Below are 115,343 nucleotides of genomic sequence, written 5' to 3' on the forward strand. Positions count from 1 at the left end.
GGCAGATCCGCATAGCTTTACCGTGGAGGATCACCACACCTGCATCGGCATCTTTACGGATATCGGGAAAGTCTGCGAAAACATCAGTACGCATTTCAAAAAATGCCATGCGGCTTTCCTGGAAGCCAATTACGATGAAGTGTTGCTGGAGAGTGGCCGGTATCCTTATCACCTTAAAAAACGGATCCGCGGCGGCCGTGGACATTTATCCAATAAAGAAGCGCTGGATCTTTTTCTTTCCTGCAGATCAGCGCATATGAGCCACCTGTTTCTTTCTCATCTTTCAGCCGACAACAACCACCCGGACCTGGTTCGCGATCTGTTTCATGCACAGGCTACCACCACTAATATTGTAATTGCCTCCCGATACCAGGAAACACCGGTTTATACCGTTTCCGGCAATAAGTCACCCTGCCCAGGTATTCCGCTCATGCTGCAACAGTTGACTTTGTTTTAACAACGCCCTGGCTCTGTTTAAAGCTATTTACACCTTCGTAGCAAGCATATAACCGAAACTTTTTAAGCCTGGTTTATTTTTCCGGCGTTGTTTTCTGATCGTTGTTAAATCCACACGGGTTTATCTTTGCGAACTCCTTCCGGGGTAAGCGGGCTTACCCCGTTTATAAGAGCTGTAAAAGCTGTGTAATTAATTACGCAGCTTTTTGCCTGATTGTATATTTTTGAAAAAAAACCATTGCCCATCCAGGAGATATCCGACCAGTTCATAACGGGGCTTAAAGCCACTTCCATTCCCGAATACATAGCGGTATTTGCCGGTATTGCCAGTGTTTGGTACAGCAAAAAAGAAAATATACTGGTTTATCCTACCGGCCTGCTCAATACAATCATTTATATCTGGCTTAGTTTCAAATATCACTTATTGGGTGAAGCCTCTGTAAACTTCTATTACACGGTTATGAATATTTATGGATGGTTCCTGTGGACCCGCAGAGATGAAAAACAACAGCATATTGTTACCATCAGGTTTTCTTCTTCCAAAGAATGGTCTGTACATGTTTTGTTTTTCGCATTTTTTTATACGGGCATATTTTTCGCCCTAAGCTACCTGAAAAAAGATTTTGCACCCGGGGCTATTCCATGGGTCGATGCGCTGGCCTCTGCAAGTGCTTTTACGGGTATGTGGCTGATGGCCAAAAAGAAAGTGGAAAGCTGGTACTGGTGGATCATTACCAATATTTGCGGTATGCCCCTTTACTTTGTAAAGGGACTGGTATTTACCAGCGTTTATTATTTTGTATTATTGCTGCTGGCCATTGGCGGACTGATGGAATGGAGCAAAAAGGCGGCAAAATAATTTTGTATCAACCGGGCTTCAGTGCTGCTATGATGCTAAATTGCGTCGCACTCTTCATCGTCCCGGTTATTTATTCAGCAATCAGGCAAACCCATTTCAATGATCAGAAAAATCGTCATAATAGGCCCCGAAAGTACCGGCAAAAGCACTCTTTGCGCACAGCTGGCCAGCCATTACCATACGCTGTGGTGCCCCGAATATGCCAGGGAATACTTGCTGGAACACGGCACTGATTACAGCTTTGACGACCTGGCCGTAATAGCCAGGGGACAGTTGAGGCTGGAAGATGAATTTATTGAAAGTGTCAGAAAGTCGGAGGGCCGGAAGGCCGGAAGGCCGCTATCGGAGGCACGGGATCAGAAGTCAGCGGTTGAATATTTCGGATCCTCGGGTTTAGGTCTTCAGTCTTTGGGCTGCCGGACTTCCAGACTTCTCTTCTTAGACACCGATATGTACGTTATGAAAGTGTGGTGCGAGTTTGTATTTGGAAAATGCCACCGCTTTATTTTAGATGAGATCGTTACAAGGAAATATGATCTGTATCTGCTTTGCAATACCGACCTGCCCTGGGTAAAAGACGAGCTGCGCGAATATCCCGATTGGGAGGTGCGGGAAACCCTCTTTCATATTTATAAGGATATTCTCATCAACCAAAATACTCCCTGGGCCGAGATAAAGGGTAATAATGAAACGCGCTTTCAGATAGCAATTGAGGCAGTTGAGCGGCTGCTATCAACCGAACGTTAAACGTTTTGCTTGATCACATTTTCCAGCTCACTCAACGGCCTCACCCCCGATTGTCTCCAAACGGGCTGCCCGTTTTTGAAGAGAATCAAAGTGGGTACGCCCTGTATCTGGTATTGGGCGGCAGCCTGCGGACTTTTGTCTACATCAATTTTTATAATAGCAGCAGTATCACCTACCCGTTCTTTTAATTCTTTAAGGGTTGGGGCCATCATTTTACAAGGGCCGCACCATTCAGCAAAAAAATCTACCAAAACCGGTTTCTCCTGGTTAATAATTTCATGAAATGTCATTTTCTTTCTTTCTTTTTTTCTTTTGTAAACATCGAAAAAAGCAACCCGCCCATTACTGCACCATAAACAGCACTGTTCAATGGCTTTGAAGTGATAGCGCAGGTTCCTGAATTACATCCTATATACTTCCAGTACAAAAAACCAGCCAAAGCGCCCGTTAGCACCCCAACAAAGGGTAGTATATTTTTCTTCAAAAAAGACATCTGATCTATTTTATTTCTTCATAAATAATATCGCTGCTTTTCGTACGCTGTACTTTCCGCGTATGGGTAATACAATTACCGCCGGCACAACAACCTATATTAAATACAGGCATTAATGAGAACAAAATACCAGCTATCAGCAGCCCCCAATGTCCCGACCTTACACTTTGCGCAATAATGGCTATACCCAGTAACAGCCTTATTATACGAATAACATCCCATCTTCTTAAAAAGTTGCTCATATTATTTCTTTTTGCAGGTGGTAATACCAAAAGGCAGGTACAGCGGACAAAGACTTAGAAAAGAAGTAAGCAGAAACAGAACAGCAAGTATCAGCAATATTGCAGCGACAGCTCCTGTTATCATATTTGTAAAATACAAAACAGCTATAACAATGGCTATTATTACCCTGATTACTTTGTCTGTGAGGCCCATATTCTTTTTCATCAGAACATTATTTTGTTTTTTATAATCAGATCGCTTGTTTTCCCAAATTGGAAGTATGCCCAAATAAGCCTGCCGTTCGATGCTGACACCATCATGCTGTTGCAGGTACAATCTCTTAATTAACCGAAGGGTACATAAATACTTCTGTTTTCATAGAATTGGTTACCAGGCATCCATTCTTTGCTTTTTCAAGAACCCTGAGTGCCTTTTCCCTATCACCCCCGGGATCTGTTAGTGTTACACAAGGGTACATCTCCGCCTGTGTAACCAGGTAGCGCCCGTCCACCATTTGCAGCTTTGCCGTGGTTTTACAATCGAAAGAAGCCACATCCATTTTAAAATTATGGCTGATAGCTAAAAAGGTAGCCATAAAGCAGCTGTTAATTGCGGCTACAAATAAATGCTCCGGCGACCATATACCCGGCACCCCGTCAGGAAACTCCGGTGGCGTGGCACACTCAATAGTTTCGTTCAGTACAGGCGATGAAAGTTCGCCAACACGTCCTTCTTTCCATTGGATATTAACTTCATAAAAATGTTCCTGTGACATATATTTCTTTTTATAAAGCAAAGAAACGACTACTGCTAACAGCAGATTGTTACTTTTGTCACACAAAAAGAAGTTTTTTATTTATCGCCGATAATAGCCTGTATATCCCTGTCGGGCCTTATAAAATTCATTTGCTGCATTATTTTTTTACTGCGTGCAGAAACATAGGAGCTCACAGGTTTTACCGTATATTTTTTAGGATTGGGAAGCGCGGCAGCAATGGCGGCTGCTTCATATTGAGACAGGTTGAGGGCTGGTTTACCAAAATAGGTTTGAGCAGCCTGCTCTATACCAAAAATACCTTTTCCGGTTTCTGCCACATTCAGGTACACTTCCAGTATCCTTTTCTTACCCCATATTTTTTCGATCATAAAGGTGAAATAGGTTTCAAGGCCTTTCCTGATCCAGCTCCGGTCCTGCCATAAAAAAACATTCTTGGCTGTTTGCTGGCTAATAGTGCTTCCTCCACGGATACGGCCCGGTTTTTTCTGGTTATACTCCACTGCCTTGGCAATGCCTTTCCAGTCAAAACCGCTATGATCGGGAAACAGCTGGTCTTCTGAAGCAATTACAGCAAGCTTTGCATTGAACGACATCTGGGAAAGCTTCACATTGGTTTTGCTCATACCATACCCTTCAATAAAACTGATCAGCTGTGTTAAAGTTACAGGAGGATTTATCCATTTCAGTACAACGATATAAACCAGCTGGCTAATAAAAAGCACTATAAAAGTTCGCTTTAAAAATCTCCATATTCTTTTGAACAGCCTCATTGCATTGCAAGATATAGAAAAGTTAATGGTTAAACTGTTGAAAATCCTGAATTATTGCGGTGTTTTATAAAGCAGCAACCCCATAATAAGGGCTATTGAAAAGCCAATAAGTATAATGCCGTTGATGCGGTTAATAAGCTGGATATTGTGCGGGGTTAGGCGGTTACGTATTTTACCCGCAAGCATTACTTTGGCAATATCAGCACCAAGCACCATTAAAAGGCAGGTAGTAAAAATGATGATCCGCTCTTCTATGGTATGGTTGATAAACGAGGTGGAAGCCGTTAACCAAAAAAGAAAAACCGAAGGATTAAGGGTATTCATCAGGTAGCCCGACAGGAACATGGTGGCATAGTCGCGTTTTCGGAAAGTGATCTGGATGGCTTTTCCCTGTTCGTTTATTTTTACTTTTTTAAAAAGCAGGAAATACACGCCGATCACCATTAAAAACAAGCTGCCGATGATACCAATCACTTGCTTGTACTCGCTGATAATTTCGAACATTGCAGAAAAAGCATTACTCACAAAAGCAAGTGTGATATCGCTTGCAGAAACACCTGCTACAAAAGCCAGCCCACCCTTATGGCCCACATTTATACTATGCTTTATAATGGAAAAAAGTACCGGCCCGACTGCGATGCTTAATAACAGCCCTAAGGTTAATCCTTTAATTAAGCCTTCAATCATAGTGCGGGCAAGATTAGTAAAGTTTTTTTAAGCATGGAAGTTAAATTTTTCCCGTTGCCAGAAATTTATCCCAGCTTTCTAGCATATTGCCTTTCATAACCCTGGGAAACTTATGCTGGCTGCCCAGCTTGCCCCGAAGCTCCATAAATTTTAAAAATTTCTCTTCGGGCAGTATCTCGATAAATACATCAGATAAAGCACTGGTTCTTTCCGTAGCGTAATCATCATTGATCCTTTTGAGCGTATCGTCAATAAACTTCAGCAATTCGCAGGCGTTCACCTTATCATCGGTAGCAATGTACCATTTGTGTGCAAAATAGTTTTTATAAGGAAACCCCGTTACAGTATACTCCGGAATGCTGATATTAAAATGATTATTGGCCTCTTCAATAGCCCGGTTCATATTTTCCACGCTCAGGTGTTCGCCTACCAGGCTGAGAAAATGCTTGGTGCGCCCGGTAATCATTACTTCACATTTTTCTACATTTAAAAAACGGATGGTATCTCCTATCAAATAGCGCCAGGTACCGGCATTGGTACTTAATAAGATGGCATAATCTTTCCCATATGTAACTTCATCAATCAGTAACGCCCGGGCTTCGGGCAAAACATTACCGTCCGCATCAAAGTTTTTATTATCAAAGGGAACAAATTCAAAGAAGATATTATTGTCGGTTATAAGCTGCATTCCCAGGGCATGCTCCTTCATTTTATAGCCAATAAAGCCTTCGCTGGAAAGATAGTTTTCAATATATACGATAGGCTTGCCTAATAGTTTCTCGAAAGATTTTTTATAGGGCTGAAAAGAAACGCCACCATGTACAAAAACCCCAAAGTTGGGCCAGATCTCATGTATATTATTGAGCTTATACTTTTCTATCACCATTTCCATACACATCTGGCACCATGCTGGAACGCCCACAATATAGCCTATGTCCCAATCCCCGGCATGCTCCACAATTTCCTTAAGCTTTTCATTCCAGTCTTTCATAGCGGCAATTCTTACACCGGGTTTATAAAAAGTCTGAAACCAGAAAGGGCGCTTTTTCGCCAGGATACCGCTTAAATCACCGGCATACCATCCCATCTCACTTTTTTGCAGATCGGTAGTACCGCCTATCATCAGGAAACTTTTGCGCAATGCTTTTTTATTAGCTTCCTGGTAAGAGAAAACGCTTATTAGCTGTTTAATATAATTAATGGTATTGCTGCGCAACAAATCACTGGTAATGGGTATATATTTACTTGCCGCCTCAGATGTTCCCGAGCTAAGGGCAAAATATTCAATTTTTCCCGGCCAGGTTACATCCGGTACACCATCCAGCGTTTTCTTCCACCACTCGGAGTATATCCTGTTATAGTCAAAAACCGGCACCGACTGCTGAAAATCATGCTCTGTATTTTTGCCTAATAAAATTTTGTCAAAGTGATATTTTTGGCCGAATTCTGTAAATCTTGCCTTTTTTAGCAATTTTTTAAGCACCCTTTTTTGTTGTGTACGGGCATCCGATTTAGGAAGACCCAGGGCCTTCGCAATCGCTTTTGGTATTTTAATATCAATAATTGATGCCATAAACAACTGTACTTGCACTATCCCGAAAGACGCAAGATACGATTTTGTGAAAAATGGACTTTTATTGATCTTTTTATTCTGTAAACCTTACAATTTTTTTACATGCCCGTATATGTAAAGCAATCAGCCGGTCCATCAGCAAAAACTTTTTCCCAATTACATAAATATCAGGCAGTATCACTGTTTTCCTTGCCTGTTCTGTGTACTTTTCTTAATACGCCTCACATCAAATGAACCGCGAAAACCTTGCATTCCTTATAAACGCCTTTCTTCAAATTACCAGTATACCAATGTCTTTATTCATAAAATTTTACAAGGAAGGCTCCTCTGCCGGGAAAAGGTGGTTGAAGCCTGAAATACAGCCAGGTACCCCGGTTTCAAAACCGGATCAAAGCAAGATTTAAAAGGGAATAATACCTGTTGTAATTACTGTAAAATTACGCCCTGTTTAAAATAAGACGATGAGACTATAAACAAGGAGGGCAATCAGGCACAGAAAAACGCACAGAAAAAAAGTCCCCAGTATAAAAAGATGCCGGTCTTTTTTAAATAAACGCTCGCCGCTTTGCTTTTGTTTCAGCTCTTCAATAGCTGTTTGCAGTTGTTTTGGTATTGGCTCATTTGTAAAAAAACGAATCAAAGAGTGGGTCATACTGTATATTTAAGAGGGCTTAAAGTGTTGCATCACAAAGAAAGTACAAATAAGCGTTTAAAAAAACGGGAAAATACCCGTTTTTTACAGGGGAAAATCCACCTCCTGCGATATGCAGAATCTTTGAATGAGAGATAATTATTATACTACCAAATTCTTCGATCAGGTCAGAGTTTTGACTCCACAAATGCACGAATAGGTGCCGCGCACGACACCGGAATTCGTGGTGTACCATACTTCGGCTGGTAAAGATCTGAATCTGCCAGATTAAATTTGTGCGTCCGTGCCCTTGACTTCCCGATGCCAAAACCACAGGCTTCATTATCTTTGCGCCATGTTAAAAAGCGTATTACACGAAGCCGTTATGGCCGGGGGAGAGCAGGTATCTAAATACTTCAATCAAACCTTCGAAATAAAATATAAAGAAGGCCGCAACAACCTGGTTACCGCCGCAGACCATGCATCAGAAAAAGCTATACTGGAAGTGATCCGGAGCCACTACCCCGATCATTATATTCTTACCGAAGAAACCGGTGAGCTACCACAGGATTCGGACTATAAATGGATCATTGACCCCATTGACGGAACCATCAACTTCGCACACGGCATCCCGATCAATTGTGTTTCGATCGGAATAGAATTTAAGGGATCAATGATACTGGGCATGGTGTACAACCCTCACATGAACGAGCTGTTTTTTGCTGAAAAAGGGCAGGGCGCCACCTTTAACGGTCAGCCTGTAAAAGTAAGCGCAGAAACCGATGTAATGAAAAGCTGTTTGGTAACCGGGTTCCCTTATACCTATATCCAGCAAAATAACGGGCCTCTTGAGGTGTTTGAACGGTTTATACGCGAAGGGGTTCCGGTACGCAGGCTGGGAGCCGCTGCTATTGACTTGTGCTGGGTAGCCGCCGGCCGGCTGGATGGGTTTTACGAGCATAAGCTGCAGCCCTGGGATAGCGCGGCGGGGTTTCTGATTGCAGAAGAGGCCGGTGGAAAAGTAACTGATTTTGAGGGCAACCGCTACAGCCCTTACGAACAAAAAATTGTAGCGACCAATGGACTCATACATGAGCAGCTGCTGGGAGTGATTAACGATAAGTAAGCAGGCAGCGTAAAGCGCAAGGCTTGATGCCTCATGCTTTACACATTAAGCTTTTAGCATACAAAACAAATGAACAAAGAGAGAACAGAAATATCGGACCTGGGAGAATTTGGTTTAATCGACCATCTTACCCAAAATATAGAATTGCAAAATGCTTCATCCTTATTAGGCGTGGGCGATGATGCGGCAGTAATAGACCATTTTGGCAAGCAAACCGTAGTTACCACCGACCTTCTCTTAGAAGGGGTGCATTTTGACCTGATGTATACGCCGCTCAAGCACCTGGGTTATAAAAGCATTGTAGTAAACCTTAGCGATGTATATGCCATGAATGCCATGCCAACACAGGTTACCCTGAGCCTGGGCATCAGCAACCGCATAAGCCTGGAGGCGCTGAATGAATTTTACGATGGCGTGTATATGGCATGTAATCATTATGGTGTAGATCTTGTTGGTGGAGATACGACTACCTCACAAAAGGGATTTGTAATTTCTGTAACGGCCCTTGGGGAAGTAACACCAGATAAATTTGTTAAACGCAGTACCGCTCAAAAAGGAGATCTGCTCTGCGTTTCCGGAGACCTGGGCGCCGCCTATATAGGCCTTCTGTTCCTCGAAAGGGAAAAGAAAATTTTTCTCGAAAGCCCGGGCGTACAGCCCGACCTGGAACAGGAAACCTATGTGATCGGTCGCCTGTTGAAACCCGAAGCCAGGAAAGATATCATTGATTTCTTTGCCGCACAGGAAATTATTCCTACTGCTATGATGGATATAAGCGACGGGCTAAGCTCCGAAATATTACACATCTGTAAGCAAAGCAACATGGGTTGTGTATTGTACGAAGAGAAAATACCCATAGCCGAAGAAACCCGTTTAGCAGCCTTTAAATTTGAGATAGACCCCACGGCGTGCGCGCTGAGTGGCGGCGAAGACTATGAATTACTTTTTACAGTAACGCAAAACGATTACGATAAAATCAAAGACAACCCGCAGATAAGCGTTATAGGCTATATGGCAGAGCCGGAGGAAGGCAGTACCATTATTACCAAAGGAGGAGGGCGGCATAAAATAACAGCACAGGGCTGGAACCCGCTGAAATAGATTTGTTCTGAACTGAATGTGTTTAAAGAATATTTTTTATAGAAATAGCAGCACCCACAATTATGTGCAGCGCCCGTTATTACTGTTCGTTTTTTTGCTTTTTTTAATATGCTCCTGTTCCACTTCAAAACAGGCCTTCAATCCCCATAAAAAATACAGTGCTGCACAATTGCAACGAGACTACAGCCTGTTTCAAAGCATTTTGGAAGCGCGGCACCCAGGCCTGTACTGGTACACTCCTAAACCAGCTATGGACAGTACTTTCAATGCAGGCAGGCAAATGTTGAAAGACAGCTTAACTGAATATGAGTTTAGAAAAATATTAGCGCTGGCAGTAGCCAGGATTGAATGCGGGCATACTTCTGTAATGGTGTCAAAATATTATGAAAAATACAGTGATACTGTAAAAGGTAAAACTACATTTCCCATTAGCGTAAAAGTGTGGAACGATTCTGCGGCTTTTATTTCGGGCATCTATAAAAACGCTTCCATTCGTCGTGGTGATAGAATTGATTCCATCAACGGGCGTTCTGTAAAATATCTTTTAGACACCATGTACCGCTTTATGCCTGCTGACGGAGGGAACCTTGTTGCAAAGAACCAGCTACTCAGCAGCGGTACTTATTTCGGTTCCCTGTACACTGCTTTATATGGCTGGCAAAAAAACAGTTTGACATCCGCTATACCGATTCCGCCGGTTATAAAAAGCAGGTAGTGTTAAAGCCTTTACCGGTTAAAACAGACAGCCTTTCTGCAAAGCAGCAAAAAGCCATCGCAAAAAAGAAAAAAATATCCAAAGCCGAACGCCTGAAAAACGCCAGGCAATTGAAAATAAATATAGATAGTGGCTATGCAATAATGCAACTGAACAGTTTTTCTGGGCAATTACAGCTCAAAAGATTTTTCCGCAGATCTTTCAGTACGCTGAAAAAGGAGCAGATCAAAAATCTTATTATTGACCTGCGTTTAAATGGTGGGGGAAGGGTAGATAATGCCAATTACCTCCTCAGGAGGCTTACGGACAAAAATTATAAAGCAGGAGATTCTCTATATGCTACCGCAGCAAAGCTGAAATACAACCCATACATCCATAATAGTTTTTGGGTCAACCTCTTTATTCGGGCCAATACCAACAACAAAAACGGCAGACGGCATTTCCGGTATTTCGAGCGGCATCTCTTCAAACCTAAAAAGCACAACCATTTTAACGGGCAGGTGTACCTGCTGAGCGGTGGGCGCAGTTATTCGGCAAGCACTATGGTATTGGGTATTTTAAAAGGTCAGCCTCATGTAACTATTGTTGGAGAGCCTTCAGGTGGAGCGGCTTATGGCAACAGCGCCTGGCAAATACCTATGGCTACGCTGCCCGAAACTGCAGTGCGCCTAAGATTTCCTTTATTCCGGTATGTAATGAATAAAAGCCTTCCCCATGACGGGCGGGGTGTACAGCCCGACATTTATGCAGGAACGAACCTAGAAGCGATACGAATGGGTAGGGACTATAAAATGGATAAAGTAAAGAAGCTGATAAAAAGCAAACCCTAACTACCTGTAAACGCCTGCGGATATCGTTTTTTTACCTCCCGGTACGCGTTTGCATAAGCATAGTATTCGGCAAGGCTCACTAATATCAATAATACGGCAAAACAAGATACAGCAATATGCACCTTTAGATTGTTTATATTGATATCCCAGCCTCTTAAAACCAAATAATACAAATTAGGAACCTGAAGCATAGCGCCGAATATGCCAAAACCCGCTCCATAGCGTTTCAAAACCATTAGCTTTCTTGCAGGTTTTTTAAATGCTCTTAATGTAGATGCCCAAAGCAACAAACCGAAAAGAACTGCAATAAGCACTATCCCCAGGTGATATGATTTAAGGCTGGAAATTTTAAAAATAAAAACAGGCGCGTTTAAAAGAAAGAACAGCAGCAGCGAAACAGCTATTTTCGGATAAGTAAAAAAATCTTTAAAATACCGCCACCGTGCCCTGTTGTAGCTTTTTGTCAATGCAGTTTCTCTTTCAGCTATTACACGCGAAAAACCGGTTATGCCAAAACCTTTATATACGCTCATCAGCGCCTCGTCAAAACTTAATGCAGCATTGGCTGCTATCTTCGCTTCAATAGCTTCGCTAAGGTGGTCTACTAATTCTGTTTGAAGGTCATAATAGCGAACGCCTTTTTTCTCACAGAATTTGTACAGGTATTGTATTTGTTCTTCCGTAAGCATAAGCGTTTTATTTTTCAAAAGCTAAGGGATAATTTTTACGGGCCTCTTTATATGCCTTATTATAAGTACTCATCCAGGCCAGGGCAAATAGTATTGATATAGTCATCATAAACGAGAAAACCATCACAAACCAGGTCGAATTAAACCAACCTTCATTTTTATGGTCTCTCAGGAGATTTGTACCATTAATGAGCGAAACCCATAGTATTAACCAATTAAAGCGGGACAGAGGCGGAAGTGAGATCAGTTGCTGCCCCGGCCTGATAAATGTAAAAAGAGTATATAGCCCGGCTGAAGTTATAAAAGCAGCAGACCCGATCATATTTATTTTTATATTTAAATCAACAGATGTTTTAAACAATAAATACGGGGAGGCAAGGGTTAAAAACAAAAGACAGGACCCGAGGAGCTTAGGCAGGGTAAAATATTCCCAAAATAATATACGCTGCCTTTTTCTTAATGCCTTTGCTATCAGGGCCTCTTTTTCACCAGCAATTTTATGAAACCCGTACACTCCTAATGACTGTGCTGCTTCTCTCATCGCTTCGTCAAAAGTTAAACCCGGCCGTTCTGCTATTTTCTGCTCAATACCCTGCGCCAGGTGATCCGTCATCTCCATGCGCACATCATAGAAATAGATCCCTTCTGCATAACAAAGGTCTTCTAATTCCTGTATTTGCCCGATGGTCAGCATCTTAAGCAAGCTTGGGGTTTAACAATAACTGCAGTGTATTTTTAAAGCTTTCTAATTCTGCTAAAGCCCTTGATTTTTCTTTTTTACCCGCTTTGGTAAGACTGTAATATTTCCTTATACGGTTGCCTATGTTTTCCATTTCCACTTCCAGCACACCCTCTGCCTCCAGCCGGTGCAGCAACGGGTACAACGCCCCTTCGGTAATGGTCAGTTCACCCGCGGTTAGTTCTTTTACCTTTTGGGTAATTTCATAGCCATACATGCGGCCCTGCTCATCTAATAACTTTAAAAGAATCGGCTCCAGGCAGCCTTTATATAATCCGGACTTATTCATGTATCGTAAAGATACATAATTTACCAATACATAAGAAAATTAGGTATCAAAATATTTTGAAATCATCTGCATCTTTCAAAAAAGGAAACTGTTCGCGAACTGTATTCAAATGGCGTTTGTCTAAGGTAATGGTGTAAATATCTTCCTCATCCTTTTTATGATATAGCACTTCTCCCAGCGGATCTATCACCATACTGTCGCCACTATGATAAATAGTATTGCCATCATTGCCCACCCGGTTAACGCCAATTACATAACACTGGTTCTCAATAGCCCGTGCCTGCAATAAGGTTTTCCAGGCATGGCTGCGGCGTTCCGGCCAGTTAGCCACATACATCAGTACATCGTATCCAATCTCACTCCCTGTCCCCCTCTCCAAATGGTGGGGGGGTGTTTGTCTTGCCCACACAGGGAAACGCAGGTCATAACATACCTGAAGGTTTATTTTCCAGTCGTTGACTGAGGCGATCAACCTTTTTTCTCCCGCGGTGTAATGATCGCCCTCGCACGCATAGTCAAATAAATGCCGCTTATCATATATGCCATACCGGCCGTTTGGCAACATCCAGATCAACCTGTTAAAGTAAGCATCAACCCCCTCTTCGTCCTGTTCTTTAATGATGAGGCTGCCAGTTAAAACCACTTTTTTTTGTGCGGCAATCTTTTTCATCCATTCAACCGAAGGCCCATCCATGGTTTCGGCCATTCCTTTTGCATTCATCGTGAACCCGGTTGAAAACATCTCGGGCAACACTATAACTTCGGTTCTTTGGGAAATGCTGCTGATCTTGTCTTCGAGCATTTGCAGGTTGGCCGGTTTGTCTTCCCAAAATAGCTGGGTTTGAATAAGTGTTATTGTAAGCTGGTCCTTCATTATATTATCAAACTATTGATATGTCAGTAAATATTGTCTGTTGCCCGATGCAAAAAGTGCTGTCGAAGGCCGGTTCGACAAGCCGTTAATGACAAGCGGTTTAAGTATAAAATAGTCAAATTTCTATAATTCATGTTTTTCCACTTTTGTTTCAAGGCCGTCCCCAACGCGGAAAATAAAACCAGGCGTAAGCAAACCTGCCTGTCTGGTCAGACGGGTATTCATTGACGATTTGCCAGGCACACCGCAGATAGTAATTCCCACCGGAAATAGCTTGCGACAATTCCCGGTTGCCCTTCATCTTTTTGGCCCCGAAAGCGTTCGGGGAAAAAAGTGGAAAAAGAAAACTTGTCATTTCAAAGAACATAATTTGAGATTATTAATGCCTCACCCCTACAAAACATACTCGACTTAACACTATACTTTATTGAACAACGGGTTTATTAAATGAGCTTCATATCCTTTTTGCAATAAAAAATCGGATGTTTTTTTCATCCTGGCAAAACGGTTTTGTGTGCCTTTGAGGCTTTGCCATTTATCATGGAACAGCTTTTCCAAAGCGGCGTTATAATCAGCTTCATCTATTTCCTGCATTCCTTTTTTAATACAATAAGCGCTTATTGCTTTCTGTTTTAATGCTGCTATTATTTTGTTGCGTCCCCAATGTTTTGTTCTGAAGTGCCCGCCTGTAAAAGCTTTGGCAAACCGTTCTTCGTTCAAATAATTTTCTTCAATTAAAGTGGCTATTATTTCATCATGATCTTTTTTCCAAACGCCAAGATTATAGAGTTTGCTTACTACATCGTTATGGCACCTTTCACTATAAGCGCAGTACTGCCGCATCTTTTGTAAAGCCTGCTCTTTTGTTAACTGCTGATCGGAATGGTTCATTTATCAAAAGTTATCCTTCACGTTATTGCACAATGCGATAACACAATAGTGATAAGCAAAGGCGCGTCATAAAGCAATCACATCTCTTCCAGCCTTGCCAGGCATCCGAATTTTTCTTTCAGGTAATCATCGTAATGATCTGCTTTTTCAAACAGGTTCTTAAATTCTTCCACACCGCTTTCGCGCGTCATATCTAAATCGTAAATAAGACGGCTGAGCACAATATTGTTTTTAACGCAGCTCAGCACCAGGCCGCTGGGCTTATTATTTTCCTGCAACAAAAACTCGTACAAAGGTTTGATTTTTTGCGCATCGGCAGGCATCTGGCACAAATACGCATCGCCCGCCACAAAATAGTTATCGGGATTATAGCTGATCTTCACTTTGGCTGAGCCTGCTTTTACGCTCCACATATTAGCCCCGTCGCGCGCCAGTCGCACATCTTTACCCAGCTCGCGCAAAATATCTTCTATCAGCTTTGCCACGCCCATCAGCTCTACTTCTTTTTCGGGAACCTGGGGCAGCTTTACTTCGGAACCGCAGCTGGGGCAGTATTTATCATTATCAATGGTTTGAGCCGTTACCAGGTAATCGCAGTTGGAGCAGCGCGTAGCAGCATGGCCTTTATGAGGAGCATACAGGTCCAGCGCCTCCTGTAAGGTACTTACCGGCAACGCAAAACCCAGGTTATCGCCCCCTTTTATGATAAAAGAATTAACTCCTATCACATCGCCGTTATAATCCACCAAAGGCCCGCCACTGTTGCCAGGGTTAATAGCCGCATCTATTTGTATATATTTTTCGCCGTCGCGTATCCTGTCTACCTTAGAAATAACCCCCTGTGTGGCGCTGTAATTAAGGCCATAGGGATGGCCGATAGCAATAACATTATCGCCATCTTTCATAGCTTCATAGTTACCCAGCTTCACTTCGGGCAGATCAGCTTCGGCCGGCGGTTCCAGGAAGGCCAGGTCGTGCTGCGCATCGGTGTACCATACGCGGGACAACGTCTTTTCGAAGCTCTTACCGGCAATAGTTACTTCAGGGTTACCAGCCACAACATGATCATTGGTAACTATAAGGTTATACCCTTTCAGGTAAAAGCCGGTACCGGTGCCTGTTTGCGTAGCGATTTGTATGACAGCGTTCTGATAAAGATTGATGATATCTTTTGAGTTCATTTCTGCTAATTCCTGGTTTACATTTAATTTTTCTCATTCAATACTATTCCATGTTCATATTCAGCAGCTCTATTTGGCTGGTAAAGCTATAGTTGAATTTTGACAGGGAGGTAAAAGAAAGCTGGGTCACATTAAAGTTCATTAACGGATATTTTTGCCTCCATTGGTTCTGGATCTGACGGATACGTGCTGCAATCAACTCCTGGTCAAATTTATTAGCTACCGGCATATACAAAGCCTTCGTATAACCCAGGGTTTTAAAATATTCGGGATAATTCACCTGCATAAAAATCTCAATCAGCTGCGTCACCGGCCTGGGCAGGCTGTAAGAATACTGGCAATAGGTAAGCCCGTACTCCATTATTTTATTAGCAAAGTACTCATGGTTATTATCCCGGTACCAAAGCATATTGTTGTTGGCCTCGTTTATGGCTTCTGCCATCGTTTTATGAGGTTGGGGGGTTACAATAGAGAACGTATATTTAGAGCGGAACAGGTTTTGAAACACCTCTTCTCTGGGTTTGTCGCGCAGCTTTTTAAACTCCTCGATCATATCCCGGTTTTTTTCCACCATCTGGCGCTCGTCCTTTTTAAAATAGATCCCCGATATTTTTTCCAGGTCATTCAGCAGCTGTCCTTCGGGAGCAATTAAAAAATCAATGCGATATACCAGGGCCAGCAGCAAATAACAGATGCCTCCTGAAAACTTATCAGCATCTACCGAAGCAATTTTATCAAGTGTTTCGGAGATCCAGCTTTGTATGGCCTCATATTTCACCTGTCTTTCTGCTTCGGGGATTTCGGATACATGATCTTTATCAACCGGCTGCAGGAAAGAAAAGTCCTGCACCAGCAAATCATCCTGCTTATCGCTTTTTATGGCCAGCTCTTTCAACCCGTAATAGAGCTTACTCGGATTAGCTGTTTCGATATTTGTATCAAACCGCATACAAAGATCTTCCTTATCAAGGGCATACCGGCTATAGTACAACCCGAAATTCATTTCCAGCAGGCGGCGCATAACCGGTACAGAAGGTTGCCTCATTTTTGCCAGTTTCACTTCAGCGGTAAGCGTACCGCCCTCTATTTTCCCCCTTACCACTTTCGACCCCTGGAAAAGCTCAAAATCAAACCGCTCCTGGCTGCCTGAAAAGATTACATTATGGGTTTCTTCATCTTTCAGATAATCGAAAAAAGCATTAATAGAGTCTATATATTTGCGCTCCTTAAACAGGTTGTCTGCCTCTGTCCAGCGATTTCCTTTAGCGACAGATTTATTATTATCAGAATACCGGCCAAAAGGAATGCGCACTGCTTCGGCAGCCGGATCCCTTTTCCCTTTTATAAGATGGATAATCTTGTTAAACATTCCTGCTTTGTTTTTTATAGAGCTGGGAAAGATACAAAAGTTGGTAAAACTTACCATATTTCCCTTTCCTCTGAAAAAGAAATCCAACCTGATAAATAAGCGTCCTTAAAACGGGCCGGATGTTTCTTACGGCTGCCATAGGCAGGACGATAGTATCGTGCGTTTAATTATAAATAATTTATATTGCGCTCATTCTTTTTTATAGTAGTTTCGCTGCACCTCCGGCACGGGGGCCAGGAAAATAAAATTTTTACTTAGATGAAATTTATAGCATCATCAAACGCTTTGCTTAAACAACTGCAAAACCTGTCGGGCGTTATTAACGCGAATACTGTATTGCCCATATTAGAAGATTTTCTTTTTGAAATTGAAGCCAACAGGCTTACCATTGTTGCTACAGATCTCGAAACGGTAATGAGAACCGAAATGGATATTGAAGCAAAAGACAGCGGCCGCGTCTGCATTCCCGGAAAAATATTGATCGATTCTTTAAAAAACATTCCCGATCAGCCACTTACGTTTAATATAGATAAAAATTTCGGCGTAGAAATTACCAGCGATAGCGGTAAGTATAAAGTAATGGGCGAAAACCCCGACAACTTTCCCAAAGAGCCCGCAGCAGACGATACCACTTCATTTATAATGACTTCTTCTGCATTGGTAACCGCTATCAATAAAACATTGTTTGCCACCAGCACCGATGACCTGCGGCCGGCGATGACAGGAGTTTTCTTTGAGCTCAGCAAAGATGGTATTCAGTTTGTAGCAACGGATGCACACAGGCTGGTACGCTACAAACGTAATGACGCACAGGCAGGTGGTACCGATAATTTTATTGTTCCGCGCAAACCTTTAAACCTGTTAAAATCAGCATTGCCCGACAATGACGATGCAATAACTTTAAATTACAACAGTAATCATTTCTTCGTAACACATGGTACTACCCGTTTAAGTTGTCGCTTAATTGATGCGCGTTTTCCTGATTACAGGGTAGTGATTCCAACAGAAAATCCTTACCGCCTTACGGTTAACAGGCTGGAATTTTTAGGCGCCTTACGGCGGGTAAGTGTGTTCAGCAATAAAAGTACCTACCAGGTGGCTTTAACGATCAGCGGCAGTGAATTGCAACTGGCAGCACAGGACGTTGATTTTAGCTTTGAAGGTAACGAACGCATGAAATGCCAGTATAATGGAGAAGATCTGCAAATAGCTTTTAATGCCAAATTTTTAATAGAAATGCTCAACAGCACCCAAAGCGAAGAAGTGTACCTGGAACTGAGCACGCCAACAAAAGCGGGCCTTATAAAGCCGGTAGAACAGGATGAAAGCGAAGAATTGCTGATGCTGGTAATGCCGCTGATGCTGAATCAGTAACATATTTTAATATATTGTTTAAAAAGCTCCGGAAACCGGAGCTTTTTATATAATAACAGCCCCCATAACGAAGTATTAACTGCAAACTTTGTAAAAGCTTTAGCTTTTTTTGTCACATCTTTGCGGCTGACAAAATTGGAATTATATCATGAATAAACTGGTATCCTTTTCCCCTGTTCTTTTATTGAGCTTCGTTATTGCTTTAACCTCCTGCAGTTCGACCAAACAAACCACCGGTACAGCAAAACAGCACACCGCAATAGTGTTCCCGGCACAGCATAAATCAACACCGGCAGGAGTTAGTTTTGTTGCAGATGATGAACATATATTTTCAGATAAGGAAGCAAAAACCCTCGACTCCCTATTGCAGGTTTTTGAAAAAAGTAATCTTATTGCTATTAAAATAACTACTGTCAATAATCCCTCTATGGATGCTGCCAATGTTGCCGATAACAACAAAGAACTGTTAAAGAGCTGGGCTGCAATACACAATAACAGCAATAACTGTATGGTTATCAGTATCAGCAAACAACTAAAGCTGGTGCAAATTGATTACGGAACTTTTGTAAGCAAACTGCTGAGCCCTGCAGAAACAGCAGGTATTATAGAGCAGCAGTTCCAGCCTTCATTTGCAACCAATCAAATGTATTTTGCTACCTGGAATGGAGTGAATGCCATTATGAATACGATCAGGGGTAATATCAAATTTTAGCAGTTTTAGCTCCCTTGATCTCTGCTTTCATCCCCTAATGATTGTATTTGTTTGCTTTGCCATTTGCACCTCTTTAAGGTTTCAAAAATTAGCCCTACTTTTGCGCCGCATTGGTTCAATAGGCTTATCCTAAGCGCTATTGATTAAAAGGGAATCAGGTGCGAATCCTGAACAGACCCGCTACTGTAAGTTCTAACCAGCATTTTGACATTTCTTAGCCACTATTTCGCCGGGCGAAACGGGAAGGCTGCTCAAAATGGGAACAAGTCAGGAGACCTGCCAAAGCAGATATATTTTAAGCTTTCGTGGACCAAAGCTTGAATGCAAATGCTTTATTAGCAACATATTTGTCTTCAATCGTTCGCAAAGCTGTTTGATTCATTTAATCAAATAGTTAATGCCTGTTCCTGGTATAAAAAAAGCGTTAACAGCGACGCTTTTAATATTCATTGCATTTCACCTGCGCGCACAGCAAAATGAGCGCGACAGCTTAGTTGTGCGTGATGGCAGCGCGAAAGTGCTGCCCGGCGTCACCGTTTCGCAAAGCAGCTATAAAGAGGTAATCCCTTCTCAAAGACTGACCGGCGAAGACCTTAAGAGACTCAACAGCTTTTCAGTAGCAGATGCCATACGCTATTTTGCCGGAGTACAGGTAAAAGATTACGGAGGCATAGGAGGTTTGAAAACGGTGAATATCCGCAGCATGGGCACCAACCACATGGGCGTTTTTTACGATGGCATACAGCTGGGCAATGCACAGAACGGACAAATAGACCTCGGCAAATTTTCGATGGATAATATTGAATCCATTTCGTTGTACAACGGACAGAAAAGCGAGATTTTTCAGCCCGCCCGGGACTTCGGCTCTTCCGGCAGCATTTATATCAAAAGCAGGAAACCGGTCTTTGATTCCAGCAAAAAAGCCCATTTCAAAGGGGTTTTTAAAACAGGTTCTTTCGGGCTGGTCAATCCCTCCCTGTTGTACGAGCATAAAATTAACGATAAGCTGAGCGCCTCAGCGAACGGGGAGCTGATCAGTTCATCTGGTAAATACAGGTTCCGTTACAGGCGTGTTTTTCCCGGCACACATGATGTTATGTATGATACATCTGCTACCAGGCAAAACGGAGATATCCGCGCAACGCGCTTCGAGGGAGGGCTATACGGCCTGGTACCACAGGGAAACTGGAAACTGAAAACCTATTTTTACGATTCTGAACGTGGCATCCCAGGAGCCATCATCAGCAATAAATTCCAAAATGCACAACGGCAATGGGACAGGAACTTTTTCCTGCAAGGTTCCTGGCAAAAAGCGGTAACAACGGGATACGAGCTGCTGGTAAGCGGGAAATATGCCAACGATTACATGCGCTACCTCAATCCCGATACCACGCTCAAACTTATTGACAACACCTTCCGTCAGCAGGAATGGTATATTTCAGTAGCTAACAAATACAGCATTACCCGGCAATGGGATGCTTCGCTTTCCGCCGATGTACAATACAATACGCTCACTTCAAATATGGATGGCTTTGTCTTTCCCCGGCGGCTGACTTCTTTAATCGCCCTCGCTACCGCGGCCGAATTGGGAAAAGTAAAAATACAGGGAAGCCTGCTGGCCACCCTTGTGCATGAAAGGATATACTCCGGCAATACCGCTGCCGATGATTCTGTAAGAGTGGCTCCCGATAAAAAAGAGCTTACTCCTGCTTTGTTCGTATCGTACAAGCCGTTTACAAACAGGGATTTCAACATCCGGGCTTTTTATAAATACATTTTCAGGATGCCCACATTCAACGACCTGTATTATACCGATATCGGCAATAGCAACCTGAAACCCGAATTTACCCATCAATATGACCTGGGCTTTCAATACAGCAAAAGCTGTGAAAAAGCGGTCCTCAAACAATGGAGCCTTCAGGCAGATGCCTATTACAACGAGGTAACGAATAAGATCATAGCCGTGCCTAAAGGTAGCGGGCAATACCGGTGGATGATGATGAACCTCGGCTATGTGGAAATAAGAGGTATGGACGTGGCGGCATCAGCGCTTTCGGAAATCGTTAAAAATGTGTTGCTCAATATAAAACTCACCTACACCTATCAGAAGGCGCAGGACTTTACGCCACGGGCAAGTGAAATATTGCAAAAAACCACCTGGGGAGGACAAATAGCCTATATCCCCTGGCACAGCGGCTCGCTCATAACCGGGCTGTCGTACAAAAGCTGGATGCTCAATTACAGCTTTATTTATGTGGGTGAGCGCTATCATTCTTCCGCAAATATACCTATGGAGTATGAGCAACCCTGGTACACCCATGATATGACGGTTATAAAAACCCTGAAATACAGAAAAACAGGTATACGCATAGGTGCCGAAGTGAACAACCTGCTTGGCCAGGACTATGAAGTGGTGCTGAACTATCCCATGCCGAAACGCAATTATAAACTTTCATTAACCGTAGAATTATGAGGATAATGAAACAAAATACGTTCTTCGTTTATTACATCATCGCTTTAATAACGGTGATGAGCGCCTGCCGCAGGGATGTGGAAATGGTGCTTTCGGAAGATATTGTCGTTGGCAATCCTGGTATTATCAAAGGCTACAAAGGATTTTACCTGCTTAACGAGGGCAATATGGGCAGCAATAAAGCCACCCTCGATTTCTACGATTTCCGTACGGCCATCTATAAAAAAAACATCTATGCCGAAGTAAACCCGCACGTGCCCAAGGAACTGGGCGATGTGGGCAACGACATAGGGATATACGGCGGAAAGCTGTATGCCGTCATCAATACCTCAAACAAAATAGAGGTAATGGATGCAGAAACGGCCAAACGCATCGGTCAAATCAATATTCCCAACTGCCGCTTCATTAAGTTTCACCAGGGCTATGCCTATGTTACTTCGTATGCGGGGCCGGTAATTATTGACCCCGATTACAAACAGCTTGGGTATGTGCTCAAAATCAACACCTTTACCCTGCAAGTGGCAGACACCTGCCTGGTAGGCTTTCAGCCTGATGAACTGGAAATAATAGATGGAAAAATTTATGTGGCCAATTCGGGTGGTTATATGGGTGCAAGCGATACAAAAGGATATGAACGCACCGTTTCCGTAATTGATATAGCAACGTTCAAAGAAGAAAAGCGTATTGATGTGGCGTACAACCTGGAGCGTATAAAAGCTGATAAACGCGGTAACCTGTGGGTAAGCTCACGCGGCGATTATAAAGGACTGCCATCGCGCCTGTACTTTATCGACCGGGAGAAAGAAACAGTAACGGATAGTATTCCTATTGCCGCATCCAATTACTGGATAGACGACGACCTGTTGTTTGTGTACGGTACGGAATGGAGCTACATTACCAACAACTGGACCATTTCTTACAGCATGGTGGACACCCGAACGCATGAAATAATGAGCAGGAACATTATTACCGACGGTACCGATAAAGAAATAGAAAAGCCTTACGGCATTATGGTACATCCCGAAACAAAGGATATCTACATTACCGATGCGGGGAACTATGTAACGCCCGGTGTGGTGTATTGCTTCGACAAAAACGGTAAAAAGAAATGGAGCGTGGTGGCGGGAAATATCCCCGGACATTTTGCATTGGTTCCCGTGTATTAATGGGATAATAATCACAATAGTGAGTAGTGAATAATGATTTCGCTAATGGCGGACTGAATAAGAAACCAACAGTGAAATGAACATACTTAAAGAGATAATTATAACATACTAAAATAAAGAGATGAAAAATATAAACAGGATTTTACTATACACTATAAGTCTGGCACTTTTGGCCGCAAACTGTGGCAAAAAAGATGCAGAACTCCCTGAAACAGCTCCAGTTATTTCGGGATTAGATCAGCAATATTACCTGATAGTAAGGGATGAACTGGTATTGTCGCCACAGGTAGAAAACCGGGTGGATTCCGTGGTATGGCTGCTGGATGGACAACGGGTAGCCAATACGGCACAATATACTTTCAGGGCGCCTGCTGAACTAGGAACGTTCAATATTATTGTAAGGGCTTACAATAGGAGTAATTTTGTTCAGCAAATCATTACAATAACAACAGGAAGGTTCATTAATGTATCCACCACACCTTATGCGGTGTTGCCATTGAAACCTTCGCTGAAATTTGCCGGTAGGAGCGATATAAAATGGGAGGTATTGTCCGCTCCGTCCGAATTATACCGTTTGACGGATACCGATACACAAACTCCCCTGTTTATTTCGGCAGACAAAGGAGCCTACCAGGTAAAGATATCTTCAGGCAATATAGCCGATACGATGATCATTTCCGTGCAACAGGATATGACAACCCGGACACCGTATATCACCCAGGTGCTTGATTTTCTGCCTGCACCCGGGCAGTTTGTGAATGAGTTGCCCCGTTATGCTGAAGGTGATACGCATGAGGATATGGTCAAGAAAGCTGGCCAATCCCTGAAAGGTGAAAACGCATCTATGGTTTCTCTCGGTGGCTGGGGAGGCTATGTGGTTTTCGGCTTTGACCATACCATTGTAAACGTAGCGGGCAGGCGTGATTTCCGTATTTTGGGAAATGCTTTCGCAGCTGCCAGCAACCCCAACCCGGATGCGCCCTTTGGTGGCAGCTGCGAGCCGGGCATCATTATGGTAGCTTATGATAAAAACAAAAACGGCAAGCCTGATGATGATGAATGGTACGAAATAAAAGGCAGCGGTAATTTTACGGCAGAAAATGAACCATGGTATAGTATGGCCGTCAGTAATGGCAAGGATGTACGTACGTTCCGCAATTATGAAATGACTTATTATAAACCCGCACACGAAACCCCCGAACAGGCCGGGGAGCCGGATAACCCGGGCAGTTTTGCAACCATCACCAATTACATCCGGTGGACAGATAACCAAGGGCAGAATGGTTACAAAATAAAAAACGTATATCATCGCCAATCGTATTACCCCGCGTGGATAAAAGATGATAAGATTGTTTACAAAGGAATCCGCCTCGCCAGAAACGGTATTGATGAAAGCGGGCAGGGCCGCTATTATGTGCTGTATGCGTTCAGCTACGGATATGTAGATAATTATGCCAATACGCATGATAATACAGGCATTGATATTGACTGGGCTATTGACAAAGACGGCAACAAAGTAACCCTGCCAGGTATCGACTTCGTAAAAGTATATAATGGCGTAGACCAGGAGAACGGCTGGTTAGGAGAAGCTTCTACCGAAGTAGGCCGCGGCGAAGACCTGCATTTACTGGGCGTAAAAATAGCAACAAATAAATAATCAGATCATGGTTCATAGTGCGTGATTCCATGAGCTATTAACCATTATCAAACAAAGAATCAAAATTTATGAAGAGAAAAATTGTAGCGCTCAGCGCATTGTTAGCAGTGATCATCATATCCTGTTCAAAAGAAGATACTATTGTGCAGCCCCCTGCGGAATCGCCGCGCGTGGCAATAGAAAACCTGTTGGCCGAAACAGCGGTAGCACAGGAAGATACCTTGTACTTTAAAGCGAAAGTAAGCGAAGGTGCTGCTTACACCTGGTCGGTGGACGGTAAGGCCTTGGGCGTTACAGATTCTGTATTCAAATTTGTGTCTTCCGATATGGGCACACATAATATTTCGCTTACAGCAACCCATCAGGATAAACAATCTGCTGCACAGGTAACTATTACTGTTTACGGCAAATACAAATACGGCACATTTGTTTTGAATGAGGGCAATATGACCACCGAAAACGGATCGCTGATTTTTATCAGCCCGAAAGGTAAAGTTACAGACAGCGCTTATTTCAGGATCAACGGCTCATCTCTTGGCAATGTAACACAGGATCTGTTTATCTATAACGGGAAGATATACATCCTCTCCCAGAATGGTAAAACAAATGCGGTAGGTACCGGTTTTGAAAATGACGGGATGCTGGTAGTGGCCAACGCCGAAACGTTAAAAAAAGAAGCGGGTTACAATAACGAGCTAAGTGCCCTTAGCTGGCCTACGCATGTAGCTGTTTTAAACGAGCAAAATGTAATACTGCGCGATAATGCAGGGTTGTATCGCTTCAATACCACTACTAAAGCATTAACCTTTATAAAGGGCTCGAGGTCTGCTGCTAAAAGCACTATGGCCGTATCTAACAATAAAGTGTTTGCTCCTGCGGGAAGCAAAATTTATGTGGTGGAGGCAGATAAGGACACCATTTCTTATGCAATAGACATGAAGGCATCGGTAACCGGCGTTGTAAAAGCCGATGACGGGAACATCTGGGTGTCCACGACCGGCTCGCCTAATAAAATATCAAAAATCAATTATCGCGATTACTCTTTGATCAAAGCTAATGATATTACTACCGGAAACGTGGGCAATGGTGGTTTTGCAGCTACCCCAGGTATTACCGCCAAAAGTGATACGCTTTATTTCAGCAATTTAGGCACCAAAATTTACCGCCACGTGTTTAGCACAGGCACTACCGAGTTCCTAGTTGATGCAAAAACAATGGTAACCGATGCCAACATTGTTTATAATACCATAGCTGTACACCCGGTTACCGGTGAAGTATATCTGAATACCATAAAGGGTTACGGTGATTATTTAATCAACAAAATCAGTGTTTTCAATTTTACCAACGGAACTAAGTTAAGCGCCGATTACCGGAACTATACCCACTTTCCTGCAGGAATATTCTTTACAGATAATTTCGAATAACGATATTCCAACAGGAATTATTTACAATACAGCCGGTTTCTGTTGATTGCAGAAACCGGTTTTTATTTTAAACCCCGAAAGATTTCTGCCTCCTTATATAGCCTCCACTTTTCGTCGTTAAAGAAAATGATATAACTTTAAAAAATGAACTTTGTGATTGCCGCGGTATTCGATAACTATATTAATGCACACCTCACCTTAGGGCGCCTGCAGGAGGAAAATATCAACTGCTGGCTGAAGGATGAACATACCATAAGCATTTATCCCGGTTCTACTTTCGCGGCAGGTGGCATTAAGCTTATGGTGGCCGAACCCCAATTAGAAAGGGCTCTGACTTTAATAAATGAAGATAAGCCGGTAACCAATGATGAACATCTCTGTCCCTATTGTGGTTCCGGAAATATTGAAAAGGTCAGCACTCCGCGCAGGGACGGCAGCATATTGGGCGCTATAGCCAGTATTGTTTTAAACGCAGCAACTGCTTTGCCTGCAGACAAAATGTACCGTTGCGCCGATTGTGCTCGCGAATATGAAACAGGGTAAAATTCTTGCCAAATGACAAGCTATCCTCACCGGCAACTTTACTACTTTTAATGGCCGGAATTTTTTATCACCTAAATTTTGTTTGTCATGAGAATCTTAAAAAAAATATTATTAGCCATAGTGGCGGTTATCGTGTTATTGCTAATCGTGGCACTATTTGTAAAAAAAGATTTTTCCATTACCAGGGAAGTCGTAATTAATAAACCCATTGCTGAGGTCTTTAATTATGTAAAATATATTAAAAATCAGGACAATTTCAGCGTGTGGAACCAGTTAGATCCTAATATGAAAAAAAGCTATTCGGGTACCGATGGCACTCCGGGTTTTGTTTACGCATGGGAAGGCAATAAAGATGTGGGTAAAGGCGAACAGGAAATAAAAGCTATTGAAGAGAACAAAAGGGTAGACATTGAACTACGATTTAAAGAACCCATGGAAGGCACTAACCAGTCGGCAATCATCACCACTCCGGTTGACGCAGGTAAAACGAAAGTGCAGTGGGGCTTTTACGGCTCCAGCCCATACCCGTTCAACCTGATGAACCTTTGCATGGGTTCAATGGTAGGCGGCGATCTGCAAAAGAACCTGGACAACCTCAAAAATGTATTAGAGCAATAAATTTAGCCGAACGATCTGATATTAAACACCGCCGCTGTTCGAAGCGAGATATTCCTCTGTCGCTTTCGGCGACTTTTTATGCAGAAAGGTTTATACACCCCTGCCCGCTTGTCAAGCCTAAATAAAGGAAACCATATTCCAAAATTTTATAAAGGAAGAAAGAAATTTTACAACTCCTTAGGATAACTTTCTGCTACCTTTGCAGGGTGAAAAAGGTGCTCATACTTGCAATATTAATGGTATATGGCCTCGCCAGTTTTGGGGTAAGCCTGAACTATTTTTATTGCTGTGGTAACCTGGAAACGGTATCGCTTTCAATAACCGATGTACAGGAAGCCGCCGATCATTGCCCCATGGGCGATAAAAATGGCTGCTGCGAAAACAAGACCGTCAATCACAAAATATCCCTTGATCAAAATACACAGTCAACACTATTTTACAGTGCCCTGCAACTGATGCCGGCTGTATTACCGGTACCTTCTTTCCTTGCCAGGGAGAACATTTTTTATGCTAACCTTCCGGCTCCTGCTTACAAAAAGCCTCCGCCCATTTTACCCAACACCAATATTGTGTTTTTAAGCGTTTTTCGTATTTGATACCCGCGTTGTTTTACAAGGTAAATTGGCTAAGCGGCCATATTGCCATTGCAATCTGTAATGCCTCAGGCATATCGTATCAAACACAAAAACAGTTATATGTACAAGTATATAGGGGTATTGGCGCTGATGATATTTAGCTTAAACGTTCAGGCCCAAAAGAAAAATCAAACAACAGAAACCTTTAAAGTATTGGGCGCATGCGAAATGTGCAAGCATCGTATAGAGACCACTTTAACAGATAATAAAGTCGTTTCGGCCAACTGGGATACTAAAACCCATATCGTTACCGTAACATACGACAGCACCAAAACATCGAAAGATAAATTACAAAAAAAGCTGGCCGACGCCGGTCATGATAACGAAGCATATAAAGCAGATGAGGCCACTTACGCAAAGCTGCCGGCCTGCTGTCACTACAACAGGAGCGAAGATTTTTCGGCGGCCCCAAAAGAAAAACTCACTCAAACCGTTTCCGGCGTAGTGCTGGAAGAAACGATCAAAGGCAAGCTCAACCCCATTTCCAATGCTACTATTAAAAGCCTGCACAGCAACGAGCATTTTGTTACAGACAGCACAGGCGTTTTCCATATACAAAGTGAGTTGCCTACGCACCTGGTGATCAGCTATGTAGGCTTTAAGCCTGATACCATCAGCGTTACCAGCCCCGATCTGCTGACCATTATTTTAAAAAACGGCCAGTCGGGGGAATTGAAAGAGGTCGTAGTAACGGCCAATAACCGTTCCACCCGCGTATCTACCCGCAGCGTTACCAATACGCTGCTGCTGGGAGCAGAGGAGCTCACCAAAGCCGCCTGTTGCAATCTGTCTGAAAGCTTTGAAACCAGCCCCTCTGTGGATGTAAGCTACAGCGATGCCGTTACCGGTATGAAACAAATACAAATGCTGGGTTTATCAGGCAATTATACACAGCTTATCACTGAAAATATTCCCGAAATAAAAGGGCTGGCAGGCAGTTACGGTCTTACGTTTATTCCCGGCCCGTGGATAGAAGGCATACAGCTTACCAAAGGAACCGGCTCGGTAGCCAATGGTTATGAAAGTATCGCCGGGCAGATAAATATAGAAGAAAAAAAGCCCGATAATTCGGAAAGGCTTTTACTGAACACTTATGTAAACAGCATGGGAAGGATGGAAACCAACCTGAACCTGGCACAGCGGCTTAACAGCAAATGGAGTGTGGGCCTGCTGAGCCATGCCAATGGGGTGGTGATGAAGAACGATGTGCAGAAGGACGGGTTTTTAGATATCCCGCTGGGCAGGCAGATCAACCTGATCAATCGCTGGAAATATATGGATAATAACGGCTGGATAGGCCAGCTGGCCATCAAAGTGCTGAATGATAAGCGTACTGCCGGACAGGTGGATTATGATAAGGATACTGACCGCGGCACTACCCGTCATTACGGCGTTGGTATCAACAATGAACAGTATACCTTAACAGGAAAGCTTGGCTATGTATTTCCGCAGCATAAATACAAAAGTATCGGCGTTATGTTTTCGGCTGGCAGCTATACCAACGATTCCTATTACGGGCTGACGAATTACCTGGGCAAGCAAAAATCGGTTTATGCCAACCTGATATACCAGTCTATTATCAGCAATACGGCGCATAAGTTCAGGACAGGACTTAGTTTTTCTAACGAGCAATATGATGAAACATTCAACACAGCTCTGTACAAGCGCACAGAAACCGTTCCGGGAGCATTTTTTGAATACACTTATACCGCCCCCGAAAAGTTCTCAGCCATTGTAGGCATCCGCGAAGATTATCATAATGAGTTCGGGTGGATCACCACGCCAAGGGTCAATTTAAAATATGATTTTACGCCTAAAACAAATCTTCGTCTTTCAGCAGGCTCGGGATTCAGGATGGCCAATATTTTTGCCGAAAATGCAGGCGTATTTGTAAGTTCGCGTCAATACGAGATACTCAATCCTTCCAACAGCTATGGTTATGGGTTAGAGCCGGAAAAAGCATGGAATTTTGGCGCTAATTTTATTCATAACTTCCTGTTAAACGACCGTAAAGGTTCCATCGCCTTAGACGCGTATCATACTAAATTTAAAAATCAAACTATCGCAGACCTGGATGCCAGTCCGCAAAAAATAGCTTTCTACAACCTCGATGGCAAATCGTACAGCAACAGCCTGCAGGCCGAGATGAACTACGAGCTGTTTAGCAAATTCGATGTACGCATGGCATACCGCTGGCTTGATGTACAAACCACTTATCATGGCACGCTGATGGAAAAGCCTTTTGTGGCGCCGCATCGGGCTTTTGCGAACCTTGCTTACGAAACCAGCAACAAGTGGAAGTTCGATTATACTGCCCAGTGGTTAAGCAGCAAGCGCATTCCTTCTACAGCCGGTAACCCTCCTGCATTACAGCTGGATGACTATTCGCCTTCGTTCATACAGATGGCAGCGCAGGTTACCAAGATCTTTAATAATAAATGGGAAGTATATATAGGCAGCGAAAATCTTACCAATTATATACAGCCCAACCTGATACTGGATGCACAAAATCCCTTTGGGCCGCACTTTGACGGCTCGATGATATGGGGCCCGGTAGTAGGCCGGATGGTTTATGCAGGTATGAGGTTTACGCTGAAATAGGGCTCGCTGAATAGCTGCCACGAATGCACGAATATTTGTGTATTCGTGGCAATATTTTCTGCTTTGATAATCCATTCAAAATGCTTTCGAGTTAATCAGCAGGTCCGAAACAGGTGTTACTTCCCGCATATATATTAAATGAGATGCTTCTAACAGCTTTATCATTAGCGTATAAAAATGCAAAGTATCCAGTTCTGTGCCACTGCCGTGCATACTTAATGCATATTCAGGAAAAAGTTGGAAAGGCAAAAGCGAAAAAGTTTAAAATAGCCGTTCGGTATTTCTGGTTGTCTTTTATGTAAATGCGGTTGACTTTTATTAAATTTGATAAAGTAGTTGAATTGTATGAATGTTTATTAAAAAGTGAAAAGCTGGAGCTTTTTTATTAAAAAATAACATAGCAAAAAGATATGATACGCACAATAGTAAGACCAAAGTCGAATGAAATTACGCTGGATATTCCGGAAGAATATATAGGCAAAGAAATTGAGATTACCTATCTCACCCTTGATGAGTTATACGGAGAGAAACAAAAACCTGAAAAGTCAATGAAAGATTTTTGGGGTACAATTTCTGATGAGGCAGCATCAAAATTTCATAATTATATAAAACAATCAAGGGACGAATGGGAAAGGCGTATTTGATAGACTCTAATGTTGTGATAGACTTTTGTAATGGCAAGCTACCTGCAGGCGGACGGGACTTATTATTTACTATTGAACAACCTATTATTTCAGTAATAACGCATATTGAAGCATTAGGGTTTGTAGCAATAGAAAAAGAAGAAGAACAGAAGTTAAAGAGTTTTTTGGCATTTGCGCGTATTATACCGCTTGATTTGCATGTATCAACGAAAACTATTGAGTTGAAGCAGCGGCATCGCATAAAGTTACCCGATGCAGTAATAGCTGCAACAACATTGTTGCATGATTATGTTTTATTAACACGCAATACGGATGATTTTGCAAATATTAATGGATTGGAAATAATTAATCCCTGGAAAATTTGAAAAGACGGCCATCAAAAAAAGCGGCGGACAGTAAAAAATAAATGCATTAATTGAACAAATGATCTCTCAAATGAGTTGAGTTTTTGCCCCTTTGCTATCTTTGAAAAAATAAAGTGCCGGAATGTCCGCAGCAAAGGCGGGAAAGTATACATTGGACTTGATGATGCCGGCAAGCCGGTAAAAGGCTTTACAACCGGGGCAGAAACCCTGCAAAAATGGATCAACGAAGTAAAACAGAAAACACAGCCCGGTATTATACCGGATGCCGAAATAGTTTCCATTGGTGGTGTAAAGATTGGGGTTTTATCTATTAAAGAATTCCCGGTAAAGCCAGTTGGCTTTAAAGGCCGCTTTTATCGCAGGGTGGGCAATGCCAATCACCAGTTATCTACATCAGAAATCAGCAACCTGTACTTTGAATCGCTTCAGCTTTCATGGGACTCTTATCCCTGGCCGGAAGCAACAGGTAAGGATATTAATGAAAAGAAAGTGCTGGAGTTTATTAAAAAGGTAAATGCCAGCGGACGTTTTACTTTACCGGCGAACCCGCAAAAGGCATTGGCAATGCTGAAACTAATGCGTGGCGGAAAACCTACCAATGCCGTAATGATACTGTTTTCTAAAGAGAATTTATTTTTCAATGTGCATGTAGGCAGGTTCAAAACAGATTCGCTCATCATAGATGAGAAGATGATCAACGGTAACCTTTTTGACGTGCTTAGAGAAACAATACAGTTCATTACTTCTCACCTGAAAGTAGCATTTGAAATCACGGGCGCTACTACCCAACGTACCGAAATTTTTGAATACCCGCTGGAAGCTATACGGGAACTGGTATTGAATGCATTGATACACTGGGATTATACTTCATCCTCTGATGTACAAATAAAAATCTTTGACCAGTCTGTATTTTTTTATAACCCGGGCAAACTGTATGGCAATATTTCTATTAAGGATTTAAAGAAAAATAACTACACCTCCCAGCTAAGGAACAAGCTGATAGCAGAAGCATTTTACCTTACCAGGGAAATTGAAAAATATGGTACGGGGTTTTCCCGTATAAACGAGGCTATAAAAGAATACCCTACCATGCGCTTTTCGTATAAAGAGCAGGGTGATGGCTTTGTAGCCGAACTGCGATATTCAAAACAGAAAATCAGCGAAACTGTGGAGAAAACTGTGGAGAAAACTGTGGAGAAAACGGAAGACACCATAATTGCCTTGATGCAGTCAAACCCCAAAATAAGTGTGTCTGCTATACAAAAATCTACTGGCTTAAGCAGGCGCGGCGTGGAATGGAACATTAATAAACTGAAAAATGAGGGACGATTAAAACGCATTGGTCCCGATAGAGGGGGGCATTGGGAAGTCCTGTAAAGAAGCAACAGCTATCTTTGTGCCGTAATGCCCGCAGCGCTAAAAGAAAACGAACATACCGAATTTAAAAGCAGCTTTTGTTTTTTGAAATCCTTTTTATTTCGGGTGATTATAATATATGTATTATGTTCGGTTGCTGTATAAAACTGAATGGCGTCTTCAAAATTTTTTAAGTCAGAAGTCAGTGCTAATTCAATTACTTTATCATCCAAAGGCAAAACCTCGACTAAAACTTCAAATTGAGATAGTATTTTTCTTGCATCATTAGAGTTGTAGTGTTTAGGAAGTAGAAAATGAGTATTTGCTACTGTCAGCGATGAAACAAATAGCTTCACTTTCTTCTTGTCAGCCAGTGTAAATAACTCCTGAGCCTCTTCAAAAAGTTTCTCTTTTTTGTAAAAGGTCAATTACGATGTTTGTATCAACAAAAAGCTTGCCCATAATTACGAATATTTTTGATCTAAATATTCATAGTAATCATTTTTATAATCGTTGCCTTCTTTTGGAATTACACGCGTCAAACGCTCAATAAAAGGGCTTACTTTAATATCTTTTTCTTCTTTTTTTGTCAAGGAATTTAAGTAGTTTTCCCAAATTAGTCTCTTACTATTAAGAATTGTTTGCATCTCCAATCATGCCAGGCGATTCCTAAATATACATAATAACCTCTAACTTCACAAAATCTCCAACACCGAATTTTTCATTTACCCCAAAACAGCATCAATCTGTTTTCCGCCTATCTTCGTTTTTATAAAACCACATAATTAATGAACGTATTTGAAGTATACGGAGGAAAGAAATTACAGGGAGAAATTATACCGCAGGGAGCCAAGAACGAAGCCCTGCAAATCATCAGCGCCGTGTTGCTGACGCCGGAAGAAGTGACTATTGGCAATATACCCGATATACTGGATGTGAACCTGCTGATAGAGTTATTATCAGAAATGAATGTGAAAGTGAACCGGGTAAGCAGGAGCGCCTGTACTTTTAAAGCCGATGATGTAAATATAGATTACCTGCATAGCGCTGAGTTTAAAAAGAAAAGCGGCAGGCTGCGCGGAAGTGTAATGCTGGCGGGAGCCATGCTGGCAAGGTACAAAAAAGCGTTCATCGCCAGGCCGGGAGGCGATAAAATCGGCCGCAGAAGATTAGATACACACATAATAGGGTTTCAAAAATTAGGGACCAGCTTAGATTACAACCAGGAAGACGGCTTTTTTCATCTGACCACCCAGGAGCTGAAAGGAACGTACATGCTGCTGGATGAGCCATCTGTTACCGGTACTGCCAACATTGTAATGGCAGCCACCATGGCTACCGGAACTACCACCATCTATAATGCCGCTTGCGAACCCTACCTGCAGCAATTATGCAAAATGCTGAACCGTATGGGAGCTAAAATAAGCGGTATCGGCAGCAATTTGCTCACTATAGAAGGAGTAGATTACCTGGGCGGGACGATGCATACCATGCTGCCCGATATGATAGAAGTAGGCTCTTTTATCGGCCTGGCAGCAATGACCCAAAGCGATATAACCATAAAGAATGCGGGTATCAATGACCTGGGTATTATTCCTGATAAATTTAAGCAATTGGGTATTGCTATGGATTTCCGGGGAGATGATATTTATATCCCATCGCAGGAAAGCTATACCATACAAAAGTATTTTGATGGAGGAGTGCTTACCATTTACGATCACCCCTGGCCGGGTTTTACACCAGACCTGCTAAGCATTGTGCTGGTAACCGCTATACAGGCTAATGGCAGTGTGCTGATCCATCAAAAAATGTTTGAAAGCCGCTTGTTTTTTGTAGATAAGCTGATAGAAATGGGTGCACAGATTATTTTGTGCGACCCTCACCGGGCTGTAGTGATCGGGCTGGAGCGAGAGACCAAACTGCGTGGAATAACCATGAGCAGTCCTGATATTCGTGCCGGCGTGGCTTTGCTGATTGCAGCACTGAGCGCAGAAGGGAAAAGCGTTATTCAGAATATTGAGCAGATAGACAGGGGTTATCAGCATATTGATACAAGGTTACAGGCATTGGGGGCAGATATACGAAGAGTTTAAGTTAAAACATTTACAGGCTTACTAGTTGAAAAGTTGCTGGCCCTGTTAACTTATAAACTTTTCCGCCTGTACTTTTTTCCACCTCAACCGATCAACAAAAACCATGCGCTACTACAATACAAAAGACTGGACCAATGTACTTTTTAAAGTAACCAAAGCCGATGTGCTGAATAAGCTTTGGTGGATTTTAATAGTAATTGCCGCTTATGCTGCCGGCATTGCTTACCTGGAGCTGGAATACTGGAATCTTTCAAATAAAAGCATTATTAAAAACCTGCCCATTATGCATTCATTGCTGGGGTTTGCCATTTCTTTAGTATTGGTGTTTAGAACCAATACGGCATATGACCGCTGGTGGGAGGGCCGTAAACTTTGGGGAGCACTGGTAAACAATTCCCGCAACCTGGCGCTGAAATTGTCCGTGGTTTTGCGCGAAGACCAGCAGGAAGAAAGGGCTTTTTTCAGGGGGATAATTCCGGGTTATGCGCAGGCTTTGCATCAGCATCTATTAAAAGAAAGAACGCGCATTATGCTCTTTGACGAAAGTGAGCAAACCCAAAAGATCCTTTCAGCCATAGATAAAGAAAAGCATGTGCCCAACCAGGTAGCCGGCTTAATATATGAACACGTAAAAAAACTTTATCGGGAAGGCTCGATAAGTGGGGAAGTGCTCTTGTTTTTAAATAGCGAGCTGCAGTCATTTACCGATATTTGCGGGGCTTGTGAGCGCATTAAAAACACGCCGATCCCTTCTTCCTACGGGATTTTCATTAAACGGTTTGTGCTCATTTATCTGCTAACGCTGCCTTGGGGTTATGTTTTCCAGTTAGGGTATTGGGTGGTTCCCGTGGTTGTTTTCATTACTTATGTCTTAGCCAGTCTTGAACTGATTGCTGAAGAAATTGAAGATCCCTTCGGCGGCGATGAGAACGATCTGCCCACATACAAGATGGCAGATAACATAAGAAAAAGTGTTGAAGAGATTTTATAAATCAATTGCCGGATTGATGGTTTTCTGCATATTAACCGGTAGCTGCGAAAGATTTTTATTCTTGACATTCGTGTCGTACTTTGTTAGTATAACAAAGGGGGCTAATCCCCAAAATCAGCCTGACGCACAGGCGCCGGAATTCTTGGTATCATCCTTTCAAATTTTTTACTCCCATCACAATTGCCGTAATTTGCGTATATGGCTTCTTTTAATAAAAAAATAATCATTATTACAGCACCATCCGGTGCCGGCAAAACATCCATAACCCGTTATTTGCTTGAAAAATTCCCGCAGCTGTCATTCTCTGTTTCCGCTGCTACGCGGGAACCCCGCGACTATGAAGTAGACGGAAAAGATTATTATTTTATGACCGTGGAAGCGTTTCAGCAAAAAATACAGAAAAGCGATTTTGTGGAGTGGGAAATGGTGTATGAAGGGAAATATTATGGCACTTTAAAAACAGAGCTGGACCGGCTGTGGAAAGAAAAAAAATACCCGTTGCTGGATATTGATGTAAAGGGAGCCATCCATGTACAGCAGCAATATCCCCAAACCTCTTTATCTGTATTTATAGAGCCGCCTTCGGTAAGAGAGCTGGCCCGCAGGCTGGCCAGCCGTGGTACAGAAACAGAAGAGTCTTTACAAACCCGTGTTAATAAGGCCGAATATGAGATGTCATTCAGCGATCATTTCGATCATTTAATCGTTAACGATGATTTGCAGGAAGCCTGCGAAGAGGCCGAAAAGCTGATTGCAGCATTCCTGGCAAAATAGCTGCATTTTCTGTATCACATCAGGTATGACCGAGCCTCGGATCATCATACAGGTCATTTACCTGTTTGGGATTGCTCCGCTTCAGCGTACCCAGATCTACTCTTTTTTCTTCCCGTGTGCCGTTTTCATGTTCCGTGTAGCTGTTAAAAAAAATCAGTCCGTCTGATATAAGCTCGAAACCTCCGGTTTCACCATCGGGTTCTCGGCTGTCTAATGAGCGAATAAAAGATTCGTTACCTGCAGCTGCATATTCAACAACATTACATCTAAGGTTAATATGATGAAAGGTGTTGCCCTCATAAATGCTGACACTTATAAGCGGATCATAAACGCCGGAGCTGTTCATAGTGATCTTGGTGCCGTCGGGAAAAATAAGGGAGCGAACATTGCCAAGTCTGTCCTTGATATGCTTCCCGTTCAGGTTTTCATGCGTGCCTGCATTTTTCCCGTCTTTTTCACCCCAAAGTTCAATCATGAATCCTGAATAGTCCTTGTGCGTGATCTGGATAGAAAGCGGATGAATGAAAATTTTGCCGCCACCGGCTGTAACATAGGTATAGGATTGGTCAGATACCGAATAAGTTAGTTTCCCCTGGGTTGCTGCAGCTTTGCAGGTGCCTAATACAGGTAGCTGCCCTGCTATCGCTTCTTTATTTTTTTTACAGGAGGCAGCTGATAGCAAAAAAGCACCCGCAAATAAGGCCAGGACCTTTATTGTTTGAGTGATCTTTGTATAATACATAGTAATTGATTTTAATTTATTGTAAGATTAAAAATATTACATCATCGCCGTTAAAGTTCCCGCTCAGAACAGTAAGATTGCTTGGGGGATCGCGCCGAGGCTATCCCAATCTGATCGTCAGGCGCTGACTGGTTAATCATTAACAGGATATCACCGCTGGCGGTAGGCCGGCTAAGCCCATCCTTGATGCCGGCGCCGCCCATCGATACATAACGTATGGTTTGCGCTGTTGCCTCCGTCACAGATAGCAAGAGCGGTATTGTTAGAAATAAGATGTTCCTGATCATTACAAAACTTAATCGCGAGAACAGTACAGAGGTCATCAACAGGCTGGTTTTTTTGTAAAAAATTTTCAGCAGGAACGCTACCATTTAAGATTACACCCCTAAACGTTCAAAATTTAAAAAGCCCTTTGTATCTTTAGAATATGGACATAACACTTATTGCCTGGTCTGCCTCGCTGCTATTTATGATGTTTTTTGCAGGAATAGAGATGGCTTTTTACAGCGCCAGCCGGCTGAATATAGAGCTAAAAAGAAAGCAGGACACGATACGGGGAAACCGGCTGGGACGATTTATAGATTCGCCGGCTGTTTTTTTGGGAGTTGCCATTACTGGCTATATTATTGCGCTGACCATTTTTGTATTGCTTACTGCAGAAGTGGCGGCCCCGGTATGGAAACGGTTTAATATCAGCTCGCGCGGAATGCAGATTTTCCTGGAAATACTCTTTAATGTGCTGGTGGCGCTGATTTTTGCAGAGTTCCTGCCCAGGGCTGTTTTCAGGGCCAAAAGTAACTCTTTATTAAGCCGGCTTTCTTTTATTGCCGATATTTTTTACCAGCTTTTTTCACCGCTGGTAAAAGGCATGTTTAAGCTTACCAACTGGATCTTAAAATATGTTTTCAATGTAAGGCTAGATAAAAACAAGTCCCCTCTTAGCAAAAACGAGCTCCGTTTTGCGTTTTCCGACGGGGAAAAAGACCATCTTAAACAGGAAACCAGCACGCAGCTCCTTGAAAATGCGCAGGAGCTTCCTTATATCAGGATCAAACAATGTATGGTTCCCCGTAAAGAGGTTATTGGGGTAGACGTTAAAACCCCCGTTAATGAGCTTTTACAAAAGTTTATTGAAAGCAAGCGTACGCGTATTATTATTTATGAAGATTCGATCGATAATATTTTAGGGTATGTGCATCAGCTCGATCTGTTTAAAAAGCCGGCAGATATAAGAAGCATACTCATCAGCATTCTGGCCGTACCGCAAAGTATGAATGCCGTAGACCTTATTTATAAATTCAGTAGCGAAGCTAAAAGCATCGCGTGGGTAGTAGATGAATTTGGTGGAACTGCCGGTATCATCACTATGGAAGATGTGCTGGAAGAACTGTTTGGAGAGATATGGGACGAGTACGATACCGAACAGTTTGTGGAAAAGCAGATCGCAGAAGGAGAGTATATTTTTTCGGGAAGGCTGGAACTGGACTATATTGAAAAAAAATATGATTTAAGATTTGAAGGCCATGACACCGAAACGCTTTCGGGATATATTATCAATCATCACGAAACCATACCCACACAAAAAGAGCGCATTATTATAGATGATTATGAGTTTGATATACTGGGCGTAACTCATACCCGTATTGAGATGGTAAAGCTGAGGAAACTGAAATAGAAAAGGAATGGCAGGCTACCGGTTCCAGATTTCAGGGGCTTGGGTTTACGCTTTGTTCTAAATACCTGACAGATATTTCTGCTCGCCACTCACTACTCACCATTGTCTATTGACCATAAAGCTGCATCTTTGCGTACTTATTTTTACACACATGGCTTTAATGGATTTTTTGAATAAACGAAACGGCTCCGAGGATGAAATGTCATTTATTGATCACCTGGAGGTATTGCGATGGCATCTTATACGCTCGGTAATAGCCGTTGCGGTATGTGCTATCACGGTTTTTATTTTTACCGATTTTTTTGTGAATGACATTATTTTCGGCCCTACCAGGCAAAGCTTTATTTCTGTAAAATGGATGTGCGAAATGGGGCAAAAAGTGGGAGTGGGCGATGCACTTTGCTTTAAACCAACAAAAGTAGAGTTTCAGGAAAACACCCTCACCGGTCAGTTCATTGCCAACTTTACGGTAGCCTTTGTGGGTGGATTTGTATTGGCTTTTCCTTACATATTTTGGGAAATCTGGCGTTTTGTAAAACCCGCTTTATCAAATAAAGAGAGAGGGCAAACAAGCGGTATTATATTTTGGGTGTCTGTGTTGTTTTTTATAGGTGTGGCATTTGGTTATTTTATTCTTACACCATTAATGGTAAACTTCTATTTTAATTATAAGCTGAGCGACATGATTGAAATACGGCCACTGTTTACCGATTATTTAGAGAATCTTATATATACAACAGTAGGCATCGGCTTGTTATTTCAGTTGCCTTTATTGATTCTTTTACTGGCAAAGGCTGGTATTGTAACGGCGGCCACGCTGCGCAAATTCAGGCGTCATGCTTTTGTTGTAATTTTGATAGCTGCGGCTATAATAACACCCACAACAGACCCGTTCAGCCTCGCTGTTGTGGCTGCGCCGCTGTACCTGCTTTTTGAAATAAGCATATACCTTGCTGCCAGGGGTGAAAAAAAGAATGCAGACCAATCGATCCAGGAGTGGAGTTAAATGTAATTGTTATGGAAACCATATTTGATCTTAAAAAGCCAATAGCTATAGGCTCAGACCATGCGGGGTTTGAAATGAAAGAATTTGTTATTTCATTTATAGAAGGCCGGGAGCTCAATTTTAAGGATTTTGGAACATCTTCTTCAGACAGGGCCGATTATACCGATTTCGCCCATCCGGTGGCCAGCGCTGTTGAAAGCGGCGAATACGCATTGGGCATTTTACTATGCGGAAGCGGTAATGGTGTGGCTATTGCAGCCAATAAACACCAGGGTATCCGCGCTGCGCTTTGCTGGGATGATGAAATAGCGGCTCTTGCCCGGAAGCATAACAATGCCAATATTCTTTGCATTCCGGCCCGTTTTATTTCGGAAGATGTAGCAGGAGAAATGATAGAAGTGTTTATAAATACCGCATTTGAAGGCGGACGGCATGAAGACCGGGTTAAAAAAATAGCGCTTTGATGGCCTGTTCATAGTGAATAAAGACGGGTCAAGCCATTCTTTAATATCTCACCTATAATTATACTATCATATGATAAAAGGCATATTTCTATTGGCTGGCGTATTTTCATGTGCCGGCATTCAGGCCCAAAAAATAGCAGATCCCGTACCCTATGCAGCAACAATAACTGCTGCCGATCTTAAAAAGCACTTGAGCATTATTGCCAGCGCCGAAATGGAGGGCCGGGATACACCATCTCCGGGGCTTGAAAAAGCGGCTGCATATATCGAATCCCAATTTCGGGGCTTTGGTGTACAGCCTGGTAATAAAGGGAGCTACCGGCAGTATTACAATCTGGAAAAGGACAGTGCCTCAACAATTTCGCTTCATATTGGCGGTATAAGCTTTACTCCGGGGCAGGACTTTGCCCCCTGGCTGCAAATGCCGCAGCAAGCTGATCTTGATTTTTCTGAATATATCTTTGTTGGTTATGGAATTGTTGATGAGAACAGGGACGATTATAAAAATATTGATGTAAAAGGAAAGCTGGTTGTTTTGCTCAATGGCCAGCCGGATAACTTTACCACCAGTAAACCCCGCCGGCAATCGCCGGCATTTACTGCCAACAAAATCGCCAATGCTGAAAAGAAAGGCGCTGCTGCTGTTTTAATTATGTCAGAAGTACTTCCCTCCATGCAAATGCTGAATAATGCCTACAGGCCCATGCCGCATTCGGCGGCACAGCAGGAAAGCAGTGCCATCCCTGTATTTTATATCAATGATAATGTTGTTTCTAAAACGGGCCGTAATATTAAAGAAATTAAAACGTTAGTTGGTTCTCTAATAATTGACCCGGTTGTAAGACCTGTAAAAACTGCGATAAGATATACTTCGGGCCGGAAGGTAGCCACGGTAAGCAATGTGATCGGTGTTGTAGAGGGATCGGATAAAAAAGAGGAATACCTTTTTATTACGGCTCACTACGATCATGTAGGCATGGATGAAAAAGGGAATATTTATTACGGCGCTGATGATGACGGGTCGGGAACTGTTGCTGTAATGGAAATGGCTGAAGCCTTTGCCAAAGCAAAAAAAGAAGGAAAGGGGCCGCGCAGAACCGTGGTGTTTATGCTGGTAAGCGGCGAGGAAAAAGGCTTGTGGGGTTCGGAGTATTATTCTGAGCACCCTGTATATCCCCTGGAAAAAACCACCGCCGACTTGAATATAGATATGATTGGCCGGATAGATACTGAAAGGATGCTGGCAGATACCCTGAACTATGTATATGTGGTCGGCCATAATAAGCTGAGCACCGATCTGCCCCTTATAAACGAAGGCATGAACAATAAGTATACGAAGCTGGTGCTTGATTATAAATTTGATGATCCCAAAGATCCTAACAGGATCTATTACCGGAGCGACCATTATAATTTTGCCAGGAAAGGGGTACCGGTTCTTTTCTTTTATGATGGGATGCTGCAAGCCGACTATCATCAACCAACAGATACTATCGATAAGATCAATTTCCCATTATTGACCAAAAGAGCGCAAATGATCTTCTATACGGCATGGGAAATGGCTAACAGGAACGAGTTACTAAAAAGAAATTTAAAATTGGCCCAGGAATAATGTAACTTCCGGCTACGCATGATATATGGAAAAACCGAAACCCATCATAAAAAAGGGACGCATGTTGCGCCCCTTTTTGTTTATAAAGAATATTCTATAATCATCTTTCTTTAATCTTTTTTATTCATCTCCTAAAATGATCGTAAACTGAATGCCGGGCAGAACAATCATAAAGGTGTTGTTTTTTAAATTCATTGAAATGACAAATAAATAAAGCGGCCGCCATTCCGGTCGGATCCCGTCCAGGCTGAATGCTTTCGGGTATCGAAATGAAGAAGTTTAATACATAATAATGGGTCGTTTAAACAAGATCATATATAAAAAGCTGTGCTATACAATTAACACAGCTTTTCTGATAATATGATTGAAAACGATAAACTAGGCCAGGTTAGGGTTTCTCCCGATAGTACCCGATAAAGGTTCTTCACTTTTAAGCTGGCTGATTTGTTCAGAAAGCTCCTGCAGCTGAGCTGCTTTATCTGTTTCGCCGATTAACTGCGAAGCGGCAATTTGCTTTTGCTGCATTTCCAGCACCAGTAATGCAAAATCTTTTGATGCCTTTATCCGCTCTTTGTACCAGTCCGATTGCAATACATATTCAGGAGTGAACATATTCCGGATTTCGGGATCCGCCAGTGTTTTACCTTCATAATGGCCATGCACCATAATGTGAATGATGGCTTTTAACGGGGGACATGCCTCATCTATACTTCCATCAGTGAACCATTCTTTGGCAACGGCTGCCTGCGACTCTGCGATATATAGTACCCCTTCTGCAAAATCTTTTGCATTTTGCAGTTCAGGACGAAGCATATCCAGCGGGAAAATGCCATCAGGACTGGTGAACAGGCGGCCTCCAAAACGCTTTAAGAAGGCGGGGCTGATGCGGTAACCCAGGCGTGATGCCGGTATACGTACACCGCCATGGTCAAAGTCTTCTACTTTTTCAAGATAGCCACGGTCGATCAGGTATTTAGGGTCTCTTTCATGAGCGCTCATACGCGACCAGAGCTCAGGAACCCAATAACTGATATCATGATCTACCTGGTATTTATGGCCAATGAATCCGCATGCAGTAGAGAATCCCGGTAAACCTGTAAGCACGGCGCTTACTAATGCAGCATTAATGTCTGCCACAGGGCGCAACATGTTAAATGGCCCTTTTGTAAGCGCACCCTCTGAGCCAAAACCGGTAGTAGAAGGTGATTTACCAGAAAGCGTAGCGATACAATCCATCATTAGCTCAGGAATTTCCTGGTAATGAATAGGCCCGTATACCGCCAGCATTTTAATGCCTTCCGAAGGCGGGTTGTTACGGCGGCCGATCAATAAGCTGTCTACCGGGTTAATGAGGGGCTGATTCGGCTGCATTTTACGGAACAGCTTGGTACCCAGCTCGCATACAAAACGGGGTTGCGGATTGGCAAGGTCTGGCCGATCCTGCAGATAACGTACGTTTTTGGTAATGCTTGTGCCCACCACTCTCGGGTGAGAGGTAGAGACAAAATATTCTCCGTCCTTCAGCTTTGCTGCTTTTTCGATGGTTTCCTGCATGGCAGGAGTGAATTTTTCAAACTCAATAATATTGGCCATCAGCTCCTGCGCATCTTTTGCTACCAGCGGCTCATAGTTGGAAAAGAAAACACCGGTTTTGCTAAAGTCAGATTCGGCCTGGCGGTCCTGCCCTTTATGAATGGCATCATCCGGACGCTGGAACAGCTTGTTCTCGCAGTTCACCACTACTTTTACTGATGCAGCCTGTTGTTCGGGAAGCAGGGTTGATATGGCGCTGCCGGGATAAACGGAGGATACCGAAATATCGTCTTCTGTCTGGATTTTGGTGGCCGGCATAAAATCCTGGCGAAGGCGGAAAGTACGCCACGTACCATCCTTATTCAAACCTATCCTTAAATAACGTGAGGTTACTTTTAATCCTCTATACTTTAGCTGATGCCCCGGTTCATTATCCAGCACATCCACGCTAAAATAAGAGCGCCAGTTATCACTCCAGTCGGCCTGGTACAAACGCTTGATACAAAGCACCAGGCTTTTTATCTGGGAGGGAATACGGCGAACCCAGTTATTATACTCATCGGTATAAGTGGGATGCTCGTTCAGCATACGGATGACGGAGCCCATGCTGCGCTTAGGGCTCATTAAAGGGCGGCTGGCTGCTTCGGTATGGTTCCTGACTATGTCTTTATAACGGTCGCCATAATAACGGTTAATGATCACTTCTGCGGCATCCAGCTCTTCTTCCAGATTATTTACATAGAAATTTTCAGCCAGTATCAGGTCCTGTATGGACTTTGAAATTTCAGATTTACCTCCGCCGGATACTGTAGAAGGCTTATGCAGGAAAACACCTTCTGCCACCGTGCCTTTCAGATACCAGGATTTGGTAATGTTATGTTTATGCAGCTCTACCTTATAGCCTGAGGGATGTAAATAAGTGATATTCTTTTCAAGGGGAATGCTTTGCTTTTGCCCGTTCAGCGTCCATGATACAGAAAGCGACAGCACATCAATAAAAGTATCTTCACGGATGAGGTAGATATTACGGAATTTTTTATGAACGGCATATCCTTTAGGCTGCTCTTCAAACTGATCAGCATAATTTTCCATTATCCAGTTGTAAGAAAAGCTGATACCTTTATGGATACGGCTATCCTGCGCAAAAAAGGCCCCGAGATTATAAGAAGGATATACAAGGGCGCCACCGGCATGTTCTTCTTCGGCGTTACCTAAAAGATTGGTAGCAAAACTGATCTGGGTTTTTACTTCCTTCTTACAGTAACCATAGTAGTTATCAGCAATCAGGGTGATCACCCATCCTTCTTTGGTACGGTGTGTACATTTAAAGGCGTTGCCATTATTGTAAAGCTCTTCCTCGCTGCTCCAGCACATACCCTGTGCCTTTTGCTGTTCGGTAGCTTCCGAAATATGAGGAAGGCCCAGTTCTTTTTTAGTTTTCAGCAACAGTTGAGGGGCTAATACCACCATGCCGGTCACACCGGTAAATGAGCCTACCTTATACAGGATATCGTTTTCGGGTAAGCGGGTATCCCCCGGGTTGCCAAAAATATTTTCCACAAAGTCGAGATTGGACACCATACCACCGGGAACTACAAAACGTACTTCTGAGCGCATCTCTTTTTGCAGACCGGGAATTTCAGGTTTTACCAGGGGGTGAAGTACCAGTCCCACAAAAGACTGCTCACCGTTGTATGGGAGCTCGCCTGAGTCGGGGTCCAGCCGGAAAGCAGCTTCCAGCATTTTGGCATAAACGTGCTTGGGTACACGCAGCTTGTCGTCAGCAATAGCCATACCCCCTTCAGAAACGTGAAAGCTGCCGGCAGTAGTACGACGGTCAGAGGCCGGGTTGTGCAGCACGCCCTGCATAACACGGTAAGATTTTACGTGTTTTCCTATGTACACGTTTTTATCTACGGGAAGCGAGAGCAGCCGGGCCTGTCCGGGTGCTACCAGGTCAATGTGCGCAGGCACAACAAATCCTTCCCCAAATTCGGACTTTAAAAAACTGTTTAAACGTAAATCAATAGGGGCTGGAGATTGAGGCTTTAAATTGAGTGGCAATACTGCTTCAGTGTCCTTAAAATTCGTTGTCATGTTTAACCTGTTATTTGGACTATTTACCTGGGGAATTTTAACTGTAGTAGATTCCACAAAGTCAATAGCTGCGGTAAATGAAAGAACCTGTTCAGGATGAAATATTCCGGTTGCTTAAAAAAAACCGGTGCCCATTCTTTCATTTATACCCATTGTTATTTTTTTATTGCGATTGTTCTTATCCCGACAGAAAGGGCTAAGTCCAAAGGTAATGAAGTGTAAAATACGGGACAAATATGTATGTTATGGATTTATATGATTGTCGTCATATAAATTTGAAATCACGAAGCCTTCCGGAGAAGGAAGCGCTTCGCAAAGAGACGAGAAAAAATTAATGATTACCAGCCTAATATCCAGGCAAACATCAGCGGCGCCACAATAGTAGCATCGCTTTCAACGATGAATTTAGGCGTGTGTATATCCAGCTTGCCCCAGGTTATCTTTTCGTTAGGAACAGCGCCGCTGTAAGAACCATAAGAAGTAGTGCTGTCGCTTATCTGGCAGAAATAGCTCCAGAAGGGTACATCATGCCATTCCAGGTCCTGGTACATCATAGGCACTACGCATATAGGAAAGTCTCCGGCAATACCGCCACCTATCTGGAAAAAGCCAACACCTTTTCCTGTCGAATTATTACGGTACCATTCTGTAAGCCAAACCATATATTCAATGCCGCTCTTTACAGTATTCGCCTTCAATTCACCCTTAATAACATAGCTGGCGAAAATGTTACCGGTGGTGCTGTCTTCCCAGCCCGGGCAAATAATTGGGAGGTTTTTCTCCGCAGCAGCTATGATCCAGCTGTCTTTAGGATCAATTTCATAATATTGCTCCAGCTCACCGCTTAAAACCGTTTTGTACAGGAACTCGTGTGGAAAGTAACGTTCTCCCCCTGCTTCTGCTTCTTTCCATTGCTTTACCAGGTGTTTTTGCAAACGGCGGAAGGCTTCTTCTTCAGGAATGCAGGTATCGGTAACACGGTTATAGTGATTCTCTAACAGGTCCCACTCTTCCTGTGGTGTAAGATCGCGGTAATGCGGTACACGTTTATAATGGCTATGCGCTACCAGGTTCATTACATCTTCCTCTAAATTAGCACCGGTACAGCTGATGATATGTATTTTATCCTGGCGTATCATCTCTGCCAGAGAAATGCCCAGCTCTGCAGTGCTCATAGCTCCGGCAAGGGTAACCATCATTTTGCCGCCTTCCAGCAAATGGGTTTCATAGCCTTTGGCAGCATCCATTAATGCAGCCGCATTAAAATGGCGGTAATGATGCTGTATGAATTGCGATACAGGTCCTTTGTTCATGATTCAAAAACTTTTTTTTTGCGCCTTCAGATCACAAAAGCGTGAGACATTGCGGAAGGCAAAAATATTTATTTTTGATATTGAAGTACAGTTAAGATTTTTTTATCTTTTTTTAAAAAACAGAATGGCAAAAATCAATAAAAAGCAATTAACGGAAGCGGCATCAGCAGCACTCCTGAAGCTGTTAAAAGCAAGATTTGAAAAAAACAGTAATCGCCATAAGGGAATAGAATGGGCAGCCGTGCAGGCTAAATTAGAAGAAACTGCTGAGAAATTATGGGTGCTTAATGAAATGGAAAGGACCGGTGGCGAACCCGATGTGGTTGCTTTCGATAAAAAGACCGGGGTATATATTTTTTATGATTGTGCAGCTGAAAGCCCTGCCGGCCGGAGAAATGTTTGTTACGACAGGGAGGGGTGGGCATCAAGAAAAGAGCACCGGCCAGAAAATAATGCCATTGATTTGGCCGTCGATATGGGTATTGAAATGTTAACGGAAGAGGAATACCGGTATCTACAGACACTGGGGGATTTTGATGCAAAAACATCGAGCTGGCTAAAAACGCCGACAGGTGTAAGAGAAAGGGGCGGAGCCCTTTTTGGAGATTTCAGGTATGGCCGTGTGTTTGTGTATCATAACGGGGCTCAGTCTTATTATGGCGTCAGGGGATTTAGAGGATCTTTAAAGGTTTAGATATAAAGTTTTTACTCAGGTATTTAATGAATTACTTAGCCCACGCATATTTATCTTTTAATAATGAACCCGTTTTGCTGGGCAACATGATCAGCGATTTTGTAAAGGGGAAGAAGCAATTCTTATATCCGCCGGAGATACACAAAGGTATTTTACTGCACAGGGCAATTGATGATTATACAGATTCTCATGCTGTAATACAAAAGGCAAAGGCTGTTTTCAGACCAGATTACAGGCTGTACAGCGGGGCATTTATTGATGTGGCATTCGACCATTTCCTGGCCATAGATAAAACAGAGTTTGCAGACGGCTCGCTATATCCTTTTTCACAGGAAACCTATAAAAAGCTGGGCCGGCAGCAGGCAAATATGCCGGAGGCCTTTAAAAGAATGTTTTATTATATGCAATCGGAGAACTGGCTGTACCGATATCAAACAAGAGAAGGTATTTATCAAAGTTTTGGAGGATTGGTAAAAAGAGCCGCATATTTGCACGATAGTATCCCGGCGATAAAGGTTTTTAACCAGCATTATATATTTTTAGAGCATTGTTTTAATGAATTTTGGATTGAGTTAAAGGATTTTGCCTTCAATAAGTATAAAGAGCTGATGAATGAAGGAGTGATTGATCCAGCACTATAAATATTTTTCGGTTCCGCTGAGGGCAGGCATAGCAAAAAATTTAAAATACAATGAAAAAGTGGCTTCTCTTTTCGTTTTTTGTTTTTTTAAGTATCCCGTTTTTGAATGCGCAGCATTGGGCCCCGGTAGATAAATCACCGTTGGACCAGATCTACTTTCCCGCCGATTATCCAGCACTAAAAGTAAAAGGAACAAAAGAGCCGCTGCGGATGCGGATCATTTACAGCAGGCCTAATAAAAATAACAGGCTGATCTTTGGTTCTGAAATTGTGCCGTATGGAAAAGTATGGAGGCTTGGTGCTAATGAAGCTACAGAACTGAATTTATTTGCCGCTGCAAAAATTGGCGGGAAAAAAATACCGGCAGGGCGATATACGTTGTATGCCCTGGTCAACGAAAAAAACTGGACCTTTATTATTAATAAAGAAACCGATACCTGGGGCGCCTTTAAGTATGATGCAACAAAAGATGTTTGCAGGGTTACGGCTGATGTAAAACAACTGGATAAACCGATAGAAGCCTTAACCATTGACCTGGAAAGATCTGCTAACGGTGTAAACCTTGTGGCCGGCTGGGATACTGTTTCCGCAACGTTGCCTATTTTATTTTAAATTTTTGTGATTGCATGTGTACTCTTTATAAATGTTTTGCAGCTATATGTCTTATTCCATTCTTTCTCACCGGCTGTAAAGAAAGATCAAAAACAGTAAATGAGCCGGTAAAGTACGATGGCCCGGCCCGAGATACGGCTCATGAGCCACACACAGTAATAGAAGATAATAACCTTTATGCCGATGTGGATATTTCGCCTATGGATATGAGCTATTTCCCGGCAAAATATCCGCAAATGAAAATTGCTGATCCCAATATACCCCCGCCGGTAATGCGGGTTATTTACAGCCGCCCTCATTTGCAGGGCCGTAAATTGTTTGAGGAGATTTTAAAATACGGGCAAAACTGGAGGCTTGGCGCCAACGAAGCAACCGAGTTGAATATCTTTCAGCCCGTAACGATCGGGGATAAGAAAATACCTGCAGGACGTTATACTTTATATGCTATTCCTAAAGCGGGTTATTGGACCATCGCTATCAACAGCAGCCTGGACCAGTGGGGCCTGAAACAGGATCCGTCGAGGGACGTGGTAAGAGTTCAGGTACCGGTTACTTATTATAACCCGGTTATGGAATATTTTACTATGGTATTTGAAAAAACCAATACCGGCGCCAATCTTATTATGGCATGGGATGATGCCGTGGCAAAGCTTCCTATAAAAATTTAGCAAAAGGATACAGCGCCACTGAAAATAAAAAGGGAGAAGATAAGAATACCCTCTCCGAAGTTTTACATGAGAAAATTTTAAAGCGGTTTTTTGCCAGGCAGGATCAGGTTCCTACGCATTAAACAGCTGTTACCGGCAAAATTATTTATCACCTCTATTATATTCTGAAACAACTTCTGTTTCGCCAAAATTGTTGGAATTTATATGAGTATAGCGCTTGCCGTCTTTTAAAACCACCCGGTAATTAACACCATATTTATTAGTTACTTCAGTAATCCCGGTAATTTCTTTACCCGCATATTGTTTTTGAATATGATATAAAACAGTAGCCGGCAATTTATCTTCTTTGTAATAACGAACAGTCTGTATCAGGTTGCCTTTTGCATCAATTTTTACACGGGTTTTAATATCATCGTACACAAAAAAGGCTTCATACTGGCTGCCGGAGCTTGTCCAGCTTACATTATCGGCATCTTTAAAAGTCTCGCTAAATGTTTTTAAAACTTTTTCGAAGGGTTCTGCATTAGTTGCCCCGGTATTAATGGTAAGAGCAAAAATAACAACGGCGGAAAGGATTAAGCTTTTCATTTGATTTGATTTTAATATTTTAAGATTTTGTTTTATTTGTTTCACAAACATACACCCCGCTTGTGCTTCAGGGCAAAGCGATATGGGCGAACCCCCTGTAAATACCCGGTGAATGACGGTTTTTTTACCGTGAAATCAGCCTTGCCGTGCAACCGTTTGTCAATTCAATAGCGCGAACCGTTTATAATGTTACCCCGGATGGTGCCGTATCCGAAAGCGCTTAGCATATCTTTTTGCACTTCTCCGGTTTTTATGCTATTCATCCTGAACCCTTCCTTTTCATGCTCACAACGTAAAGATATCTTCATTGCCTGCTGTATGTCAAGCTAAATAGTGACTAACGGCAACCCTTTCGTACAAGGGAATTGTGCCCAGCCAGGATAATGATCGGAAAGTGGCTACAAAAGGTTAAAATATCATTTAAGCGGTATAGGCTGCATTAATAAAAGAACGGGGTTATCCTTCCTTTTCGGGATGAGCGGCAATCGTATACGTAAATTTTCGTAGATTTTAGCTGCCAGTGATATATTACTGCACTGCTTCATGAATTTGTTAGTTTAAATAAACTATATTCGCCCAAATCTGCCGGTTTCTATGCAAAAAATCGAACAAGCCAACCAAAGCAATACCAATCATGCTTTAAGAAAGCTGATCAGTAACCTAAATAATAACTACGTTCATTGGGATAAATTTAAGGATATGCCTTTGCCTGTTGAAGGCCTCCGAGAGGACATCTGGCAACAGGTAACCGGCGAGCGGGAACAGGGCTTTACCCGAAGGCTGCCCATAGGTGATTCAGTAATAAAATGGTGGATCAGCAACACAATGGAGGTACAGCTGCATAGGCTGGATATTGACCTTGCCGGTGGCAGGGATATGGAAGTATTACAGGAGAGCAAGCATGTTCATCGGCACCAAACAAATGCGCTGCTCGATGAAAGTATTGCTTCGGCGCAACTGGCCGGAGCCGTTGTATCTAAAAAAGCAGCCAGGGAAATGCTGCTAAAAAAACGGAGTCCGCAAAATGTAAACGAGCAGATCTGCATTAATATATACCGTTCTTTGCAACTGGCATTTTCTAAAAAAGAGGAGCCTTTAACCGAAGCATTGTTATTGCAGCTGCACCAGGCACTTACAAAAGATACGATCAAATTAAAAGGCATCGGCCAATACAGAACAAATAATAAAGTAGATTTTTCATCTGTTGATACATCAGCCGGTTACAAACCTGTTGACTCCAGGCTGGTGGCGCCGTTAATGGAAACTGTTTTAGGTATATATAATGATGACGTAGCACCCTTTTTTATTCACCCGTTAGTAAAAGCATGTATCATTCATTACCTGGTAGTAACTATTCGCCCTTTTAAAGATGCCAACGGCCGAATGGCAAGATTGCTGGTGCAGCTGTACCTGCTGAAAAAAAAGTATTGGGTAGCCGCATTTATATCGCCATCAAATATAATTTCAAAATTTAATCTTCAGTATCACAGGTCGATCGTTCAGTCACAAACAGATGCCAATAATACAGGCTATTTTATACAGTTCTACATACAGTCCATACAAATGGCTTATAAATCGTTAAGGGATTTTACATTGCGCATTACCAGGGAAAAAGCAGGATCAGGGATGAATAAATTACCCGGGTACAATGAGCGCCAAACAGTAGTGTTGCAGTGGCTGAAGGAAGATCGCGAAAAAGTGGTTACCATACGAGAACTAAGATCTATGTATGGGGTATCTAAAGAAACGGCCAGGACGGATCTTACGGCATTGGTAAATAAGGGATGGATTAAATATTATCACATCAACAAGAAAACATATGCCTTTGTAAAAGGCGATGCTTTTGATACATTAATACAACAAATAAATGTTTAAGCGAAAGGCAATAAGGTTATTGGACGGTTGTGTTTTTTAAAACAGCGGATGAAATATGTTGGAAGAAAAACTTAAAGAATTTTTAGATAAGAAAGCGGCACAATACGAGCAGCCGGAATTTATAAAAGACGACCCCATCTGCATCCCCCACCGGTTTACAAAAAAACAGGATATTGAAATTGCCGGATTTTTTGCGGCTATCCTGGCCTGGGGCAACCGTAAAAGCATCATCAACTCCTGCAATCGCTTACTGACATGGATGGATAATGCGCCCTACGATTTCATTATGAATTTTGAGGAAGACGATTTACTTCCATTTGTAAGGTTTGCGCACCGCACATTTAACCCTACTGATCTTTTTCACTTTTTCGATTATCTGAAATATCATTACCGGTATCTGGGAGCCTCCTCTTTTGAAACTGCGTTCACGAAATATTTGAATAAGAATGCGGAACATACAGAACCGGCATTAACCGGCTTTTATTATTCTTTTTTTAATGAAGAATTTTTTCCGGATTATCCGCGGCGTACGGTGAAGCATATCGCCTCTCCTGCAAAAAAATCAGCCTGTAAAAGATTGAATATGTTTTTACGATGGATGGTGCGAAGCAATGCAAAAGGCGTGGATTTCGGGATCTGGAAACAGATAAAAACTTCACAGCTGGTTTGCCCGCTGGATGTACATGTATCACGTGTGGCACGCCACTTCAACCTGCTGCAGAGGCCCGGAAACGACTGGCTTTCTGCCGTTGAACTTACCCGAAACCTGAAACAGCTTGATGCAAAAGATCCTGTAAAGTATGATTTCGCTTTGTTTGGTTTGGGGGTGGTGGAGAGATTTTAACAGTTATTCATAAAAGGTAAATGACCGGAGTTAAAGAGAATGTAGCCCGCTTATCATTTTTTCTTTTCTCCTCTTCCTTTCATCTGTTCGTATTCTTCTTTTCCCTGTGTGGGATATACTAAATTCAGTTGTGGCTGCCCCACCCAAAATCCTGTCTGAATCCCACATTTTATGTAATAGCTTTTCCCGGGTTTAATATTCAACGGAACAATGGCTTTTGCCTCGGTTTTGGCCCAAATCTTATGTTGTCCCGGTTTATATACTTTTATCTCATATTTTGAATTATTAGTCATCCGGCAAATAACCGAGTCATCCAGGTAAATATCATAGCCGATCGCGGAACCTGAAAAATTTTTAGGCCGGTATAAATAAAGCAGCGCATAACCGGCAGAAGCATCTGTTGCAACATCATCTTCGTCATCATTAATGTATGTATTGCTTTGTACAACCTTTTCGGCATACGCCTCTGCATCTATTTGCAGGATCTTACCTTTTATTCTGTAACACGAACTCCAGATATCCGGCTCTTTCAGCTCAGTGATTTTAATAGCATTTCCTCCGGCTTTTGCTGCTTTTTGTTTTGCTTTTTCTATTACGCGCTGGTATTGACAATCAGAAGTGAACCCGTTATCTCCGATTTTAAAATCACCAAGAACAATAGCCCCGCCGGGTATGCTATCCGTAACCAGGTATAATACAACTTCTTTGGTGGTGTCTGCCGGTATGGTAACCCTGGCCGCCGCGGGTAGTAACAGCAATGTTAAAGCCATACTGAAAAGCAGTCGTAGCTGGGTAAGCATAATCAATCGTTATTTTAAGTTGTATATTTTACTTCTTTCCAAACATCAGTTCCTTTACTTTTTCTTTATCTTCTTTTTCTTTTTTAAGGTCGAACATAGTACCAAACACATGATCCCAAAGGGTGCTGCTTACCCCAAAGCCTTTATGCTCATCTTTATAATGATGTAAATGATGGTTACGCCAGAGCCCTTTCATCCATTTAAAAGGCGGATTCCAGGCATGGATAGCATAGTGCATAGTTCCGTACATTAAGTAGCCCAACATAAAGCCGGGAAAAAACATGAACGCATATCGCCCTATTATCAGGTAAAACAGGCTGAGCAATACCGATGCAATAATAATACTGGGTACAGGGGGCATAAAAAGGCGTTCCCTGTCGCGGGGATAATGGTGATGGTTCCCGTGCATGATGTATGCTATTTTTTGAATAGAAGGCTTCTCACTTACCCAGTGAAAAATAAAACGATGAGCCAGGTATTCAAAAAATGACCAGAAGAGCATACCAGAAAAAAATATCAGCAACACATAGCCTATAGAAAAGCCAAGGGTAGTAGCGCTGTAATATAACAGATATGCTATAACAGGTATATAAATGCCCCAGATAACTAACGGGTGAGTTTTAGTGAGCATCTCCAGATAATCATTCTTAAAAAGCCGGGCTTGTCCTTTATTGTGGATCTTTTCAAATTTCATGAGGTACAAAAATAAATTAAAAACCAGCAATGCAAAATGCATAGAGGCTTGTCTAGGATCAATAACTAATAACAAAAATGATGCTAATCAAATAACAGGTAAACATTAAAAGAGTTTATTTTACGAACCTTTTACTTTTAGTTAGGGCGCACTTGTAGCCTGCTTAACAGCAGAGTTACAGCTCTTTTTTTTTCCAATATCATCTACTCTTTAAACAGCCACTTAATCATACTTTAACTTCCACCGGCTTAAATCGGGCATTGTTATCCGTTTTCTTTTTAATTCATGATCATATATTTTTTCACCCACTTCCCTGAAAAACGGGTAGCCGGTTTCTACATATTCATATTTATTATCATTCAGCACTTCATCACTATTTACATAAATGCTGCCGCTAAGCATAAATTCAACATTATTTTTAAAATCAACGATATAGCAAACATCTGTTAAAAAGCCATGGCTCCAGCCGGTTTTATTAAAGCTGCGGATATAGCCGGGTACAGGCCGCTTCTCATCCCTGAAAAAAAAGAACTTGGTATAGCTGTCAAAAAACTCCGTAGTATCATATTTTGGAAACCCGCTTTCGGAAGGCTTTTCAGACATATACTGGTACAGTTTTTTATAGTCGTCCTGCGTTAACGCAAATCTGTTTTTTTCCGGTACAGATTCGGGAAACAGCACAGATTGCATCATCCATTGCAGATCTTTGAGCGTTGCCCTGTTATGCATGGTAAAATCATACGGTTCGTTTACCAGCACCTCGTCCTGGTTAAAATGAGCCTTCCCGATCTTTATTATTTTACTGAAATCGAACCGGGTATTACTTTTTGCCGCAGGCTGTATGTATACTTCATTTCCTTTTTCAATAAATCTTATCTGGTTGGTATGGCGATTTTCTTCAGGCGACATTTTTACAAAGCGGCGTGTAATGTGCATGTTTTTGTATCCCTTTTTCCAAAGGGTTTCATTCAGGTATTGCTGGCCGCAAAATTCGTACAGGCGGTTATAAGCATCATTGTCGCTTACTACAAATATTTTTTTTATATAATGATCAATGGATGGCATTCCTGATGCGGAAGTGCTGTCAGCGGTTACGGAGGTTTGCCCGCTAAAGCTGCTGTCAGTAAGCATGGCAGAATATTTATCGATGCCTTTGTTTTTAAGGGAGTTGATCTTCTCCAGCGCAGCCAAAGCCGTGGGCAGCTTTATCATCGATGCAGGGTAAAAATACAGCTCGTTATCAACATTCAGATAATAGTGCGTGAATTGGGGCTTATTATTCCTGTTCCTGTCAATTTTCGTATAAATAAGCTGATAGCGAAAAACTTCCGGATGATTCAATATACTGAGCAGCAATGGAGAGGCCTCTTTTCTTAAAAAGACATCCATCCATTCATTATTTTTATTTTGTGCATTAATAGCCATAGTTAAAAATAAAACGATCAGTACAAAGCAAGATTTTTTCATAGCTAAAAGATATTTTTCCCTTGATCCGAAATCCGGAATATGCGTAAACTCTTTTGCGGCAAGGGCAGTGAAAATACCAACCCCGCCCCGGATATCTGTTGCACCTTTTGGGCTAACAGCTAACGGCAACAACTATTTTGTACCCTATATCCAAGCTTTCGGCTTAAAAATCCGAAATTGCCGTTACATTTGCCGCGCAAAAAAGATGCAGCAGGTAGCTTCCTGGCTAAATGATCTTTTGCGGCAAGCTCTTCAGCGTACAGTTATCCGGCTCAAACAAAATTATAAATAAACAGATGAAACAAACCCCCTTTACTCAAAAGCATATAGCACTCGGCGCAAAAATGGCCGAATTCGCCGGCTATAATATGCCGATCAGTTATAGCAGCATCAACGAAGAGCACCATACTGTAAGAAATATAGCAGGAGTTTTCGATGTAAGCCATATGGGTGAATTTATATTAAAAGGAGAAAACGCCTTATCCCTTATTCAGCAGGTAACTACCAATGACGCGTCTAAACTAAAAAACGGACAGGCGCAATACAGCGCTTTTACCAATGAGAAGGGCGGGATTGTAGATGATTTGCTGGTGTATTGCATTGAAGAAAATAAGGTGTATATGATGGTGGTTAACGCAGCTAATATTGAAAAAGACTGGGACTGGGTACAACAACACAATACCCCTTCTTTGAACGGGACAAAGGAGGTTGTGGAAATGCACAACATTTCTGACAAAACGGCTTTGCTTGCTATCCAGGGACCGCAGGCTACAGCTATTTTACAACCCCTCACAGATATCGACATTTTGAATCTTCCCTACTACACATTTATAAAAGGAACATTTGCCGGAATTAAAAATGTGCTTATTAGTGCCACTGGCTATACCGGAGCTGGTGGTGTGGAAATTTATTTTGAAGATAAAGACGGGGCTGCTGATATTATATGGGAAGCGATCTTTACTGCAGGGGCTGCAAAAGGCTTAAAACCAATTGGTCTTGCTGCCCGCGATACACTAAGGCTCGAAATGGGCTATTGCCTGTATGGTAACGACCTGGATGATACCACCACTCCTCTGGAAGCAGGCCTCGGCTGGATAACAAAATTTACTAAAGAGTTTACCGCAAAAAACATATTACAAAAGCAAAAGGCTGAGGGTGCACAACGCCGGCTGGTGGGATTTGAGCTGACTGATAAAGGCATCCCCCGGCATGGATACGAAATTGCAGATGATGCAGGCAACAATATTGGTGTGGTTACATCAGGCACTCAATCACCCACATTAGGAAAAGCGATAGGCCTGGGGTATGTACAAACGGGCAAAGCGGGCATCGGTACTACAATATTCATCAAAGTTCGCGATAAACAACTGGCTGCCAATGTAGTAAAAATGCCTTTTGTATAAGATCGTTTAGACCAGCCTGCCGGGGCGGATACAGAATTTTAGGCAGGGGGCATTCATTATCAAAAAGTCCATACCGGATTTATCGAAATCATCCGGCAAGCAGATTCCAATACCGGGGCGATATACGATAAGTTTTACAGGATCACTAAAAAAATAAAATATACGAATGAAACAACAAACACTGCATTTGTGCATTTGTAGCTTTTCAATTTGTTAAAACATGTTTCAAAAACCCACACTTTTTACGGCTCTTTCCCCTGCGCTATTACATCTTTATGATCTGAAGGATACCGTTGTAGTAGTAATTGATGTTTTTCGTGCCACCTCCACTATTGCAGCCGCATTATATAACGGCGCCAGGCATATTATTCCGGTAGATACGGTTCCCAAAGCAATAGAAGTATGCAAAGAAGTGAACGGTATTGCTGCCGGAGAACGCGACGGGAAGCTGGCAGATGGGCTTAGCTATGGCAACTCTCCGCTGGAATATGCCCCTGATTTTATCAAAGACAGGATTCTGGTTCTTACTACAACCAATGGAACAAAGCTGCTGTATATGGCATTAGCCAATGGTGCGGAGAATATTATTACAGGATCTTTTCCTAATCTTTCCTCCGTGTGTAATTACCTTATCAGGCAAAATAAGAACACGGTACTTGCCTGTGCCGGCTGGAAAGACCGGTTTAACATGGAAGATACTTTATTTGCCGGCGCGGTCATACACCGGGTAAAAGAACATTTTGCTATTCATTGCGACAGCTCTTTCATGGCGGAAACTATGTATGCACAAAACAAAGAGCAGCTTCTGCCTTTTGCAAAGAATTTTACGCACTATCACAGGCTGGTAACCCGTTTTGGCTATATTGCGGATATTGATTTCTGCCTTACAAAAGATATCGCCAACGTGCTGCCACTATATAAAGAGGGAATGCTGATGAGGGGATAACTATTAAAGTAAAAAGATTCGCTTTGCAGCAGGTTTAGTAACCAGGCAATGTCTGCCTCAGATTATTGCGGCAGGCTGTTAATAGTAACCCCTGATTATGAAGCAACACAGCCAATTGAAAACTGCTGCTGTTGCCCTTTTGAAAAAAGCTTCATTAATTCAGGTATTTTAAAATAGCATCGCTCATCGGCTGGGTCTTGGGAGAGAAGGTGGCGACCAGCTCGCCTTTTTCATTCACCAGGAATTTACCGAAATTCCATGTAACCGGGTTTTCCAGTCCTTTTTTCTTAGCTTCTTCAGCAAGGTATTTATAGACAGGGGCCATATTTTTCCCTTTTACAGAAATTTTTGCGGCCATGGGGAAAGTGACCCCGTAATTTTTTTGACAGAATTCGGCTATATCCTCATTATTTCCCGGTTCCTGCCCTAAAAAGTTATTAGCAGGAAATCCAACAATCACCAGTTTGTCTTTGTATTTTTTATACAGGGCTTCTAATCCTTCATATTGCGGCGTATTGCCACATTTGCTGGCGGTATTTACGATCAGTATTTTTTTGCCTTTAAAATCTGCAAAGTTTATCACCCCGCCGGTTAGGCCCTCTACTTTAAACTTATAAATAGAATCAGATATGAGTAGCGAAGAAAATAGCAGTATTGTAAGAAACAGTGTTTTCATTTTATTTTAATTTAAGTTTTTAAAGTATCCGATTCCCATGATTTTTGAAGATAAAGTGGTTTTTTAACAGGATCCTTTTATTCAGATCGATCCTTTCATCCGCCATCATATTCAATTTATAACGTTCCAGCCCGCTAGTTGTTTTCTGTCAGAAAGAATTATTTTCTAAGAAAAACGATACAGGTAAAGCAGGGGCTTATATCGTGCCCGCATAACACAATGCCGCAATATTGATGACGGTTCCTTTTGCTTCAGATAAAGCCGTTGTGCAGGCATCTATCGTAGCCCCTGTTGTTATTACATCATCTACTAAAAGAACTTGCTTATAAGCGATTTTGCTTTCGTCTTCCAGGATAAATTTACCTTCTATATTTTGCCATCGGTCAATGCGGCTTTTCTTTGTTTGTGTTTCGGTGGCCGAAGTTCTTTTTACAGCATGGTTCACTACCGGCACATGCAGTATCTCTGCAATACCGTTGCATAAAATTGCTGCCTGGTTATAGCCGCGTTTACGCTCCCTGCTTTCGTGCAGGGGTAACGGGATCAAGGCCTCCAGGTGTTTAAACCGTCCGCTTTCCAGTAGTTGGTTACCCATTATCAAACCCAGCTGATGCCCCAGGTCTTTATTTCCCCTGTATTTGAATTCATGCATTATGTGCTGTAAGGCAGAATTCTTGGTAAAATAAAGCTGCGCTGTGGCCTCATGAAACCTTATTCTTCCTGTCAGCATTTTTTCAACGGGGTTATCCGCCTGCTTTTCAAAATATGTCAATGGCAGATCATGAATACATTTTATGCACAAATGGCTTTTTGCAGGCAGCACATCGGCGCCGCAGCCGGCACATACATGTGGATAAAAAAGATGCAATAAAGAATCTTTGATAAGTACCAGGGTTTTCATGAGTGTTTTTCATTAGCGTATAAAAGTACAACATTGATTTTTAAAATAAATACTGATATACTTCTTCCACTCTTGCCATTGTTACCACTTCTATATTAAACTTTTGCCGGTTTTGCCTTAAAGATTGATTATACTTAGATACAATGATCTTCTCAAAACCCAGCTTTTCGGCTTCGGCTATACGCTGATCAATTTTATTCACTGCACGGATCTCTCCGCTCAGCCCGATCTCTCCCGCAAAGCAAATGTTTTGCGGTAATGGTACATCTTCATAAGAAGAGAGCAGGGCGCATAAAACTGCCAGGTCTATTGAAGGGTCTTCCACTTTAATACCGCCCGCTATATTCAGGAATACGTCTTTCACCCCAAAATGAAAGCCGCCCCGCTTTTCCAGTACGGCCAGTAATAGCTGCAACCTTCTTAAATCAAAGCCAGTAACTGTTCTTTGCGGTGTGCCGTAAACCGATTGGGTTACCAAAGATTGTACTTCAATCAGTAATGGCCGCAGCCCCTCCAGCGTAGCGGCAATAGCAATACCGCTCAGCTGTTCTTCTTTCTGGGTAATCAGAATTTCACTGGGGTTAGATACGCCGCGCATTCCTTTATCCGTCATTTCGTAAATGCCCAGCTCGCTGGTGCTTCCGAACCGGTTTTTTTGAGTGCGTAAAATACGGTAAGCATAGTGCCGGTCTCCTTCAAATTGTAACACTACATCCACCATATGTTCCAATACTTTTGGGCCCGCAATTCCCCCTTCCTTGTTGATATGGCCGATTAAAAAAACCGGTGTATGGGTTTCTTTGGCATAGCGTTGAAATTCACCGGCACATTCCTTTATCTGCGATATGCTTCCCTGTGAGGCATCAATAAACCCCGATTGGAGTGTTTGTACCGAATCTACAATGACCACATCCGGTTTCAGCTTCTTTATCTCCTGGAAAATGGTTTGAACCGATGTTTCTGTGAGCAAAAAGAAATGATCATTACTGATGCCGGCTCCATCCCGGTAGTTATCAGGAGGGTACAATCTGTTCGCCCGTATTTTTATTTGCTGCTCGCTTTCTTCACCGCTTATATACAGAACCTTCTGATCGTGCATCTGCAAGCCATTCTGTAAAAACAGGGTACTTTTGCCAATGCCTGGCTCCCCGGCCACTAATATGATGCTCCCGGCAACAATACCGCCGCCTAAAACCCTGTTCAGCTCTGCATCTGCTGTGATAATCCTTTCTTCTTCGCTGCTTTTTACCTGTGATAAGGACACGGCTTTAGAAGATCGCCCGTTTTTATCAGGATAATCGTTCCAGCTTTGCCTGCCATTGGTTTTTTCAATTACTTCTTCTACAAAGCTGTTCCATTGCCCGCATGCAGGGCATTGCCCCAGCCACTTTACGCTCTCATATCCGCAGCTTTGACAGAAAAAAGATTTCTTCACTTTACTCATGAAGTAAAATTAGCGAATGATGAATAGGGAACCGCTATTTTTTATGATACCAGCATATACGGCATTGGTCTTACCACAGTTGGCTATTCCGCCTATACATTATCCAAAATGTGTTTGTCCGGCTGAGTTTGGCTGAAAAATTGTAATCATTTTCAGCAACCTGATATATGGCATCGTTTTGGATTCCTTTATAAGGAGCTGCGGGGTAAGGTATAAACAGCAAAAAGGCCTCACTCTCGCTTGGCCTTTTTACTTACTAACCCATTAAATTCTGCTACTAAGGTACAAATTGAGTTTAACATTAAAAAATGAAATTCTCTGCCCGGAACGTTAAAAGATTATGAAGCCCACTGCTTTTGCCAGGGATAAAACATCTAAACATTTGATTACCAATTATTAAAAAAATACAGTGCTTGCGTTAAAAAAATATCAAATAGTTTTCTACATGACAAAAAGACGCATTTTTGTCGTAACTTGACAATGGTTTCAGATTTGATGAAGTAAGCTAAATAAATATTATTAATAATGACTCCATCTATCTTTTTAGTGTCTATGATTTTTGTCGGTATCAGTATGCTGGTGTCGATGGTTTTAAAAGGGAAGTTTAAAAAATATGCCCAAATTCCGCTGCGTAATGGTTTGAGTGGTAAGGAAGTAGCAGAGAAAATGCTTCGTGAAAACGGGATTTATGATGTACAGGTAATTTCCACGCCCGGTTTTTTGTCTGACCACTATGATCCCACAAAGAAAACAGTAAACTTAAGTCCTGATGTATATGAAGGCAGAAGTATTTCTGCTGCTGCTGTGGCAGCGCATGAATGCGGCCACGCGGTACAACATGCAACGGCTTATGGTCCGCTGGAAATGCGCAGTAAATTGGTACCGGCGGTTCAGTTCAGCTCTATGATCGTAAACTGGGTATTACTAATAGGTGTGGTAATGGCTGCATCTGGCAATACCACGTTGCTGCTTATTGGTATTATTTTAATGGCCGTTACTGTTGTATTCAGCCTTATTACTTTGCCGGTAGAGTTTGACGCCAGCAAGCGGGCCCTGACCTGGTTGCAGCACACCAATGTAACGGACAGCCAGGAATACCCGATGGCAAAAGATGCATTAAAATGGGCGGCTACCACTTATGTAGTGGCTGCGTTAGCTGCTGTAGTTACCCTTATTCAATATATAATGATCTATTTGGGAAGAAGGGATTAAGCTGTTTTCAGATATTTTACGGGAGGCTGTATTCAAAAGGTCGTAAATTATTCTTTTGAAGCAGCCTTTTTCGTGTGCGCTTAGAGATACGCGGCAAAGAGGCGGAATAACTGTAATTTGTGCTTGTTACAGGACTTATTCTTTAATCAGGCGATATTGTTTTCTATCGCCTGAAAAGAAAAAGTACAGCATCCTGACTTTTATACCTTCATTTCCTCATCCTCTTCCAGCAAAAACTTATTAAAGCCTGTACCCATATCATTTTTCTGGTAAAGATCTTTTACCGAGCCAAAACCAATAGCATCTTTCATTTGCCCCGGTTCAATGGTCTCGGAGGCTTTGCGCACCATATTTTTGCCATACTGGTCTTTAATAGTGTACATGACCTTTCGTAAGCGGTCGGTCTGTATCCGGCTATCAAAAAGGCTGTATTGAACTTTTTCAGAAGGTATAAAATCGCCTACAACCAGGCCCATTGACATCATATCCCTTCGCAATACTTTCAGCGGCTGCAGCTTTTCGTATGCGGCCATTTTAAATTTTACCTGGTGCAGCATTTCCGTTGCATCCTGCAGGGGATGGAGCAGTTTAATATGGGTTTTCCATTCGCCTGCGCTGTAATAAGCCGCATAAAAACTGAGCTCCCTGCAAAATACATTTTGCTTTACCAGCCTTTGCTCCAAGCGGGTACATAAAGAAACAAGCATAGCATGTAATGTCTCGTAGCCCGACCTTGTTTGGGCCGAAAGACTGCGCATGGCGCTCATTCTTTTATAATCAGTAGTAGAAAGATCTACCTCTTTAAAATGCAGCCGGTAGTACCAATAATTGCCTGTTACACCTCCAAATACTTTTCTTAATAAGGATTCTGAGGCATTACGAAAATCGACAGGAGTGTAAATGCCTGCCCGGTTCAGGCGTCTTTCACCAGCACGGGCTATACCGGGTATATCGGTAAGGGCGATTTTGCCCAGGTAATGATCTACATTTTGAGGGGTGATATGGATGAGCCCGTCTGGTTTCTGGATTTCTGTAGCCAGCTTGGCCAGGAAAACATTGGGGGCAATACCAATAGAGCAGGTTATGTGCTCGCCTACGGTATTACGGAGATCTTCTTTTATTTTCCTGGCAAGCGCTACAGCATCTTTATAAATATACGCGTAGCGGGTAAGGTCTATAACCGCTTCATCAATACTTTTTGGAATAACACTGTCTCCGTCGCAATAAGAGCGCAGAACGTTCATGATCTCCACATGAATACGGCGATAGAGGAACGGACGTGTAGGCACCATCTTAAAATCAGGGCAAAGGGCCTTACATTGGCTGGCCTGCATACCGGTTCTTATCCCAAATCTTTTTGCTTCTTTAGATGCCGCAATAACCACCGCATTGGGCCCGTCATAGGGACATACGCCAATAGGCCTGTTACGTAAATGTTCCTGCCATTGCTGCTCACAGCTGGCAAAATAACTGTTCATGTCTATATACATTACCAGCGATCGCGCATCCCGTTTCAATGAATTATGGTTCCTGGATTTCATGAAAAAGCATTTCAGGAAGCTAAAATACTAAAAAAATTAGCATTTTAGCTAAGTGGCCACTATAAATAAAAGCATAACAAAAGCCTTTTTTGACTCCGCATCCTGCGGCAGGAATACACAGAGAAGACACCAGAAAGCCAGGAGGCCGGGTATAGGCGGAAATAATACCTGATCTTAATCAGTTACAGATATTTTTCTGTGGACCCGGATTATAAAATTATTTGTGTAACATTGAGCTCATTCTTTAAAGCTTTTTGCAGTTAAAAATATTTTGTACATCTAAACTATTTAATATGACCATTCAAATTAATGCAGACAATCATTTAACGGTTAGCCCTGAGTACAGGGAAAAAATTGAAGGCATGGTGCTTGGTGAAATAGACCATTTTGTAGAGCACCTTACACGTATTGAAGTATACCTGTCTGACCAGAACTCGCATAAGGATACCGGTATAGATAAGCGTTGTAACATTGAAGCCAGGCTAAAAGGCAAACCGCCTGTTGCTGTTTCAGATGATGCCGAAACTTATGATCAGGCGATCAGCGGAGCTGCCGCCAAACTTAAAACAACGCTTCATACTATGATCAGTAAAAGCAGGGGTCATTAACAGCCTACAGCATTTTTTATATCTGCCGCCAGCATAAATGCTGGCGGTTTTTTTATAGGCAGGAGGCCTCTTTAGCACCTGAAAATTGAGGCACGATGGGAGGTTGAATCAGCTTTGAGAAGGCTTAACGAGGCATAACTCCGGTCATATCCGCTGATGACATCTATCATTCCAACGGCTGTATTTAAGTCATAAAAAAAATTAACATATTCTTAGACTTTTGTGTAACAACAATCAGAAAAAATACAGACATGAAAAAATTACAATTAATCGCACTGTTCATTCTTGGATTAGGGGTGAACCTTTTTGCGCAGGACACTTACAAACTTGTTGAAGCTAAAAGCAAAAACCTGGTAACAGGAACTTCCACATTACACGACTGGCGCTGCCAGGCAGAAAAGCAATCAGGTACCGCGCTTATAAAAACGGATGGAACATTTGAAATAAAGTCGCTTTATGCCCGGATCGTTGCCAAATCGCTCAGAAGTATTAAAGAAAACGGCAATTATTATGATGATGGCATGGACAAAAATGCCTATAAGGCTTTAAAAGCCGACCAGTACCCTGAAATAGTGTACACACTTACCAGTGTTTCCAATGTAAAAACAGCCGGAAATACTTCAACATTTACAGCTACCGGAAACCTGACCATTGCAGGAAAAACCAATAAAGTTGTTTTCCCGGTAAAAGCTGTAGTTGCCGGTAATACGGTAGTTTTTACAGGCGCTGTTAAGTTCAAGCTTACTTCATTTGACATTACGCCGCCCAAAGCACTTATGGGAACCATTAAAACCGGTGATGATGTAACAATACTGCTGAACTCAACCTATGCTAAATAACACACAACACTCATTATTAAATACTTAAATAATTTTTTATGAAACGCTTATCGCTAGCTGCCGCTCTGCTGGGATGCTTCTCTATAGTAAATGCGCAGGACCAGGAATCTTTTTTATCGAAACTACAACCCGAAATACAATATACAAGACCCGGAGATAAAACCGGTTTGAACCAGTTTGAGCCTACAAAGAAGGAAACCGTTCCTTACGAAGGGCTTAAGGTAAAAGTGGGTGCCGGATTTTCTCAAATGTTCCAGAGTCTCTCACACAGCAATTCAGGCGCTGTGCCACTTTATCCGAGGCTGGCGCCGGGTTTTGGCATAGCCCAGGCCAACTTAAACATAGATGTTCAGCTGTATGACGGGATTAAACTGAACCTTACCACTTACCTTGCTTCAAGGCACCACAATGAGGCTTGGGTGAAAGGTGGTTACATCCAGTTCGATAAGCTGCCTTTTAAAGGAGAAGGATGGGATAAGCTGATGGAATACGCTACCATTAAAATGGGACATATGGAAATCAACTATGGCGACCAGCATTTCCGCCGTTCTGATGGGGGTAACACTATCCACAACCCATTTATAGAAAACTATATTATGGATGCGTTTGCTACCGAAATCGGTGGTGAGATTTATTTGCAAAACAATGGCGTTATGGGTATGGTAGGGCTTTCTAATGGTCTTATCAATGGCACACAGCAGTCTCCTGTTTTTTTAGATATAAAGACAATGGATGGAAAAAAAGATACGACTACTGTTTCATACCACCGCAACCCTTCTATTTACCTGAAAGGTGCAGTAGATAAAACACTGGGAGAGGTAAGGGTAAGAGGTGCCGCTTCCTTATATTACAATAACAGCGCCGGCCGCAGCACCTTATATGCAGGCGACCGTACCGGCAGCAATTATTTCTTTGTAATGGAAGGCGTATCGGCAACTTCTAAAGACAATGCCACCTCCGGCCGTTACAGCCCCAATCTTACGAACCAGATACTGGCCATACAATTAAATGGCTTTGTAAAAGCAAAAGGTTTTGAGTTTTTCGGAACATACGAAAATGCCAAAGGCCGCAGTATCGATGAAAAAGTAGCGAATTCCGATAAACGCAATGTAAACCAGTTTGCAGCAGATGCGCTTTACAGGATCGGCGAAAAAGAAAAAGTATATATTGGCGCCCGTTACAATACTGTACGTGGCCAGCTGGTAACCAAAAATACAGACAAGCAAAGCATTGACAGGATCGCTGTTGGTGGCGGATGGTTTCTTACCAATAATATTTTACTGAAAGGGGAATATGTAACCCAGAAGTACAACGATTTTCCTGCAGCCAACATACTGTCGAAAGGAGAGTTTAAAGGATTTGTGATGCAGGCTGTAGTAGGTTTCTAATCCATCATTGAAGAAAAGGGCTGGCTTACAGGCAGCCCCTTTTCTTTTTATTGTATTGCTCTTATCGCTAACAATAAAAACTCAGGGAAATGTTACTGATAAAATTTTTATGGTGTGGATTGCTGTACTTTTTTTTCAACGAAGCATCTGCCCAAACCTACCAGGCCTCCCTGCTGGAAGGAAGCGCTTTTACCTTAAAGGGTTCTTCTAATATCAACGAATTCAGGCTTGTGTACACGGGCAGCCTGCGCAGTACCAATAAGGTTCAGGTAAAAAAAGAAGAGGCCAGGCTCAATGTAAAACCAGGCGATGGCTTACACCTGAACGTACTGGATTTTAAAAGCCCTAACAGCTATATCACCAAAGATTTCAGGAAAATGTTACAGGCGGATATTTATCCAACCCTCTCCATTGAGCCGCTAAGTGTGTGGCTGCAAAAAAATCAGCCTGGTAAAGTTGCTGCACTCATCAACCTTACTATAGCCGGTTGTACCAGGCAGGAGGTGATAACACTTACGCTTACAGAGCAAAAAGCCACCGCTTTGCAATGCAAAGGCAGCCATGTGATATCCCTTAAAAAATATGAGCTTACGGCTCCTAAAAAAGCATTGGGCGCTGTACAGGTAAATGATAACGTAACTATAGATATGCGGTTAAACCTGCAATATAAAAAAGTAGATTAAGCAACCCTTTCTGTTCAAATACACTATTGTTGTTATAAATTAAAGCGGCTGTTATTGAGCCGCTTTTTCATTTTTATACGGCTGTTATTTTTTGTTTCCTATCGCATACTTTATGCCGCCCAGCAGGTGCTGCAGGAACAGGGGGTCGTTGTACGATTCTTCCGTATGTCCTAATCCTGTATAAAACACGCGCCCGCCCTCAAAGTTATGGTACCAGGCCATAGGATGAAAATCACCGTTCTTCCCCCCTTCGTAGCTTTTTTCATCAATAGTCATGAGCACTTTTATATCAGGATTAATATTCTTGAAATTATACCATTCATCCTTCCTTTCCCAAACACCGGGCAGGTGCTTGGTAGCCGGGTGTTCCTTATCCTTTACGACCAGCTTTGCTACCTGTTGTCTGGGATGATCAGCGAACCATGCTCCCACCATTTTATTATACCACGGCCAGTCATATTCGGTATCTGTAGCTGCATGTATACCTGCAAAGCCACCTCCGGAGTTTATGTATTTTTGTAACGCCTCTTTCTGAGTTTCATTAAATAATGTTCCGGTTGTGTTTAAAAAAATAACCGCAGCATATTTTTTTAATCTTTTAGTTGTAAAAACAGCCGGGTCAGTGGTTGTATCAACTTCAAAGTTATTAGCCACGCCCAGTTTTTGTATCGCTGCAATACCCGCGGGTATAGAAGTATGATAAAAGCCCGCAGTTTTGCTCATTACCAGAACCCTTGGTACCGGAGCGGTTATAAACGATATCCATACCATTGAAATTGCGGCTAAAGGAATCATTATTTTTAAACAGCTGAACATATTAAACATTATTTATGTGCATATACGAATCAACTAAAGTAATGTAAATAATGCGTACTATCCACATTTTTTGAACCGCGATATAGCGTGAAACCGAATACTAGGAAGACTTTAGCTATATTTGCAGCGCGAAAAACGCATACAATTTTATTTTTTTAAATAATATGAAGATGAAAAAAATCACTTTTACGCTACCTGCTGAAGCTTTGGGCACCGCTACAGAAGCCTTTTTACTTGGAGATTTTAATGAGTGGAACTTAGACAAAGGTATTAGCTTAAGCGTACAACCAGATGGCTCTTTAGCCGCTTCTGTTGATCTTGAACCCGGTAAAACTTATGAATACCGCTTTTTATTGAACAATGGCACCTGGATTAACGACTGGGCTGCAGAACAGTATGTGCACAACGCCGTTTTTGGTGTAGAAAACTCTGTAATCTCTGTTCCTGCAGAAAAAGCTACCGTTAAAAAAACCAAGACCGTAGCTCCTAAAAAAGAAACTAAGGCCAAAAAAGAAGCTAACACCGTTACCGTAAAAGAAGACCTTACTAAAATTGAAGGTATCGGAAGCAAAATAGCCAAGCTTTTAGAAGCCGAGGGCATCAGCACTTTTGCGGGGTTAGGAAAAACTACAGGCAAGAAGCTGAAAACTATTTTAGAGGCCGCCGGTCCTAAGTTTCAATTACACGATCCTGCATCATGGCCCAAGCAGGCTAAATTAGCTGCCGCTGGCAAATGGGATGAGCTGGCTGCATTGCAGGAAAAGCTGGTAGGAGGTAAATAAATTTATTTTTATTGGCCTTTTCCCCGTTTTTTGGAGAAGCTGATCAGCAATGCCGGTAGTAAAACAAGGTTTGTAGCCGTAGCCGTTATCAATGTTACAGAGGTAAGCCAGCCTAATGCCCTGGTTCCGCCAAATCCGCTAAAGCAGAATATTATAAACCCGGCTATTAACACCATTGATGTGTAAATAATACTGATGCCGGTGCTGTGTATCGTTTGTATTACAGTGCTTTCGGGGTCATTATGGTGGTGTGCGAGCTCCTGCCTATAATTTACCAGGAACCGTATGGTAATATCTATGGCAATGCCCAGTGCAACGCTGAATATAAGCACCGTGCTCGGTTTCAGCGGCACACCGGCCCATCCCATGATGCCGGCGGTTATTCCTAATGGAATAATATTAGGAATCAAGGAGCACAACAGGATGCGCAGCGATTTAAACAGGTACAGCATACAGAGCGCTATTAAAAGAAAAGCCCAGAAGATGCTTTCCTGTAATCCGTTGATGATAAACCGCCCCCCTTCCAAAAAAGCAATGCTGCTGCCCGTAAGCGATACGTTATACTGATCCTTGGGGAAAAGCTCATCTGCGCGTTTTTGAATGCCGTTCAGCAGGCCGGGTAAAGCGTGGGTTCCTACATCGGCCATGTTCACGCTCAGCCGCGCCTCCTGCTTCGTGCTGTCCATAAAACGGGAAACCAGCCGTGCGAGACTGTTATCATTATCCGCCGCATCAGTGCTGCCGGTCTTCATATTGAGGTATTGGGCCAGGCCCGGCAAATCAAATTCAGATGGCATGGAGTAGTTACTGCTATCGCCATCATAAAAAGCCTGTTTGGCAAATTTTAATCCTTCTATAAGGCTTAAAGGTCGGGCTACTTCCGGCCTTGCAGCCAGGTATTGAGCAAATGAGTCGATCTTAACAAGATTATTGAAGTTGCGGGTTACACCATATTTTTTTTTGGTATCTATTACAATTTCCAATGGCATCACTCCTTTAAAGTTCTTTTCGAAAAACTTAAGATCGGTATAAATCTTATCCGTTTTAGGTACATCATCTACCATATAAGCATTGCTCTGCAGACGCAGGGCTCCCGCAATGGCTACAGCAACCAGTACTGCAGTTATAATATATATTTGCCTGCGATGAGATAAAGACCATTTCTCCAGCCTGGCCAGCCAGCGGTTCAGCCTGGGGTTATATAAATATTTCGTATGTTTTTCTTTGGGTGGAGGCAAGAAATAAAGCACAATAGGGATCAGTATCAGTGAGATAAAGAACAGCAGCATAATATTGATGCCTGCCACTACGCCAAACTCCTTTAATATAGCGCTCTTGGTAAGTGCAAAAACCGCAAAGCCAATAGCAGCAGCCACATTACAGAAAAGCGTTACAATGCCCATGCGGCTTACCATGTCGGTGATAGCGTTTTTCTTTTTTTGCCATACAGGGACGGGGTTGTTTAAAGCCGCCTGTTTCTGCCAGCTTGTATGATATTTATTAAGGAAGTAAATACAATTAGGAATGCCTATTACTACGATCAATGGCGGAATCAAAGCCGTAAGCAGCGTAATTTTATAATCGAAAAAATGCATCGTCGCCAGGCTGAACAATACGCCAATGATTACTACAGCAAGCGAAAGAAGCATGGAGCTTACCGACCTGAAGAAAAGCAGTAATATGATCGCTGAAAGCGTAATGGATGCAACAAGAAAATAACGCATTTCGTTGGCAATACGTGCAGCAAGCACCGTTCTGATGTAAGGGAGACCACTTAATTTCACTTCAATACCCGTAGCCTGTTCAAATTTTTTAATTTGGGCTGTTACGGAATGAATAGCCTCATCTCTTTTTTTTGAGTTGATGACGGTTGCGTCCATACTTAGCCCCATCAGGTACGCATTCGTAACAGGGTTATAGAGTAAGCCATTATAAAAAGGCAGGTTACGGAAAACTGCGGCACGCTCATTTAACCGAGCCTGTGTAAGTGTATCCAAGGGAAAAATTTTTTTGGCCTGCAGCTTTTCAGATGCGGCATCTTTTACAAGGTTAACAGCGCCGGGCACGCTTAATATGTCTAAAACACCCGGTATTTTTTTTAGGTTATTCTGCAGATCAACATATGGGTTAAATACTTTTTCCGTAAATAACTGATCGGTTTGAACACCAATGATCAACATATTGCCATCCTCGCCGTATTTTTTCTTAAACTCCTGGTAAGCAATATTCACCGGGTGATTGGTAGGGATCGCCTTGGTAAATTCATACCCCAATTCCACTTTCGTGGCCTGGTATCCGCATATCGCTGTTGCGGCGATCAATAGTATTAAAAGAACAAACCGGTATTTGATTACGGCTTTACCTAGCTTCTCCCACATAGAACGTATTTTATCTTTTAGACCTTGTTAAGTTTGCAACTTTTTTGAATGGCTGCATCATTATAGTATGCACAAAGAAAAGAAAAAACAATGCCAACAGGTAATATTTTTATCAGACAGCATCAGCGGTATTAAGGCGGGACCAGCGCCTGCAAAGTGCAAACAGATCAGTGTTCGGCTACAACATGTATAAAAAATGGTATGGCCAGCGGGTTTCTGGTGAAAAACCCCTGAAGCGGCGATTCTCCGCTGGTCAATAAAACAAGACCGCAAAATGTTATGCATTCTGCCCTTATGCCTGTACAATAATTAAAAAAATTACCTTGCATGCTTATATTACTATAAGTTGCCCGATAAAATTCATAAAACCAGAGGGATTGTGCTCCGTCATGTAAAGTACGGTGAAACCAGCATTATTGCATCTGTGTACACAGAACTGTTTGGGCTGCAGTCCTATTTACTAAACGGGATACGAACATCGGGAAAAAACGGCGGCGGAAAGATCAGCTTTTTCCAGCCGGCCGCCCTATTGGATATGGACGTGTATCATAATGAGTTGAAACAGCTGAACCGGGTAAAAGAATACCGGTTTGCCTGTGTTTACCGGCATATTTTTTCTGATGTGCTTAAAAACGGCGTGGCGGCTTATATGGTGGAGTTGTTGACTCAATGCCTGAAACAACCCGAAAACAATTATGGTTTGTTTGCTTTTGCCGAAGATTGCTTTACAGCGCTTGATGGCTGCAATGATAAGGTAATGGCTAATTTTCCTGTTTTTTTTGCTGTGCAGCTTACTTATTTTTTTGGCTTTTTGCCGCAAAACATTACACCGGGCAACCGGCAGAGCAGCGAAATATCATTTGATATTGAAGAAGGTGTTTTTACAGCGGATCCCGTATTTCATCATTTTTATCTCGAAAAAAGATATGCGCTGGTACTGGCAGAACTTTTGCGCGTCCGGCATCCGCAGGAGCTGGCAGAAATTGAAACCAATGCAGAAGCCCGGCGTAAAATACTGGAAGCAATGGAAAGATATTATAGCCTGCACATACAGGATTTTGGGAAGCTAAAAACATTGCCGGTGCTGAAGGAAATAATGCGGTAGTAGGAAAGAACACTTTTGATCAGGGTTGATCTAAAATAAAGCTTATAGTTTGGCTGGTAAAAAAACCTATAAAGATACTATTTTCTTTTCACCCTTTCCCGGAAATAAAATATTCCCCAAAACATTCGGAAAAGCGAAAATCTTTCTTTTATTTTTGCCGATTGTCCTTTTTAAGAGCCTTTGTTTTTATTAAAGGATTTAAACATATAATTATCAAAATAAAATAATTCCCTTGCTCTCCTCTTCTATAGGAGAGGGGCCGGGGGTAAGGTCATGGCATTACCACATATTTTAAAACACGTTTACACAAACGGTACAGATGAAGTGATCCGGCGCGGTAAAAAAACCCATGCGCTTGGTTTCGTTGAACTGGTTGAGTTTGATAAGCTTACCGGCAATATTGTTTTTCGTGTAAAAGACGATACCTACAGCAGCTTTTATAAAGTATATATTCAAAAATATAGCGATCCCAGGCAAATATCTTTAAGGTGCACCTGTCCCTATAACCTGGGAGATATATGTAAGCACGAAGTCGCCTCCCTGTTCCAGCTGCAGGAACTGCTGGATAAAGGGCAGCTGGGAGATGAAGAGGTCTATTACGATCAGCGTCATACTGTTGTAAAGCTGCGGAATCTGGACCTGCGTTCACTTCGTTCACTTTGCAGCAGTGAAAGCTTTAATGAAGCGGAGAAATACCTACAAAAGAAAAAGGCGAAAATTGTATCTGCAAAAGATGAAGCGGTAAAAGCGGTCGTGGTCCTTGATGGCAAGGACTATACAGTAGTTATTCGTAAAAACGATGAAAGGAGCTTTGATACCAGCTGCGATTACGAAGACACAGAATATCCGCTATGCTTACCAAAGGTTATTGTATTCATGCAACTGGTAAAGCAGCACGGGCCAGATTATTTTGACACCATCCGTAACCGAGATGTGGAAAAAAATAAGCTGCTAGAAGCATATGGGTACTCGCTGGCAGACGATCTGAAAGGAAAATTTGAATTTGTTTTTAAAGAAGGCAAGCCATTTTTGCGTGTATTAGACAGCCGTATCAAGCGCGTAAATACTCCTGGTGCAGCGGCTCCAAAACAGGTAGCGGCGCAGCAAAAGCAGGAGGCGGCTGCAGAAGCCGATATAGTAGTTGAAACGGGCCCCGCTTCTGCAGCCCGGCTGGGTATTGTTTTCAACTTCAATAAAAAAAACTATCCATATTTTACCCTGGATACGGTTACAGGCGAAACAAATGAAGCACAAAACGGGTTTACAGGAAAAGTAGAAGCGCTGGATATTGCCAGGTATATTGACACGAGCAATTACAATGAACATGATATCGCCCTGCTGAACACTGTTAGGAAACTGCAGGACACGGAACTTAAAAAATATATCCTCCGCAATACGCCTTTCAGTAATGTGCTGGAAGAGCCTGTGCTTAACGGGGAACTGAATGAAGAAGAAAAAAAGCTGGCCAATGAGTACCTCTTGCCCCGCATTAAAAAATTACTTGCAGATGCAGCAGAAAACCCCCTGGCATTCATTCTCCCTGCAGGAAAAAAGTTTATCACCCAAAACCTGCAAAGTGTAGACGCTATTGAAACACCAGCTACTATTGAGTTTTTTATAGATAAGAGCGGGGATGATTTCATTTGCGAATGCCTGGTGCGGGCAAGAGGTATGGTGCATGGTATTGAAGAGAATGAAGCGCCAACTCCGCTGGTGTACCTGTACAATCACCAGCTATTTGCCCTGCCCGATGCAGATACTGTATCATTATTACAGAGATTTTCCGGCAACGGTAAGATCACGATCTCCCAGGAAGAATGGCCGCAAACCCTGCACGAGTTTATATTGCCCCTGGCAAAAGAATATAAAACCGATTTTGATCCTTCGCTCTTACAAACCATAAAAGGGGTAGAGCCTGAAGTAAAATTATTCCTTACCGAAAAAGGCGACTTTTTAGTGTTCCGCCCGGTGTTTTCTTATAAGGGCCACGAAACAAACGCAGTTGGCAAACAGGTAATGCTGATTCCTGAAGGCAGTAAGATCCTGGCTATCCATCGAAGCAAAGAAAAAGAAGAGGCCTTTATACAAAGACTTCAAAACCTGCATTCCAACTTTATTATGAACGGAGAAGATGGGACGCTTGCCTTAAAAGGGGTCGAAATTTTAAAAGAGAACTGGTTCTTTTTATTTGTCGATGCCATGAAGGAAATGCAGGTACCTGTATTTGGACATGAAGCGCTGCGCAATTTCCGTTTTAATACGGCAAAGCCCCAGACAAAGATTTTTATCAGCAGCAATACGGACTGGTTTGATGCCAAGGTAGATATTATGTTTGGAGAGCAAAAAGTGTCTATTGCAGAAGTGAAACGCGCCCTGGCAGCAAAGCAGCAATATGTACAGCTTAATGATGGCACTTTAGGCATTCTGCCAGACGAATGGCTTAAAAAATATTCTCTGCTCTTCAGGGTTGGCGAAGGAAGCAATAACAAGCTGAAGCTGTCGCAGTACCATAAAAGTGTGATTGATGAGCTGTTTGAGCTGCAAAATGAAGAGGAGCTGCAGTTTGAACTGGAAGAAAAGTATAACCGTCTAAAAGATTTTGAAAAAATATATGAAGTACCGCCGCCGCAACACCTGGAGCAAACCCTAAGGCCCTACCAGGTTGCCGGTTTCCAATGGCTGAACTATTTACAAAACATTAGCTGGGGAGGTATCCTGGCGGATGATATGGGTTTGGGTAAAACCATCCAGGCACTATCTTTCCTCCAACATTATAAGGATAATAACCCTCAAATGAAAGCTTTGGTGGTTTGTCCTACCACGCTGATCTATAACTGGGAAAACGAGATCCGGAAATTCACACCCCAGATGTCTTATTGCATACATCATGGCAGCACCCGTACCCGAAACACTGATGAAATATTAAAACAGGATATTACGATCACTACTTACGGCACTTTACGAAGTGATATCAAGTTATTCCTCCATGTAAAATTCGACTACCTGGTGCTGGATGAAAGCCAGGCTATTAAAAATCCTTCTAGCAAGGTAACACGCGCGGCTTCCCTCCTTAATGCAAAGCACCGCCTGTGTATGAGTGGTACGCCATTACAAAATAATACTTTTGATATTTATGCGCAGATGAACTTCCTGAATCCCGGCATGCTGGGAAGCATAGAGTTTTTCAGGCAGGAGTTTGCCATTCCAATTGATAAATTAGGCGAGGCCGACCGGAAAGAGCACCTGAGAAAAATACTATACCCCTTTATCCTGCGCCGTACCAAGGAGCAGGTAGCCAAAGACCTTCCTGAAAAACAGGAAATGATCTTATGGTGCGAAATGGGCGATGAGCAGCGCCGAATATATGATGCGTACCGAAATGATTACCGTGATAAAATTTTAGGAACAATAGACAACCAGGGACTGGGCAGATCGCAGCTCACCATCCTGCAGGGACTCATGAAGCTGCGCCAGATATGCGACTCACCGGCTATTTTAAATGAAGAAGATGCTTTTGAAAACCACTCCATAAAAATTGAAGAGCTGGCACGCGAGATCACCGAAGATATGAGCGATCACAAAGCACTGGTGTTCTCACAGTTTTTAGGGATGCTGGGCCTTATCCGGCAAAAACTCGATGAGCTGGGCGTCAAATATGAATATTTCGATGGCAGCACCTCGGCTCCGGACAGGGAAAAGGCCATTCAAAACTTCCAGAATAATGATGAAGTGCGGGTATTCCTGATCTCGTTAAAAGCCGGGGGCGTGGGCTTAAACCTTACAGCGGCGGACTATGTGTATATTGTAGACCCCTGGTGGAACCCTGCTGTAGAGCAACAGGCGATAGACCGTACCCACCGTATTGGTCAAACTAAAAACATTTTTGCCTACCGGATGATTTGCCGGGATTCTATTGAAGACAAGATTCTCAAGCTTCAGGATAGGAAAAAGGCATTGGCCAGGGATCTTATTTCCGATGAGTCGGGCTTTATCAAATCACTTACCAAGGAAGATGTAGAGTATTTGTTCAGTTAATTCGTTTGCTGATAAGCAGCTGTATTTTGAACAGTTGAATGGATTTTGTAGATTTGGGAAAAGAAGGAAATTATGATAGCGGAAGAAATATTGCCTACAGGAAAATTCACCCAACCTCAATTGGAGCTGTTGCGGATGTTTTCACGACAATATCCCGATAAGGTGTGGATAGAGGTAAAGGACCTGCTTTCTAAATATTTTATGGAAAAGGCATCGGAAGAAATGGACAACCTTTTTGAACAGCAAGGGTGGGGTGAGGAAAAAATAAAAGACTGGGCTGCTGAACACATGCGCACGCCATACAATAAAAAGGATGAATGAAAATAGTCCTTGATACAAATGTTCTTTTGGTGGCGTTACCGTCCCGTTCGTCATATCATAAAGTTATCAGTGCGTTCAATAGCAGGCAATATGACCTGGTTATCTCTACGCCTGTTTTTCTCGAATATGAAGAAATACTTTCTACAAAAGCGAATCCGTTTATTGCTGATACAGTTTTAAGTGCGTTTCTGGAGGCGCCAAATGTAATTGCAGTAAAGGATTATTATTATTGGGATTTGATCAGGGCTGATCCTGATGATAATAAGTTTACTGACGCTTTTCTTAACGGGCAGGCAGACTACCTGGTAACAAATGATGCTCATTTGATGTGGTGAAAGGAGTTGAATTTCCCAGGATAAATGTTATCACGGCAGATGAGTTCCTGGGTTTTTTGAAAGATGAATAGGGCGTTGGCAATCTGTGAAACAGGCAAATCACTGACCCGGGGAGAGGTAGAGTATTTGTTTAGTTAATTCGTTTGCTGTTTAAATCAGGAGCGGGCAAGTGGATAAAAGCAAAGATGGCATAAGTAATTTATTCAATGACGAGAAAGCAAATAAACTTTCGTCAAAGATCAGAATAGCGAGTTTAATTTTAATACACCTATAAAAATGAAATTTCGTCGTCTTATATCGTTATTAATCATAGCAGCAATACTCATCGCTTTTTTTACCAATCCTAAAGAAAGCGATTTTAAAACATTCGTTGAACCAGGCATAACCAGGTTGAGTGCACCTCCTCTTATCGAATACAAAAACCATCTTATTTATTCCAATGCCGAGATCACCTATTTCCACCCGGCTTCTGTAAAGGGTAAATTTATTGCTGCAGCCAGCAAAGAAAAATATATCGGGCTTTTTGGCCGGTTCTGGAAATTGAAAAAATAAACAGGGCCTGTTATTCATCCAGCTTTTTCAAAAGCTGTTGTGCCTTTTTATAATAGCTGTTGCCTTCGCCCACGAATCGGGCATATTCAGCCGCCTCCTCTTTTTTACCCAGTTTGTAGGCTGATAAAGCAGCGAAAAAGGCCGCATCTTCTTTATAAGCCGAGGGGCCATTGGCTAATTTTTCCAACACAGGCAGGGCTGTTTCATACTGCTTTATTTTAACAAGGCATACTGCATAAAAGAAGTGAGCAGTAGCATCCTGGGGATTAGCGGTTGCCTGTTGTTTTAGCAAAGGAATGGCTTCTTTATACTTCCCTTCGTTAAAAAGCAAAGCGCCCTGATTCGATAGCTCTTCAGCGCCTCTTACCACGGCCTGTGGCATGTCAGGCACCTTAAAGCGGTCTATTCCTGATGGCAGCGAAAAATAAAGGATAAGCATTGCCGCCACTGCAGTAATCGCCGCCATATATTTTTTGAATGGAATAATTTTTATGGGCTTTTTATTTCCTGGCTTAAAATATTGTTGCGTCAGCGGCTTTAAGGTTTGTTGTAACTGTTCAACATCTTCCTGTCGGCTTAAATTGCGCTTCAGTATTTTATCAGCCTCCAGCCAATCAGCGTAATCCTGCTTTAGCGCCACATTGGTTTGGAGCTCGCTTTCAAATGCAGCACGTTCTGGCCCTGTCATCCGGTTCCCTGTATAAGCTTCTATTTTTTCAAAGTTGCTCATGCTGCATGCTGTTTTTTGTTTCTTACAAGCGATATTAATTCGGCCATGCAAAGCGATTTCTTTTTCCGCAGGTAAGCATAGCTTACGCCCATCTCATCGGCCAGCTGTTGCTGCGCTTTATCTGCATAGCTGGCTATAATAATTTCGCGGCAACGTGCACTGATTTTTTGAAGCATCTCCACCACTATATTTTCCTTTTCTAAAGTATCAGCATATAACGCTGCAGCTTCAGTATCCCCGCTTGTTATTGGAGTATATTCTTCGTCTATGCTTTTTGTTACCCCCTGTCGTTTATTTTTTTCTGCCAGGTTGATCCATTTTCGCTTGCAGATCAGCAGCAGAAAGGCTTCCAGCGGACAGGTAAGTACAAAAGAGCCATCCCTGGCCAGTTTGTAAACATCAATGAGCGCCTCCTGGAAAATATCGCCGGCCTCTTCTTCTCCCGCACCTTTTGACAAAAGATATTTCTTTATACCGGGTGCGAAATTTTTATAAATGTCCTCTATTTGCCGGGTATCGTGGTTTTTGAGCGCTTCAATATATTGTTGATCGGTGTGCAAATAACTGGTTTATAATTAGCTAATGTAATAAAATTCTTTTTTTGTGATAATAATTGGATAAATTTAGTTATTATAAAATTAGGGTAACAAAAAGTGTATATCAACTGATATACTGAAAAAAACGGCCAGCGTGAAATTTTTATATAATTTTTTCCTGTTCTTTCTGATATCCGGAACTGCTGTGGCACAGCAGGCTGACAAAGACAGCGCTATTGTTGCAGTACCGGACAGCAGCAATGCTGTTTCGTTCTCTGTAAAGCTGCCGGCACTTACACAAATACCGGGAGCCCCCGAGCCGTTTTATACCTATCTGTGGGATTTTGGTGACGGGCATTTCAGCACTGCAGAAAATCCGAAGCACCTTTATGCGAAGGCCGATACTTATGATGTATTTCTCTATGCAGTGAATAATTATGATGACGGGAAGAAGCCCCAACGAAAACAACAAAAAATTGCTATCAGTAAACCCGCGCCTGATGTAGCGTTTACACCGGCTGCTGCTGAAAAAGATTTTTTTAGGGCCAACGGCGTTTTTGAGCTGAAGTATAATTGTATGGCAAAGCCCGAAGACACAATGGTATTAATTGTAGGGTGGAAAAATACAGAGCCGGCAGCACAAAAAGGAAAGCTGTATTTAATGCTCAACGAAAAGCAGTTTGGGCAAACCTGTTTTGACACTTCAGCTCTTAGAACATATAACAGTATGTCGCCGCTATTTGCTTTTAATAAGGTTTCAGAAATCCCCGCCATTCAGTCGTCTTTGCTGGTAACCGAAAGCGGTAGCCCCGCATCAAATGTAAAAAAAATGTTGTCTGTTGCCGAAGCAAGCACTTTGATGTCGGCGACCTTTTCGTTATATAAAAATGTATACAGCGCTGATATAGAAAATACATTGGCCGGAGAAGCCCGCTTTTCTTTTCTCCAGCTGCATGTAACCCCGGAAATGATTAAAGACACCAATGCCACGCTCACCATTACGGGGGTGTATGTTCCTCAAAAAGGTAAGCCGGTAATGCACCGCCTCAGCGTGCCGGTTGTAAACTCTCACGACCCCAATAAAATGAATATAAAAGGAGGCCGGCTTAGCTACCGGTTCTTAAAAAAATACAAACCCCTGAGCTATAAGGTAAGGTTTCAGAATAACGGTAAGGGAGCGGCCCGTAAAATAGCGCTGGACATGACATTGGCACCAGTACTCAACCCGCAAACAATAACGGTTACCGATATGCATCCTTATTGTCCGCCATGCGACAGTATGGCAAAAGAAAAGCGTGGCTGCTGGGAACTGGAGAAAAATGATAAGGGCGCTGTATTTACTTTTCACGGAATCTATTTACCGGGTACTAATCAAAAAGGCGTGGAGAACAAAGACAGCACTAAGGGGTTCATGGAGTTTAGCGTGGTAACCCAAAAGAAGCTCGAAAACAAACCATTTAAATCGCGCACGGCCATTTACTTTGATAAGAATGAGCCGGTGATTACCAATTACGCGACAGGGAGATTTAAAAAAAGCCTTTCACCGGTTTTTATGGCAGGGTATGAAAAAGCTTTGGGCCAAGATGCTGTAACAAGCGATGGAGTAGTGACCGGTATTGGGGTAGCTCCGCTGGCACCCTATTTACCCTATTTGCAGGCAGAGCTGTACTACAAAGCGGCGATCCGCACTACAACTACTCATATCTCTGTTAATGAAACAGGTTCCGTTTTTGTCGATTCCTTAAAAAGAAGATTTGAGTATGACCGGTTCGATTCTGTACAAACCTGCCAGATAAACCAGGTTAAACTAATTCCATTGCAGGTAAGGCATAATATCAACGATTATATTTCGATTGGCGCAGGAGCCGTTGTTACTGCCGATGCAGGAGGATATATAGAAACAGCCAGCTCATACGACATAATAACGGCAAATGGTGTAAAAGTGCCCTATAAGGTTTTAAATAAAGCGCATATCAAAGCCTTCAGCAGTTGGAAGGCCCGCCCGTTTTTTGATGTACAGGTAGGCAAAGTAAAGCTGGGTCCGCATTTGGGCTTCAGGTATTATTATAATGGTAAAAACAGTAGTTTTGGATACATCTATGCAGGATGGCGGTTGTAGCTAAAATACCCGGATATTACAGGATCTTGCTTTTTGCTCTTGGGGGAGGCGCCATACTGTTCTTCTTTATGAATGCTACATTGCAGCAGCCCCCCGGTAAAACATATGCAGCCTTTAAAGAAAAGGATTCGCTAACCGGTTATATTAATTATCTTTTTGATCAGCTCGATGCCCACCCGGCACTGGCTAATAAAAGCGATTCTTTAGCCGCCAGGATCTGGCGTCAGCCGAAATCCGGGGAAGAGAAACTGGCCTATTATGAATTACTTATCAATACAGGATATCATTTGCTGCAAAGCGGGCAGGTAAGAGCTTCTGCTGCCTGGTACGAAAAAGCACTGTTGTTTTACCAGCAAAACAGCACCGATAAGGAATTGGTACCGGATATGGAATTTGAAGAGTATGTATGTAAGCCGCTTGGAAATAACTACACCCGCATTGGTGATTTTAGCAAGGCGGTTACCATTCAGCAAGCTGCCATAACCGCTGCTATTGAAAATAATAAAACGCCGATGTTACCCGGGCTGTACGCCAACCTGGCGATCACTTATTTTTATATGCGCGATTACGGGGCCGCTCAAAATATCATTGATAGAGGGATCAGCGGGCTGAGTAAGGATCAGCAGGACATAGCAGCCCTGTTGTACAATTTAAAAACAGAAGCCTTTGTGGAAACGAAGCAAATAGACAGTGCTGTTTACTGGAATAACAGGGCTTTATCTTTAGGGTCAGACCATAATAGTGCTGCATGGCATTTTTCTTCGTTAACACAAAGGGCCCGTATTCTTAACGCTGAAAATAAATTTGTGCAGGCAATGCCTTATTTACAGCAAGCCTGGCAAATAGCAGGCAATGCTTCTGTAAAAGAAAAGGCCAAGCTTTCTAATGAAATTGCCCTTGCCCTTTTTCAGTTTCAGCGGTTTGCTGAAAGCAAACGCTGGTTTCAGCAAACATTGGGCTTTTTTGAAAAAGATTCTTTAAATCTTTACCCGGACTATATGGTAACCTCTGCTATGTTTGGGCTGGCTTTGTGCTATGAGGTAGCACAGGAAACCGACAGCGCTTCCTACTGGTGTGTACAAGCCGTGCTTAATGATTATTACACACAACAACTAATCGATCCCTGGCTTTATAGTAAAACCAGTATGTACTCCAATGCAGGGCATACAGAGAGTGCTATCGACTGGCATCACCAACTGTATGAGAGAACAGGGAAAGAAAGCTATTTACTAAAGGCCTTGTGGATGACGGAGCTTTCCAAAGGCAGAATGCTGATGAGCGAACAGCAGCGTGCCAGGCACTGGCAAACAGATGTCACCGTTAGCAATACCGATTTCGAAGAGCTGCGTAACGACTATGTTTTATTGGCACAGGCCAACACAGAAGATGAAAAAAGAAGGATTCAGCAAAGAATAAGTACTCAGGAGTATGAACTAAGCCTGAAAGGAAAAAATTTTTCAAATGCGCTTATAGCGCCGTCTTATAGCAGTTTTATTGCATTACTTAATCAAAAACGGCAAACCCATACAATCGTCAGCTACTACAGTTCCGGGCAGAAGCTGTATATGATTAAGGCGGATAAAAAGGGGATCAGCCATTTTGTAGATCCGGATGCTTTTTCCGAAAAAGATATCCTGGGCTTCACCAGCCGGTATTTTTATAAAGGCCCACAGGAATTCAATAATGATCCTGCCCGGTATTTTGAGCAATCTAATGCGTTATTAAGAAAGTACCTGCCGGGAAGGATCAATGAAGGGGAGGATTATATTATCTCTGCTGCCGGGGATATTAACCAGCTGCCTTTTGAAGCCCTGTCGACACACCCAAGGCAGCCGGTCTATCTGGGCGCGCATCATGCTATAAATTACCAGTTTTCCCTGCTGCAGCTTACAAACCCCTCCGCAGGTCCGAAAGTCAAAATCAATTTCTTTGGCTTTGAGAATCCGCATTTGGGCTTCCCGGCCCTGCCTTCGGCAAAAGCGGAAGCCGCCTTTTTGAAAAGCCATTTTAGGTGTACCTATCAGAATGCGGCTGATGAGCCCGACAGTCTTTTTTACAAAGCGCTGAACGAAAAAAATATCATCCATTTGGCCACGCATGCGGTAGCAGGTGACAGCATGGGCCAATCGTTTATTGTTTTAAAAAACAAGCTTTACCTGGAGCAGTTACAGTATAACACCACGCAGAGCCCTTTAATTGTATTGGCGGCCTGTGAAACGGGAAGAGGGGCTTCGCATCAAAACGAAGGAATTATAAGCCTGGGCAGAACGTTCATCAGCAAAGGGGTAGGAGGCGCTTTGTCTACACGCTGGCAGGCCGATGATGACGCAACCGCTGCTTTGATAAAAATATTTTATAAAGCGCTGAAAAAGGAAAAATATCCTGCAAAGGCACTTCAAAAAGCCCGTGCTGCTTATCTGGAAGAGCACCCGGGCCCTGCCGCTCAGAACCCCTGGCTTTGGGCGGCCTTATTTTACCAGGGAAAGAATGCGCCCATTGATATTGAGCCGGCCGGTACCTGCCGCTGGCTGATTGTACTGGGTATAGCAGGATTATTGGGACTTCTTGTTTTCAAATTAAAAAGAAATAAAAAATATTCTGCCTAAGGGTAACAATGATTTACAGGTGCTGATATACCTGTAAACAAACACTTAAAACCCATAGTTATGAAAAAAAATTTCTTATTAACCGCCTCCGTTGTCCTTTCGATAATTACTGTGAGTTCATGCAAAAAGAGCGATAATCCTATTCCTCTTTCCGGTACCGATGATAAAGCTTCTATACAAATAATGGATGCTTTTTTTGCCAGGCATGCACCTAAAGATGAAAAATTTACAATGGATGCTGTTGCGGGAGGAACCATTACCTTAAGCAGCGGCACTACAATTACTTTTCCTGCCCATGCTTTTAAAACAGCTGCAGGGGCTGTTGTTTCGGGCAGTGTTACTATATCGGCACGGGATATTTTAAATGCTTCTGATATGATTTTGGCAGATAAGCCAACTCTTACTTCGGGAGGTGAAATGCTCGAGTCTTTTGGTGAAATAATAGTAAAAGCAGAGCAAAATAATAACCAGCTGGTTTTAAACGGGGCCAAGCCTCCCAGTGTGGTTGTTCCTATAGGAGCAGGTGCTAATGGCCTGCAGAGAGAAGTACCTATGTGGGCCGGAGATAGCACGATCAGCTATACACTAAGCGGGTACAACCACGAAAATATCAATGTATCTGTTACCAGCCAGGTAAGCGTAAAACGCGGCATTACATGGGACCAGATACCCGGCTGGGGAGTGGCCTCTCCGGCAACAACTATTTTCCCTTTAGATGCCTTGGGCGAATGGAGGAACTGCGATGCTTTATATAACGACTCCCGCCCTAAAACAACTGTTCTGGGATACTTTGGCGATCAATTCAATTCCGAAACCGGTAATAATTATTCCAGCTCAGATCCCAGCCTGCTGTTCTTCAAAACAAAAAACTCCAATACTTTAATCAAGCTGTATAATGTGATTTTTGTTCCCGCTGCAGGAAAAGAAGGTTTATTAAGCTATCAAAACTCCATTCCCGTAGGCCAGGAAGGAACTTTTTTAGCGCTGAGCGCTAAAAACGGCAAATTATATGCAGAAATAAGAGACGTAACCATACCACCTCCCGGTACCGGAAAAACATATGCCGCATTTACCTTTAATATGACCGAGGTATCAGAAAGCCAGTTGTTAAGCCTTATTAATCAGATGAATACGAAATAACCCCGGCCCAGGTTAAAAGTGGTGGAGCCCCGGTATCTCAATCCCGGCTTACAACCAATCGCTACACCCTTTTCCAAATTCGTCGCTGTCGCCTACCGGAATGCCGCCATGCCAAGGTGTTCCGCCGGCAGCGCCCACCCGGTCATCCTTTCTTCAAACATCATCTGTCATCCCCGTAGGCCTTAAGCTCATCAATAGCGATCCCCGTGGTTCCGACAAAGCCTTTTAAACAGGAGGTTTCTTTTCTATATAAATTATAAATTTCTTTGCTATTCTCTTCCCCAGGATTTATTGGGCCGGGTTCCCATTTTTAATTCCAAAGCCCCTCCTTTCATAATATCCTCATGTGTGACCCAGGGCACATTTAATGCTTTACCATTCAGCCGGGCGCTTTGTATATACTTCCGGTCATCAGATACGCCCGAAGCAATCACCCTGAAAGTTTTCCCGTTTTTGAGGTGTACCTGCGCCTCTTTAAAAACAGGGCTGCCGATAGCATAGCTGGTAGTGCCGGGCGTTACCGGGTAAAAACCCAGCTGTGAAAATACCACAAATGCCGACATACCGCCACCATCCTCATCTCCGGGCTCACCCATCAGGTCATTCCGGAACCACTGCCTGAGCAGGGATCGGATGCGCTTTTGGGTTTTCCAGGGCGCACCGGCATAATTGTATAAATAAGGAATATGGAGCGACGGTTCATTGGCCATTGAGAATTGCCCTACATTACCGGTATGATCGGGAAGCTGGGCATAAAATTCAAATTTTGACTTTCCCAACGGCTGGTTGAACATATCATCCAGGTTTTTCATAAACAGTTCCTTTCCACCCATCAGCCGGATAAGATCGGGAATATTGTGCTGCACATCCCAGCGATAGACCCAGGCATTATTTTCTCCGTAATATTCACGCGCGCCCTGTCCACCGGAAAAAACATAGTCGAATGGTTCTATAAAAACTCCTGCAGCATCCTTGGGATGGAAAAAATGGGTTTGTGGATGAAAGAGGTTGCGGTAATTGAATGACTGCTTTAAAAACTGCTGATATTCATCTTCCTTCCCGAGTGCTTTAGCCAGCTGCGCAAGGCACCAGGTGTCATAAGAGGTGCCCAGCGTAACTGCCACAGGTTGCCGCTTCTCAAACGGGTTTACTTCCGGAATCGTTTCGCCTTCTCCTGGCTTTAATGCAGGAATATAACCATGTTCCTTGTAAAACCTGTCCAGCGCTCCAGCCGGTGCTCCTGACCAGGGCGCCAGCGTTTTTTCGGTAATGGCTCCTTTTGCTGCCTGGTAGGCTTTTTCCAGATCAAACCCTCTCAGTCCTTTAACATGCGCATCTAATAAGGTTGCCACACCGTGGTTAGAGTTCATCCGGCGGCTATCGCCGTTGATCTCAGGGAAAGTTGGCAGCCAAAAGCTTTTCATCTGGGCAGACATGGTTATAAAAGAATGCAGGATCTGCTCTTCCTTCCTGGAATCAATCAACACCCGCAGCGGGTGGTGCGCCCTGTATGAATCCCATATCCAGTCATCTGTATAAAATGGAATACCCTTATCTGCATGTACCTGGTGATCAAAAGCGCTAAAATACCGTCCGTCTTCTGAAATATTCACCGGCCTTTCAAATGTGCGGTAAAGCGAAGTATAAAAGATCGTACGCTCATTTTCACTGCCCCCGGATATGGCAATTTTTCCTAACGCATCGTTCCATATTTTCTTTCCTGATGCTTTCAGCCGACCAAGATCATAGCCGGGTATTTCGCGACGAAGATTATTTTTTGCCTGCTCTTCGCTGATAAAAGAAATGCCATATTTGAGACGAACCTGTTGGGTTCCCCTGGCATACTGAAGGACCATGCAGGCATCCTTACCTGCTGCTTCAGCTCCTTCTTGCAGCCGGTTATCCTTCAGCACAGATATTTGTGCCGGCGCTTTATCAGGCTCCATGTACAGGTATACATTGGTTTGATTGCCGATGTGCTGCTTACCATGCAATGCCTTTCCATTCCATTGTATTTGCCCGCTTCTTGAATTGACAATGACAAATGCCGGCTCGTCCCGTTCAAAACTCAGCTCATACATCGCCGATTGATGTGACGGTGCAAAGTTTACTCCGATCTGTTGCTCATCCAGGTAAACAGCATAGCTGTAAGGTGTTATTTTCTCCTGATCATAGCTATACAGAATCACCGGGCGGAGGTCTTCCCGTGCACCCTGGAACGGACTCAGGTTAAAAGCCGAACTGCCTCTGTGGCTGGTAACGATAAGAGGCAAGCCCCATAAGCGATTGCTGGTATAATCTCCCCGCTCGGGGTATACCCGTAAAAAACTGTTCGGAAGATGTATGGTAGGATAGGTAGGCACTAAAAGGTGGCTGATATTACCCATATACGGATTGACATGATCAACAGGCGATTTGCCTGTGTTTGCCTGTCCTGAACCGCTCAAAGCAACTAAAGAGAATACCGTATAACAGATAACCTGGTTAAGTCTGTTCCTGATAATGCCATGTATTGTCATCTTCATTTAATAAAATTTATTCTGCTGTTTTATATTGCAAATAACTGCGATAAAGTTGAAAAAATGCAGGTGCGTCTAAAATTTGCGTATTGGGATCTTTCTTTTTAAGTTCATTCACTACCTGCCAATGCCAGGTAGGCGTTTTTAAAATACTCCTGAACCAGTGAAAAGGATGCCCGGGATTATTTTTAATATTATCGTGCATCACACCGGCAGCAGCTGTAATATTCCAGCTTTCCACATCAATTCCCGCAGGAAAAACGGGCATATTCTTATGTAAGGCATAAGATGCTTTCTGCGGTACAATTCCATTAGGACTGAATGTGGCATAGGCATCTAATGCAGCAGCATTCATGCGAGGCGTTTCTCCATCAATAATAAAACCGGTAATGCTCAGGTCCCAGCGATGATAAAATTTTTTGCAATGCTCGGCCCATGCTGCTGTACCGTCCGGCAAACCGGAAATGGGCCGGGGCGATTGCAGCATACCGGGATTGAGATAGCCCGCGCCATTATCTGCAGATACAAAATAATCGTTGGCGGTAGCTGTTTGTCTGAAATAATGCAGCGCCATCGGCGCCCTTCTTTCAAGGATAGGACTGATAGACCACATCATGGGTACTTTGCCCCTATTGGGATCGTCCCAGATATAGGATGCCGTCTGGTAAACCCAGGCCGATGCATCATAATCACCTACATAAAAAAGGAAATACTTTTTACCATTGCTGGTAAGCCTGCCATCGGCCGTGAGCCTATTTTTTTCTATCAGGTCTTTATCCGTTACCCATTTCTGCGGGTATTGATCTTTGAGGGGAAAATGCGTCCAGAAAGAGGCGTTGGCCATTGCACCGAGCCCTATGGCATCGGCATCTTTAAAAGCGTTATAAGCGCTGATGATTTCACTGAACCTCCATTCTGTGGCAACATCTTCATGCTTCCCGTTGGCATGTTTGGTATATTTAAATATCCATGCAGGAAACCCTCCTATATGGCAAAAGGCCTGCCCTTTGTTTTGGTTATAGGCCAGCTGAAGCATTGTTGTCAGCGTTTTGTAGTCCGTTCCTACGGGCTGACCGGGATCGTCGGTCGAAGGCTCATCATCCCAGGGAGAAAGATCGAAAAAGAAGCCTTTTTTGCTGACAAAAAAATCATGATTGGTTAATGTATGATGATTTTTAACAGTAGCCTGTGGATTATTTAGCCACTTCTGATCAATATAATACCCGGCATATTCGGTATTGCACAAACCCTTCTTCATGTAATGCTCAATAAACCAGATATAAGGATCGTTCTTGATAGAATTGCTGGAGGGTATATTGGTTCCGGGAATAATCCCTTTGGCTGTAAACAGGGAACTGCCATCTTCGTTTAACAACCAGCGTTGCGGCTTTAATAGCTTTCGTTTCAACAAAACTCCGGTGTATAAACTTCCCGATGCTGTATCGTAACGCAGTGCCAGCATATCTTCAATACCCGCAATAGAAGAGGCAACGTTACTGGTTGAAGCTACTTTGGGATCATAAACAACAGCCCCTTTAAGATCATATTTATAATGATCAATAGCTTCGTAAATATCTTTTAATACGATGGTATCCCTGCCTGCCAACCATTGGCCGGGCCGGCGATACATATCCCACCAGTAATCATCAATATTCCTGTTCATCGCTGTTACATATTTTATGTACAGCCGCGGCGCATCCCGGTTCACAATGCCCTGCAGCGTAGCAGTAGCATGCAAAACATCCCATACTTTTTTTACACTATCAGGGTTGGTGTAATCATATTTCAAAAGATAAGTAAGGTCAAGTATCGTTATTGTTTCCTTATGGCTATTTTGTTTTGCCATTACCGCACAACCCTGGATAAACGCTATCAATAAAAATAACCTGCAATGCCTGGCACTTTGCCTTAAGAATGAACTCATAAAAAAAATTATGGTATAAACGCCTTCCAAACATCCGCCTTCAGTTGCGGCTTACTTACAAATTGAAACTTTTCATGATCCTGCTGAAACTGGGTATAAATGGGTATTCCTTTTTCTATAGAAAAATCTTTATAATAATCACCAGGCTTTTTTATGATGATTTCACTTTTCATATAGTTAGGATTGGGCTGCCATGTAATATTATTTTCCTCATCCAAAAGGGGGTACCAGGCAAGCCCTTTATGTGCCCGTACCTTCTCATATTCAAAACCATATTCCCTATCGCACCAGGCGCCAAAAACGAGCGGTATTGCCGGGTTGGCACTTATGGTAGCATGGGCCCAGGTTGGCGGAACAATAACCACCTCCCCTTTTTCAGCAACTACCGCATAGCACTTTCCCGGATTGTCTTCGGCAAACTCCTGCATGTAAATAATGGCTTTGCCCTGCCATATCTCATAAACTTCGGGAGGCGACCATCCGCTGTGCAACGATATTTTATGAATATGCCCCTGGCTTCTGACCGGCTCCCGGCCTAGCTTTCCGGCAGCATAACCCACTACGCCAAACAGTAACATCTGTTCTTCCAGGAAGCGGCGATCTTGTTTATCACCAACGTCCATCACAATAGAATAAACGATCTGCGGGCCATCGCATTGCGGATCCATAAGGCTTGGCCTGATTGAATCCAGTGTTCTCTGTTCCGGCTGTGGTCCAAAACAATCGCTTCCATACTTAAAGAGCATGGCTTCATTCATTGTTATGTCAAGGCCAAATTCTTTCTTCATATTTATTTTTCTTAAGCAGGCACTAAAACCGGGGCGCCATCTGCCTCCATCAATCTTGCGCTGAAACCGTTAATCCTTATTTCATCATAATCATATCCCGCATCGGCAGGCCAGCAGGCGCCGAAAGAAAGCACCCCGTTACCGCAGTTGGCTACCCGATGCGCTGTATCTGCAGGTATATAATGCAATGAGCCGGGATACATTCTTTCTGCCCTGCATACACGGTTTTTATCCATTAACAGCAAAACGCCTTCGCCTTCAATGCCCCAGTAATATTCTGCACGATTACCTATTTCATGAAAATGCCCCTGCGTTAAAAAATAGTGGAATACAGATACCGGCTGGCGCTATATGATCGCATCAGGAGCGTTGCCCTCTATCCTGTTCTTTGCGTTGCTGTTTACCGTTCCCGAAAGTCCACGCTGGTTAGTCAGCAAAAATAAACCAGGCGAAGGCTTCAGGATATTGGAAAAAATAAATGGGGCGTCTCAGGCAAAGACAATATTGAATGAAATACAGCAGACATTAGGCGCGGAAAAAGGAACGTTGGGTGAGCTCTTCCGGCCGGGTATACGCATTGCAATGATCGTAGGGGTGGTATTGGCACTTTTTTCACAGGTTACCGGTATCAATGCCATTATTTATTATGCCCCTGAGATTTTTAAAAGTGCCGGTTTTGGTACTGACTCAGCCTTATTACAAACGGTTCTGATTGGTGTGGTGAATACCCTCTTTACCTTTGTTGCTATCGGTTTTATTGATAAAATCGGACGTAAAAAATTATTGCTCACTGGTGTGGCGGGTATGATCCTGTGTTTATTAGGTATAGGCGCCTGTTTTTATTTTAATTTAATGAACGGCCCAATGCTCCTGGTATTTATACTTGTTTATATTGCTAGTTTTGCCTCATCGCTGGGGCCGGTTTCGTGGGTAATTATTTCAGAAATATTTCCCACAAAAATCAGGGGTGTTGCTATGTCTGCAGCAACCTTAATACTATGGATTGGAGTACTGCTTATTACACAGCTTACGCCATGGTTGCTTGAAAATTTAGGCGGCGCCTACACATTCTGGCTGTTTATGCTCAACAGCATTATACTTTTTATTTTTACGTTCCTATGGATTCCAGAAACAAAGCAAAAGACGCTGGAAGAAATTGAGCGCGGATGGCAGCAAAAATTGTGATAGCTGTAGATAATTATTATTTAAATAATTTTTCATCTGAACAATCATCTTCCCATATATACCATTAAAATCTGTACATCACTTGGATTGATGCCTGAAATCCTGCTTGCCTGACCCAATGTTCGGGGCCTGATGCGGTTAAGCTTTTCTTTAGCTTCATTTCCCAGAGATGATAATTTATTATAATCGAAACTATCGGGGATTGTTAGATTTTCCATTTCGCTCATCCGGGTAACTATTTCACGCTCTTTCTCAATATAGACATCATATTTTACCTGTATGGCTGCCTGTTCTATTTCTTCTTTGGAATAGGTTTTTAATGATGCTCCCAGTGCAGGAACAGCCGCAGCTAAATCGGCCAGCTCAACTCCCGGACGAAGCAGTACCTTTTCTGCTTTTTGCTTTTCACTAACCTTGGATGAAGCCATAGATTCAAGGAAACTGTTGATCTGGTCAGGCTGTAATACTGCATTTTTCAAAATAGACTTAATATTGGCAATATTTTCATTTTTTTGCCGGATATTGTCCATTCTTTCTTGTTTAGCGAGTCCAAGCCTGTAGCTAATCGGGGTTAGCCTGGCATCAGCATTATCCTGTCTCAACAGGGTTCTGTATTCTGCACGGGAAGTAAACATGCGGTAAGGCTCTTCCGTTCCTTTATTAATCAGGTCATCAATCAGCACTCCAATATAAGCCTCGCTGCGTTTCAATACCAGTGAATCCAGCGCTCTTACTTTCTGATGTGCATTAATACCAGCCATTAGCCCCTGGCAGGCCGCTTCTTCGTAGCCTGTGGTTCCGTTGATTTGCCCGGCAAAGAATAGATTGGAAATCAGTTTGGTTTCAAGGGTATTACTTAACTGTGTTGGAGGAAAATAGTCATATTCGATGGCATATCCGGGCCGGAATAATCTGGCATTTTCAAAACCCGGTACAGCACGTAAAGCTTTAAACTGTACCTCTTCCGGAAGAGAGGTTGAAAATCCGTTTACATAAATTTCCACGGTGTTCCAGCCTTCAGGTTCTATAAACAACTGGTGCCGGTCCCTGTCTGCAAAGCGGTTGATCTTGTCTTCTATGCTTGGACAATAGCGGGGCCCTACCCCGTCTATCCTGCCGGCAAACATGGGGCTTCTGTCGAAACCGGTTTTCAATATATTATGTACCTCAGTACTTGTATAAGTAATCCAGCAGCAGCGCTGGTCTTTGGCATTGATCTTTTTAGTATCGGTGAAAGAAAATCCTGTAATTTCCTCATCGCCGTCCTGAATTTCCATTTTTGTATAGTCAAGACTGCGGCCATCCACACGCGGAGGTGTTCCTGTTTTTAGCCGGTCGCTTTCAAAACCTAATGCTACTAATTGTTCTGTGATTCCACTGGCTGCTTTTTCCGCTACGCGTCCGCCGCCAAACTGTTTTTCTCCTATATGAATAATTCCGTTAAGAAAAGTTCCGTTCGTTAATACTACCGCTTTGGATTTTATTTCATGTCCCAGCCCTGTAATAACTCCGCAAACCTGTTTATCTTTTACCAGTAAACCCTTTACCATATCCTGGTAAAAATCAAGAAGCGGGGTTTGCTCCAGCATCTCCCGCCATTTGGCAGCAAACAGCATCCGGTCGCTTTGGGCACGGGGACTCCACATGGCTGGCCCTTTGGAACGGTTCAGCATCCGGAACTGGATCATCGAAAGATCGGTTACTATGCCTGAATAACCTCCCATCGCATCAATTTCACGTACAATCTGACCTTTAGCAATACCGCCCATAGCCGGGTTACAGCTCATCTGCGCAATGGTTTGCATATTCATCGTAATTAATAAGGTCTTCGAGCCCATATTTGCTGCTGCTGCTGCTGCTTCGCAACCGGCATGGCCGGCACCTACCACTATTACATCATATTCTGGAAACATAAGTGTACAAAGGTAGAATTATTAAATCATAGGTTTACCCTTTTGCTAAATCCCTTTTTTCATGTGGAACGTATGTTTCAGAGTGAAACAGTTTCACAATTTCACGTGGAACGTTGAATTACTTAAATTCATTCAACCAGGTATCCTCCATTGACCTCATTTGTTCCTGTTCCCTGGCCGTTTTATCCTTAAACCCTATTAAATGCAGAATACCATGGAATATGACCCTTAATAATTCCGAAGAAAAACTATTGCCTGTTATTGTAGCATTTTCCTTAACTCTGTCTACGCTTATATAAATATCCGAGATTAAGTGTTGGGAGCCAGCGGTCTCTGAAAGATCAAATGTGATAATATCCGTATAATAATCATGATTCAGGTGCTGCCGGTTAATGTCTAAAAGATCTATGTCAGAACAAAAGATATAATTGATCTCGCTCCCAGACTTTCCATGCGCCAAAAGTCTGGAAGAAAGAAAATTTTTTATGGCCCTGCGGTTCCGAAGCGTGGTTTTCTTTTGGAAATGGAAGTTTATTACAAATTCTTTAGGAAACATATACCAAAAATCGTAAACAAAACACAAACAACAATGCTTAGCTTTGTAAGATGGCAAATGAAGTATTGTTATCTGATCTGCAGCCGGGGCAAATGGCTACTATTGTTAAGTTTACAACAGAAGACATTTTCCTGAAATTAATGGAAATGGGTTGCCTGCCTGGCGAACAGATCGAAGTCGTAAAAAAAGCATTATTTAACGATCCTATGTCTGTTTCCGTTGCCGGTTATTTATTAAGCCTCAGAACCGATGAGGCCAGGCAAATTGTCGTAAACCTATAACAATGAAAATTGGCCTTTATTTCGGGTCTTTTAATCCCATCCATCATGCACATTTAATTATTGCTAACCATATTTTAAATGAAGGTCTGGTTCACAAGATCTGGTTTGTAGTATCTCCCCATAACCCGCTTAAAGAAACGTCTTCCCTGCTTGAGGAAAATCACCGGTTACACCTGGTAAATACAGCTATAGAAAATGACAACCGGATGAAAGCCACGGATATTGAGTTTTCCCTGCCAAGGCCTTCTTATACAGCTGTAACACTCGCTCATCTGGCAGAAAAATATCCCCATCACCAGTTCGCTGTGATTATGGGCGGCGATAGTTTTCAGAATATTAAACGATGGAAAAACTATACCTATATTCTGGATAATTATGAGATCTTAATATATAACCGGCAGGGATTTATTGTTGAAGTAGAAAATAATGCTAAAATCAGTATTTTAAATGCACCCCTGCTTGAATTATCTGCAACAGAAATAAGAAAACTGATCAGAAAAAAAAAGTCACTGAAATATCTTTTACCAGATAGCGTGATTACAGAAATAGAAAAAGGTGGTTACTACAGGAAATAACCCAGCAGCACGCATAACAGAACAATAACAGGAGCCGGAATCTTTGTAAATATAAGAACAAGCGCTGTTCCAGCAACAATAGCTATATTAACAAAGCCCAGTTGTGTTCCGTCAAAAAGAGTAACATCTTTAAGAATATAGAAGGTAGAACCTATCATTATTCCCAGCACAGCGGCATTAATACCCTCTAGTGAACGATAAATAACAGAGTATTTTTTTAAACGGTTCCAGATCGGGAAGAAAAAAAGTACAAGCAGGGCGCTTGGTAAAAAAATTCCGATCATACCTATGGCTCCCCCCAGCATCTGCATAGCCGGACCCATATCTTTTAATGCCAGTCCGCCACTATAAGATGCTATAGAAAAAACAGGGCCCGGAACGGCCCGTACTACTCCTATTCCTGTAAGCATATCTTTCTTATCTATATGAATGGCATTGGGATTCTTTTCCTTAACAGCTTCAGGCCTTACACTGAATTGCTCATACATAATAGGCATCAACACATTACCACCACCAAAAACCAGGCTGCCCATCCGGTAAGAATTTTCAAAAAGATTGATCGGCTTCCTGTTGGGCCAGTCGTTTTTACGGGCCACCTCGCTCAATATACCTGCAACAATAAAAATGATAGCAAATAACCAGATATTCCACCATCGTATTTTGCCAGGCCTTACTTCCATCTGGGGAATCCTTTTGCTACTGAGGTTGGTAATGAATCCGCCTAAAATGATCAGGACCGGAACAAAAAAAGGTTTTCCGAAAAAAGCATAAGTGGCTATGGATGAGCCTGTTGCAATAAGTCCAGTAGCTAAATTCTTTATGGAGTATGGCAGGGCGCTGATACAGGCAAATATCAAAAACCCGGTAGCCATAGGCACAATGAACCGGAATATATCAAAATCACGGGGGGCACCCTCCATATACTGAACAAAAAAAGACAATGCACACATCAGGGTGCAAGCCGGAAATATCCAAACCAATAATGCAAGAACACCTAAAACCGGTCCTCCCCTTTTAAAACCTATTAGTGTAATTGTTTGGGTAGAAGAAGCCCCCGGTAACAGCTGGCAAAAAGCATTATACTCTATCAGTTCCTGCTCGGTAATGTAAGGTGTTTTTTTTACAAAGGTTTTCATCATCATGGCCAGGTGTGCCTGCGGTCCACCAAATGCTGTGATACTATGTAAAAAAACAAGCTTTAAAAAATGTATGTGGCGGAGCAGCATGAAGCTGATAAATGTTTAGTAAAAAATCCTTTTAAAGGTAAAAGATATTTCTAAAGAAAAACGCTTAAAATAATATTTATTGAGCCTTCCTATCTTACAGTAACATGAAAACACTTTTCCCTGTACTCTTTAATAAAATAGAGTTTTCCCTGCCTTTGCATTTCAGTAAGTACTTCCTGCAATATTTTTTCGAGCCGGGCATTGGGCGCTTTATGACGGTTAAATCGGATATAAGAAATATCGAAAGAACAACCATAGTTATGAGAGCTTAACTTGGAAGTAACGGCATTACTGTTAACACGGGCTAATCTTTTCTGGTCATAAAGCGTTCTGGTAACAGAGGTTACCGTGAAAGTTTTCTTTTTGCTTTTTGCATAAAAACGGGTTCCTATTTCTTTTAATATTTTATAAGACCTCGGGTTCAGATAAGGCTTGCTATGAGTAAGTGGTGCAATCGTGTAGCCCCGTTGAGGGAAAATTAATACCAGCTTACTTTTTTTTACCAGGGAATTTACATGTGCCTGATTTTTTATGGGAGGTATACCAAACTTTCGGGCAGCCTCAAGATGATAATCATATTGTGTTTGCGCAAAAGAAAAAAGAAAAGAAAAGATACTATATGTAAGCAGAACAAAATGCTTATATACTTCCTTCAAAACTGGATAGGGTTTGCAAAGCTTTGCAGCTTAAAAGTTAAATATTTAAACCACCACAGGCACTAATAGTTTGACCGGTAATATAACTGCTCATCTCTGATGCAAGAAACAAAGTAACATTTGCTATGTCTTCAGCTTTAGCAAAACGGTTCAGTGGAATATCAGCCAGGTATTTTTCTGCACCTGTATTATCATTCAAGTAACTGGTCATATCCGTTTCTACAAAACCCGGAGCAATCGCATTACAACGTATATTACGACTTCCCAATTCCTTTGCTACACTTTTTGTAAACCCTATAATTCCTGCCTTGCTGGCGGCATAGCTTGCCTGCCCTGCATTTCCCATTACACCAATTACAGAGCTCATGTTAATAATGTTCCCACTCCTGGCCTTAATCATAGGTTTAATAACCTGCTTCGTCATATAAAAAACACTGTTCAGGTTAATTTTTAATACATCATCCCACTGCTCGGGTGTCATTCGCAGTAATAAATTATCTTTTGATATACCGGCATTGTTCACACAGATATCAATAGCCTGAAACTCTTTCAAAACATCATTTACCAATGATTCACATTGTGCAAAATCCCCGGCATTGCTTTTCCAGGCTTTCGCCTTTACGCCCAGGTCCGTAAGCTTTTTTTCAAGGGCTGCTGCACGTTCTGCACTGCTGTCACTAACATAAGTAAAAGCTACATGAGCGCCATGCTCGGCAAATTTTATAGCAATCGCTTCACCAATACCCCTGGCTGCTCCTGTAACAATAGCTACTTTGTTTTCAAGAAGTTTCATCCCGTATATTTTATTTTTTCCCTTGTTCTTTACCAAACGTGAAATGCTTTTCCAAAGCTTCTATCCTTGCAAAGTAAAGTAATTATGTTCTGATTTACACAACTAATCTATATTTATTTGTTTCCTGTTTAGGAAACTATTATTTTTACAGTAAATTCCATTCTATGTCTCCAAGAAAGCGGCTGCAGGGAAACCCGGAAAAAGAAGCTACCAGAATTATATCTTACGAAAGCAGTGAGTTAAGGCTGGACCTGATAGGCCAAACAATAAAAAAAGTAAGGCTTGAAAAAAATATGACCCAACAGGAATTGGGAGAACTGGTAGGTGTTAAAAAAGCACAGATATCCAAAATAGAGAACAATGCTAAAGATGCACGCTTTGAAACGATATTAAAAGTATTTAAAGCCCTGGATGCTACAATCAAATTCAATGTTGAAATAAGAAAAACATTGATGCTGGCCTTAATATTAGAACACATCAGACCATAAAAACAAACATATGCTTAAAACTATTCTCAAAATACTGCTGTTTATTTTTTTAACGACCCTGCTGGCTGAATACCTTATTAACAGGGCATCTTCAACAGTATATCTTTTCCTGTTCCTTATTTCAGAGATCGCATTGTTCCTCTTATTATTTTATAAATCCATCAAAACTTTATTCAAATGATCGTATCTGTTATTGCGTTTTTTGCTGCCCTTCTTATTGCCTTTCTCTATTACAAAAAAAGTAACCAGAATGGCAAACCTTCCATGTGGGCTATAACTACAGGTATTGTTATAGCAGGGCTGGTATTGGCTTTAATACAACCATTGAAACTGGAAAGGGTGGACGCCGGTCATGTAGGTATAAAAGTAAACCTTACAGGCGATAACCGTGGCATCAGCAAGTTTGAATATAAAACCGGGTGGGTATTATACAATTCATGGATCAGCCGTCTCTATGAATTCCCCGTTTTCCAGCAACATATTGAATATCCTGAGCAGCAGGTAATTACCAAAGGCGGCTTTAGCGCAACCATCAAACCTTCTTTCAATTATGCTTTAAAGCCCGGTGATGTGGGAGACATGTTCCAGAATCTTCGCCTCGACGTAAAAAGTGTAGAGCAGCAATGGCTCCAAACTGCTATTGTTGGTACCGTAAACGACGTAGCCAATAAATGGTCGGTAGATGATATTTTTAACAAACGCGAACAGTTTGAAAACGATATTATCAGCGAGGCTAATAAACGCGTGTCTAAATGGTTTATCATATCCCAGTTACGTACCAATATCATTCCTCCTCCTGCCCTGCAGCAATCCATTGAAGCAAAAACAAAAGCGATACAGGAGGTACAGGTAGCAGAAAACCAGAAGCTGGTAGCCATTGCCGAAGGTGAAAGAAAAGTAGCCCAGGCAAAAGCCGACAGCGCTGCAGTAGTTATCCAGGCAGCCGGTGAAGCAGAAGCTATCAGGAGAAAACAGGTTTCGCTTACGCCCACTTATGTAGAATATTTAAAAGTAAATAAATGGAACGGTGAGCTGCCTCAGGTGCAAACCGGCTCCGGCAGCGGCTTTATGCTGAATATGAACAGCAAATAATTTTTACTTTACCGCCAATAAAAAATAAATCTGATCCCGCAAGCCGATTTGCGGGATTTTTACTTTCAAAATAAACCTATATTGCGTTCATGTCTTTAATTGATTTTTTATCTGAAGTAAATATTGTTGAACTAACAGGTGATGAAACTTACAAACCTGGTCAGCTTGGAAATACCATGGATATTTATAACGGGGCTTTCCCCGATATTGATAATGCCAATATTGTTTTAGTGGGCTGCGGAGAACAACGCGGACGTGGCTATTTAGGCCCTGCAAGCGATGCACCCGAGCTGGTAAGAAAACATTTTTATTCCTTATTTCACTGGCATGATACTATAAAAATTGCAGATATAGGTAATATCAGGCACGGTGCTACCTATAACGATACTCTGGCAGCCTTACAAACAGTAATTGAAGAAATTACAGCACTGGGTAAAACGATTATAATAATAGGCGGATCGCATGATCTGACACTGGCTCAATACTATGCCTGCAAAAATGCAAAGCAGATAATAGAAGCTACAGGTATTGACGCCATCATTGATCTGGATATGGAATCACCTTTCAAAAATGATCATTTTTTAATGGAACTATTTACCAGCGAACCTAATTACATCAAACATTACAACCATTTGGGTTTCCAAAGTTATCTCGTACACCCTGGTATGCTGCAAACATTGGATAAGCTCAAATTTGATTTTTTCAGGGTGGGACATGTAAAGGACGATATAGAAGAAACGGAACCAGCCATACGTAACAGCCACATTTTTTCTTTCGACATCAATGCCATTGCGAATGCTTATGCACCGGCCAACCAGCTTACACCTAATGGTTTTAATGGAGAAGAATCCTGTATCCTTATGCAATATGCCGGTATGAGCAGCAATATGCAATCCATAGGCATTTACGGTTATACTCCACAGCAGGACAGGGATGAGCTTACAGCGAAACAAATCAGCCACATGCTTTGGTACACTATAGACGGGAGACACCGAAGGCTGAAGGAAGCTTCTTTAGAACAGCCTGAACATTTTACCGAATATCAGATGGCTTTTGCAGAAATAGAAACCCGCTTTCTTCAGAGCAAAAAAACCGGTCGCTGGTGGATGCAGCTGCCTGATAAAACCTATATTCCCTGCAGCTATAAAGATTACCTCGCAGCAGGCAGTAATGAAATTCCTGAGCGATGGTTCAGGGCACAGCAACGGTAAATAATTTCACGTTCACAAACTGTAGTTGACAGAACGACTGATAATCATCCGAAATAACAAAAAATACTTTTTCCTGCTTTCTCTTAATATTATTAGATTACAAAATTGTTTTCCATCTTCAATTACCTTTGGTCTTTGATAACGTAAAATAAATTATTGCTTTATTTAAGCCTAAAATAAAATCAGCAAAACATGGCACAGATAATCAACACAGGTATTGCCTCTTATGGAATGAGCGGAAAATTGTTTCATGCGCCTTTCGTGCAAGCCCATCCTAATTATAACCTTGCAGCAATAGTTGAAAGACACAAAACTGAATCACGTGATAAATATCCGGACTCCAGGTTATACCGTTCTTTTGAAGAGTTAATATCGGATGAATCCATTGAGCTTATAGTAGTAAATACACCGGTTCAAACACATTTTGAATATGCAAAAGCCGCGCTTAATGCAGGGAAAAATATCATAGTAGAAAAACCTTTCACAGTTACTGCCAAAGAAGCGGAGGAACTTAATGATATAGCAAAAGGTAAAAAATTATTTTTAAGCGTTTATCAAAACCGCAGGTATGATGGGGATTTCAGGGCTATTAAAGATGTAGTACAGGAAAACCTTTTAGGTTCTTTAAAAGAAGCAGAATTAAGATACGACCGATACAGGCCCGGCCATAGTGGTAAAGAACATAAAGAAGGAGATAAACCCGGAGCAGGAAACCTGCACGACCTGGGTACGCATTTAATAGATCAGGCCATACAATTATTTGGATTTCCCGAAGCTGTTTTCGCCGATGTTTTTGCCATGCGCGATAATATGATTGCCAATGATTATTTTGAAGTACTGCTGTATTATCCGCGCCCTTTCCGTGTAAGGATAAAAGGAACGGTGTTTGCACGTGAATCAAACTATGCTTATATCCTCAATGGTGAAAACGGAACTTTTATGCAGCAACGTTCTGACCTGCAGGAAGCAAGATTACAGGCCGATGAGATACCATCACTCGAAACCTGGATACCGGCACCGCAGGGATTTGACGGCATTCTGCATACGGTCATCAATGATGATCCCGTACGTAAAGAAACCCGGTCTGAAATGGGCAATTATATGGATTACTATGAAGAGGTATACCAGGCTTTGGTAAACGGAGCACCCAACCCGGTACCTGCATCCGATGCTGTACTAACGATGCGTATTATTGATGCTGCACTACAGAGTAATAAAGAGAGAAGAGTTGTAAATCTGTAATTAAAAAGATATACATCCTGTATCAGAATCTATTTATTTTGCCATGCATCGCAGGTTCGGGAATGACAAAGGCCTTGATGGACTCCCAAGTAACAACTCTTTGATACACACGCAAAATATTAACTTGATATGATGATGTTTTATTGTCTTACAAGCCTGCCTGCTTACTGATTTCAAGCATCCTGTCAATAGGTTTTTTGGCTGCCAGCCTTAACTCCTCATCCATAATAATATCGGGCTGTTCATACTTCATGCACAGGTAAATTTTTTCCAGTGTATTACGCTTCATGTGCGGACAGTCGTTACAAGCACACCCATTATCAGGAGGAGCGGGAATAAATTTCTTATGCGGACTGGCTTTCTCCATCTGGTGCAGGATACCGGTTTCGGTAGCTACAATAAATTCAGTAGCATCATCCTGCATGGTGTATTTCAAAAGCCCGGTGGTAGAACCGATAAAATCAGCCAGCTTCAGCAGCTCTTCTTCACACTCAGGATGTGCAATAAATTTGGCATGGGGGTTTTGCTGTTTTAATTTAGTGATCTTCTCCATGCTGAAAATTTCATGAACCATACAGGCACCATTCCATAATAGCATATTTCTTCCCGTAACTTTATTGATATATCCGCCCAGGTTCTTATCCGGAGCAAAAATGATCTTCTGTTCCTTCGGAAAACTATCTACAATAATGCGGGCATTGCTGCTGGTAACAATTACATCACTTAGTGCTTTAATACCGGCGCTGCAGTTGATATAACTTACTACCACATGGTCAGGATGCTGCTCTTTAAATTTCTGAAACAATGGCGGCGGGCAGCTATCGCTCAGGGAACAGCCCGCCTTAAAATCAGGAATAACTACCTTTTTAGTAGGATTCAGGATCTTTGCAGTTTCTGCCATAAAATGTACACCGGCAAAAACGATCATATCAGCATCCGTTTTTTCTGCTTCCTGTGCCAGCCCAAGGCTATCCCCAATGTAATCAGCTATATCCTGTATATCCGGATCCTGGTAATAATGGGCCAGGATCACCGCATTCTTTTCCTTTTTCAGCTGATTAATTTCTTCAAAAAGATCCAGCGTAGGGTCTACATCCACATCCAGAAATCCTTTAGCTGCTACTTCCTGTTTTGCTTTTTCTAAAACTGCTGTGTCCATGTTCGTAAATTTTTTTTAAATCCACTGCAATGATACAATGGTGCAACAAATTTTTTGAAACAATTTTTTTTGCTGCTACTAATCTTCTTAATAATAATTATATAATATATTTTTAAAAAAAGCTTATTATTATTAGCACTGTGAATTAGTGGATAAATTATTATTCACATGTATTACAAAATTAGTATTTAATTGTTTTACACATAAATTCAGGAGTAATTCACATAGCAGATCCTGTACTATGCTTTATTAGCACGTTTGTTCACAAAAATGTGGATTTTCTTTTCTTAATAAAAAAAGTTTCTTTTAAAATTTACATTGTGTTAATAGAGCAGGTATAAATCTATAAAAATTCACCTTTTTAGACAGGCTGCCTGCTCTATTACATTTTGTATCCTAAAAACGCTATTTCATATAAACGTTTCACGCGGGGATATCCACATTTTTAAATAGCTATTCACATATCTTTGGGGAGAAATAATTGTCTGAACCTGCATTTTTGTGAAGGAATGGGGTTGTGCAGAAACAGGTTTCAATACATTCATCTGCAAATAATTGCCTGCTAAAAGCATTTTGAATTGTAATGAAGTTTTATATTTTCTGCTTTCTCTACCCCGGAATGCTGGGATACGATACCATAATTAAAAAGATCATGATCTGTACAAAAAAACTATTGATTGTATTTTCCTGTTTATTATTTGGCTTAATGAGCCGGGCGGATGAAGGTATGTGGCTGCCGCAGTTACTGGAAACGCTGAACGAAAAGCGGATGAAAGAGCTGGGAATGAAAATGAGCGCAAGCGATATCTACGATGTTAACAAAGGCAGCCTTAAAGATGCAATTGTGAGTTTTGGCGGATTTTGTACCGGTGAAGTTATTTCAGATAAAGGACTGGTATTAACGAATCATCATTGTGGTTTTGATGCTATACAAAACCATTCCACACTCGACAAAAATTTTATAAGAGATGGATTTTGGGCTAAATCGAATGCAGAGGAGTTACCAAATGCAGGTTTGTTTGTAACTTTTATAGTAAGGATAGATGATGTAACCAGCCAGGTTTTGAAAGGAGTGAATCAATCCCTGCCCGAAAACATGCGTCAATCGATGGTAGACAGAAATGCCCGGGAACAGCTGGGCATTGTTAACAAGGAAGATTACCAGGATGCTTTTATCCGCCCGTTTTTTGAAGGTAATAAATACTACCTTTTTGTAACAGAAACATATAATGATGTACGGCTCGTTGGTGCGCCGCCTTCCTCAATCGGGAATTTCGGAAAAGATACCGATAACTGGATGTGGCCCCGGCATACCGGTGATTTCAGCATGTTCAGGATATATGCAGGAAAAGGCAATAAACCGGCACATTATTCACCTGATAATGTGCCTTACACACCTAAAAGGGCTTTATCTATTTCAATGAGTGGAATGAAAGAAGGCGATTTTACCATGGTATTTGGTTTTCCGGGCAGAACTACAGAGTATTTACCCAGCGAAGCAGTCAACCAGATAATGACGGTAAACGATCCTGCAAAAATTTTGGTAAGAGATAAGGCACTGGCTGTAATAGATAAATATATGCGTACCGATGAAGCCATAAAAATCCAGTATGCTTCAAAGTATGCAGGTATCAGCAATGCCTGGAAAAAATGGCAGGGCGAAGTACTGGGTCTTACCAATACCCATGCCGTAGCTAAAAAGCAAAACTACGAAGCAACTTACCAGGCAAGATTAAATAACAATCCTGCTTTAAAAGCCAGTTATGGCCAGGTATTAGAGCAACTGAATACGGCTTATAAACAGATACAGCCTTTTGCCCTGGCACGCGATTATTACCTGGAAACTATTAGTAAAATAGAGCTGTTCACTGTTATCAATCGTATAAGGGTATTAAATACAAAAAAAGATAAGTTCAATTATTCCGATGCCCTGGCCGAAGAAATAAAATGGATGGAGCACTTTCTGGACGAGATGAACCTAACGGTGGACAAAGAATTATTTGCGGCCATGATGGAGCTATATATCGAAAAGCAGGATCCTGCCTACGTTTCTGGATATGCAAAGGAAGCACTTGCAAAATTTAAAGACTATAAAACATGGGCTGAGCATATTTATAGCAAAAGCATTTTTAGCGATAAGGGAAAAGTAATGCAATTATTAACAACTGATCCTTCACAGTTGTTTGATGCAATTGCTGCTGATGAAGGAGCCAGGCTGCTTATAGCTATTGCAGAACTTTATGAGAAAGAAGTAGCCATAAAACTAAATAAGATACAATCACAGATAAACCAGCTGCAAAGAAGGTATATGCAGGCACAAATGGAAGTATTTGCTGATAAAACTTTTTATCCGGATGCGAACAGCACCCTACGTGTGGCTTTTGGAAATGTAGATGGCTATACTTCTCCTACCGGTAAAACATATCAATATTATACCTACCTGGATGGTGTGATGGAAAAATACAAACCCGGAGATTATGAATTTGATGTACCTGAAAAGTTACGCCAGTTATATAAAAAGAAAGACTATGGAATATATGGAAATAAAGGAAAGATGCCGGTATGTTTTATAGCTTCCAACCATACTACCGGCGGTAACAGCGGCAGCCCGGCTTTGGATGCTTACGGGAACCTGGTAGGTTTAAATTTCGACCGGGTATGGGAAGGTACCATGAGTGATGTGAATTATGATCCTTCTATCTGCAGGAATATAATGGTAGATATAAGATATGTTTTATTTATAGTAGACAAATATGCCGGTGCCGGGCATTTGGTAAAAGAGATGAAGCTGGTATATCCCAAAAAATAAGGTGCATCGTAAAGTTTAAGGCTTCACCCATTGCCAGAATCATCGGAATGCGAAGGATTTTTTGTTCCTGAAAAAAGTGCAATTTATCTTTCAGGGTAAAAGCAATGAATTTTGCTAACTTAGTCATACAAAATGGTACAACTATGGTAAATAACAAGCACATAGCCACCTTTATTTTAGGCGCGCTGGCGGGTCTTGCCGCAGGAAAATATGCCAGTATGAGTGAAGAAGAAAAAGAGAAGATGATGGCCATGCTTAAAGAAAAGGCTAACAACTTAAAAGAGGAAGCTGTAAAAACAGCCGATCAGACTAAAGATTATTTTTCTGAATTGGCTGCAAAGGGAACCGATGCTATAAAAGAATATTTACCCGGCGCCGAAAAATGGATGAATGATTTGTTTGGCAAAAAAGAATCGGCCACCACTACTTCCGAAAATACAGAACCATCCGAAAGTTAAAGGGTAAGCATATAAAGTTCCGGGGGGATCAGCTGTTGGTCAATAGCTGTAACAGCAGTTACTGTTAAAGCAGATGATTCGCATTCGGGATCAGCTTTTGGATCTTATGCAGGTTTTCCTGGTAATGTTTTTTATCCAGCTTATAATAATAAGCCCCTTTTTTAGAATTGCTTTTGTCTTTTTCTTTCTGCTTGATCAGCAATTTAGTGGACAGCATTTTCCGGCTGAAATTCCCTTTATCAAAGCTGGTATTAAAAACATCTTCAAAAAGGCTTTGCAATAAGGGCAGTGTAAAATTTTCCGGCAACAGCTCAAACAAAATTGTATGCGAAGCCGCTTTGTACTGCAGTTTTTTCTGTGCCTGCAACACCATTTCGTTATGATCAAAGATTAGATTGGGGAAATCTTTTATGGGAAACCATTCAGCCTCAAAATCTGTATTGATCGATTCCTTGTATTTGTTAATATCAATTAAGGCAAAATAAGCAATGGAAATGGTCCGCTGTACCGGGTCCCTGTCGGGAGATGAAAAAGTATGGAACTGTTCCAGGTAAATGCCTTCTAATCCCGTGAGCTTTTTGAGTATCCTGTTAGCTGCAATATCAGCACTTTCTTCTTCATTCACAAAACCACCCATCAGGCTCCATTTGCCTTTTTCAGGCACTAACCCTCTTTTTACCAGTAAAATTTTCAGGCGGGTACCATCGAAGCCAAAGACAATACAGTCTACTGCTACGGTAAATTTTGTTATTTTTTGATATTTTGTCTCTTTGCCCACTATAGAAAAGCGCTGTTGAACAGATATAGAATATGCAAAGTAAAGATTTTATTTGTCATAAAAACAATTAAATTTGAAGCCTGTGGAAACGATTGCACATAAAATTAATATTATTACAGATTTTATCCATTGTATTTTAAAGAAATCCGGCATGTTAAAGAAAAGTTTTTCCATTCTTTTTATTTTAGCGAGTAACCTGTTGTTCGCCCAGGCAAAAAATTTTGTAATATCTGTTAGTAAGCCGGTTGCCCCCATATCCTCTACTATGTGGGGCGTATTTTTTGAAGATATCAACTTTGGTGCCGACGGAGGTATTTATGCCGAATTGGTAAAAAACAGGTCATTTGAATTTTTCAGGCCGTTAATGGGATGGCAGGTGAACCAGAAACCGGTGGAAGAAGGGTGTGTATTAATTCAGAACCGGACTGCAAAAAATACAAATAATCCCCGTTTTGCCAGGATTACAGTTAATAACCGCACAAAGGGAAGTCTCTCTTTAACCAATGAAGGTTTCAGGGGAATGGGTATTAAATCGGGCTTGAAATATGATTTTTCCATGCTCTATAAAATGGTTTCGGGCAATGTGAAGATGTATGTTGAATTGCTGAACGCGCAGAAAGAAGTGATCGGAAGTACAGAGATTTTACCGGATTCAGGAAATAAAGAGTGGAAAAAACTGGCGGTTAGTTTTAAAGCTTCTCAAAGAGAAGAAAAAGGGTCTATGCGTATTTTGTTTGAAGGTAACGGTATTATAGACCTGGATATGATCTCTCTTTTTCCCGGCGATACCTGGAAAAACCGTCCCGGCGGTATGAGAGCCGATATGGTACAAATGCTTGCCGATATGAAGCCCGGGTTTATTCGCTTTCCGGGAGGCTGCATTGTAGAAGGATTTGATCTTTCGCAGCGGTACCAGTGGAAAAAAACAGTAGGGCCTACAGAAGAGAGGCAATTGTTAATTAACCGGTGGAATTTTGAGTTTCCGCATCGCTCTGCGCCTGATTATTTCCAGACTTTTGGCCTGGGATTTTTTGAATATTTCCAGCTCTGCTCTGATATAGGAGCAGAGCCCCTGCCAATACTTAACTGCGGCATGGCGTGCCAGTTTAATTCGGCAGAAGTTGTTACGATCGATGAGCTGCAGCCTTATATTGACGATGCCCTCGATCTGATAGAATTTGCTAATGGTGATGTTGCAACCCAATGGGGAAAGCTGCGGGCAGAAATGGGTCATCCCGAGCCATTTAACTTAAAAATGCTGGGTGTGGGAAATGAAAACTGGGGGCCTCAATACCTGGAACGTTTCAAATCTTTTCAAAAGCAGCTGAATGCAAAATACCCTGATATTAAGCTGGTAGCAAGCTCAGGAACCGATCCGAACGGCGACCGGTTCAACCTGCTGGATACGGAGCTGAGAAAACTGGGTGTAGATTTTATTGATGAGCATTATTATCGTCCGCCGCAATTCTTTTTTAGTGGGATAAACAGGTATGATGATTATCCCAGGAACGGATCGAAAGTATTTGCAGGAGAATATGCGTCCCATACAGCCGGAACTACAGGTCCTGTAAAAAACAGCTGGCTGGCAGCTCTTTCTGAAGCTGCATTTTTAACCGGACTGGAAAGAAATGCCGAGGTAGTACATATGGCTTCTTATGCTCCTTTATTTGCTCATTATGAGGGATGGCAATGGGCTCCTGATCTTATCTGGGTTAATAATCTGAATGTGGTGGGGTCGCCCAGCTATTATGTGCAGCAATTATTTTCAACGAATAAGGGTACTACTGTAATACCTGTTGAGCTGGATCATAAAATGGTAGCAGGCCAGGACAGCCTTTATGCTACTGCAGCCATCGATGCACCATCTAGGGAGGTTATTATAAAAGTTGTAAATGCACTCTCCAAACAGCAAAATATTGTACTGAATTTTGAAGGAGTTAAAAAACTTGCCGGTACGGCAAAATGCACTATTTTGCAAAGTGATGATTTGAGTGGGGTAAATACTATTGCCAATCCCAGGGCAATAGCTCCAAAGGAAATAAATATTAAAATTTCGGGGAAAAAACCTGCAATAACCCTGCAGGGCTATTCTTTTAATATTATACGACTTAAATATTTTTAGAAAACAGGAGCCATTTAAACCTGAAAAACCCGCGCCTGGCGCGGGTTTTTTCATACATATTAAAAAAGCGTTTCTCAGGAGTTCATACTCGCTAAAAACTCTTCGTTGCTTTTGGTTCCCTTCATGCGTCTTAACAAATCGGTCATCGCTTCTTCTGTTTTCATATCGGCCAGGTATACGCGAAGCAGGTTCATTCTTTGCAGAACTTCTTTGTCTAACAAAAGATCATCGCGGCGGGTAGAAGATGCAGTAAGATCTATAGCCGGGTAAATACGCTTATTGGAAAGCCTTCTGTCGAGCTGCAGCTCCATATTACCGGTACCCTTAAATTCTTCAAAGATCACTTCATCCATTTTGCTGCCGGTATCAATTAATGCAGTAGCCAGGATAGTAAGCGATCCGCCGTTTTCGATTTTACGTGCAGCACCGAAGAACTGTTTGGGTTTTTGCATGGCATTGGCTTCCACACCACCACTCAATACCTTGCCCGATGCAGGGGATACCGTATTATGGGCACGGGCCAAACGGGTAATAGAGTCTAAAAGGATCACCACGTCATGTCCGCACTCTACCAGCCTTTTCGCTTTTTGCAAAGCCACCGTAGAAACCTTCACGTGTTTTTCTGCAGGCTCGTCAAAAGTAGAAGCAATTACTTCTGCTTTTACACTGCGCTCCATATCTGTAACCTCTTCCGGCCGTTCATCTACCAGTACTACCATCAGGTAACATTCAGGATGATTTTCAGCAATGGCATTTGCCACAGCTTTCAGCAACATGGTTTTACCGGTTTTAGGCTGGGCCACAATTAAACCACGCTGGCCTTTCCCAATAGGTGTAAAAAGATCTATAATACGGGTAGAAAGATCAGATGGCCTGGTAAACAGGTTCAGCTTTTCGTAAGGGAACAACGGGGTTAAATAGTCGAAAGGTACACGGTCGCGTACTTCTTCCGGGCTTTTTCCATTGATGGTATCCACTTTCAGCAAGGCAAAATATTTTTCGCCTTCGCGGGGGGGTCGTACCGCTCCATGCACCGTATCGCCGGTCTTTAAGCCAAATAGTTTTATCTGGGAGGGCGAAACATATACATCATCCGGGCTTGACAGGTAGTTATAATCAGACGATCTTAAAAAACCATAACCATCGGGCATCATTTCCAAAACGCCTTCACTTAAAATAATCCCGTCAAATTCTACATTAAAAGCTGTTTCTTTTTCTTTTTTTGGAACGAACGTTTTAACAACGGGTTCTTCTGCTACCGGTATTACCGGCGCAGGATTGGTATACTTTTCGGTAGCTTTTAATGCCTGCTCTATAAACGAAACAGTAGCCGGGTCCATGCTGAAATCTTTATCTTCAGGATCCGCAGGCTTTTCTACTGCACTTTTGGTTTCTTTAACGGGCGTCGGTTCTTCTTCTTCTTTTTTAGCCGGGGCTTTCTTCTTTTTGGCCGGAGCCTTGGCTTTTTTAGCCGGGGCTTTGGCTTTTTTACTGTTTTCTTCAGAGATCCCGTCATCTTCAATAAAAGCCTCTTCCGTTCCTGTAGAAGTCGTTGCTTTTACGATGCGTTTTCTTTTAGGTTTTGTTTCGGTGGCCGCGCTTTTAGAACCGGCAATTGCCTGATTGTCTAAAATCCGGTAAACAAGGGTTTGTTTATCCAGGTTTTTGGCACCCGGAATGTTCAACTGATCGGCAATGTCCAACAGTTCGGGAACGAGCATTTCGTTCAATTGTAAAATATCATACATAAGGGTAAACTTGTATTAATCAAATACCGGCTTTAGCATGGTGATTAATAAAAAATAATAGAAAATTTTTTTTGGACGAAATTTTATTGAAATGAAAATCAATAATTAGCAGAGATGATCACAAGCCTTAGGGTCATTTCTTACTGCGAAAATAGTATGTTTTTATTCAAAATCAAAAAAATCATTATTTGAATAAAAAAATTAAGGAAAATATCTGCTTTTTAGTGGGTCGTTGACTGTTTATGAAAGGCTTCGTCCTGAATTTTACAATGCATCCGGCTGTAAAAACCTGATATTGCCGTTCACGTCGTACATATTAATAGTATCTTTGCCGCCCAAAATAAAGAGCGATGTTTAATAAGCGGATCAAGATAAAAGAACTTTTAGCGCAGGATCCCGATAGCTATCGGGAGGCACAGGAAGTAACTGTAATGGGATGGGTGCGTACTTTTCGCAATAACCAGTTTATTGCGCTGAACGACGGCAGCACTAATACCAACCTGCAGGTGGTGGCTGAGCTGGGTAAATTTGATGAAGCGCTTTTAAAAAGGGTCACAACCTCTGCTTCTTTAAAAGTTACAGGAACTGTAGTTCCCTCGCTTGGAAAAGGACAGAAAATGGAATTAAAGGCCGGGATTATTGAAATTTTGGGCGATAGCGATGCAGAAAAATACCCGCTTCAACCTAAAAAGCATTCGCTGGAGTTTTTAAGAGAAAAAGCCCATTTACGATTCCGTACCAATACGTTTGCGGCGGTGTTCCGTACCAGGCATGCATTGGCATTTGCCATACATCAGTTTTTTAATGAAAAGGGTTTTGTATACCTGCACACTCCTATTATTACAGCCAGCGACGCAGAAGGAGCCGGAGAAATGTTCAGGGTAACCACTTTGCCTTTTGACCAAACACCGCGTAACGAAGAAGGTTCTGTTAACTTTAAAGAGGATTTTTTTGGAAAATCGACCAATTTAACCGTGAGTGGCCAGTTGGAGGGAGAGTTAGGTGCTACTGCGTTTGGTGAGATCTATACTTTCGGGCCTACTTTCCGTGCCGAGAACAGCAATACCGCCCGGCACCTGGCCGAATTCTGGATGATAGAGCCGGAAATGGCTTTTTATGACCTGGAAGATAATGCCAACCTCGCTGAGGAGTTTATTAAATATATCATCAGGTATGTGTTGGAGAACAACCGGGAGGACCTGGATTTTCTGGCGAGCCGCCTGGCCGAAGAAGAAAAACAATTGCCGCAGGATAAGCGCAGCGAAATGGGTTTGATCGAAAAGCTGGAATTTGTGCTGAACAACGATTTTCAGCGGCTCACCTACACCGAAGCGATCGATATTTTAGCCAACAGCAATCATCATAAGAAGAAGAAATTCCAGTATCCGGTAACCGGCTGGGGAATGGACCTGCAGAGTGAGCATGAGCGTTACCTGGTAGAAAAGCATTTTAAGAAACCTGTTATCCTGATGAATTACCCCGCTTCTATCAAAGCGTTTTACATGCGTATTAATGAAGATGGAAAGACTGTAGCGGCAATGGATATTTTAGCTCCGGGCATCGGGGAAATTGTAGGCGGCTCTCAGCGGGAAGAACGGTTGGATGTTTTGCTCGAAAAAATGAAAGCGATGAACATTCCCGAAGAAGAATTGTGGTGGTACCTGGACACCCGCCGTTTCGGAACAGTACCGCACTCCGGTTTTGGTTTAGGCTTTGAAAGGATGATACAGTTTGTAACAGGCATGAGTAATATCCGCGATGTGATCGCTTTTCCCAGAACCCCCAAGAGCGCGGAGTTTTAGTAATAGTAGTCGATAGACGATGGACAATGGATTATTTTTTGTTCTTTAGAACGGCCATAGACCTTCACTATGAACCATGGTCTCTCTTATATTTCCTTGTTTCAAAATTACTGTTCACCCATAGCACTACCGTATGGTATTGCTTATTCAAATTTCCGCTGGCAGGAGGCACGTAGCGATGCATATAACCCAGCTGAAAAGTATGATCGCCTTTGGAAACTCCGAAGAACAGGCTGGCCCGGTTTTGATCAAGATTGTTACCGGTGATATTTTTTCCAAAATTGAGTAGTATTTCATCATTGAGTGAAACAAATTTCCTGGCATCTCCAAAAAGATTCATGTTCACATTTTTCCTGATATTGAATAGGTAGCGTAGCCGGTGGTTAAAAGTATAACCATCTGTAACATCTCCGTTCAACAGCTTTTGCCTGAAACGGGCATCATAACGGATACGGTTTTGAACCGTCCAGCCTTTTTCCATTGGCATGGTCAGCGCCAGCTGTGCCCAGGGCCGGTGCTCTTTCCGGGTTAAAGAAGTAGAATTGGGCGTAGTAAGAAACAGCCAGGCGTAACCTCCGGTAAATGTTGCGTTTTTTAGAGGAGTATAAGAAATGCCATGACGGGCAATAAAGAAGCTCTCCGTATCAAAATGCACATCATTCCAGATAGCAATTTTGGGTGTTAACTTTACCGAAGTCATATAACCCATCCATGCCTGGCCATAATGCATGGTTTGCTTTTGGGCTGTAGCAGATATGGTTAAGAAAAATGTGCCTGTAAAAAGAAGCGTTTTTAGAGCTTTCATTGAAGGAGTATCAAAATGAGTAAAAGCGAATGTACATGTAATACAAACCAGCCATACTGATATTCATCATATGCCATACTGATTTTGGAACAGGGGATGTGTTGACAGAAATTTTTATGCTATCCAGGTTTAAAAAACTCATCAGCGATGATACGATAAGCCCCCCACAGCATATACAGAAAGTTTCTGCACAAAATCCCGCCGGTTGATACGGTTATGTGCATAATCGTCATACAGATCAAAAATTTCCTGTTGAATATCTTCCTTTTTAATGCTGGACATATGCTGTAATTAAAAGTTGGGCAAACGATTGTTCTCTTAATATAGGGGTAAAAGTCTTTTATATTTAATAACTTTCTCTGAAAATATTTATTGTGAATATAGCTTGCTTTTTTAAAAAATCCGGAATACTGGGTTTACTGATAATCTTTTTATATATTGATGCAGCAGCACTGATGCCCAGGAACCTTTTGCAAAAACAGGGAGACGAGTATTTTATAAAGCGTGTTTTACTATCTAAGGATAAGTGGATCCCCTATCCTTCTTACCAGGACAGGGATGGCTGGAAGCGGTTCTTAGGTGATTATAAAACGGATATTATAAAGTCCGGCGAAAAATTCCTGGCCTATCAATGGCAGGTAGTAACTGCCACCAATTACCTGGAATTTTCAAGGAGCGGCTCCCGCGTAATAATGGAAGAACCGTATAATAAAAATCTCAATGCTATATCTGCGCTCTTTCTTGCCGAGATGGCCGAAGGTAAAGGCCGGTTTACGGATCAGCTGATCAACGGTGTATTTGCTGCCTGCGAAATGACCACCTGGTCTTTGTCTGCACATCTTTCCATACAATTAAATAACAAAAAATTCCCTGATCATAACCAGCAGATCATTGACCTGGTTGCCGGGGATGTGGGGTCTATGTTTTCATGGATCTATTATTTCCTGAATAAGGAATTTGATAAAACAGATCCGCTTATTGCTAAGCGATTGAAGGATGAAATAGAACGGCGCATACTGGAGCCTTATATGAGCGCGGATCATTTCTGGTGGATGGGCTTTATATTAAGCCCGTCGCAGGTAGTGAATAACTGGAATGTATGGTGTAACAGCAACGTGCTGCAGGCGTTCGCACTAATGGAGGAGGATAAAGATAAGCTGGCGAAAGCCGTGTATAAAACCATGCGCTCTGTAGACCAGTTCATTAATTATAATAAAGATGATGGCGCCTGCGAGGAAGGCCCTTCCTATTGGGGGCACGCGGCAGGGAAGCTGTATGACTACCTGCAGATATTATATGATATAACCGGGGGGAAGATCTCTATATTTAAAGAGCCTATTGTTAAAAACATGGGCGAATATATTTCACGAAGCTATGTAGGGAACGGGTGGGTGGTAAACTTTGCCGATGCTTCGGCTAAAGGCGGCGGCGATGCACCGCTTATCTACCGGTTTGGAAAAGCTGTGAACAGTAAAGAAATGGAAGCCTTTGCTTCATACCTGGTAAAACAAAAAGGCGATGACATGCAGATCAGAGAAGGCCGGGATATGTTCAGAACCCTGCAAAGCATTACTTATAATAAGGAAATTATCAATATACAGCCAGCATTGCCATCGGCACCTTATACCTGGTACCCGCAAACAGAGTTTTTGTATATGAGAACCCCACATTATTTTTTTGCGGCCAAAGGCGGAAATAATAATGAAAGCCATAACCATAATGATGTTGGAACGTTTTCTTTATATGTTGATACCATCCCGTTTTTCGTGGATGCCGGTGTAGGCACTTATACCCGGCAAACTTTCAGCAGTGAGCGCTATTCTATCTGGACCATGCAAAGCAATTATCATAATTTACCTATGATCAATGATGAGGCACAACAGTTTGGGGCCATGTATAAATCCCGCAATGTAAGTTTTGATAAAGAGAAAAATAAATTCAGCCTTGCTATAAACGGCGCGTATGGTAAGGAGGCTGCTGTAAAAAGCTGGAAGCGTTCATATACGCTGTCGGCCAAATGGCTGACAATAGAAGACGTGTTTGAGCTTTCTGAAATAAAGCAGCCATCCAGTATCAATTTTTTAGTGGAAGTAAAGCCGGCAACGGATAAGGAAGGTATGGTGATTTTGCAGAAAGATGCAAAGCAGGTAGCGCTTACGTATTCAAAACAGTTGTTTGATGTGCAGGTAGATACTATAAAGCTGGAAGACAGAAGGCTTTCTAATGTTTGGGGTAAAGAGCTGTACAGGATAAGGCTGATTTGTAAAAGCCCTCAGCTAAAAGGGAAATACACTTTTATGATAATGCAATAAATGTTTATTTCATAAAGGCATTCAAATAGCTTCGAGCT

The 115,343-nt window shown here is 42.2% G+C and carries 108 protein-coding genes, 2 pseudogenes and 1 riboswitch (1 of these 111 cut by a window edge); of the genes and pseudogenes, 61 read left to right on the forward strand and 49 right to left on the reverse strand.

Features of this window, described 5'->3' with window-relative positions; genetic code table 11:
* The 3 genes from ACYVBM_RS07665 to ACYVBM_RS07675 form a co-directional block, all read left to right on the forward strand.
* On the forward strand, positions 1-457 hold the 3' portion of the coding sequence (locus tag ACYVBM_RS07665; RefSeq protein WP_460685050.1) for an MBL fold metallo-hydrolase. The gene continues 368 nt to the left of window position 1, outside the view; only the last 457 of its 825 coding nucleotides appear in the window; its start codon lies beyond the left edge, outside the window; the stop codon is at positions 455-457.
* 237 nt (positions 458-694) lie between these two features.
* Entirely contained in the window at positions 695-1,315 is a 621-nt protein-coding gene (pnuC, locus tag ACYVBM_RS07670) for a nicotinamide riboside transporter PnuC (RefSeq protein WP_460685051.1), read from the forward strand.
* 99 nt (positions 1,316-1,414) lie between these two features.
* Entirely contained in the window at positions 1,415-2,062 is a 648-nt protein-coding gene (locus ACYVBM_RS07675) for an AAA family ATPase (RefSeq protein WP_460685052.1), read from the forward strand.
* Here the strand turns inward: ACYVBM_RS07675 and trxA are convergent.
* From trxA to ACYVBM_RS07715, 8 genes are all read right to left on the reverse strand, one after another.
* Positions 2,059-2,352: a thioredoxin gene (gene trxA, locus ACYVBM_RS07680; RefSeq protein ID WP_460685053.1), complete on the reverse strand. Its 294-nt coding sequence runs from the start codon at positions 2,350-2,352 to the stop codon at positions 2,059-2,061. The two genes, ACYVBM_RS07675 and trxA, sit on opposite strands and share 4 nt — an antisense overlap.
* Positions 2,349-2,555 (reverse strand): DUF6132 family protein, encoded by a 207-nt coding sequence (locus ACYVBM_RS07685; RefSeq protein WP_460685054.1) that lies wholly within the window; start codon positions 2,553-2,555, stop codon positions 2,349-2,351. The genes trxA and ACYVBM_RS07685 overlap by 4 nt, the downstream gene beginning before the upstream one ends.
* Before the next feature lie 5 nt (positions 2,556-2,560).
* Complete coding sequence (locus ACYVBM_RS07690; RefSeq protein WP_460685055.1) at positions 2,561-2,797, reverse strand: hypothetical protein; 237 nt, start codon at positions 2,795-2,797, stop codon at positions 2,561-2,563.
* A gap of 1 nt (position 2,798) precedes the next feature.
* Complete coding sequence (locus ACYVBM_RS07695) at positions 2,799-3,002, reverse strand: YgaP-like transmembrane domain (RefSeq protein ID WP_460685056.1); 204 nt, start codon at positions 3,000-3,002, stop codon at positions 2,799-2,801.
* A 115-nt stretch (positions 3,003-3,117) separates the two neighbouring features.
* A complete protein-coding gene (locus ACYVBM_RS07700) occupies positions 3,118-3,552 on the reverse strand; it encodes an OsmC family protein (RefSeq protein WP_460685057.1) in 435 nt (144 codons plus the stop codon).
* A 77-nt stretch (positions 3,553-3,629) separates the two neighbouring features.
* Positions 3,630-4,325 (reverse strand): monofunctional biosynthetic peptidoglycan transglycosylase, encoded by a 696-nt coding sequence (gene mtgA / locus ACYVBM_RS07705; protein WP_460685058.1) that lies wholly within the window; start codon positions 4,323-4,325, stop codon positions 3,630-3,632.
* 51 nt (positions 4,326-4,376) lie between these two features.
* Complete coding sequence (locus ACYVBM_RS07710; RefSeq protein WP_460685059.1) at positions 4,377-5,012, reverse strand: LysE family translocator; 636 nt, start codon at positions 5,010-5,012, stop codon at positions 4,377-4,379.
* A gap of 40 nt (positions 5,013-5,052) precedes the next feature.
* On the reverse strand, positions 5,053-6,585 hold the full coding sequence (locus ACYVBM_RS07715) for a GH3 family acyl-acid amido synthetase (RefSeq protein WP_460685060.1): 1,533 nt from the start codon (positions 6,583-6,585) through the stop codon (positions 5,053-5,055).
* Between the two features lie 986 nt (positions 6,586-7,571).
* Here ACYVBM_RS07715 and ACYVBM_RS07720 point away from each other — a divergent pair.
* The 4 genes from ACYVBM_RS07720 (at position 7,572) to ACYVBM_RS07735 (ending at position 10,988) form a co-directional block, all read left to right on the forward strand.
* Positions 7,572-8,342, forward strand: a complete 771-nt coding sequence (locus ACYVBM_RS07720) for an inositol monophosphatase family protein (RefSeq protein WP_460685061.1) — start codon at positions 7,572-7,574, stop codon at positions 8,340-8,342.
* A 69-nt stretch (positions 8,343-8,411) separates the two neighbouring features.
* On the forward strand, positions 8,412-9,443 hold the full coding sequence (thiL, locus tag ACYVBM_RS07725; RefSeq protein WP_460685062.1) for a thiamine-phosphate kinase: 1,032 nt from the start codon (positions 8,412-8,414) through the stop codon (positions 9,441-9,443).
* Between the two features lie 169 nt (positions 9,444-9,612).
* Positions 9,613-10,158: a hypothetical protein gene (locus tag ACYVBM_RS07730; protein ID WP_460685063.1), complete on the forward strand. Its 546-nt coding sequence runs from the start codon at positions 9,613-9,615 to the stop codon at positions 10,156-10,158.
* Positions 10,158-10,988: a S41 family peptidase gene (locus ACYVBM_RS07735; RefSeq protein WP_460685064.1), complete on the forward strand. Its 831-nt coding sequence runs from the start codon at positions 10,158-10,160 to the stop codon at positions 10,986-10,988. Before ACYVBM_RS07730 ends, ACYVBM_RS07735 begins: the two co-directional genes overlap by 1 nt.
* Here ACYVBM_RS07735 and ACYVBM_RS07740 read toward each other — a convergent pair.
* The 7 genes from ACYVBM_RS07740 to ACYVBM_RS07770 form a co-directional block, all read right to left on the reverse strand.
* Positions 10,985-11,677, reverse strand: a complete 693-nt coding sequence (locus ACYVBM_RS07740; protein ID WP_460685065.1) for a hypothetical protein — start codon at positions 11,675-11,677, stop codon at positions 10,985-10,987. The two genes, ACYVBM_RS07735 and ACYVBM_RS07740, sit on opposite strands and share 4 nt — an antisense overlap.
* Before the next feature lie 7 nt (positions 11,678-11,684).
* Positions 11,685-12,380, reverse strand: coding sequence for a hypothetical protein (locus tag ACYVBM_RS07745; protein ID WP_460685066.1), 696 nt, complete (start codon positions 12,378-12,380; stop codon positions 11,685-11,687).
* Positions 12,373-12,705, reverse strand: a complete 333-nt coding sequence (locus ACYVBM_RS07750) for a PadR family transcriptional regulator (protein WP_460685067.1) — start codon at positions 12,703-12,705, stop codon at positions 12,373-12,375. The genes ACYVBM_RS07745 and ACYVBM_RS07750 overlap by 8 nt, the downstream gene beginning before the upstream one ends.
* A 46-nt stretch (positions 12,706-12,751) precedes the next feature.
* Complete coding sequence (locus ACYVBM_RS07755; RefSeq protein ID WP_460685068.1) at positions 12,752-13,579, reverse strand: nitrilase family protein; 828 nt, start codon at positions 13,577-13,579, stop codon at positions 12,752-12,754.
* Positions 13,580-13,996: 417 nt separating this feature from the next.
* Positions 13,997-14,470, reverse strand: coding sequence for a regulatory protein RecX (locus ACYVBM_RS07760; RefSeq protein WP_460685069.1), 474 nt, complete (start codon positions 14,468-14,470; stop codon positions 13,997-13,999).
* 77 nt (positions 14,471-14,547) lie between these two features.
* Positions 14,548-15,651 carry a trypsin-like peptidase domain-containing protein gene (locus ACYVBM_RS07765; RefSeq protein WP_460685070.1) on the reverse strand — a complete coding sequence of 368 codons (1,104 nt, stop codon included), beginning with the start codon at positions 15,649-15,651 and terminating at the stop codon, positions 14,548-14,550.
* A gap of 43 nt (positions 15,652-15,694) precedes the next feature.
* Positions 15,695-17,020, reverse strand: coding sequence for a type III secretion system chaperone family protein (locus tag ACYVBM_RS07770; protein WP_460685071.1), 1,326 nt, complete (start codon positions 17,018-17,020; stop codon positions 15,695-15,697).
* 258 nt (positions 17,021-17,278) lie between these two features.
* On the opposite strand from ACYVBM_RS07770, the gene dnaN reads away from it, so the two are divergent.
* From dnaN to ACYVBM_RS07820, 10 genes are all read left to right on the forward strand, one after another.
* A complete protein-coding gene (gene dnaN, locus ACYVBM_RS07775) occupies positions 17,279-18,394 on the forward strand; it encodes a DNA polymerase III subunit beta (protein WP_460685072.1) in 1,116 nt (371 codons plus the stop codon).
* 148 nt (positions 18,395-18,542) lie between these two features.
* Positions 18,543-19,106, forward strand: a complete 564-nt coding sequence (locus tag ACYVBM_RS07780; RefSeq protein WP_460685073.1) for a TPM domain-containing protein — start codon at positions 18,543-18,545, stop codon at positions 19,104-19,106.
* Between the two features lie 94 nt (positions 19,107-19,200).
* Positions 19,201-19,404, forward strand: a riboswitch (cobalamin riboswitch).
* A 99-nt stretch (positions 19,405-19,503) separates the two neighbouring features.
* Positions 19,504-21,579, forward strand: coding sequence for a TonB-dependent receptor plug domain-containing protein (locus ACYVBM_RS07785; RefSeq protein WP_460685074.1), 2,076 nt, complete (start codon positions 19,504-19,506; stop codon positions 21,577-21,579).
* A 5-nt stretch (positions 21,580-21,584) separates the two neighbouring features.
* On the forward strand, positions 21,585-22,745 hold the full coding sequence (locus ACYVBM_RS07790; protein WP_460685075.1) for a YncE family protein: 1,161 nt from the start codon (positions 21,585-21,587) through the stop codon (positions 22,743-22,745).
* Between the two features lie 121 nt (positions 22,746-22,866).
* Positions 22,867-24,402 carry a hypothetical protein gene (locus ACYVBM_RS07795; protein ID WP_460685076.1) on the forward strand — a complete coding sequence of 512 codons (1,536 nt, stop codon included), beginning with the start codon at positions 22,867-22,869 and terminating at the stop codon, positions 24,400-24,402.
* Positions 24,403-24,470: 68 nt separating this feature from the next.
* On the forward strand, positions 24,471-25,826 hold the full coding sequence (locus ACYVBM_RS07800; RefSeq protein ID WP_460685077.1) for a DUF5074 domain-containing protein: 1,356 nt from the start codon (positions 24,471-24,473) through the stop codon (positions 25,824-25,826).
* A 144-nt stretch (positions 25,827-25,970) separates the two neighbouring features.
* On the forward strand, positions 25,971-26,369 hold the full coding sequence (locus tag ACYVBM_RS07805) for a putative signal transducing protein (protein WP_460685078.1): 399 nt from the start codon (positions 25,971-25,973) through the stop codon (positions 26,367-26,369).
* 87 nt (positions 26,370-26,456) lie between these two features.
* Complete coding sequence (locus ACYVBM_RS07810; RefSeq protein WP_460685079.1) at positions 26,457-26,987, forward strand: SRPBCC family protein; 531 nt, start codon at positions 26,457-26,459, stop codon at positions 26,985-26,987.
* Between the two features lie 206 nt (positions 26,988-27,193).
* Entirely contained in the window at positions 27,194-27,583 is a 390-nt protein-coding gene (locus ACYVBM_RS07815; RefSeq protein WP_460685080.1) for an HYC_CC_PP family protein, read from the forward strand.
* A gap of 99 nt (positions 27,584-27,682) precedes the next feature.
* Entirely contained in the window at positions 27,683-30,223 is a 2,541-nt protein-coding gene (locus ACYVBM_RS07820; RefSeq protein ID WP_460685081.1) for a TonB-dependent receptor domain-containing protein, read from the forward strand.
* 75 nt (positions 30,224-30,298) lie between these two features.
* Here the strand turns inward: ACYVBM_RS07820 and ACYVBM_RS07825 are convergent, their stop codons facing one another.
* Positions 30,299-30,472: a hypothetical protein gene (locus tag ACYVBM_RS07825; RefSeq protein WP_460685082.1), complete on the reverse strand. Its 174-nt coding sequence runs from the start codon at positions 30,470-30,472 to the stop codon at positions 30,299-30,301.
* A gap of 161 nt (positions 30,473-30,633) precedes the next feature.
* On the opposite strand from ACYVBM_RS07825, the gene ACYVBM_RS07830 reads away from it, so the two are divergent.
* The 3 genes from ACYVBM_RS07830 (at position 30,634) to ACYVBM_RS07840 (ending at position 32,609) form a co-directional block, all read left to right on the forward strand.
* Positions 30,634-30,867 (forward strand): hypothetical protein, encoded by a 234-nt coding sequence (locus ACYVBM_RS07830; RefSeq protein ID WP_460685083.1) that lies wholly within the window; start codon positions 30,634-30,636, stop codon positions 30,865-30,867.
* A complete protein-coding gene (locus ACYVBM_RS07835; protein WP_460685084.1) occupies positions 30,849-31,232 on the forward strand; it encodes a type II toxin-antitoxin system VapC family toxin in 384 nt (127 codons plus the stop codon). Before ACYVBM_RS07830 ends, ACYVBM_RS07835 begins: the two co-directional genes overlap by 19 nt.
* A gap of 75 nt (positions 31,233-31,307) precedes the next feature.
* On the forward strand, positions 31,308-32,609 hold the full coding sequence (locus ACYVBM_RS07840) for an ATP-binding protein (RefSeq protein WP_460685085.1): 1,302 nt from the start codon (positions 31,308-31,310) through the stop codon (positions 32,607-32,609).
* 11 nt (positions 32,610-32,620) lie between these two features.
* Here the strand turns inward: ACYVBM_RS07840 and ACYVBM_RS07845 are convergent, their stop codons facing one another.
* Together ACYVBM_RS07845 and ACYVBM_RS07850 are read right to left on the reverse strand one after the other, a co-directional pair.
* Entirely contained in the window at positions 32,621-33,016 is a 396-nt protein-coding gene (locus tag ACYVBM_RS07845; RefSeq protein WP_460685086.1) for a type II toxin-antitoxin system VapC family toxin, read from the reverse strand.
* Positions 33,017-33,052: 36 nt separating this feature from the next.
* Positions 33,053-33,235: a DUF6364 family protein gene (locus ACYVBM_RS07850; RefSeq protein WP_460685087.1), complete on the reverse strand. Its 183-nt coding sequence runs from the start codon at positions 33,233-33,235 to the stop codon at positions 33,053-33,055.
* 141 nt (positions 33,236-33,376) lie between these two features.
* Between ACYVBM_RS07850 and murA the strand changes: the two genes are divergently transcribed.
* From murA to gmk, 3 genes are all read left to right on the forward strand, one after another.
* A complete protein-coding gene (gene murA / locus ACYVBM_RS07855; protein ID WP_460685088.1) occupies positions 33,377-34,681 on the forward strand; it encodes a UDP-N-acetylglucosamine 1-carboxyvinyltransferase in 1,305 nt (434 codons plus the stop codon).
* Between the two features lie 103 nt (positions 34,682-34,784).
* Complete coding sequence (locus ACYVBM_RS07860; RefSeq protein WP_460685089.1) at positions 34,785-35,672, forward strand: bestrophin family protein; 888 nt, start codon at positions 34,785-34,787, stop codon at positions 35,670-35,672.
* Between the two features lie 198 nt (positions 35,673-35,870).
* Positions 35,871-36,446, forward strand: a complete 576-nt coding sequence (gmk, locus tag ACYVBM_RS07865; RefSeq protein WP_460685090.1) for a guanylate kinase — start codon at positions 35,871-35,873, stop codon at positions 36,444-36,446.
* A 19-nt stretch (positions 36,447-36,465) separates the two neighbouring features.
* Here the strand turns inward: gmk and ACYVBM_RS07870 are convergent, their stop codons facing one another.
* Together ACYVBM_RS07870 and ACYVBM_RS07875 are read right to left on the reverse strand one after the other, a co-directional pair.
* Positions 36,466-37,188 carry a hypothetical protein gene (locus ACYVBM_RS07870; RefSeq protein ID WP_460685091.1) on the reverse strand — a complete coding sequence of 241 codons (723 nt, stop codon included), beginning with the start codon at positions 37,186-37,188 and terminating at the stop codon, positions 36,466-36,468.
* Positions 37,189-37,238: 50 nt separating this feature from the next.
* On the reverse strand, positions 37,239-37,511 hold the full coding sequence (locus ACYVBM_RS07875; RefSeq protein ID WP_460685092.1) for a hypothetical protein: 273 nt from the start codon (positions 37,509-37,511) through the stop codon (positions 37,239-37,241).
* A gap of 104 nt (positions 37,512-37,615) precedes the next feature.
* On the opposite strand from ACYVBM_RS07875, the gene ACYVBM_RS07880 reads away from it, so the two are divergent.
* The 4 genes from ACYVBM_RS07880 to ACYVBM_RS07895 all read left to right on the forward strand — a co-directional run bounded on the left by ACYVBM_RS07880 (position 37,616) and on the right by ACYVBM_RS07895 (position 41,942).
* Positions 37,616-38,863 (forward strand): hemolysin family protein, encoded by a 1,248-nt coding sequence (locus ACYVBM_RS07880; RefSeq protein ID WP_460685093.1) that lies wholly within the window; start codon positions 37,616-37,618, stop codon positions 38,861-38,863.
* A gap of 151 nt (positions 38,864-39,014) precedes the next feature.
* Entirely contained in the window at positions 39,015-39,869 is an 855-nt protein-coding gene (gene tatC, locus ACYVBM_RS07885; protein ID WP_460685094.1) for a twin-arginine translocase subunit TatC, read from the forward strand.
* 11 nt (positions 39,870-39,880) lie between these two features.
* Entirely contained in the window at positions 39,881-40,333 is a 453-nt protein-coding gene (rpiB, locus tag ACYVBM_RS07890) for a ribose 5-phosphate isomerase B (RefSeq protein ID WP_460685095.1), read from the forward strand.
* Between the two features lie 70 nt (positions 40,334-40,403).
* Positions 40,404-41,942 (forward strand): M28 family peptidase, encoded by a 1,539-nt coding sequence (locus tag ACYVBM_RS07895; protein ID WP_460685096.1) that lies wholly within the window; start codon positions 40,404-40,406, stop codon positions 41,940-41,942.
* A gap of 378 nt (positions 41,943-42,320) precedes the next feature.
* Here the strand turns inward: ACYVBM_RS07895 and ACYVBM_RS07900 are convergent, their stop codons facing one another.
* Both ACYVBM_RS07900 and ACYVBM_RS07905 read right to left on the reverse strand, forming a co-directional pair.
* The gene (locus ACYVBM_RS07900) at positions 42,321-45,572 is read right to left on the reverse strand and encodes a hypothetical protein (RefSeq protein ID WP_460685097.1); all 3,252 of its coding nucleotides are present in this window, start codon (positions 45,570-45,572) and stop codon (positions 42,321-42,323) included.
* A 338-nt stretch (positions 45,573-45,910) separates the two neighbouring features.
* Complete coding sequence (locus ACYVBM_RS07905; protein WP_460685098.1) at positions 45,911-46,885, reverse strand: deoxyhypusine synthase family protein; 975 nt, start codon at positions 46,883-46,885, stop codon at positions 45,911-45,913.
* A gap of 124 nt (positions 46,886-47,009) precedes the next feature.
* Between ACYVBM_RS07905 and ACYVBM_RS07910 the strand changes: the two genes are divergently transcribed.
* From ACYVBM_RS07910 to ACYVBM_RS07925, 4 genes are read left to right on the forward strand one after another with little or no spacing between them, the layout of a single operon-like run.
* Positions 47,010-47,579: a DUF4256 domain-containing protein gene (locus ACYVBM_RS07910; protein ID WP_460685099.1), complete on the forward strand. Its 570-nt coding sequence runs from the start codon at positions 47,010-47,012 to the stop codon at positions 47,577-47,579.
* A gap of 26 nt (positions 47,580-47,605) precedes the next feature.
* On the forward strand, positions 47,606-48,220 hold the full coding sequence (locus tag ACYVBM_RS07915) for an acyl carrier protein phosphodiesterase (RefSeq protein ID WP_460685100.1): 615 nt from the start codon (positions 47,606-47,608) through the stop codon (positions 48,218-48,220).
* Between the two features lie 50 nt (positions 48,221-48,270).
* A complete protein-coding gene (locus ACYVBM_RS07920) occupies positions 48,271-48,831 on the forward strand; it encodes a DUF2911 domain-containing protein (RefSeq protein WP_460685101.1) in 561 nt (186 codons plus the stop codon).
* Positions 48,832-48,845: 14 nt separating this feature from the next.
* Positions 48,846-49,499 carry a DUF2911 domain-containing protein gene (locus ACYVBM_RS07925; protein WP_460685102.1) on the forward strand — a complete coding sequence of 218 codons (654 nt, stop codon included), beginning with the start codon at positions 48,846-48,848 and terminating at the stop codon, positions 49,497-49,499.
* Between the two features lie 141 nt (positions 49,500-49,640).
* Here ACYVBM_RS07925 and ACYVBM_RS07930 read toward each other — a convergent pair whose 3' ends face one another.
* Both ACYVBM_RS07930 and ACYVBM_RS07935 read right to left on the reverse strand, forming a co-directional pair.
* Positions 49,641-50,087 (reverse strand): hypothetical protein, encoded by a 447-nt coding sequence (locus tag ACYVBM_RS07930; protein ID WP_460685103.1) that lies wholly within the window; start codon positions 50,085-50,087, stop codon positions 49,641-49,643.
* 164 nt (positions 50,088-50,251) lie between these two features.
* Positions 50,252-50,395, reverse strand: coding sequence for a hypothetical protein (locus ACYVBM_RS07935; RefSeq protein ID WP_460685104.1), 144 nt, complete (start codon positions 50,393-50,395; stop codon positions 50,252-50,254).
* 286 nt (positions 50,396-50,681) lie between these two features.
* Here ACYVBM_RS07935 and ACYVBM_RS07940 point away from each other — a divergent pair, with 286 nt between their 5' ends.
* Entirely contained in the window at positions 50,682-51,962 is a 1,281-nt protein-coding gene (locus ACYVBM_RS07940; protein WP_460685105.1) for a Fic family protein, read from the forward strand.
* Between the two features lie 55 nt (positions 51,963-52,017).
* Entirely contained in the window at positions 52,018-52,806 is a 789-nt protein-coding gene (locus ACYVBM_RS07945) for a TIGR02757 family protein (RefSeq protein WP_460685106.1), read from the forward strand.
* Positions 52,807-52,859: 53 nt separating this feature from the next.
* Here ACYVBM_RS07945 and ACYVBM_RS07950 read toward each other — a convergent pair whose 3' ends face one another.
* The 3 genes from ACYVBM_RS07950 to ACYVBM_RS07960 form a co-directional block, all read right to left on the reverse strand.
* Positions 52,860-53,606: a DUF2846 domain-containing protein gene (locus ACYVBM_RS07950; protein ID WP_460685107.1), complete on the reverse strand. Its 747-nt coding sequence runs from the start codon at positions 53,604-53,606 to the stop codon at positions 52,860-52,862.
* A 28-nt stretch (positions 53,607-53,634) separates the two neighbouring features.
* Positions 53,635-54,300, reverse strand: a complete 666-nt coding sequence (locus tag ACYVBM_RS07955; RefSeq protein ID WP_460685108.1) for a sterol desaturase family protein — start codon at positions 54,298-54,300, stop codon at positions 53,635-53,637.
* A gap of 222 nt (positions 54,301-54,522) precedes the next feature.
* Positions 54,523-55,767, reverse strand: a complete 1,245-nt coding sequence (locus ACYVBM_RS07960; protein WP_460685109.1) for a serine hydrolase — start codon at positions 55,765-55,767, stop codon at positions 54,523-54,525.
* A gap of 296 nt (positions 55,768-56,063) precedes the next feature.
* Between ACYVBM_RS07960 and gcvT the strand changes: the two genes are divergently transcribed.
* Together gcvT and ACYVBM_RS07970 are read left to right on the forward strand one after the other, a co-directional pair.
* A complete protein-coding gene (gene gcvT, locus ACYVBM_RS07965; RefSeq protein ID WP_460685110.1) occupies positions 56,064-57,170 on the forward strand; it encodes a glycine cleavage system aminomethyltransferase GcvT in 1,107 nt (368 codons plus the stop codon).
* A gap of 220 nt (positions 57,171-57,390) precedes the next feature.
* Positions 57,391-58,116: a 2-phosphosulfolactate phosphatase gene (locus ACYVBM_RS07970; protein ID WP_460685111.1), complete on the forward strand. Its 726-nt coding sequence runs from the start codon at positions 57,391-57,393 to the stop codon at positions 58,114-58,116.
* 154 nt (positions 58,117-58,270) lie between these two features.
* On the opposite strand, the gene ACYVBM_RS07975 is transcribed toward ACYVBM_RS07970, so the two are convergent.
* From ACYVBM_RS07975 to radA, 3 genes are all read right to left on the reverse strand, one after another.
* Positions 58,271-58,792, reverse strand: coding sequence for a glutathione peroxidase (locus ACYVBM_RS07975; RefSeq protein ID WP_460685112.1), 522 nt, complete (start codon positions 58,790-58,792; stop codon positions 58,271-58,273).
* 196 nt (positions 58,793-58,988) lie between these two features.
* The gene (locus ACYVBM_RS07980; RefSeq protein WP_460685113.1) at positions 58,989-59,693 is read right to left on the reverse strand and encodes a ComF family protein; all 705 of its coding nucleotides are present in this window, start codon (positions 59,691-59,693) and stop codon (positions 58,989-58,991) included.
* A 40-nt stretch (positions 59,694-59,733) separates the two neighbouring features.
* Positions 59,734-61,137 (reverse strand): DNA repair protein RadA, encoded by a 1,404-nt coding sequence (radA, locus tag ACYVBM_RS07985; protein WP_460685114.1) that lies wholly within the window; start codon positions 61,135-61,137, stop codon positions 59,734-59,736.
* Between the two features lie 525 nt (positions 61,138-61,662).
* On the opposite strand from radA, the gene ACYVBM_RS07990 reads away from it, so the two are divergent.
* Complete coding sequence (locus tag ACYVBM_RS07990; RefSeq protein ID WP_460685115.1) at positions 61,663-62,349, forward strand: zinc metallopeptidase; 687 nt, start codon at positions 61,663-61,665, stop codon at positions 62,347-62,349.
* Between the two features lie 200 nt (positions 62,350-62,549).
* Here ACYVBM_RS07990 and ACYVBM_RS07995 read toward each other — a convergent pair whose 3' ends face one another.
* Entirely contained in the window at positions 62,550-63,890 is a 1,341-nt protein-coding gene (locus ACYVBM_RS07995; RefSeq protein ID WP_460685116.1) for a DNA polymerase Y family protein, read from the reverse strand.
* A gap of 293 nt (positions 63,891-64,183) precedes the next feature.
* On the opposite strand from ACYVBM_RS07995, the gene ACYVBM_RS08000 reads away from it, so the two are divergent.
* The 4 genes from ACYVBM_RS08000 (at position 64,184) to ACYVBM_RS08015 (ending at position 67,408) form a co-directional block, all read left to right on the forward strand.
* Complete coding sequence (locus ACYVBM_RS08000) at positions 64,184-64,498, forward strand: HPF/RaiA family ribosome-associated protein (protein ID WP_460685117.1); 315 nt, start codon at positions 64,184-64,186, stop codon at positions 64,496-64,498.
* Positions 64,499-64,749: 251 nt separating this feature from the next.
* A complete protein-coding gene (locus tag ACYVBM_RS08005; RefSeq protein WP_460685118.1) occupies positions 64,750-65,337 on the forward strand; it encodes a YceI family protein in 588 nt (195 codons plus the stop codon).
* Positions 65,338-65,375: 38 nt separating this feature from the next.
* A complete protein-coding gene (locus ACYVBM_RS08010) occupies positions 65,376-66,725 on the forward strand; it encodes a hypothetical protein (RefSeq protein ID WP_460685119.1) in 1,350 nt (449 codons plus the stop codon).
* Between the two features lie 89 nt (positions 66,726-66,814).
* Positions 66,815-67,408 (forward strand): YceI family protein, encoded by a 594-nt coding sequence (locus ACYVBM_RS08015; RefSeq protein ID WP_460685120.1) that lies wholly within the window; start codon positions 66,815-66,817, stop codon positions 67,406-67,408.
* Between the two features lie 84 nt (positions 67,409-67,492).
* Here ACYVBM_RS08015 and ACYVBM_RS08020 read toward each other — a convergent pair whose 3' ends face one another.
* Positions 67,493-68,203, reverse strand: coding sequence for a ThuA domain-containing protein (locus ACYVBM_RS08020; RefSeq protein WP_460685121.1), 711 nt, complete (start codon positions 68,201-68,203; stop codon positions 67,493-67,495).
* A 191-nt stretch (positions 68,204-68,394) separates the two neighbouring features.
* Between ACYVBM_RS08020 and ACYVBM_RS08025 the strand changes: the two genes are divergently transcribed.
* Positions 68,395-69,006, forward strand: a complete 612-nt coding sequence (locus ACYVBM_RS08025; RefSeq protein WP_460685122.1) for a helix-hairpin-helix domain-containing protein — start codon at positions 68,395-68,397, stop codon at positions 69,004-69,006.
* An 8-nt stretch (positions 69,007-69,014) separates the two neighbouring features.
* Here ACYVBM_RS08025 and ACYVBM_RS08030 read toward each other — a convergent pair whose 3' ends face one another.
* Positions 69,015-71,384 (reverse strand): efflux RND transporter permease subunit, encoded by a 2,370-nt coding sequence (locus ACYVBM_RS08030; protein ID WP_460685123.1) that lies wholly within the window; start codon positions 71,382-71,384, stop codon positions 69,015-69,017.
* A gap of 346 nt (positions 71,385-71,730) precedes the next feature.
* Here ACYVBM_RS08030 and recO point away from each other — a divergent pair, with 346 nt between their 5' ends.
* The 5 genes from recO to ACYVBM_RS08055 all read left to right on the forward strand — a co-directional run bounded on the left by recO (position 71,731) and on the right by ACYVBM_RS08055 (position 77,732).
* On the forward strand, positions 71,731-72,489 hold the full coding sequence (gene recO, locus ACYVBM_RS08035) for a DNA repair protein RecO (protein ID WP_460685124.1): 759 nt from the start codon (positions 71,731-71,733) through the stop codon (positions 72,487-72,489).
* Between the two features lie 273 nt (positions 72,490-72,762).
* A complete protein-coding gene (locus ACYVBM_RS08040) occupies positions 72,763-76,524 on the forward strand; it encodes a DEAD/DEAH box helicase (RefSeq protein WP_460685125.1) in 3,762 nt (1,253 codons plus the stop codon).
* 72 nt (positions 76,525-76,596) lie between these two features.
* Complete coding sequence (locus ACYVBM_RS08045) at positions 76,597-76,845, forward strand: hypothetical protein (protein WP_460685126.1); 249 nt, start codon at positions 76,597-76,599, stop codon at positions 76,843-76,845.
* Positions 76,842-77,180: a putative toxin-antitoxin system toxin component, PIN family gene (locus ACYVBM_RS08050; RefSeq protein WP_460685127.1), complete on the forward strand. Its 339-nt coding sequence runs from the start codon at positions 76,842-76,844 to the stop codon at positions 77,178-77,180. Before ACYVBM_RS08045 ends, ACYVBM_RS08050 begins: the two co-directional genes overlap by 4 nt.
* 276 nt (positions 77,181-77,456) lie before the next feature.
* Positions 77,457-77,732 carry a hypothetical protein gene (locus ACYVBM_RS08055; protein ID WP_460685128.1) on the forward strand — a complete coding sequence of 92 codons (276 nt, stop codon included), beginning with the start codon at positions 77,457-77,459 and terminating at the stop codon, positions 77,730-77,732.
* 10 nt (positions 77,733-77,742) lie between these two features.
* Here ACYVBM_RS08055 and ACYVBM_RS08060 read toward each other — a convergent pair whose 3' ends face one another.
* Both ACYVBM_RS08060 and ACYVBM_RS08065 read right to left on the reverse strand, forming a co-directional pair.
* Complete coding sequence (locus ACYVBM_RS08060; RefSeq protein ID WP_460685129.1) at positions 77,743-78,462, reverse strand: tetratricopeptide repeat protein; 720 nt, start codon at positions 78,460-78,462, stop codon at positions 77,743-77,745.
* The gene (locus ACYVBM_RS08065; protein ID WP_460685130.1) at positions 78,459-79,022 is read right to left on the reverse strand and encodes an RNA polymerase sigma factor; all 564 of its coding nucleotides are present in this window, start codon (positions 79,020-79,022) and stop codon (positions 78,459-78,461) included. Before ACYVBM_RS08065 ends, ACYVBM_RS08060 begins: the two co-directional genes overlap by 4 nt.
* Positions 79,023-79,152: 130 nt before the next feature.
* Between ACYVBM_RS08065 and ACYVBM_RS08070 the strand changes: the two genes are divergently transcribed.
* Genes ACYVBM_RS08070 through ACYVBM_RS08080 form a run of 3 tightly spaced genes read left to right on the forward strand, consistent with a single transcriptional unit; the run spans position 79,153 to position 84,863 of the window.
* A complete protein-coding gene (locus ACYVBM_RS08070) occupies positions 79,153-81,117 on the forward strand; it encodes a DUF7849 domain-containing protein (RefSeq protein ID WP_460685131.1) in 1,965 nt (654 codons plus the stop codon).
* Positions 81,105-83,723: a CHAT domain-containing protein gene (locus ACYVBM_RS08075; protein ID WP_460685132.1), complete on the forward strand. Its 2,619-nt coding sequence runs from the start codon at positions 81,105-81,107 to the stop codon at positions 83,721-83,723. The genes ACYVBM_RS08070 and ACYVBM_RS08075 overlap by 13 nt, the downstream gene beginning before the upstream one ends.
* 60 nt (positions 83,724-83,783) lie before the next feature.
* Positions 83,784-84,863, forward strand: coding sequence for a hypothetical protein (locus ACYVBM_RS08080; RefSeq protein ID WP_460685133.1), 1,080 nt, complete (start codon positions 83,784-83,786; stop codon positions 84,861-84,863).
* A gap of 269 nt (positions 84,864-85,132) precedes the next feature.
* On the opposite strand, the gene ACYVBM_RS08085 is transcribed toward ACYVBM_RS08080, so the two are convergent.
* The 4 genes and pseudogenes from ACYVBM_RS08085 to ACYVBM_RS08100 form a co-directional block, all read right to left on the reverse strand.
* Complete coding sequence (locus tag ACYVBM_RS08085) at positions 85,133-87,388, reverse strand: GH92 family glycosyl hydrolase (RefSeq protein WP_460685134.1); 2,256 nt, start codon at positions 87,386-87,388, stop codon at positions 85,133-85,135.
* Between the two features lie 10 nt (positions 87,389-87,398).
* Positions 87,399-89,306: a hypothetical protein gene (locus tag ACYVBM_RS08090; protein WP_460685135.1), complete on the reverse strand. Its 1,908-nt coding sequence runs from the start codon at positions 89,304-89,306 to the stop codon at positions 87,399-87,401.
* Positions 89,307-89,314: 8 nt separating this feature from the next.
* Positions 89,315-90,094: a glucose-6-phosphate isomerase family protein gene (locus tag ACYVBM_RS08095; protein WP_460685136.1), complete on the reverse strand. Its 780-nt coding sequence runs from the start codon at positions 90,092-90,094 to the stop codon at positions 89,315-89,317.
* Between the two features lie 11 nt (positions 90,095-90,105).
* Positions 90,106-90,405 (reverse strand): annotated as a pseudogene (locus ACYVBM_RS08100) (glucose-6-phosphate isomerase family protein); the annotation flags it as partial.
* Positions 90,406-90,430: 25 nt separating this feature from the next.
* Here ACYVBM_RS08100 and ACYVBM_RS08105 point away from each other — a divergent pair.
* A pseudogene (locus ACYVBM_RS08105) lies at positions 90,431-91,279 on the forward strand (sugar porter family MFS transporter); the annotation flags it as partial.
* A gap of 44 nt (positions 91,280-91,323) precedes the next feature.
* Here ACYVBM_RS08105 and mnmG read toward each other — a convergent pair.
* Entirely contained in the window at positions 91,324-93,192 is a 1,869-nt protein-coding gene (gene mnmG / locus ACYVBM_RS08110; protein ID WP_460685137.1) for a tRNA uridine-5-carboxymethylaminomethyl(34) synthesis enzyme MnmG, read from the reverse strand.
* A 118-nt stretch (positions 93,193-93,310) separates the two neighbouring features.
* Positions 93,311-93,748 carry an rRNA maturation RNase YbeY gene (gene ybeY, locus ACYVBM_RS08115; protein ID WP_460685138.1) on the reverse strand — a complete coding sequence of 146 codons (438 nt, stop codon included), beginning with the start codon at positions 93,746-93,748 and terminating at the stop codon, positions 93,311-93,313.
* Between the two features lie 50 nt (positions 93,749-93,798).
* On the opposite strand from ybeY, the gene ACYVBM_RS08120 reads away from it, so the two are divergent.
* Together ACYVBM_RS08120 and nadD are read left to right on the forward strand one after the other, a co-directional pair.
* On the forward strand, positions 93,799-94,029 hold the full coding sequence (locus ACYVBM_RS08120) for a FeoA family protein (RefSeq protein ID WP_460685139.1): 231 nt from the start codon (positions 93,799-93,801) through the stop codon (positions 94,027-94,029).
* A 2-nt stretch (positions 94,030-94,031) separates the two neighbouring features.
* Complete coding sequence (nadD, locus tag ACYVBM_RS08125) at positions 94,032-94,604, forward strand: nicotinate (nicotinamide) nucleotide adenylyltransferase (RefSeq protein ID WP_460685140.1); 573 nt, start codon at positions 94,032-94,034, stop codon at positions 94,602-94,604.
* Here the strand turns inward: nadD and ACYVBM_RS08130 are convergent.
* The 3 genes from ACYVBM_RS08130 to fabG form a co-directional block, all read right to left on the reverse strand.
* Positions 94,592-95,830 (reverse strand): chromate transporter, encoded by a 1,239-nt coding sequence (locus ACYVBM_RS08130; protein WP_460685141.1) that lies wholly within the window; start codon positions 95,828-95,830, stop codon positions 94,592-94,594. The two genes, nadD and ACYVBM_RS08130, sit on opposite strands and share 13 nt — an antisense overlap.
* 89 nt (positions 95,831-95,919) lie before the next feature.
* Positions 95,920-96,486: a DUF5715 family protein gene (locus ACYVBM_RS08135; protein ID WP_460685142.1), complete on the reverse strand. Its 567-nt coding sequence runs from the start codon at positions 96,484-96,486 to the stop codon at positions 95,920-95,922.
* 37 nt (positions 96,487-96,523) lie between these two features.
* Entirely contained in the window at positions 96,524-97,279 is a 756-nt protein-coding gene (gene fabG, locus ACYVBM_RS08140) for a 3-oxoacyl-[acyl-carrier-protein] reductase (RefSeq protein WP_460685143.1), read from the reverse strand.
* Between the two features lie 164 nt (positions 97,280-97,443).
* Between fabG and ACYVBM_RS08145 the strand changes: the two genes are divergently transcribed.
* From ACYVBM_RS08145 to ACYVBM_RS08160, 4 genes are all read left to right on the forward strand, one after another.
* Complete coding sequence (locus tag ACYVBM_RS08145) at positions 97,444-97,767, forward strand: helix-turn-helix domain-containing protein (protein WP_460685144.1); 324 nt, start codon at positions 97,444-97,446, stop codon at positions 97,765-97,767.
* 177 nt (positions 97,768-97,944) lie between these two features.
* Complete coding sequence (locus ACYVBM_RS08150) at positions 97,945-98,859, forward strand: SPFH domain-containing protein (RefSeq protein WP_460685145.1); 915 nt, start codon at positions 97,945-97,947, stop codon at positions 98,857-98,859.
* An 89-nt stretch (positions 98,860-98,948) separates the two neighbouring features.
* Entirely contained in the window at positions 98,949-100,070 is a 1,122-nt protein-coding gene (locus tag ACYVBM_RS08155; RefSeq protein ID WP_460685146.1) for a formimidoylglutamase, read from the forward strand.
* Between the two features lie 192 nt (positions 100,071-100,262).
* Positions 100,263-101,312, forward strand: coding sequence for a Gfo/Idh/MocA family oxidoreductase (locus ACYVBM_RS08160; RefSeq protein ID WP_460685147.1), 1,050 nt, complete (start codon positions 100,263-100,265; stop codon positions 101,310-101,312).
* A gap of 148 nt (positions 101,313-101,460) precedes the next feature.
* Here ACYVBM_RS08160 and nadA read toward each other — a convergent pair whose 3' ends face one another.
* Complete coding sequence (gene nadA, locus ACYVBM_RS08165; RefSeq protein ID WP_460685148.1) at positions 101,461-102,471, reverse strand: quinolinate synthase NadA; 1,011 nt, start codon at positions 102,469-102,471, stop codon at positions 101,461-101,463.
* A gap of 583 nt (positions 102,472-103,054) precedes the next feature.
* On the opposite strand from nadA, the gene ACYVBM_RS08170 reads away from it, so the two are divergent.
* Together ACYVBM_RS08170 and ACYVBM_RS08175 are read left to right on the forward strand one after the other, a co-directional pair.
* Entirely contained in the window at positions 103,055-105,280 is a 2,226-nt protein-coding gene (locus tag ACYVBM_RS08170) for a S46 family peptidase (protein ID WP_460685149.1), read from the forward strand.
* A 143-nt stretch (positions 105,281-105,423) separates the two neighbouring features.
* The gene (locus ACYVBM_RS08175; protein ID WP_460685150.1) at positions 105,424-105,738 is read left to right on the forward strand and encodes a hypothetical protein; all 315 of its coding nucleotides are present in this window, start codon (positions 105,424-105,426) and stop codon (positions 105,736-105,738) included.
* 64 nt (positions 105,739-105,802) lie between these two features.
* Here the strand turns inward: ACYVBM_RS08175 and ACYVBM_RS08180 are convergent, their stop codons facing one another.
* The gene (locus ACYVBM_RS08180; protein ID WP_460685151.1) at positions 105,803-106,516 is read right to left on the reverse strand and encodes an NUDIX hydrolase; all 714 of its coding nucleotides are present in this window, start codon (positions 106,514-106,516) and stop codon (positions 105,803-105,805) included.
* 151 nt (positions 106,517-106,667) lie between these two features.
* On the opposite strand from ACYVBM_RS08180, the gene ACYVBM_RS08185 reads away from it, so the two are divergent.
* Complete coding sequence (locus ACYVBM_RS08185) at positions 106,668-108,638, forward strand: alpha-L-arabinofuranosidase C-terminal domain-containing protein (RefSeq protein WP_460685152.1); 1,971 nt, start codon at positions 106,668-106,670, stop codon at positions 108,636-108,638.
* A 74-nt stretch (positions 108,639-108,712) separates the two neighbouring features.
* On the opposite strand, the gene rho is transcribed toward ACYVBM_RS08185, so the two are convergent.
* Positions 108,713-110,386, reverse strand: a complete 1,674-nt coding sequence (gene rho, locus ACYVBM_RS08190) for a transcription termination factor Rho (protein ID WP_460685153.1) — start codon at positions 110,384-110,386, stop codon at positions 108,713-108,715.
* A 350-nt stretch (positions 110,387-110,736) separates the two neighbouring features.
* On the opposite strand from rho, the gene asnS reads away from it, so the two are divergent.
* Positions 110,737-112,188 (forward strand): asparagine--tRNA ligase, encoded by a 1,452-nt coding sequence (gene asnS, locus ACYVBM_RS08195; protein WP_460685154.1) that lies wholly within the window; start codon positions 110,737-110,739, stop codon positions 112,186-112,188.
* Between the two features lie 67 nt (positions 112,189-112,255).
* Here the strand turns inward: asnS and ACYVBM_RS08200 are convergent, their stop codons facing one another.
* Together ACYVBM_RS08200 and ACYVBM_RS08205 are read right to left on the reverse strand one after the other, a co-directional pair.
* A complete protein-coding gene (locus ACYVBM_RS08200) occupies positions 112,256-112,993 on the reverse strand; it encodes a DUF2490 domain-containing protein (protein ID WP_460685155.1) in 738 nt (245 codons plus the stop codon).
* A gap of 141 nt (positions 112,994-113,134) precedes the next feature.
* Positions 113,135-113,275, reverse strand: coding sequence for a hypothetical protein (locus ACYVBM_RS08205; RefSeq protein WP_460685156.1), 141 nt, complete (start codon positions 113,273-113,275; stop codon positions 113,135-113,137).
* Between the two features lie 92 nt (positions 113,276-113,367).
* On the opposite strand from ACYVBM_RS08205, the gene ACYVBM_RS08210 reads away from it, so the two are divergent.
* Complete coding sequence (locus ACYVBM_RS08210) at positions 113,368-115,305, forward strand: heparinase II/III domain-containing protein (protein ID WP_460685157.1); 1,938 nt, start codon at positions 113,368-113,370, stop codon at positions 115,303-115,305.
* The last annotated feature ends 38 nt before the right edge of the window (positions 115,306-115,343 follow it).

Source organism: Niabella aquatica, from assembly GCF_054779315.1.

Coding starts and splice junctions, on each gene's coding strand:
- ACYVBM_RS07675 (WP_460685052.1), top strand. CDS start 1,415: ATGATCAGAAAAATCGTCATAATAGGCCCCGAAAGTACCGGCAAAAGC.
- trxA (WP_460685053.1), bottom strand. CDS start 2,352: ATGACATTTCATGAAATTATTAACCAGGAGAAACCGGTTTTGGTAGAT.
- ACYVBM_RS07685 (WP_460685054.1), bottom strand. CDS start 2,555: ATGTCTTTTTTGAAGAAAAATATACTACCCTTTGTTGGGGTGCTAACG.
- ACYVBM_RS07690 (WP_460685055.1), bottom strand. CDS start 2,797: ATGAGCAACTTTTTAAGAAGATGGGATGTTATTCGTATAATAAGGCTG.
- ACYVBM_RS07695 (WP_460685056.1), bottom strand. CDS start 3,002: ATGAAAAAGAATATGGGCCTCACAGACAAAGTAATCAGGGTAATAATA.
- ACYVBM_RS07700 (WP_460685057.1), bottom strand. CDS start 3,552: ATGTCACAGGAACATTTTTATGAAGTTAATATCCAATGGAAAGAAGGA.
- mtgA (WP_460685058.1), bottom strand. CDS start 4,325: ATGAGGCTGTTCAAAAGAATATGGAGATTTTTAAAGCGAACTTTTATA.
- ACYVBM_RS07710 (WP_460685059.1), bottom strand. CDS start 5,012: ATGATTGAAGGCTTAATTAAAGGATTAACCTTAGGGCTGTTATTAAGC.
- ACYVBM_RS07715 (WP_460685060.1), bottom strand. CDS start 6,585: ATGGCATCAATTATTGATATTAAAATACCAAAAGCGATTGCGAAGGCC.
- ACYVBM_RS07720 (WP_460685061.1), top strand. CDS start 7,572: ATGTTAAAAAGCGTATTACACGAAGCCGTTATGGCCGGGGGAGAGCAG.
- thiL (WP_460685062.1), top strand. CDS start 8,412: ATGAACAAAGAGAGAACAGAAATATCGGACCTGGGAGAATTTGGTTTA.
- ACYVBM_RS07740 (WP_460685065.1), bottom strand. CDS start 11,677: ATGCTTACGGAAGAACAAATACAATACCTGTACAAATTCTGTGAGAAA.
- ACYVBM_RS07750 (WP_460685067.1), bottom strand. CDS start 12,705: ATGAATAAGTCCGGATTATATAAAGGCTGCCTGGAGCCGATTCTTTTA.
- ACYVBM_RS07755 (WP_460685068.1), bottom strand. CDS start 13,579: ATGAAGGACCAGCTTACAATAACACTTATTCAAACCCAGCTATTTTGG.
- ACYVBM_RS07760 (WP_460685069.1), bottom strand. CDS start 14,470: ATGAACCATTCCGATCAGCAGTTAACAAAAGAGCAGGCTTTACAAAAG.
- ACYVBM_RS07765 (WP_460685070.1), bottom strand. CDS start 15,651: ATGAACTCAAAAGATATCATCAATCTTTATCAGAACGCTGTCATACAA.
- ACYVBM_RS07770 (WP_460685071.1), bottom strand. CDS start 17,020: ATGTTTAACAAGATTATCCATCTTATAAAAGGGAAAAGGGATCCGGCT.
- dnaN (WP_460685072.1), top strand. CDS start 17,279: ATGAAATTTATAGCATCATCAAACGCTTTGCTTAAACAACTGCAAAAC.
- ACYVBM_RS07780 (WP_460685073.1), top strand. CDS start 18,543: ATGAATAAACTGGTATCCTTTTCCCCTGTTCTTTTATTGAGCTTCGTT.
- ACYVBM_RS07785 (WP_460685074.1), top strand. CDS start 19,504: ATGCCTGTTCCTGGTATAAAAAAAGCGTTAACAGCGACGCTTTTAATA.
- ACYVBM_RS07790 (WP_460685075.1), top strand. CDS start 21,585: ATGAAACAAAATACGTTCTTCGTTTATTACATCATCGCTTTAATAACG.
- ACYVBM_RS07795 (WP_460685076.1), top strand. CDS start 22,867: ATGAAAAATATAAACAGGATTTTACTATACACTATAAGTCTGGCACTT.
- ACYVBM_RS07800 (WP_460685077.1), top strand. CDS start 24,471: ATGAAGAGAAAAATTGTAGCGCTCAGCGCATTGTTAGCAGTGATCATC.
- ACYVBM_RS07805 (WP_460685078.1), top strand. CDS start 25,971: ATGAACTTTGTGATTGCCGCGGTATTCGATAACTATATTAATGCACAC.
- ACYVBM_RS07810 (WP_460685079.1), top strand. CDS start 26,457: ATGAGAATCTTAAAAAAAATATTATTAGCCATAGTGGCGGTTATCGTG.
- ACYVBM_RS07820 (WP_460685081.1), top strand. CDS start 27,683: ATGTACAAGTATATAGGGGTATTGGCGCTGATGATATTTAGCTTAAAC.
- ACYVBM_RS07830 (WP_460685083.1), top strand. CDS start 30,634: ATGATACGCACAATAGTAAGACCAAAGTCGAATGAAATTACGCTGGAT.
- ACYVBM_RS07835 (WP_460685084.1), top strand. CDS start 30,849: ATGGGAAAGGCGTATTTGATAGACTCTAATGTTGTGATAGACTTTTGT.
- ACYVBM_RS07850 (WP_460685087.1), bottom strand. CDS start 33,235: ATGCAAACAATTCTTAATAGTAAGAGACTAATTTGGGAAAACTACTTA.
- murA (WP_460685088.1), top strand. CDS start 33,377: ATGAACGTATTTGAAGTATACGGAGGAAAGAAATTACAGGGAGAAATT.
- ACYVBM_RS07860 (WP_460685089.1), top strand. CDS start 34,785: ATGCGCTACTACAATACAAAAGACTGGACCAATGTACTTTTTAAAGTA.
- gmk (WP_460685090.1), top strand. CDS start 35,871: ATGGCTTCTTTTAATAAAAAAATAATCATTATTACAGCACCATCCGGT.
- ACYVBM_RS07870 (WP_460685091.1), bottom strand. CDS start 37,188: ATGTATTATACAAAGATCACTCAAACAATAAAGGTCCTGGCCTTATTT.
- ACYVBM_RS07875 (WP_460685092.1), bottom strand. CDS start 37,511: ATGACCTCTGTACTGTTCTCGCGATTAAGTTTTGTAATGATCAGGAAC.
- ACYVBM_RS07880 (WP_460685093.1), top strand. CDS start 37,616: ATGGACATAACACTTATTGCCTGGTCTGCCTCGCTGCTATTTATGATG.
- tatC (WP_460685094.1), top strand. CDS start 39,015: ATGGCTTTAATGGATTTTTTGAATAAACGAAACGGCTCCGAGGATGAA.
- rpiB (WP_460685095.1), top strand. CDS start 39,881: ATGGAAACCATATTTGATCTTAAAAAGCCAATAGCTATAGGCTCAGAC.
- ACYVBM_RS07895 (WP_460685096.1), top strand. CDS start 40,404: ATGATAAAAGGCATATTTCTATTGGCTGGCGTATTTTCATGTGCCGGC.
- ACYVBM_RS07900 (WP_460685097.1), bottom strand. CDS start 45,572: ATGACAACGAATTTTAAGGACACTGAAGCAGTATTGCCACTCAATTTA.
- ACYVBM_RS07905 (WP_460685098.1), bottom strand. CDS start 46,885: ATGAACAAAGGACCTGTATCGCAATTCATACAGCATCATTACCGCCAT.
- ACYVBM_RS07910 (WP_460685099.1), top strand. CDS start 47,010: ATGGCAAAAATCAATAAAAAGCAATTAACGGAAGCGGCATCAGCAGCA.
- ACYVBM_RS07915 (WP_460685100.1), top strand. CDS start 47,606: ATGAATTACTTAGCCCACGCATATTTATCTTTTAATAATGAACCCGTT.
- ACYVBM_RS07920 (WP_460685101.1), top strand. CDS start 48,271: ATGAAAAAGTGGCTTCTCTTTTCGTTTTTTGTTTTTTTAAGTATCCCG.
- ACYVBM_RS07925 (WP_460685102.1), top strand. CDS start 48,846: ATGTGTACTCTTTATAAATGTTTTGCAGCTATATGTCTTATTCCATTC.
- ACYVBM_RS07930 (WP_460685103.1), bottom strand. CDS start 50,087: ATGAAAAGCTTAATCCTTTCCGCCGTTGTTATTTTTGCTCTTACCATT.
- ACYVBM_RS07935 (WP_460685104.1), bottom strand. CDS start 50,395: ATGAAGATATCTTTACGTTGTGAGCATGAAAAGGAAGGGTTCAGGATG.
- ACYVBM_RS07940 (WP_460685105.1), top strand. CDS start 50,682: ATGCAAAAAATCGAACAAGCCAACCAAAGCAATACCAATCATGCTTTA.
- ACYVBM_RS07945 (WP_460685106.1), top strand. CDS start 52,018: ATGTTGGAAGAAAAACTTAAAGAATTTTTAGATAAGAAAGCGGCACAA.
- ACYVBM_RS07950 (WP_460685107.1), bottom strand. CDS start 53,606: ATGCTTACCCAGCTACGACTGCTTTTCAGTATGGCTTTAACATTGCTG.
- ACYVBM_RS07955 (WP_460685108.1), bottom strand. CDS start 54,300: ATGAAATTTGAAAAGATCCACAATAAAGGACAAGCCCGGCTTTTTAAG.
- ACYVBM_RS07960 (WP_460685109.1), bottom strand. CDS start 55,767: ATGAAAAAATCTTGCTTTGTACTGATCGTTTTATTTTTAACTATGGCT.
- gcvT (WP_460685110.1), top strand. CDS start 56,064: ATGAAACAAACCCCCTTTACTCAAAAGCATATAGCACTCGGCGCAAAA.
- ACYVBM_RS07970 (WP_460685111.1), top strand. CDS start 57,391: ATGTTTCAAAAACCCACACTTTTTACGGCTCTTTCCCCTGCGCTATTA.
- ACYVBM_RS07975 (WP_460685112.1), bottom strand. CDS start 58,792: ATGAAAACACTGTTTCTTACAATACTGCTATTTTCTTCGCTACTCATA.
- ACYVBM_RS07980 (WP_460685113.1), bottom strand. CDS start 59,693: ATGAAAACCCTGGTACTTATCAAAGATTCTTTATTGCATCTTTTTTAT.
- radA (WP_460685114.1), bottom strand. CDS start 61,137: ATGAGTAAAGTGAAGAAATCTTTTTTCTGTCAAAGCTGCGGATATGAG.
- ACYVBM_RS07990 (WP_460685115.1), top strand. CDS start 61,663: ATGACTCCATCTATCTTTTTAGTGTCTATGATTTTTGTCGGTATCAGT.
- ACYVBM_RS07995 (WP_460685116.1), bottom strand. CDS start 63,890: ATGAAATCCAGGAACCATAATTCATTGAAACGGGATGCGCGATCGCTG.
- ACYVBM_RS08000 (WP_460685117.1), top strand. CDS start 64,184: ATGACCATTCAAATTAATGCAGACAATCATTTAACGGTTAGCCCTGAG.
- ACYVBM_RS08005 (WP_460685118.1), top strand. CDS start 64,750: ATGAAAAAATTACAATTAATCGCACTGTTCATTCTTGGATTAGGGGTG.
- ACYVBM_RS08010 (WP_460685119.1), top strand. CDS start 65,376: ATGAAACGCTTATCGCTAGCTGCCGCTCTGCTGGGATGCTTCTCTATA.
- ACYVBM_RS08015 (WP_460685120.1), top strand. CDS start 66,815: ATGTTACTGATAAAATTTTTATGGTGTGGATTGCTGTACTTTTTTTTC.
- ACYVBM_RS08020 (WP_460685121.1), bottom strand. CDS start 68,203: ATGATTCCTTTAGCCGCAATTTCAATGGTATGGATATCGTTTATAACC.
- ACYVBM_RS08025 (WP_460685122.1), top strand. CDS start 68,395: ATGAAAAAAATCACTTTTACGCTACCTGCTGAAGCTTTGGGCACCGCT.
- ACYVBM_RS08030 (WP_460685123.1), bottom strand. CDS start 71,384: ATGTGGGAGAAGCTAGGTAAAGCCGTAATCAAATACCGGTTTGTTCTT.
- ACYVBM_RS08040 (WP_460685125.1), top strand. CDS start 72,763: ATGGCATTACCACATATTTTAAAACACGTTTACACAAACGGTACAGAT.
- ACYVBM_RS08045 (WP_460685126.1), top strand. CDS start 76,597: ATGATAGCGGAAGAAATATTGCCTACAGGAAAATTCACCCAACCTCAA.
- ACYVBM_RS08050 (WP_460685127.1), top strand. CDS start 76,842: ATGAAAATAGTCCTTGATACAAATGTTCTTTTGGTGGCGTTACCGTCC.
- ACYVBM_RS08055 (WP_460685128.1), top strand. CDS start 77,457: ATGAAATTTCGTCGTCTTATATCGTTATTAATCATAGCAGCAATACTC.
- ACYVBM_RS08060 (WP_460685129.1), bottom strand. CDS start 78,462: ATGAGCAACTTTGAAAAAATAGAAGCTTATACAGGGAACCGGATGACA.
- ACYVBM_RS08075 (WP_460685132.1), top strand. CDS start 81,105: ATGGCGGTTGTAGCTAAAATACCCGGATATTACAGGATCTTGCTTTTT.
- ACYVBM_RS08080 (WP_460685133.1), top strand. CDS start 83,784: ATGAAAAAAAATTTCTTATTAACCGCCTCCGTTGTCCTTTCGATAATT.
- ACYVBM_RS08085 (WP_460685134.1), bottom strand. CDS start 87,388: ATGAAGATGACAATACATGGCATTATCAGGAACAGACTTAACCAGGTT.
- ACYVBM_RS08090 (WP_460685135.1), bottom strand. CDS start 89,306: ATGAGTTCATTCTTAAGGCAAAGTGCCAGGCATTGCAGGTTATTTTTA.
- ACYVBM_RS08095 (WP_460685136.1), bottom strand. CDS start 90,094: ATGAAGAAAGAATTTGGCCTTGACATAACAATGAATGAAGCCATGCTC.
- mnmG (WP_460685137.1), bottom strand. CDS start 93,192: ATGTTTCCAGAATATGATGTAATAGTGGTAGGTGCCGGCCATGCCGGT.
- ybeY (WP_460685138.1), bottom strand. CDS start 93,748: ATGTTTCCTAAAGAATTTGTAATAAACTTCCATTTCCAAAAGAAAACC.
- ACYVBM_RS08120 (WP_460685139.1), top strand. CDS start 93,799: ATGGCAAATGAAGTATTGTTATCTGATCTGCAGCCGGGGCAAATGGCT.
- nadD (WP_460685140.1), top strand. CDS start 94,032: ATGAAAATTGGCCTTTATTTCGGGTCTTTTAATCCCATCCATCATGCA.
- ACYVBM_RS08130 (WP_460685141.1), bottom strand. CDS start 95,830: ATGCTGCTCCGCCACATACATTTTTTAAAGCTTGTTTTTTTACATAGT.
- fabG (WP_460685143.1), bottom strand. CDS start 97,279: ATGAAACTTCTTGAAAACAAAGTAGCTATTGTTACAGGAGCAGCCAGG.
- ACYVBM_RS08145 (WP_460685144.1), top strand. CDS start 97,444: ATGTCTCCAAGAAAGCGGCTGCAGGGAAACCCGGAAAAAGAAGCTACC.
- ACYVBM_RS08150 (WP_460685145.1), top strand. CDS start 97,945: ATGATCGTATCTGTTATTGCGTTTTTTGCTGCCCTTCTTATTGCCTTT.
- ACYVBM_RS08155 (WP_460685146.1), top strand. CDS start 98,949: ATGTCTTTAATTGATTTTTTATCTGAAGTAAATATTGTTGAACTAACA.
- ACYVBM_RS08160 (WP_460685147.1), top strand. CDS start 100,263: ATGGCACAGATAATCAACACAGGTATTGCCTCTTATGGAATGAGCGGA.
- nadA (WP_460685148.1), bottom strand. CDS start 102,471: ATGGACACAGCAGTTTTAGAAAAAGCAAAACAGGAAGTAGCAGCTAAA.
- ACYVBM_RS08170 (WP_460685149.1), top strand. CDS start 103,055: ATGAAGTTTTATATTTTCTGCTTTCTCTACCCCGGAATGCTGGGATAC.
- ACYVBM_RS08175 (WP_460685150.1), top strand. CDS start 105,424: ATGGTAAATAACAAGCACATAGCCACCTTTATTTTAGGCGCGCTGGCG.
- ACYVBM_RS08185 (WP_460685152.1), top strand. CDS start 106,668: ATGTTAAAGAAAAGTTTTTCCATTCTTTTTATTTTAGCGAGTAACCTG.
- rho (WP_460685153.1), bottom strand. CDS start 110,386: ATGTATGATATTTTACAATTGAACGAAATGCTCGTTCCCGAACTGTTG.
- asnS (WP_460685154.1), top strand. CDS start 110,737: ATGTTTAATAAGCGGATCAAGATAAAAGAACTTTTAGCGCAGGATCCC.
- ACYVBM_RS08200 (WP_460685155.1), bottom strand. CDS start 112,993: ATGAAAGCTCTAAAAACGCTTCTTTTTACAGGCACATTTTTCTTAACC.
- ACYVBM_RS08205 (WP_460685156.1), bottom strand. CDS start 113,275: ATGTCCAGCATTAAAAAGGAAGATATTCAACAGGAAATTTTTGATCTG.